The organism is Pseudomonas sp. GL_093 (assembly GCF_057837605.1).
This window is the reverse complement of record NZ_CM174448.1, coordinates 4176154-4286473: the sequence shown is the minus strand read 5'-3', so window position 1 is coordinate 4286473 and position 110320 is coordinate 4176154. Positions and strand designations below refer to the sequence as shown.

The window sequence follows — 110320 nt, the reverse complement described above, 5'->3', positions numbered from 1 at the left end:
CTTTGAGTTTGCCGCGCAGCACAAAGAACACTTCTTCAACGTCGGTGTGCAGGTGCGGCGGGCCTTCGTGACCGGCCGGAATCACCATGGTGGAGAACGTGAAGTTCTCCGACGGAATGGTGTTCATGTCGGTGCTCACGCCGGTGCCGCCGGTGCCGATGTAGCGCATTTGCGCACGACGGAATTTCGGGTCGTAGTCGGCCTGGAACTTCAGCGCGTTCCAGTCGTACTTGCGCGTGTCGTAGCGGGCGATGCGGGTTTTCATCCAGCTTTCGAGATCGCTGCCGGCCGGCTGTTCCCAGCTTTTCGGGGTTGGTTGCTGTGATGACGAGTGTGCAGATAGATCGGTCATGGCGGTCTCCATATCAAGGCATGACGAACCCGCCGTTGACCGGCAAGGTTTGTCCAGTGATGAAACGGGCGAGGTCTGACAGCGCGAACAGCACAGCGCCGCTGACGTCTTCGGGAAGTTGCGGGCGTTGAATGGCCCGGTGGTCGTTGTACAAACGGTGACGTGCTTCGGGCACGTAGGCGGTCGCTTCGACCAGCACCAGGCCCGGTGCGATGGCGTTGACCGTGATGTTGTCGGTGCCCAGTTCGCGGGCCAGGCTGCGGGTCATTGCGATGATTGCGCCCTTGCTGGCGACATAGGCCAGCAGGTTGGGCGCACCCCACAGCGGCGTGTCCGACGCCAGGTTGACGATGGCGCCATGACCACTGGAGCGCAGGGCCGGTAGACACGCTTTGGTCATCAGCCAGGTGCCGCGCACGTTGACTTGCATGACCTGATCCCAGGTGTCGAGGCTCAGCTCTTCGCAGGTCTTGCCGCCGGAATTGGTGATTGAAGCGTTGTTCACCAGTCCGTCGAGGCCGCCGAGCAAGCGGGCGGCTTCAGCCACGCAGGCATCGATCGAATCGGGTTGCGCCAGATCAACCGACACGCCATGCACGGTCAGGCCTTCGGCGACGAGTTCAGTGGCCGATTGCTGGACGCGCTCGGCAAGAATGTCAGCGATCACCACGTGGGCACCGGCGCGGCCGATGGCCTGGGCAAAGGCATAACCCAATCCGCGGGCGCCTCCGGTGATCAGGATCCGGCGGCCTTCGAGCAAACGATTGAGGGCCGTCATCATTGCGTACTCAACATGGCTTTGGGCATGTAATGCAGAACGCGTTTCTCGGCCCAGACCACCGCGCCGTAAGAGAGCACACCGATCAGCGTGAGCATCACAATCGCGACGAATACGCCCGCGGTGTTGCCCTGACCTTCAGCATCGACCAGCAGGAAACCCAGGCCCTGGTTGCCGCCGACCAGCTCACCGACGGTGACGCCGATCACAGCGAGGGTCGAGGCAATGCGCAATCCCGAGAACAGCGCAGCCATGGCCGAAGGGAACTCCACCAGGCGGAAGATCTGCCAGCGGCTGGCGTTCATCGTCCGGACGAGGTTGATCATGTCCGGGTCAACGGTGCGGATGGCCGACAGCACGTTGATCATCACCGGGAAGAACACAATCAGGATGGCGATCAGGATCTTCGGGTAAATCGTGTAGCCCAGCCACATCACGAACAGCGGGGCGAAGGCGACTTTGGGGGCGATTTGCAGGGCCAGAATGTAAGGCGACAGCATGGCTTCGGCAGCGGGCGAGAGCCCGAGCGAAACACCGATTGCCACGCCGAGCAGAGCGCCCAGACCGAAGCCGACGATGATCTCGAATGCGGTGATCAAGGTATGTTGCAGCAGGCCGCCGGTTTGCCACATCACCACACTTTCCTGGGCCACGCGGCTCAGGTGCGGCATGACGAATTCGGGCATGCCGAGCATTCCCGGGCCCCATTGCCAGAGCACCAGGAACAGGATCAGCAGGGCAACGCTGCCGAGCATGGAGTTATTGAGGTTTTTCATCGTGTCGTTACCTTGTTGTCACTCGCCGTTATTGCGCAGCTGTTTGGGTGTCGATGAACTGGTTGGTGTACAGGTCGTCGAGCTTCGGTTCCTGGGTGACGATGCCTTCGCTGACATAGAACGTGCGGACCGCTTCCAGTCGCGCCGGATCGATGCGGCCCAGTACGGTTTGGTTGGCGTAGACGTGTTCGACGTAAAGCTTGAAGACCTTCTCCAGCGAATCTTCCTTGCCGGCGTAGGCGGGCACGGCTTTGGCGAAGGTGACCGCGGCGGCGCGCGGGTCCTGGATGATGTCGCGCATGCCTTGCAGGGTGGCCTGGACCACGCCGCGAACAATCTCCGGGTGCGTCTTGATGGCGTCGTCCGACGCGAGGATCGCCTGGGCCATGCTTTCGAAAATTTGCGATTGCGGGATCAGTTTGATCTTCACACCGGCTTCTTCGGCGTTGACCACCCAGTCCGGTACGCCCGCCATCGCCTGGGCTTTGTCAGCCGAGAACAACTGCCAGACGCCCGACGGGCCGGCAGCCTGGATGTTCACGTCGGTTTTGCTCAGGCCTGCTTTGCGAAGGGAGGCGAGCAAGGCGTAGTAGGTGGTGTCCGAGTAGGACATCACCGTCATGGTCTTGCCCTTGAGGTCGGTGATCGAGTTGATATTTTCGGCGGCATTGGTGGCAATCATGGTCACACCGCCGGCGCCCAGCACGGCGACGGCGCGCACCGGAATACCGTTGGCCCGCACCACAATCGGGGTATCACCCAGGGCACCGCCAAGCATGGCGTTACCGGCACCGATCTGCTTCGCTACGTCCACACCGCCCTTGGCCGCGATGAAGGTCATGTTCAGGTTCTGGGCGGCGTAGTAACCCTTTTGCTGGGCGATGATCCACGGGGCGAACGCCGGCGAATTCGGCGGCGCTGGCAACAAGTAGGTCACGTCGGTTGGCTGCGCCTGCGCGGCGAAGGCCATGCCCAGGCCGAGCGCAATGCCGGTGGCCTGGCTGAAGCGTTGAAACAGAGACTTGAACATGCGTACTCCTGAATCGGTTGATGGCCGCAAGGGCGTTGATCAATGCAGTTCGGTGTCTTCGCCGACTTTCAGCAATTCCATCAGGCGACCGGCCAGCGGGCCGATCTCCGGCAGCTTGCGGCGCTCCAGCGGGTTGTCGCGAAACGGCAGGTCGACGTTGATTTCTTCAATGATGGTGCCCGGGCGGGCGCTCATGACCAGCAGCCGATCGGACATGGCGATGGCTTCGATCAGGTCATGGGTAATGAACAGGGCGGTTTTCTTTTCATCGAACAGCATCCGCGCCATATCCTGCTGCAGGATCATCTTGGTCTGCGCATCCAGGGCCGAGAACGGCTCGTCGAGGAACAGCACTTGCGGGTCGATGGCCAGGGTTCGAGCCAGGGCTGCACGCTGACGCATGCCGCCCGACAGCTGGAACGGGTAGTGGTCGGCAAAGCCTTGCAGGTGGCAGCGATCGAGCAGATCTTTGGCCACGGCCTGACGCTTGGCGGCCGGTACACCTTGAATTTCCAGGCCCAGTTCGACGTTGCGACGAATGCTGCGCCATGGCATCAGCAGGTCTTTTTGCAACATGAAAGCAACTTGGCGAACCGGACCTGTCACCGCTTCACCGCCGACGAACACTTCGCCTTCGGAAGGTCGATACAGGCCGGAGCCCATGTTGAGGATGGTGCTTTTGCCACAACCGGAAGGGCCGATGATCGACACCACTTCACCGCGGCGAATCTTGAAATTGACTTCGCGAATGGCAAACGGCGCTTCGGATTTTCCTTTGGCCGGGAAACATTTGCCGACATTGCGAAATTCAATTTCGATGGGCTCCAGGTCTTCCTTGGGAGCGGGTTTATTCCATTGAGGGGCGATGGCGTACATCTCGTTCACAGCCATTGGGAAGGGTCTCTGGTCTGTTTTATAGGTGATACGGTGTTTAGTGCATGAACAATGCCAGCCGAATGCCAGGTTGAATTTTTGTTATAAATTCTTTGTTTATTAATGAGTTGCGACGGTTTTGAGATTTTTGGCGTGTTTCATATATGAAGCGTGGTTTCTTGTATGGCACGAAATTTCACATCGAATGTGCATGCCATGGGAAACGGCGAGAAAGAAGGGGTTGTTGAGGTAACGCGAAGCGGGGAGAAATAGAGGGTTTTGTTTTACATATGAAACGAGGGGGCGGTGAATCAAGAGCAAAAGCGAGACAGCCGACCTCTCTTTTGTTGATCGTGTGCATATCCGTTTCTGCGGTCACGGCGGCTATTGGTTTCGCTTTTACAGCCAGCCCTTTCAAGGTGTTTTCCCTTTATGGGCCTTAAGCACCCGATCGGTCGACACATGAGCATTGGCAGCCTTTCCCTCCAGCCATTCCTTGGGCTTGGCGATTTTTGGACCACGTATGCTTTTGGCGACCTGCTTAGGCTTGATATTCCTGGCCAGCGCTAACAGCCGCTTTGCCAGCGTTTCTGAGGTCGATTGAAGTGACAGGTAGTCTGAGGGCAACGCGATCTGCATGCCCTCATAACCGCTACGCACTTGCACCGCCAGATGGAAGGTCGAGGCTTCCCAACCTTCAGGCTGCGTCTCGCAGTGAGCCTGCTCCACACTACGTTTGAGAACCGCCAGAACGTTGTAGGCCAAGATCGCTGAGGCAAAACCCAACAAGGCCGCCCGGGGAGAGCCGAGGCTTTCGATTTCACTGTCCAGCACCGATTCAAGGCGCTGGAACATCCCTTCGATACTCCAGCGACGACGGTATAAGTCGGCGATTTGCTCAGCGCTGATGGTGTCGGGCAAGTTGCTCCAGAACCACATCACGCAGTCGCCTGATTCGGTAGGTGTTTGCAGGCTCAGTTCAACTCGGCGCCAGCGGTAGCCGCCTTTGAGTTCGATAATTTGTTCACGCACTGTTCCGGCGTCGACAGGCATCGCTTCTTGCCAGTCGCTTTCCTGAATCAGCCGTGGATGTTTACTTGGCTGGCGAATAATGAATGAAGCGCTCGCTTCCTCGCAGGCCTGCATGACGGGCAGCGTGCAATAAAGCCGATCGGCCATCCACAGCTGTCCTGCACTGGCGCAGGCTAACAACGGCAGCACGCTGACGCGCTCACTGGCGTAGGCATCCTCGCAAGGCTGCAAGTCAACGATCTGATCCAGGTCAGGATCGTAAACCACTACCGAAAACCCCGGCCGAGCCGCGCCTCGTTCACGCCGCAAAGCCCCCAAGCGTTTTTCGGTAGACGGCAGGTGATTGCCGTCAACGATGCGCAGCTGCCAGCCGGGCAAAATGGCTGAACAGCCCAACTCTTTTATCGTCGGAGCCAAGCGCTCTGCGCTGCCGGTGACCAAGGCTCGCAGCAATGCCGGTTCTGTGCGGCCGACCTTGTCATAGAGCGCCGCCAAGGTAACCGGTAGAGCATCCATCTGGCGCGCAGCGGCATGTAAGGAAGGCCGTAGGCCCAATGAAACAAGGGACATCAGCTCAACGATGGTCGAAAACAAAAGCTCACGCGGGTACTGGCGTTGACGATGCTCTTCAAACACCTGATCAACCCACTCAGCAGGAATGGCATGCTCCAGTGCCAACTTGACCATGACACTGGCCGGTGCCTTTTTTTCAAACCGCGCTAGAACTTCTGCCCACATCGTTTTCGTCACCCTGACTGGAGTTTTGGGGGATTTTAAACGAAGACCTTGAAAGGGCTGGCTGTAAAAGCGAAACCAATAGCCGCCGCTACCAAAAAAACGGATATGCCCACAAACCAAAGCGCAAAAAAAAGGCCGCCACAACCCGACGTTGCGGCGACCCGAGGGTGACAGATAAATCACGGCCCACTGGCATGGACCGACGCCAAATCAATGAGCCCCAGCAGCCTTGTTCAGATCACTCTCAGCCCATTCGGTATAAACGCAAGCATCCGCAGTCGCCCAGCGCACCCGAACCGGATCGCCAGTCTTCATCGGCATGCCAGCGGCAGAAAGCGCCTTGACGGTCATCGAGGTACCGCCGGAAGTCATCACCGTGCAAGTCTGGCTTTCACCAAGAAACAGCACCTCCCCCACAATCGCCGACACTTCATTCCAGCCTGCCGCCAGCGGTTCCTGAGCCGCTTGCTCAACGCTCAATGCCAAAGCCTTTTCGGGACGAACCATCAGCAACACATCCTGATTGGTTTGCAATCCTGCGGTCAGTCGAATCGACAACGATTGCCCTTCAAACGTAGCGACCGCGTTGCCCTGGGCCTTGAGCTTGAGGAAGTTCGAGTTACCAAGGAACGAAGCAACAAAGGCATTCGGCGGATTCTGGTAGAGGTCGTAACCGCTGCCCAACCCGACGATCTTGCCGTGGCTGAAAATCGCGATGCGCTGGGACAGGCGCATGGCTTCTTCCTGGTCGTGGGTCACGTAAACAATGGTGATGCCCAGACGCCGGTGCAGCTGGCGCAGCTCATCCTGCAAGTCTTCACGCAGTTTCTTGTCCAGCGCACCGAGCGGTTCGTCCATCAGCAGAATGCGTGGTTCATAAACCAGCGCCCGAGCAATCGCCACACGTTGCTGCTGGCCGCCCGACAGTTGCGAAGGGCGGCGATGCGCAAATTGCTCAAGCTGCACCAGTTTGAGCATCGCATCGACCCGGCGTTCGCGCTCGGCGGTGGCCAGTTTGCGAATGGCCAATGGGAACGCGATGTTGTCGCGCACCGACAGGTGCGGGAACAACGAGTAACGCTGAAACACCATGCCGATGTCGCGCTTGTGCGGCGGTACGTTGACCAGCGACTGGCCATTGACCAGGATCTCGCCGCTGCTCGGGGTTTCGAAGCCGGCGAGCATCGACAGCGTTGTACTTTTACCAGAGCCGCTGGAGCCGAGGAACGTGAGGAATTCACCGTCCTTGATGTCCAGCGAGATGTCGTCCACGGCGGCAAAATCGCCGTAGTACTTGTTCAGGTTGCGCAGGCTTACCAGCGGTTGGTCGCTCTGCGCGGAATCTTTGATCACTGCACTCATGTCGTACTCCTGGGCGCTCAGGCGCTGATTTCATTGCGCCGGCGAAGGGCGGCGGCGATCACCATGACCAGTACCGAGAGGCCGATCAGCAGCGTCGAGGCGACGGCGATCACGGGCGTCAGGTCCTGGCGCAGGGTGGTCCACATTTTCACGGGAAGGGTTTGCAGGGTCGGGCTGGCCATCATCACGCTCAGCACCACTTCATCCCAGGACACCAGAAACGCAAACAGCGCGCCGGCCACCATGCCCGGACGAATCGCCGGAAAGGTCACCTTGAACACCGCCTGCAAGCGTGAGGCGCCGCAGATCACGGCGGCATCCTCGATCGACTGATCGAACAGCTTCAGCGAGTTGATGATCGAGATGATGGTGAACGGCAACGCAACGATCACATGGCTGACCACGAAAGCGAACATCGTCCCGGTGTAGCCCAGTTTCAGGAACAGTGCGTACACCGCCACCGCGATGATCACCAGCGGCACGATCATCGGCAGGGTGAACAGACCGTAGAGCATTTCACGGCCCGGGAAGCGCCCGCGCACCAGTGCAAAAGCGGTTGGCAGGCCCAGCGCCACGGCGAAGAACGTGGTCAATACTGCGACTTTGAGGCTGGCCACGGCCGCGTTCATCCAGTCGGCGTTGGAGAAGAACTGGCTGTACCATTTCAGCGTCCAGCCCGGCGGCGGGAACACCAGCCACTGTGAGGAACCGAAGGACAGCAGCACGATGAATACGATCGGCAGCAACAGGAACAACGCGATCAATCCGGTCGTGAAGTACAGGCCGAAGCGCATGCGCCGGCTCATGGCATTGGGGGTCAGGAGCATGACGGCTTACCTCGCGTTGCTGGCGCCAACCGGGGATTCCGGCTGGAGCTTCAGGTAGAAGTAGAACAACACCAGCGTAATGACGATCAGCAACGCGGCACCGGCGCTGGCCAGGCCCCAGTTGAGGAACGACTGCACCTGCTGAATGATGAACTCGGGCAGCATCATGTTCTGCGCTCCACCCAGCAGCGCCGGGGTGACGTAGTACCCGAGCGACATCACGAACACCATCAGGCCACCGGAGAACAATCCTGGGCGGCAGAGCGGCAGGAACACCCGGAAGAAGTTGGTCCAGGGGCTCGCGCCGCAGATCGAACCGGCCTGCAGGATCATCGGGTCGATGGCCTGCATGGTCGCCTGCAGCGGCAGCACGATGAACGGGATCATGATGTAGCTCATGCCGATCACCACGCCGGTGAGGTTATGCACCATCTCCAGCGGCTGATCGATGATGCCCATCGCCATCAGTGCCTTGTTGATCACCCCGGAGGCTTGCAGCAACACCAGCCAGGAATAGGTCCGGGCGAGGAGGCTGGTCCACATCGACAACAGCACGATGCTGAGGATCCAGCGGCCCCAGCCTTTTGGCACCAGGGTGATGGCCCAGGCCAGTGGGAAACCGAGCAGCAGGCTGAACAATGTCACCAGTCCGGCCACCGAGAAGGTGTTGAGCAAGACCCGTGCATAGGCCGAGTTGGCGAACAACTGCTCGTAGTTGCCCAGCCCCGGTACCGGCTCCAGCACGCCACGCAGCAGCAGCCCGATCAGCGGCGCCAGAAAAAACAGGCCGAGGAACAGCAGGGCGGGGATCAGGTTGCTTGAACCGCGCCAGCGCTGTGCCATGGAAGGGGATTGGTTCATCGCAGCCGCCTTGCCGAGTGCCGAGCCGGCAGCGCCAGTGGCGCTCCCGACCTGCGTGGGTTGACGGGACGCGGTTACCGTCATTTTCATTTGACCAGCCATTCGTTCCACCGTGTCGCGATGGCCGGACCGTTTTTGGCCCAGTACGCGAAATCAAGAGTGATCTGATCCTTAGCGTAGGCAGTCGGCAGGTTAGGGGCCAGCACCGAATCCAGGCGCGCCACGCTGTCGACGTTGACCGGCGCATAGGCGGTCAGGTTGGAGAAGTCAGCTTGTCCTTTGGCGCTGCTGGCATTGGCCAGGAACTTCATGGCTGCGGCCTTGTTTTTTGTCCCTTTGGGCACGACCAGAATGTCGGCCATGACCAGGTTCTGTTTCCAGCTCACGCCCACTGGCGCGCCGTCCTCTTGCAGGGCGTGGATCCGGCCGTTCCAGAACTGCCCCATGCTGGCTTCGCCCGAGGCGAGCAACTGTTGCGACTGGGCACCGCCGCCCCACCAGACGATGTCTTTCTTGATGGTGTCGAGTTTCTTGAAGGCGCGATCCAGGTCCAGCGGATAGAGCTTGTCGGCGGCTACGCCATCGGCCAGCAGCGCCAGTTCAAGCACGCCTGGGCTTGGCCATTTGTAGAGAGCGCGTTTGCCGGGATAGGTCTTGGTGTCGAACAGCGCGGACCAGTCCTGAGGTTTGCTGGCGCCGAGCTTGCCTTCGTTGTAGCCGAGGACGAAGGAGAAGAAGAACGAGCCAACGCCGTGATCGGAGACAAACCGCGGGTCGATTTTGTCGCGCTGAATGACCGTGAAATCGAGGGGTTCGAGCAGGCCTTCGGCGGCGGCGCGCAGGGCGAAATCGGCTTCGACATCGACCACGTCCCACTGCACATTGCCGCTTTCGACCATGGCTTTGAGTTTGCCGTAGTCGGTTGGGCCATCCTGGACCACGGTGATGCCGCTGGCTTTGCTGAACGGGTCGGCCCAGGCCTGCTTCTGCGCATCCTGGGTGCTACCGCCCCAGCTGACGAAGTTGACGCTTTCGGCCGCCATCAATGCCTGGCTGGTCACGCTCAGCAGTCCCGCAAAAAGTATTGCGGTTGCACGTTTGTTCAACACCATTTTCACGCCCTCATTGTTGTGTTTATGAGCGGGGCTTTTAGTGCCCGCCTATCGGGAGCAGTAGGTCCGTCGGGCCAGTGATGGTCGTCCGGTCTATGGAATATCATATTATGGTATTCCAAACTTTGTGCAAGCACTTTGCCTTACCGGCTATCAGCCAAAAGTGCTTTTTTTACCGTCAGGCCACCGGACAGTGACCTTCACTTTGATAGAGAAAAGCCCGGAATCATTCAATGAAAGGGATACTTTCCACCACTTCCAGGTTGTAACCGGTCAAACCCGCATACTTCAGCGGAGGACCAAGATGACGCAGCTTGCCCACGCCAAGGTCCTGCAGAATCTGCGCCCCGGTACCCACTTCAGAATAGATGCGCGACTGCGAACGGCTGAACTGCCGTGGTGGCTGGGTCAACTGCGGCACACGCTCCAGCAGCGCTTGCGACGACTCATGATTGGCCAGCACCACCACCACGCCACGACCTTCCTCGGCGACTCGCTGCAGCGCCGCCCACAATGTCCAGTTGGATGGACCGCTGTATTCGGCGCCCACCAGATCGCGCAGCGGATCGATCACATGCACGCGCACCAGCGTCGGTTCGTCCCGGTGCAACTTGCCCATGACCATTGCCATGTGGACGCCGCCTTCGATGCGGTCTTCAAAAGTGATCAGCCGGAAAGTGCCATGCACCGTGGGCAGTTCACGTTCACCGATACGCACCACGGTGTGTTCAGTGCTGAGGCGATAGTGGATCAGGTCGGCGATGGTACCGATCTTGATCCCGTGCTTGCGCGCGAACACTTCCAGGTCCGGGCGGCGGGCCATGGTGCCGTCATCGTTCATCACTTCGACGATCACCGAGGCCGGCGTGAAGCCGGCCAGGCGTGCCAGGTCGCATCCGGCTTCGGTGTGACCGGCGCGGGTCAGCACGCCGCCTTCCTTGGCGCGCAGCGGGAAAATGTGACCGGGTTGCACGAGGTCGGCGGGCCCGGCATTAACGGCGACGGCGGCTGCCACGGTACGCGCCCGGTCGGCGGCGGAGATGCCGGTGGTCACGCCCACGGCGGCCTCGATGGAAACGGTGAACGCGGTGCTGAACACACTGCCGTTGCTCGGCACCATCTGCTCCAGCCCGAGGCGCTGGCAGTGGTCGTCGGTCAGGGTCAGGCAGATCAGGCCGCGCGCTTCCCGGGCCATGAAGCTGATGGCCTCGGCCGTGCAGCAATCGGCGGCCAGCAGCAGGTCGCCTTCGTTTTCCCGATCCTCGTCATCGACCAGGAGCACCATCTTGCCTTGTCGATAGTCTTCGATGATTTCTTCGATGCTGTTGAAGGCCATGCTGGGATTCTCAGTGTTTGATGGAAATATATTGTGGTATACCATAATACAAAATAAACCGAGAGGTCACTATGAAGGCGTACTGGATTGCTCATGTAGATGTCACCGACCCCGATCAATACAGCCAATACACCCAGCGGGCGCCGGCGGCCTTCGCGTTGTATGGCGGACGGATGTTGGCCCGGGGCGGGCGCAGCGAAGCACTGGAAGGCGGGCCCACGCCGCAGCGCAACGTGGTGATTGAATTCGACTCGTACGAACAGGCGCTGGCCTGCTACCAGTCGGAGGAATATCAGGAAGCGAAACGGCACCGTGAAGGCGTGGCCCGGGCCGAGATCATCATTGTCGAGGGCGTGGCGCCCTAAGGGCTGTCAGCGGATGAAGTGGATCTTGCCGGTATCGTCGTTGCCGATGTAAATGCCATAGACCCCGGCCTGGCGTTCCTCGATATAGCGCTCGAGGATCTGCCGGATCGCCGGGTAGTAGATGCTGTCCCAAGGGATGTCCTCGGGTGCGAAGAATTTGTAGTCCAGGGTTTCCGGCCCGTACTGGCCGGTGATCTCCAGGGCGATGGCGCGGAAGATGATGTACACCTCGCTGATCTTCGGCACGCTGAAGATCGAGTACGGCGAGAGAATTTCCGCGCGCACGCCGCTCTCTTCCCAGACTTCGCGCAGCGCTGCTTGTTCGGTGGTCTCGCCGCCTTCCATGAAGCCGGCCGGCAGCGTCCAGGTACCAGGACGCGGCGGAATGGCGCGCTGACACAATAAATACTTGCCGTCCTGCTCGATGATGCAGCCGGCAATGATTTTCGGATTGACGTAATGGATGTAGCCGCAGCCGCGGCACATCAGGCGCTCGTGCGTATCGCCCGGCGGCAGCTGAGACCTGAGGTCATTGCCGCCGCACTTTGGACAAAAGCTCGGGCTGAACATCTTTAGCGACCTATGCGCGGTTCTTTAAGCGCGATCGGCAGGGTGATCTCAGGAATTTTCCCGGTCTCTTCCTGTTTGCGCTTGAGGTAATCGAGGGCGACGGTTGCGGCGGCGCGCACGTGGTCGACGCAAGCCTGGTGGGCGGCGAGGGGGTCGCCACTCTTGATCGCCTCGACCATGCGTTCCATTTCCTGATTGCTCGCGCCGCGACGGTTTTCCTGGGACACCGACGTCGCCCGCAGGTAGCTGATTCGTGCCTGCAACTGACGCAGCTGAGTGGCCGCGACATGGTTGCCGGAGCCTTCGAGCAATACATCGTAGAAGCCCTGAACCGAATCGATGACCTGTTGCAGCTCGCCGTCCTTGAGGGCCTTGCGGTTTTCCTCGAGGGCTTTTTCCAGGGCCTTGATGTCCTTGGCCTTGGCGCGCAGGGTGAACAGCTGGACGATCAGGCCTTCGAGCACGCAACGCAGCTCGTAGATATCACCGGCGTCAGAGAGGGTGATGATCGCCACCCGTGGGCCCTTGGCGTCGGCGAATTCCACCAGGCCTTCGGATTCCAGGTGACGCAAGGCTTCGCGTACGGACGTGCGGCTGACGCCCAGGCGATCGCACAGATCGCGCTCGACCAGACGGTCTCCCGGCAGGAGCTGGAAGTTCATGATGGCGCTTCGCAGTTTATCCAGCACGATTTCGCGCAGGGTAACGGGGTTGCGATTGACCTTGAAGCTGTCGTCGAGTGGCAGGCGTTTCATGGGGTCCGCTCTGAGTGTGGCTGTCCATGCAAAAAGAGCACTTCGATCGCAAGAATCTCCGTGCTCGGTCAGATCAAACAGCCAAGGGTTAACTGGAGGCCTCGGCATCGGCTTCGGCGAACGCTTCACGGGCGAGCCGGAAACTGTCTACGGCAGCGGGGACACCGCAATAAATACCGACCTGAAGCAGAATTTCGCGTATTTGTTCACGAGTCAGTCCGTTACGCAAGGCGCCACGTACATGCAGCTTGAGTTCGTGAGGCCGATTGAGGGCCGAAATCATGGCCAAGTTTATCATGCTGCGCTCTTTAAGCGACAAACCCTCACGGCCCCAGACATGGCCCCAGCAGTACTCGGTGACCATTTCCTGCAGCGGCCGAGAGAAGTCGTCGGCGTTCTCGATGGAGCGTTTCACGTAGGCTTCGCCCAGCACCTGGGTGCGGATTTTCAGCCCCTGTTTATATTTCTCGTTGCTCATCACTATGCTCCGACTGCAATCCTTGTGGGAGCGAGCCTGCTCGCGAAAGCGGTGTGTCAGCCAGCATCATTGTTGAGTGTGCGGCCGCATTCGCGAGCAGGCTCGCTCCCACAGGGTTTTTGAGTAAACCCGTCAAGCCAGGGCGGGCAAAGGGCCCAGCTTGCCTTTGTGATAGATCATCGGCGTCACCGGTTGCTCGGGCAGAATCAGGTTCTTCACCGCACCGACGATGATCGCGTGGTCACCGCCGTCGTATTCGCGCCACAGTTCGCACTCGATGATCGCCGTGGCGTTGCCCAGCAGCGGATTGCCCAGTGCGCTCAAGTGCCAGTCGATGCCATTGGCCTTGTCCTTGCCTTTACCGGCAAACGCATAGGCTTCGGCGGTCTGGTCGGCGGACAGCAAGTGAATCGCGAACTGCTTGCTGTCGCGCAGGATCGGGTACGTGTCGGAGGCATAGTTGGGGCAGAACAGCACCAGTGCCGGATCAATCGACAGCGCACTGAAAGCGCTGGCGGTAATGCCGACGATGCCGCCGTCCGGGTCCAGGGTGGTGACCACCGTGACCCCGGACGGGAACGAGCTCATGACGTCTTTGTAAATGCCGGGTTCGATCATTTCGTCAATCTCCTAGCGCATCACGAAGGGGTCAGGCATCGGTGCCTGGGAGAGGTTGATCCACACTGTTTTCAGCTCGGTGTAAGCCAGCACCGAATCGATGCCGCTCTCGCGTCCATAGCCGCTGTTCTTGAAACCGCCGATCGGCGCCATGGCCGACACGGCGCGGTAGGTGTTGACCCAGATGATCCCGGAGCGCACGTCCCGGGCCAGGCGATGAGCTCGGCCCAAATCGCGAGTCCAGATGCCGGCGGCGAGGCCGAACTGCGAGTCGTTGGCAATCGCCAACGCTTCGGCTTCATCCTTGAAACGAATCACCGAGGCCACTGGACCGAAGACTTCTTCCTGCATGATCTTCATCGAGTTGCGGTCGCATTCGAACAAGGTCGGCTCGTAGAACCAGCCATCGCCCAGATTCTGCGGACGCTTGCCTCCCAGGCGCAGGCGCGCCCCTTCGGCGATGGCATCGGCCACCAGACCTTCGACCACGGCCAGTTGCTGCGCGGTGGCCATCGGGCCCATTTCGCTGCTGTCTTCCTGCGGGTTACCGATGCGGATGCGTTTGGCGCGTTCGACCAAACGATCGACAAACTCATCGTAGATTTCGTCCTGCACCAGCAACCGCGAGCCGGAGACGCAACTCTGACCGGAGGCCGCGTAGATCCCGGCAATCGCGCCGTTGATCGCGCTGTCGAGGTCGGCGTCGGCGAAGATAATGTTCGGCGATTTGCCACCCAGTTCCAGCGACAGCTTGGCGAAGTTCTCGGCGCTGCTGCGCACCACATGCCGTGCCGTCGCAGCGCCGCCGGTGAAGGCGATTTTGCGGATCAGCGGATGGCGGGTCAGGGCCGCGCCAGTGCTTGGGCCGTAACCGGTGACGACGTTGACCACCCCCGGCGGGATGCCGGCTTCCAGCGCCAGACGCGCCAGTTCGAGAATGGTTGCCGAAGCGTGCTCCGATGGTTTGATCACGATGGTGTTGCCCGCCGCCAAGGCCGGGGCGAGTTTGATCGCCGTCAGATAAAGAGGGCTGTTCCACGGAATGATCGCCGCGACCACGCCCATGGCTTCGTGCACGGTGTAGGCAAACAGATCCGGCTTGTCGAGGGGCAGGGTGCCACCTTCGAGTTTGTCGGCCAGGCCCGCGGTGTAGTGGAAGAACTCCGGCAAGTAGCTGACCTGTCCGCGGGTTTCGCGGATCAGCTTGCCGTTGTCACGGCTTTCCAACTGCGCCAGGTGTTCCTTGTTTTCGGCGATCAGATCGCCCAGGCGCCGCAGCAGTTTGCCGCGGGCGGTGGCGGTCAGACCGCGCCAGGCCGGGCTGTCGAAAGCCGTCTGCGCCGCTTGTACGGCGCGCTCGACGTCGGCTTCGTCGGCATCGGGCAGTTCGGCCCAGGCTTGGGCCAGGGCCGGGTTCAGGCTTTCAAAGGTCTTGCCGGACAGGGCATCGACCCATTCACCGCCGATGCACATCTGGAAGCGTGCGAGTGTCATGCAACGATCCCCTTTATTTGGTTTTGTCGGGAGTGCGCCGTATCGAGAAACTCCAGCAGCAGCTGGTTGACCAGGCGCGGTGATTCTACGGGCATCATATGCCGCTGCTCGGCGAGCACGGCAACTGTCGCGCCGGGAATACGTGCGGCCAATTGCTCGGCCATTTCCGGTGTCGAACCCGGGTCCAGTTCTCCGGTGGCGATCAGTGTCGGCACCTGAATGCTGCCCAAGTCGTCAGCGCGGTACATGTCCTGGGTCGCGAACAGCTCATAGGTGGTCAGGTAACCCTGCGGGTCATTGTCTGCCAGGGTTTGGCGCAAGGCCGCAATCTGCGCCGGATTGGCCGCCTGATATTCGCGGCTGAACCAGCGCGACAGGGCGGCTTCGGCGTTGGCATCCGGTCCGTGCTCGGCCGCTTGAGCGGTGCGGGCGATGACGCCGGCACGCTGTTCGGGGCTGCGATTGAACACGCTGTTGAGCACCACCAGGCCTTGCAGGCGTTGCGGGTAATGCAAGGCAAATGCCCGCGCGACCAGCCCTCCCATGGAAAAACCGATCACCGTCGCCTGGGGCAATTGCAGGTGATCGAGCAGCTCCAGCAACTGGTCGGCATAGCCGAGCAGGGGGGTGCCGCTTTCCGGGCGCGGGCTGGCGCCATGGCCCAGCATGTCGTAGGCAATCACGCGGTACTTCGTGGCCAGGCCAACGACCTGGCCGCCCCACATTTCTTTGTTCAGGCCCACGCCGTGGATCAAAACCACGGGCTGGCCTTGGCCGGTCGCCAGGTAACTGGTGCCAGCCGGGGTGAGTTCAGCGGTGAGCCGAATCATGGAGCGCTCCTGCATGCCTTTTTGTTGTTCTTACCGACCTTGATTACTGGGCGTTTTCAGCGGCCAGCTCTTCCAGGTCGATGTAACGGTTGCCGATGCGTGGGTGCAGGCGGCCGCCATCGGCGCAACCCAGTACCACCACGATTTCGTCGGCACGCGGTGCATCTTCAATTTTCATTTCCAGGGTGATGTAGTGCGAACGCAGGCCTTCGTCGTCCTTGTGCATCATTGGAATCTGGATCGAAGTGCCCGGGCCGCCGCGCTTGTTGGTGAAGCTCAGGTAGCTCTTGGCTTTCACCGCTTCGCGGTAATGGTTACCGAAGCGCAGGGTGTGGATGACGGCGGAGGCGTGTTCGATTTCACCGTCGGCGCCCACGACAGCGGCCTTGCCGTAAGCCTCGATCTTCTCGGCGCCGCCGATGATGCCGACCAGACGCTCAACCATCAGCGCACCGAGGTCGGAGCAGTTGGCGCGAATTTCCGGTTTCAGGTCTTCGACAAAGCCGCGACCCAGCCAAGGGTTTTTTATCACGACGGCCAGGCCGACCATGGTCACTGGTTTATCGGTGGCCTTGCCGCCTTCGATAAAGGTTTCTTCGACATAGCTGACGATCTTGCGGATTTCGAAACTCATGAGCTGCTCCGTGTAGGGTGAGAGTGTCTGTGCGTCTGATGGTATACCATAATACCGGTAGCGCAAGTCCCTGAAATGAGTTTCTGGTCGGACGGTGGTGAAAAGGGAGAAGGGAATGGCTGTTGCCAATAAAAAACCAAAAAAAACCCGGCTGATAAGGCCGGGTTTTCCATTGAGTATTAATGTCTGCTACCGCGAGATGATCCCGTGATCGATCGCGTATTTGACCAGGGCCGCCGGTTTGTCGATGTTGAGTTTGCGCCGGATGCTCAGGCGATGGGTTTCTACCGTGCGAACGCTGATGTCCAGTTCGCGGGCCATCTCCTTGTTGTTCAGCCCTTGAGCCATCTTGTACAACACCTGGCTCTCGCGCGGTGTCAGCTCGTTGTCGGTATTTTTATCGGCGATGAGCCGCTGGGCGATCTCGGCACTGTAGAACGTGCCGCCACTGGCAATGGCTTCGATCGCCGCGATGATTTCCCGCGACGGCGAGTTCTTCAGTACATAGCCGCTGGCCCCCGCGCGAACGGACTCACTCACGTATTCATTATTGTCGTACATGCTGAGCACCAGCACCTTGAGCGACGGGTACTGGCTGCGTAACACCCGGGTCAGCTCGAGCCCGTTCATGTCCCGCAGGCTGATGTCGACCAGCAACAGGTCCGGTTGGCAGCGTCCGACCATTTCAATGGCATCCGCGCCACTCTCGGCTTCGCCCACCACTTCCAGGGGGGCCATGACCGCCAGCAGCGCTTTGATCCCGTCGCGGACCAGGGCGTGATCGTCGACCAGGGCGACGCGGATCGGGTAGGGCAGGTTCATCGCGGGTATTCACTCTTGTTGTCAGGGGGTGATTCAGCGTGTTGTACCGGGCATTTTCATTGGCAGCCAAACGTCCAGCTCACTTCGTCCCGGCATCGAGATCAGGTCGAATCGTCCACCAAAATGCTCGACCCGCTCACGGATATTACGCAGGCCAATGCCCGCGTGACGACGTTCGACCTGGGCGACGTTGAAACCGATACCGTCATCGACCACCGTCAACCGTATGGAATCTTCGGACCCGTGCAGGGTAATGGAGACGTTTTTAGCCCGGGCGTGTCGTTCAATATTAGTCAGGCCTTCTTGCACGATGCGAAACAGCGAGACCGCTGCCCCGTCGACCAAGTGACAGTCGAATTCGTTGTCGTTATAGGTCACCACCAAGCCGCTGCGTTGCTCGAATTCTGCGGCGAGTTGACCGATCGCCGCCGGCAGGCCCAGGGTGTCGAGCAGCGAGGAACGCAGGTCGTGAGAGAGGCTGCGCACCTCGCCAATCGCTTCCCCCAGGCGTTCCGTGGCATCTCTCAGCGTACTCAAACCCTTGTCGTGTGCTTGCCCATTCTCGAGCAGATGGCTGGCCAGTTCGAACTGGAATTTGATGGAGACCAGTAGCTGGCTGATGCCGTCGTGCAGTTCACGGGAAACCCGTGAGCGCTCTTCCTCTTGCAAGCTGACGATACGCTGAGTCAGGCGCTGAAGTTTTTTGTCGGCGAGGCGATGCTCGCTGACGTTCAGCGTCATGCCGCTGGCGAAGACAAACAGCACCGCCACGAGGGCCACCGCGGCAATCGCCAGCATGGTTTTACGAATGCCCTGGGCCACTTCGTCACGCGCCTGTTGGGTTGCGCGCTCAACGTCTTCAAGGTAGATGCCGGTGCCGAGCATCCAGCCCCAACGATCCAGCATCACCACATAGGCGAGCTTGTCGGTCACCTGGCCGGAAGAGGGTTTGTTCCAGGCATAGCGTTGAAAGCCTTCGCCCGATTGCGCGCTTTTGAGCAACGCCTGGATCACGGGCAAACCGTGAGGGTCCTTCATGTCCCACAGGTATTTGCCCACCAGCTCGGACTGGCGCGCGTGCATCAGGCTGCGACCTTCGTGGTCGTAGACGAAGAAGTAGCCATTGATGCCAAAGCTGAGCTTGCGCAGTTCTTCCAGCACTTGTTGCTGTGCGTGTTCGTCACCGTGGCCGTCGTCGTACAGCGGCTCGATCAGGCTTTGCGCCATTTCGACGTAGTTCTTCAGTTCGGCGCGCTTGCTGGCCAGAATGCTGTCTTCGATCAGTTGTGCCTGTTGTTCACCCAGTTGCCGGTTCATGGAGATTACCAGCGCGCAGATGACGGCGATGGCCAATACCAGCGGCAGAATCCCGAGCGCGACGATTTTGTGTTTGAGCTGCATCTTGGCTCCTGACCGGGCTGAGGGGAGGCTAAGGCCCGGCATCATATGCCAAAGATACGCGCGTCCAGTAGCGGTGCTGGACGGAATGACCTGTGGCTGGGGTGTCAGTCAGTCTGTAGGAGCTGAGCTTGCTCGCGAAGGCGGCCTGACAGCCGACCATTTTCTTTGAGGTGTACATATCCATTTCTGCGGTAACGGCCGCTAATGGTTTCGCCCTTACGGCGAGTCCCTTTGGCAAACGCCCCAAAGGAACCAAAGGTCTCGCCCCGAGCGTCCGGCCCCTCGCTTGGGCTCGGCGTGCCTTCGCTCCGGTATCCATCCGGGGACACTGCCCTCCGGTCTGCTGCGCGACGACCTACATGCAGCGTGTTCGACTGCGTCGAACGGCGCTGCGCGCTACTCCCCGGATGCACACCTCCACTCAGCCTCCCGAGGGGGCGGGTGGATCAAGATCAAGAGCTGCAGGCGAGCTAACGCTCGGCCTGTTGAGTGGTGAGGGGCGAAAGGCGAAAGGCGAACACCGATCCCCTGTGGGAGCGAGCTTGCTCGCGATGGCGGTGTATCAGGCGACATCAATTCAGTGTCATCTACGTAGAACTACGTAGACCCCGCGTACGTAGTAACGCGGATTTATTTGTAGACGGCATGCGGGGATATTGGGCCAGCTCCGCACAGCGGACACAATTATAAAAATTACCGCCGCAGTCCACTGGCTGTCGGCAGGAGACACGCTATGCCCCGTCTGGCTAAACACCTCGCCTGGTTTGCCGTGGCTGTCTTGGGAGCGTTTGCGCTAAGTGTCGTGGCCCTGCGCCGCGGCGAAGCGATCAATGCCCTCTGGATCGTAGTCGCAGCAGTCGCTATTTATCTCGTCGCATACCGCTACTACAGCCTGTTCATCGCCACCAAGGTGATGCAACTCGACCCCAATCGTGCCACGCCGGCTGTCGTTAATAACGATGGTCTGGACTACGTGCCGACCAACAAACACGTACTCTTCGGTCACCACTTCGCAGCCATTGCTGGTGCGGGGCCGCTGGTCGGTCCGGTCCTGGCGGCGCAGATGGGCTATTTGCCCGGCACGCTGTGGCTGATTGCCGGCGTGGTGTTGGCCGGTGCCGTTCAGGACTTCATGGTCCTGTTCATGTCCACCCGCCGCAACGGTCGTTCCCTCGGCGACATGGTCCGTGAAGAAATGGGCCGCATTCCCGGGACCATCGCGCTGTTTGGCTGCTTCCTGATCATGATCATCATCCTCGCGGTGCTGGCGCTGATCGTTGTGAAAGCCCTGGCCGAAAGCCCGTGGGGTATTTTCACGGTGATGGCGACCATCCCGATCGCGATGTTCATGGGCATTTACATGCGCTACATCCGCCCGGGTCGCATCGGTGAGATCTCCGTTGTCGGCGTGTTGCTGCTGCTCGGTTCGATCTGGCTGGGCGGGCAGATTGCCGCTGATCCGGTTTGGGCCAAGGCCTTTACCTTCACCGGGCTCCAGATCACCTGGATGTTGATCGGTTACGGTTTTGTCGCCGCGGTATTGCCGGTGTGGCTGATTCTGGCGCCGCGGGACTACCTGTCGACCTTCCTGAAAATCGGCACCATCGTGGCCTTGGCGATCGGCATTCTGATCACCATGCCCGACTTGAAAATGCCGGCACTGACTCAGTTCGTCGACGGTACCGGGCCGGTATGGAAGGGCGGTCTGTTTCCGTTCCTGTTCATCACCATCGCCTGTGGCGCGGTTTCCGGTTTCCACGCGCTGATTGCTTCCGGCACTACGCCGAAGTTGTTGGCCAGCGAAGGCCATGCCCGTTACATCGGTTACGGCGGCATGCTGATGGAATCCTTCGTGGCCATCATGGCGATGGTTGCTGCGTCGGTGATCGAACCAGGCGTGTACTTCGCCATGAACAGCCCGGCGGCGCTTGTCGGCTCTGACGCTGTTTCGGTGGCTCAGACCGTCAGCAGCTGGGGCTTTGCGATTACCCCGGAAGCGCTGCAAGCGGTGGCCAAGGACATCGGTGAAACCACCATCCTGGCCCGTGCCGGCGGTGCGCCGACCCTGGCGGTTGGTATCGCGCAGATCCTGCACCACCTTCTGCCGGGTGAAAACACCATGGCGTTCTGGTACCACTTCGCGATCCTGTTCGAAGCGCTGTTCATTCTGACGGCCGTCGATGCCGGTACCCGTGCCGGACGCTTCATGCTGCAGGACTTGCTCGGCTCCTTCGTGCCAGCGCTGAAACGCACCGAATCCTGGACCGCCAACCTGATCGCAACCGCCGGTTGCGTGGCGATGTGGGGGTATCTGTTGTATCAGGGCGTGATCGATCCGCTGGGTGGCATCAACACCTTGTGGCCGTTGTTCGGTATCTCTAACCAGATGCTGGCCGGTATCGCGCTGATGTTGGCGACCGTTGTGCTGATCAAAATGAAACGCCAGCGCTACGTCTGGGTCACCATGTTGCCCGCCGTATGGCTGCTGATCTGCACCACCACCGCCGGCTTCATCAAGCTGTTCGATGCCAACCCGGCGATCGGTTTCCTGGCCTTGGCCAAGAAGTACAGCGATGCCCTGGCCAACGGTCAGATCCTCGCCCCGGCGAAGAGCATCGACCAGATGCAGCACGTGATCTACAACGCCTACACCAACGCAACGCTGACCGCGCTGTTCTTGCTGGTGGTCTTCAGCATCCTGTTCTTTGCACTCAAGGTCGGTATCGCCGCCTGGGGCACTAAAGAACGTACGGATAAAGAAGCGCCATTCCAGGCTCTGCCGGACGCTTGATCGAGGATTGCAGCATGTTCAATGACCTGAGTCGCCTCGGTAAATACCTCGGTCAGGCCGCGCGCCTGATGGTCGGGATGCCCGACTACGACACCTACGTCGAGCACATGCAAACCAAGCACCCGGACAAACCGGTGATGAGTTATGAGGTGTTCTTTCGGGAACGCCAGGAAGCTCGTTACGGAAGCAAGGCTGGGCCGAAGTGCTGTTAATGGTGGGTGGCAGTGATGCCACCTAAATAGTTAATAAAAAACCCGGCTGATGAGGCCGGGTTTTTTTTGAGTGAATGGTATTGGCCGATCCGTGTTGAGTCAGCTTGCGGGGATGGTTTCGAGCGTTTCGAGATCCAGCAGGGTGAAATAACCCCGGTCCGGCCTCCAGCCACCCGTATCGATGTGAATCACATTGCCAAGGCTGACGGGCATGTAAAGCGGCGTATGCCCTACGACCAGTGCGCGCAGGCCTTCAATGCCATGCGTCTCCTGCTGATCGATCCGCCTTCGTGACCACATGCAGTAGTGCTGGACCTCCTGCAGACGCCTGTGGCTTTCCGGCGACTCCAGTTCCTTTCGCAGCTGCTGCCATGATGGAAATGGACAATCGGCGTGCACGATACCGATCAGGCCGTGTGCCGTTTCGACTTCGATCGCGATAGGGAGCTTGGCGAACTGCGCCGCGAATGCTTGCTTCTCGAATAGCGACAGGCCCGTGAACCATGAGCCCCCGTTGAGTATCCAACTGTCGATGTCGCAGGTATCGAAATACACCACGTAGTCGTCATGGTTGCCGAGCACCGGGTGGAACCATGGTTTGTCCAGCCAATCGAGCGCGTCATGGCACTCGGGCCCGCGGTCAATGAGATCGCCAACACTGAACAGGCGATCTACCAAGCGGTTGAACCCGGCTGCATCCAGAGCGTCCTGCAACCGAGTGAAATGGCCATGAATGTCACCGACCGCGAAATCTCGGCCGGCAACGTTTGCGGCGAAGTGCTTCACGCGCGACATCTCTACAGTTTCGAGCATGGGAATGCCACTCCGGCAGCTCCCCAACGGGCTAGTCAGTTGAGTTTAGGCCAAGAAGTGGGACTCGACCTTACCGCGCCGGCAGGCAGACCTTACCGCCTGCCCAACGGCTGCCCGGATCAAACACCGTCAGAGCAAGTAGGCCGTTGCTTGCCCGAAATGGTTGTCCTGCACTCCGGCGATAAGGTGCAGAGGCATGTGTTGCGCATCCATGGATGGAACTTCGAAACTGTCCACAATCTGGGTGTGGCGCTCACTCAGCCCGGTTGACTCTTCGACAAGAGCCTTGGCCATTCTCGCGTGGTTCGCTGCGATTTCGTTGAGAGTTGACACGTTACATCTCCCGGTGACTGACCAAGCGCATCGCTGGCGTCCTAAGCGTTAATTAAAGTGCAGTCGCGTCAGAATTACGTCGTTCTGGGGCTGCTACGAGCGTCTTCTGCAAACCTTAAGCCAGGAATAGTCAAAAAAATCGCGTAGCTTTTTTGATGCGACGAATGGTGGTGGCTGGCTGCTAAGGGGATATTTCCTGAGCCTATAAGGAGCTTATAAGGCCGGGAAAAAGGTGATTAGACGTGCCGAAGTTGTTTTGTTAAAAAAATAGTGCATGGCTGCTAATGACACGCCAATGCATCTCCATTCGGTTAGATGGAAATCGCCCAACATTGAGCTGGGCAATGATCAATGGGTCTGATGCCGATACAGGGATAAGTAACTGCGACTTTGGCCAACTGCTCGCGCACAGACATTGGGCTCATTGATCCCCTTTCTCTTCCACAGGTTGATCCTTTCGAACGAACCACATCGCACAGCGTTCTGCTGGTTGCTCGGGTGACGCCGCGCTACAGTTACCCTTTTTTGGACAAGGAAGAACCATGTGGATTTTGAAAGTAGCAGCGACTCGGCCGATTTTCCGCCAATGGCTGATCACTGCTTCTATCGGCCTTTTTGCAGTGGCAGGCGGTGCACAGGCTCAAACCTCACCACAGGCGAACCAGGAGATAAAGGGCTTGCTGGATTTTGTGGAGCGCAGTGAGTGCAAGTTCGTGCGCAACGGCAGTGAATATCCTGGGCCCGAGGCTCGGGCACATCTCGAAAAGAAGCTGAATTATCTCGAAGGCAAGAACCTGGTGAGTAGCGCAGAAGACTTCATCGATCTCGCTGCCACTAAAAGCAGCATGAGTGGCAAAGCCTATGAAGTGCGTTGCTCAACAGGCGTCCAGCCGACGAGCACCTGGCTGAAGACAGAGCTACAGAGACAACGCCAGCTCCATTGAGCCTACTCCCCCCCGAAACCGGGTACATATCCGTTTCTGCGGTGATGGCTGCTGGCGGTTTCGCTTTTACAGCGAGTCACTTGGAAATGTATGGTCAGCCCATCTCCTGCAACCTCATCGGCTGTTTTCGGTAAAGCTGGCTTGCGCTAATGTATCCGGGCTCATTGTGAGCGTTGCGGTAACAACGCTCGGCCCTCGATGAGTAGCCGCTCCCGACTGTCCTAAAAAAGCCCTCAGCCTTTAAAGCTGATTTCCATGCCAGGTTCTCAGTCGGGCCATTTGCCGTTTACTGTCATCAGTCGGTGACGTCGCAAAAGCCGGTGATAAAGCTGTAGTTTCAAGCGTTCGGATGTGGGTTGTACTGGCCACCCTTGGCCAGTACCGCCCACACAATTCGCGCCAGTTTGTTCGCCAACGCACACGCTACGACATTGGAGTGCCGACGCGTCAGCAGCTCCCGAACCCAAGACCCTAGCGCATCCTCTCGTTTGTCGATACGCAGCATGATTGATCGCGCGCCTTGTACCAGTAATCGACGTATGTGCTTGTCGCCGCGCTTGCTGATCCCCAGTAACACCGTCTTTCCACCCGTTGAATACTGCTTTGGCACCAACCCTAACGAAGCGGCAAAATCGCGCCCACTGCGATAGTTCGATGCATCACTCATGTCCGCCAGTAATGCGCTGGCGGTGATGGGGCCGATGCCAGGAATGCTCTGCAAACGGCCGCCGGTATCATCTTCTTTCAACTGCTGATTCAGGTCGGACTCGATGTCCTTGATTTCATCATTGAGCTGTTGAATTTGATGATGCAGGCGCATTACCAAGCCCTTGAGACGCAATGGAACCGGGTGCTGCGGGTCGTCCAACAGCGCCGGCACGCGGTGCAACGCAGCGACGCCAATGGGCAGGCTGATCCCGAACTCCAGCAGAAATCCGTGAATTTGGTTGGTCGCGACGGTGCGATGGCCAATCAATGAATCGCGGACACGATGCAGGGCCGAAAGCGTTTGCTGTTCTGCGGTTTTGATCGAGCAGAAGCGCATGGCGGGGCGGCTTGCCGCCTCGCAAATCGCTTCGGCATCAATGAAGTCGTTTTTGTTGCCTTTGACGAACGGTTTGACGTACTGCGGGGCAATCAGCTTCACCTCGTGGCCCAATGCCCTGATCTGTCGAGCCAGCCAGTGAGCGCCGCCGCAAGACTCCATCACCACCGTGCAGGCGGGTAATTGGACCAATGTGCTGAGTAATTGGCCTCGGCTGGTTTTCTTGCGCAATACCTGATGACCTTTGGCGTCCTGGCCATGCAGGTGGAAACTGTGTTTGCCAATGTCGATACCCAGAAGCGTCATCGTGTTCATGAGAGATCCTCCGACAAAAACGAGAAAAGCCCTGCAAGCGTAAACCTGCAGGGCTTCTCGGTCAGGCTGACCATCTCATTAAGCCCCAAGTAACCAAGGGCTCTTGCCCCTCCATTCGGTGCCTCGCTTAGGCTCGGCATGCCCTCACTCCGGCATTGCTCCGGGGGCCCGCCGCCATCGGCCATCCATGGCCGGGGGCGGCTACCGCGGCATCCTTGCCGCGGTGCCCCCTGCGCAATACCTGCGTTCGGCCTCTGGGAAAGGGGCAACAGATCAAAATCAAAAGCCAAAGCTAGATCAACAACACTCCGCGCTCACCGCCTGATCGTTCCCACGCTCTGCGTGGGAATGCCGCCGGGGACCCTCCGCGTTCCGCTGTCGACGCAAGGCTCGAGTCCTGCGCACTGGTGACGCGGAGCGTCACGGGATGCATTCCCACGCGGAGCGTGGGAACGATCAAGAAAGAGCTGCGAACACCTGCTTCTCACCACTCAACAGGCCGAGCGTTAGCTCGCCTGCAGCTTTTGATCTTGATGCACCGCCCCCTCGAGAGGCCGAGTGGAGGTTCTGCGCAGTGGGCAACCCGGCATGGATGCCGGGTTAGCCGCCCCCGGCCATGGATGGCCGATGGCGGCGGGCCCACGGAGCAGGACCGGAGCGAGGGCATGCCGAGCCTAAGCGAGGCACCGAACGACAGGGGCAGAAGCGCTTTGGTTACTTTCGCGCTTTTCGAAAGTGACCCGCTGTAAGAGCCAGCCCTTTCAAGGTCTTCGTTTAAAATCCCCCAAAACTCCAGTCAGGGTGACGAAAACGATGTGGGCAGAAGTTCTAGCGCGGTTTGAAAAAAAGGCACCGGCCAGTGTCATGGTCAAGTTGGCACTGGAGCATGCCATTCCTGCTGAGTGGGTTGATCAGGTGTTTGAAGAGCATCGTCAACGCCAGTACCCGCGTGAGCTTTTGTTTTCGACCATCGTTGAGCTGATGTCCCTTGTTTCATTGGGCCTACGGCCTTCCTTACATGCCGCTGCGCGCCAGATGGATGCTCTACCGGTTACCTTGGCGGCGCTCTATGACAAGGTCAGCCGCACAGAACCGGCATTGCTGCGAGCCTTGGTCACCGGCAGCGCAGAGCGCTTGGCTCCGACGATAAAAGAGTTGGGCTGTTCAGCCATTTTGCCCGGCTGGCAGCTGCGCATCGTTGACGGCAATCACCTGCCGTCTACCGAAAAACGCTTGGGGGCTTTGCGGCGTGAACGAGGCGCGGCTCGGCCGGGGTTTTCGGTAGTGGTTTACGATCCTGACCTGGATCAGATCGTTGACTTGCAGCCTTGCGAGGATGCCTACGCCAGTGAGCGCGTCAGCGTGCTGCCGTTGTTAGCCTGCGCCAGTGCAGGACAGCTGTGGATGGCCGATCGGCTTTATTGCACGCTGCCCGTCATGCAGGCCTGCGAGGAAGCGAGCGCTTCATTCATTATTCGCCAGCCAAGTAAACATCCAAGGCTGATTCAGGAAAGCGACTGGCAAGAAGCGATGCCTGTCGACGCCGGAACAGTGCGTGAACAAATTATCGAACTCAAAGGCGGCTACCGCTGGCGCCGAGTTGAACTGAGCCTGCAAACACCTACCGAATCAGGCGACTGCGTGATGTGGTTCTGGAGCAACTTGCCCGACACCATCAGCGCTGAGCAAATCGCCGACTTATACCGTCGTCGCTGGAGTATCGAAGGGATGTTCCAGCGCCTTGAATCGGTGCTGGACAGTGAAATCGAAAGCCTCGGCTCTCCCCGGGCGGCCTTGTTGGGTTTTGCCTCAGCGATCTTGGCCTACAACGTTCTGGCGGTTCTCAAACGTAGTGTGGAGCAGGCTCACTGCGAGACGCAGCCTGAAGGTTGGGAAGCCTCGACCTTCCATCTGGCGGTGCAAGTGCGTAGCGGTTATGAGGGCATGCAGATCGCGTTGCCCTCAGACTACCTGTCACTTCAATCGACCTCAGAAACGCTGGCAAAGCGGCTGTTAGCGCTGGCCAGGAATATCAAGCCTAAGCAGGTCGCCAAAAGCATACGTGGTCCAAAAATCGCCAAGCCCAAGGAATGGCTGGAGGGAAAGGCTGCCAATGCTCATGTGTCGACCGATCGGGTGCTTAAGGCCCATAAAGGGAAAACACCTTGAAAGGGCTGGCTGTAAGAGCGGAACCATAAGCCGCCGTGACCGCAGAAACGGATATGTCCCCCAACCTTAAGGAACAGCATCAGGCCCACTCGCCGGGCTTTCTCGTTTCCGGGATTCGTACACGCACGCAGTTGTCATGAAATGAAAAGCCATTGTCGTCTGATGAGAAGCGACTCGTCAGACGGCGTCCTACAGTCCAATCAGCGCAATTCGACGCAGCACGCCCATCTTGCAGATTGGAGAATAAGAAAAAATGGCCAAAGCCGTACGCTTCTACGAAACCGGTGGTCCCGAAGTCCTCCGTTATGAGGAAGTCGAAGTGGGCGATCCCGGTCCAGGCCAGGTTCGACTTCGTCATGTGGCGGTCGGCCTGAACTATGCCGACACCTACTTTCGCAATGGCACTTACCCGATCCCGATGCCCAATGGCATGGGGGTTGAAGCCTCCGGAGTGGTCCAGGCCATCGGCGAGGGGGTTACCAATGTCCGCGTGGGTGATCGCGTCACCTACACCGGTTTTCTCAATACACTGGGGGCCTACAGCACCGAGCGTCTGATCCCGGCCGCGCCGCTGATCAAACTGCCGGAAACCATCAGTTTCGAGACCGCCGCGGCCATGACCATGCGCGGCCTGACGTCGTCGTACCTGATGCGGCGCATTTACGATTTCAAGGCTGGCGACAGCATTCTGTTGCACGCCGCCGCTGGTGGTGTGGGCCTGATCGTTTCGCAGTGGGCCAAGCTGCTCGGCCTGACCGTCATCGGCACTGTGTCCACCGAGGTCAAGGGTGAAATCGCCCGGGCCCATGGCTGCGACCATGTCATCAACTACAGCCATGAAGACGTTGCCCAGCGCGTTCGCGAGTTGACGGACGGCATGGGTGTCAACGTGGTGTTCGACAGCGTCGGCAAGAACACCTTCATGGGCTCCCTGGATTCGCTCAAGCGCCGCGGCCTGATGGTGTGCGTCGGCACGGCATCCGGTCCGATCCCGGCCTTCGACCCGGTGATGCTGGCGATGAAAGGCTCGTTGTTCATGACCCGCCCGGCCCTGGCCGACTACATCGCCGACCCGGCGGAAAAAGCCGCGTTGGCGGGCGAGTTGTTCGACCATGTCGGCAGCGGTCGGATCAAGATCGAGATCAACCAGCACTACGCTTTGCAGGATGCCGTCCAGGCCCATCGCGACCTGGAATCACGCAAGACCACGGGCTCGTCGATTTTCGTCATTTAAGGGAGTCGTCTGCCATGAAAGTCGAACAATTGACCTGCAGCATTGGCGCCGAACTGATTGGCGTCAACCTTGCCGACGCGGTGCATGACGATGGCCTGTTTGCCGAGATTCGTGCGCAATTGCTCAAGCATCGCGTGGTGTTCCTGCGCGACCAGGACATCACTCGCGCCGAGCACGTGGCCTTCGCCCGCCGCTTCGGCGAGCTGGAAGATCACCCGGTGGCGGGCAGCGACCCGGATCATCCGGGGCTGGTGCGCATCTACAAGAACCCGGACCAGCCGGCGGACCGTTATGAAAACTCCTGGCACAGCGATGCCACCTGGCGTGAGGCCCCGCCGATGGGCTGCGTGCTGCGCTGCGTGGAGTGCCCGCCGGTGGGCGGCGACACCATGTGGGCCAACATGGTCGAGGCCTACGCGCGCTTGCCGGAAGACGTGAAGGTGAAGATTGCCGACCTGCGCGCGCGCCACAGCATCGAAGCCAGCTTCGGTGCCGCCATGCCGATTGAAAAGCGTCTGGCACTGAGGGCGATGTACCCGGACGCCGAGCATCCGGTGGTGCGTACTCACCCGGAAACCGGGGAGAAGGTGCTGTTCGTCAACGCCTTCGCCACTCACATCAGTAACTACCACACCCCTGAGCGGGTGCGTTTCGGCCAGGACGCCAACCCGGGCGCGAGCGAGTTGCTGCGCTACCTGATCAGCCAGGCGTACATCCCCGAGTATCAAGTGCGCTGGCGCTGGAAGCCCAACAGCATCGCCATCTGGGACAACCGCAGTACCCAGCATTACGCCGTCATGGATTACCCGCCGTGCCATCGCAAGATGGATCGCGCCGGGATCATCGGCGACAAGACTTACTGATCGACCCCTTCTGCATTCGCACTCGTAAAGACGTCTGCCCGGCACGATCCCGGGTGGGCGCGACAATCATAAAAACAGGAGTAACTCATGCAATTCTTCGACGATTCCCTGCACCCGGAAAACATGGATAAGGTGGTCATCACGGTGGCCCCGTACGGCCCGGAATGGATGCCGGAAGACTTCCCCGAAGACATCCCGCTGACCATGGACGAGCAGGTGCAAAAAGCGGTCGAGTGTTATGAGGCCGGTGCCACGGTTCTGCACCTGCATGTGCGCGAACTGGACGGCAAGGGCTCCAAGCGCCTGTCCAAGTTCAACGAGTTGATCGCCGGTGTGCGTGAAGCCGTGCCGGACATGATCATCCAGGTCGGTGGTTCGATTTCCTTCGCGCCGGAAAGCGATGGCGAAGCCGCCAAGTGGCTGTCTGACGATACGCGACACATGCTGGCCGAGCTGACGCCAAAACCGGATCAGGTCACGGTGGCGATCAACACCACCCAAATGAACATCATGGAACTGCTGTATCCGGAATACCTGGAAGGCACGTCCCTGGCCAATCCCCTGTATCAGGCCGCCTACAGCGAAATGACCGTACCGGCAGGCCCGGCCTGGGTCGCCGAGCACCTCAAGCGTCTGATGGACAACGGCATCCAGCCGCACTTCCAACTGACCGGCATGCACGCCATGGAAACCCTCGAGCGCCTGGTGCGCAAGGGCGTCTACAAGGGCCCGTTGAACCTGACCTGGATCGGCATCGGCGGTGGTTTCGATGGCCCGAATCCGTTCAACTTCTTCAACTTCATCCACCGCGCACCGGATGGTTGCACCCTGACCTCCGAGTCGCTGCTCAAGAACGTCATGCCGTTCAACACCATGTCGATGGCCATGGGCATGCACCCGCGCGTGGGCAATGAAGACACTATTATTGATCACAAGGGCGATCGTTTCGGCTCAGTTGCGCAGATCAAGCAGACCGTGCGCATCGCTCATGAACTGGGTCGCGAAATCGCCACCGGCAAAGAAGCCCGCGAGATCTACCGCATCGGCGTGCAGTACCAGAGCATCGAAGAAACTCTGTTGGCCAATGGCATGGCCCCCAACCGCAAGGCCGGGCAGAAAGGTGTGCCGCAACGCGGCTGATCGGTAGACGAAGGGGAGGTCAATGGCCTCCCGCTCGCTGCACTGCAACACGCTTGATAACAACAATAAAACGAAGCTTTGAGGAGGCTGCATGGCCTTTCACCCAATCGCCGCAGACGATGACGACTGTGCTGTCGGTGTTGCGCGTCCGTATGCCTGGATCGTCTTCGCACTGACGTTCGGGCTGTTGATTTCCGATTACATGTCGCGCCAGGTACTGAACGCGGTGTTCCCGATGCTCAAGGGCGAATGGGCCTTGAGCGACGGCCAGCTCGGCCTGCTCAGTGGCATTGTCGCCTTGATGGTGGGGCTGCTGACATTTCCCTTGTCATTGCTGGCGGATCGCTTTGGCCGGGTCAAGAGCCTGGCGCTGATGGCCTTGCTGTGGAGTCTGGCGACGCTGGGCTGCGCCGTGGCGCAGGACTATCAGCAGATGTTCATTGCACGGTTCATGGTCGGCGTCGGCGAAGCGGCGTACGGCAGCGTCGGCATCGCGGTGGTGATTTCGGTGTTTCCCAAACACCTGCGTGCAACGCTGGCCAGTGCCTTCATGGCAGGCGGTATGTTCGGTTCGGTATTGGGTATGGCGCTGGGCGGTGCAATCGCCGCCAAGCTTGGCTGGCGCTGGTCGTTCGCCGGCATGTCGCTGTTCGGCCTGCTGCTGGCGGTGCTTTACCCGGTCATCGTCAAGGAAGCACGCATTGCTCCGCAACGTGCCTCCCTGGCGGCGAACAAGGCGGCTGCAGCGGTCAAGCGTCCATTGCGTACGCTGTTTTCCAGCCGCTCGGTGATCGCTGCCTACATCGGCAGTGGCTTGCAACTGTTCGTCGGCGGCACCGTCATTGTGTGGATGCCCAGTTACCTCAATCGTTATTACGACATGGCCACGGACAAGGCGGGCGGCGTCGCGGCGATCATCGTGCTGTGCAGCGGTGCGGGGATGATCCTGTGCGGCATGCTCAGCGATCGACTGTCGCGCCATTCGCCGGAGCGCAAAGTCGCCTTGGCCATCGCCTATTGCCTGGGCAGTTGCCTGTTGTTGTCGGCGGCATTCGCACTGCCGGCAGGGCCTGTGCAATTGGTGCTGATCTGCCTCGGCATGTTGATTGCCGCCGGCACGACCGGCCCTTGCGGAGCGATGGTTGCCAACCTGACCCATTACTCGGTCCACGGCACGGCCTTCGCCACGCTGACCCTGGCCAACAACATGTTGGGGCTGGCGCCTGGGCCGTTCATCACCGGCAAGGTGTCCGACCTCATCGGCTTGCAGGCTGCTTTTCAATTAGTGCCGCTGGTCAGCATCGCGGCTGCGGCCGTGTTCTTTTATGCCAAGTGTCATTACCACAAGGACATTGCCCGGCTTAAGGGCGAGCAAGTCCACGATTCGATGAGCAAAGCAGTGTTAGAGGTGAAGTTGTGAGTGGTCGTTTACGTATTGATGTGTTCTTCGATTTCATCTGTCCCTGGTGCCTGATCGGCAAGCGTCAACTGGAACATGCGCAGGTACAGTTTCGCAGTCGCCAACCGGATGTGCAGATCACCACGGTGTGGCATGGCGTGCAGTTGCTGCCTCAGTTGCCGGTACAAGGTGAGCCCTTCGCCGACTTCTACCGCAAACGCCTGGGCAATGCCGACGCTATGACCATGCGCCAAGCCCAGGTACAGCAGGCTGCCGCGGCGGTTGGACTGACCCTCGACCTCAGCCACATCGAGACGATGCCCAACACCGCAGACGCCCACCGTTTGTTCGAACGAGTCAGCGTACTGGGCAATGCTACTCAGCGTGAAATGTTGCTCGAACGGCTGTTCACCGCTTATTTCCGCAGACGCGAAAACCTGGGATGCCGCGAGACCTTACTCGCCATTGCCCGCTCCTGCGGCGTCGATACGGACGTGGTGCTCGATTGCCTGAAGGGCGACGCCACGCCATTTGATGGCTTCCCCGGCGCGACCAGTGGCGTGCCGAGCTTTCAGTTCGACCGTCGCATGACGGTGATCGGTGCACAACCTGCTCAGGCATTGCTCGGGGCCATGAGCCAGGCACTGAAAGAAAGTGAACTCGAGCGGCAACCTGCATGAACCGGCGTATCCCTGTGCCTGCCGGAAAACTCCCGCAGGCGGGCGGTCGTGCACTGTTCGAATTCGATGACAAAAGCCTGGCGTTATTCAACGTCGAAGGTGACGTGTTCGCCATCGACGACAGTTGCCCGCACCAGGGCGCCTCGCTGTGTGGCGGACGCCTTGAGGGGCGGGTGATTCAATGCTGCGCCCACGGCCTGCGCTTCGATCTGCGCAGCGGTTACTTGCTCAATTCCACTGCTGTCAAAGTCGCCAACTACCCGGTCGAGATCATCGACGGCCAGGCGTTCATCGTCATCGTTCCCGAGGAGGCCGCGCCATGAGCGCCATCGCTCTCACCCGTATCCACAGCCGAACGCGCGAATTGGCGCCGGGCTTTATCGTCAGTCTGATCGTTGCAGCTGCTGCGTCCTTTTTGTCCGAGCACTACGGCGCGCCGGTGATGCTGTTTGCCTTGCTGTTGGGCATGGCGCTGAACTTCCTGGCCGGTGACGGCGCCTGCAAGGCCGGCATCGAGTTCACCGCACGCACTGTGTTGCGCATTGGCGTGGCGTTGCTGGGTATGCGCATCACCCTCGAACAGATTGCCGCGCTGGGCTGGAAGCCTGTGGCGCTGGTGGTGATTCTGGTGGTGGTGACCATCGGCGTTTCAGTGATCGCGGCCAAGGCGCTGGGGTTTCAGCGTTTGTTCGGCATGCTCACCGGTGGGGCCACTGCAATTTGTGGTGCGTCGGCGGCGTTGGCGCTGGCGGCGGCATTGCCCAATCACCCGCAGAAAGAACGCGCGACGTTATTCACGGTGATCGGGGTGTCGGCACTGTCGACTTTGGCGATGATCGTGTACCCGATGATTGCCAACTGGCTGTCGTTGTCGCCACAAGTGGCGGGCGTGTTCTTGGGGGCGACCATCCACGATGTCGCCCAGGTCGTCGGTGCCGGTTACAGCATGTCGACCGAGACCGGCGATACGGCCACGGTGGTCAAGCTGATGCGGGTCGCCATGCTGCTGCCGGTGATCGTCTGCGCCGCCATGATTACCCGCATGCAGGGCGCCGACCCGACCGGAAAACGACCGCCGCTGCTGCCATGGTTCGCCGTCGGGTTTCTGATTCTGGCCTGTATCAACAGCACCGGATGGGTGGCCCCGGCGGTGCAGGGATCGGTCAATGAACTGTCGCGTTGGTGCCTGGTGGTTTCCATCAGCGCCTTGGGTATGAAGACCCAGCTCAAGGAGCTGGCGGCGGTGGGCATCAAGCCGATCCTGTTGATGGTGGGGGAGACGGTGTTCCTTGTCGTGCTGGTGCTGTTGTTGCTGCGTTGGGGTCTCTAAGTCCGGTCACGAATACTGGCTGCGACGCATCTTTTGTAGCAGCTGGCGAAGCCTGCGTTCGAGGACGAAGTCCTCGCAAATCCGGTATGCGCGGGTTGACTGACACACCGAGCTGCATGGTTTTACGACTGCTACGCAGCCGGACGCAGCCTCGCAGGCTCGGCAGCTGCTACAGAGCTGCACTGCGGTCGACTCCTAGTCGCAGTGGGGCTCCCGGCCGGTGTCATAAACACCGGTTCTTTTGCGGCGACTGTACCAGCAGTCGCCGCTTTTTTTTTGGGGTAAAACCCTGTAGCAGCTGCCGAGCCTGCGAGGCTGCGTCCGGCTGCGTCCGGCTGCGTAGCAGTCGTAAACCATGCAACGCGGTGTATCAGTCAACCCAGGGTTCCGTGGAGCCGGGCAGGGTGCTTGGTTCGCTGGGTGCCTTGGGTTGTTTTTGCGCGCTGCGCCAAGCCGCCGGCGGCATGCCGAACTGGGTGATGAACCAGCGTGTGAAGGAACTCGCCATGGAGTAGCCGAGCATGTCGGCGATCCGGCCCAACGAGTAATTCGGGTTTTCCAGGTAGCGCAGCACCAGGTCGCGGCGCACGTCGTTGATCAGGTCGTTGAAGGCGCAGCCGTCGTCTTTGAGGCGGCGCTGCAGGGTCCGAACGTTCATGCCCTGGGTCTGGGCGATCTGCTCGATGGTGGCGCGTCCCATCGGCAACAACAGGTAGATGGCTTTGCGCACCTCGAACAGCATCGAAGGGCCTTCGTGGTTCAGCAGCGAGTCGAGGTAACTCTGGGCGTAGCGCGCCATGGCCGGGTCGGCATGGGGGTTGGTCATGTCGAGGCTGGCATTGGGACAGACAATGCCATTGAACTCGCTGCCGAATTCCAGCTTGCAGCCGAAAAGACGGCGATGCAGTTGCAGGTTGTCGGGAGGCTGGTGTGTGAAGTTGACGCTGTAGGGATGCCAGTGTGCGCCGAGCAGGGCGGCGCACAGGCGGAACATCACCCCGATTGCCAGTTCATTGGCTTGTCGGCAGGGCATCGGCGATTCGGTGACCACCTCTTCGCGAATGATCACCATCTTGCCCGCCTCCTCGATGAAGAGGGCCAGCGAATCGTTCATCAGATGACGGTAGTGCACCAGCACTTGCAACGTATCGCGCAGCGTACGCTGGTGGCTGAGCAGCAGACTGACCACGCCGAAGTCCGAGAGCTGGCGCGACTCGGCCATGCTCAGGCCGAAACTCTGGCAGCCACTGGCGACGGCCGAGTCCTCCAGCAGACGCACGGCGGCATCGATGGGAATGCGATGTTCAGGGGCTTGCAGCTTGGCTTTGCTCAAGCCGACGCCGGCCAGTACATCGCGCGGGTTGAACCCCAAGTACTGAGTGACTTCCAGGTAGTTGGTCAAGACGGCGGCGCGAACAAGCTTGGGCATGCGAAGGTCTTTCCTGGGCCGGTTGCGATTCAAATTTGCGTGGCGACTATATCCAGCACATCAACAATTGAACAGTTGTGACGTTGTCGAGGGCGCTCGCCCAATGCTGTCCAAAATCACACCGTCGTTGTGCAGCAATCGACGCTCACCCATTGATTACAGTGAGCTGTAGAGAACCTGCGGGGATATTCGACCAATGGTCGCGGCGCGCCAACACCTGGAAATTTGTCATGAAAAGAAAAGTGCCTGACGTCCAATGAAAAGCGCTTCGGGCGGGCGCTCTTTAATGTCAGTCCTACAAAAAGCCCCTGGCGATAGAGCCAGTCGAGTCATCGAGAAAGCGAAGGTGTTGAAGTGGACAAACTGCAAACTGCCGCAACCGTTCTGATCGTACCGGGTCTGCGCGAGCACGTTGCCGAACATTGGCAAACGTTGCTGGAAACCAGGCTGTGCAAGGTGCGCAGTGTGCCGCCGCTGGACACCGACAAACTCGATTGCGCCAAGCGGGTCGAAGCGATTCAGCATGAATTGGAACAGATCGACGGGCCGGTGATTCTGGTCGCTCACAGCGCCGGCGTGTTGATGGTTGCGCACTGGGCTGCGCGGCACAGTCGGCCGATCAAGGGCGCGCTACTGGCCGCTCCGCCGGACCTTGATGCCCAATGGCCGCAAGGCTACCCCTGCGCTGAAACCCTGCGTACCCAGGGTTGGGACCCTCTACCCAAAGGCCGGTTGCCGTTCCGCAGTCTGGTGGCCGCCAGTACCAACGACCACCTCGCCAGCCTGGACGCCGCCACGCGCATGGCCGAAGGCTGGGGCAGCGAACTGCTCAATCTCGGCGAAGTCGGTCATCTCAATCCTGCTGCCGGGTATGGGCGCTGGCCACACGCCGAAGCACTCATCCTCGAACTGGACCGCTAATTCAGGCGTCGGTTGGCCCGCGCCATCCGGCATTTGCCCTCATTCCTGAAAACGTAAACCCCTGGAACAAGGGGTTGCGCGAGGGCGGCTGCGCTTAAAACAAATACAAAAAGGCGGAGACAACGCAATGCACAACAATAAGAGTCACGGGTTCGCACCCTCGCGTTACACCTTGCTGGCCTCGGCCATTCTGGCCGCCGCCGTGCCGGTCGCGCAGGCGGTCGAGATCGACACCGGTAACCCGGACTGGACCATGCGTCTTGATAACACCGTGAAGTACAACTACGGCGTGCGCACCGAAAGCGCTGACAAACGCATGCTGGCAACGCCGAACAACAACGACGGCGACTACAACTTCCGCAAGGCCGGGACCAACATCACCAACCGTATCGACCTGTTGACCGAGATGGATGTGGTCTACCAGAACCACATGGGTTTTCGTGTCAGCGCCGCCAGTTGGTATGACAAGGCCTACGAGAACACCGGTTCCAATTCCAACCCGTTCGTCAACGGCAACGACGCAAGGTCGGGGCTGGTCGCCAACGACCCACGATTGGCCGGGGTCACCGGCGACAACGTCGGCAATGGCAGCCCGCACCTGAGCAACTATGCCCAGCGTTACTACACCGGTCCCTCCGGCGAAATCCTCGATGCCTTCGTGTTCTACAGCACCGAAGTGGGCGAGGAGTCGCTGCTGAGCGTCAAGGCCGGACAGCACAACGTGTTCTGGGGCGAGACCATTCTCAACCCGGTGCATTCGATCAGTTACGGCCAATCCGGCCTGGACCTGGCCAAACTGGCTGCCTCGCCGGGCACTGAAGCGAAGGAACTGTTCGTTCCACGTAATCAGCTGTCGATGTCATTCACGGTCAATCCCGAACTGACCGTGGGCGCCCAGTATTTCCTCGATTGGGACGCCGCGCGCCTGCCGGAAGCGGGTACTTATTACGGCGGTTCCGATCTGGTCGGCTTCGGTGCGCAATCTTTCCTGCTGGGCAACACCAATGGCGTGGTGCCGGGCAGTCCGCTGGGGTGTGGTCTGGCGCCCTGCAACGGGTTGACCAATGTGCGTCGCGGTCATGACCTTACGCCGGACAAGCGTGGTGACTGGGGGATTATGGCCAAGTGGTCACCAGCCTGGCTGGACGGCACCCTCGGCGTTTACTACCGCGAAACCTCGGAAATCCTGCCGCAAGCCTGGCTGGATGCCAGAGGCCTGAGTTCGGCCAACCCCAACGGCACCCCGCCGGCAGGGCAAGTGCCTGCGGTGGTCAATACGCTCAACTCGCTGAGCACCGCCACCTATCAAATGGCCTATGCCGACAACATCAAGATCGTTGGCCTGAGCCTGTCCAAGGATGTGGGCGGGGTGAGTGTGGGTTCGGACCTGAACATTCGTCACAACATGCCGCTGGCCAGTATTCCGGCGATTGTCAGCACGAACAGTCCGCTAGGCCTGGGCGCGGGTCTTGGTCTGTTGCCGGCGCGTACGGCTGCCACCGGTGTGGTTTATGACACCCCGGAGAAGGGCGACAGCATGGCCGCCACCGGCGACACCTTGCACTGGACGCTCAACGGTCTGATGACCATTGCCAAAACGCCGGTGTTCGATTCGGCAACTCTGCTGGGCGAGCTGTATTACAGCAACCTGCTCAAGCTCGATAGCAAGAACGAGGCGCTCTACAAGGGCAAGGACACCTATCGCGGCATCGACCAGCCGACCCGGGACAACTGGGGCATCGCGGTCAACTTCACACCAACCTGGTACCAGGTGTTTCCCGGCGTCGACCTCAATGCACCGATGTCCGTCAACGTGGGCCTTGCCGGAGTGTCGCCAGTGTCCGGTGGCGGTGCCAAAGACACCGGTAACTACGCCATCGGCCTCGGGGCCGTTGTGTACAACAAATACTTCGTTGATCTGAAGTACGTGGACTCCTTCGGCAAGACCGACAAGTGCGACACCAGCGGTCTGAGCACTGGCGCGGCCAATGCCGGCAGCGGCGACGGCTCCACACCCAATGCCTTTAGCGGCAATGAAAACTACGCCTGTTACGGCGGTGGCTACTCGGCCTTCTCCGGTGGAGGGGCCACGACTGAGGACCGTGGCGCCGTTTACCTGACGATGAAAACCACTTTTTGATGCACCACTGATTTGCTCAATGCAAGCAGGAGAATAACAAGATGAAATTCGCAAAAACCGTGTTGGCCGCTTCGCTGGCCATGGTCCTTGCCGCCCAGGCACAGGCCGCTGTTTCACCCCAGGACGTTGCGAAACTCGGCAGCAGCCTGACCTTGGTGGGCGCCGAAAAGGCCGGGAACGCTGATGGTTCCATCCCCGCCTACAGCGGTGGCCTGACCACGCCGCCGGCCAGTTTCAAAGCCGGCGACAGCATGCGTCCGGACCCGTTCGCCAACGAAAAACCGCTGCTGGTGATCGATGGCAAGAACGTCGATCAGTACAAGAATATGCTCAGCGCCACCACGGTCGAACTGGCCAAGCGCTTCCCGACTTTCCGTGTCGATGTGTTCCCGACTCACCGCACTGTCTCGCTGCCCCAAGCCATCCTGGATAACGGCGTGAAGAACGCCAGCGGCGCCAAGTCGCTCGAAGGTGGGCTGGCCATCGACAACGTGCTGCCGGGGGCACCGTTCCCGATCCCGCAGTCGGGCAACGAAGCGATGTGGAACTTCCTGTTGCGTTATCAGGGCGTGAGCATCAACACCAAGTACGACTCGTGGAACGTCGATTCCGCTGGTATTGCGAGCCTGGCGATCACCGGGCAGGCGTTCATTTCCTATCCGATCTACGAAAACCTGACGCAGCCGATCAGCAGCGCCGATGTGTACTACCAGATGAAGCTCTCCTACACCGGCCCAGCGCGCCGGGCCGGTGAAGCGATCATGCTCAAGGACGCCGCCAACCCGTTGCAGCAACCACGTCGCGCCTGGCAGTACTTGCCTGGCCAGCGTCGGGTGAAACTGGCGCCGAACCTGGCCTATGACACGCCGAACCCTGGCACCGCCGGCGCGGGCACCTACGATGACGTGTTCGTGTTCAACGGGGCGCTGGATCGCTATGACTGGAAGTTGGTGGGCAAGCAGGAAATGATCGTGCCCTACAACACCTACAAGCTGACCTACGTCCAGGATCCGAAGTCGCTGACCACCGCCAATCACCTCTCGCCGGACTTCGTGCGCTGGGAAAAACACCGCGTGTGGGTCGTCGAAGGCACCCTCAAGTCCGGTGCTCGCCACATCTACGCCAAGCGCCGCTTCTACCTCGACGAAGACAGCTGGACCGCTCTGGCTTCGGATCAATACGACGCCCGTGGCCAGCTCTATCGCGGTTCCTTCGCCTTCCTCAGCCAGAGCTATGACAAGCAGGTGCCGGACTCCACGCCGTTCATGATCTACGACCTGGTCGGCGGCACCTACAACATCAACGGAGTGGTCGGCCCTTACGGCGGCATCAAGTACATCGACCCGCTCTCCAAGGCGCAGTGGTCGTCGGAGTCCCTGGCCGGCGCCGGTATTCGCTGAGCCAACCGCAAAAACGCCCGCTCGACTCACACGAGGCGGTGGGAGCGAGCGGGCGCCAGGTTTCAACGTCAGGCACACGGACGTGTGTCCCGGCGCGGTTTTCCGAAGAGGACGCGGTATGTGTTCGTATAAAAATTGTTTGCAGCTGGCGTTTGGCGTTGTGCTCGGCGTGTTGCAAGGCATCACCCACGCAGCCGACTACGTCGATGTGCTGGACCTGCCTGTCAGGGTCAGCACCTTGGCCGTCAACAGTCCGTTGTCCGGTATGGCCCGCGCCGGTGAGCGCGTGATCGCCGTCGGCCAGCGTGGCCATATTGTGTTTTCCGATGATTCCGGTCAGCACTGGCAGCAGGCCGCTGTGCCGGCCAGTGCCGACCTTACTGCGGTGAGTTTTCCGACCACCACCCAGGGCTGGGCGGTGGGTAACGATGGTGTGGTGTTGCACAGCAACGATGCGGGTGCGACCTGGCGCAAGCAACTGGACGGCCGCGAGATTGGGGCCTTGCTGGTCAAGCATTACCAGGCGTTGGCCCATGCAGAACCTGGCAACGAACAATGGCCGCTGCTGGTCGCCGAAGGTGAGCGCCTGGTGGCGCAGGGCGCCGACAAACCCTTGCTCGATGTCTGGTTCGCCAACGAGCACCTCGGCTATGTGGTCGGGGTGTTCAATTTGATCCTGCGCACCGAGGATGGCGGCCAGAGCTGGACGCCTTTCCAGGACCGCACCGACAACCCGCAAGGTTTTCACCTCAACGCCATCGCCTCCACCGGCGATGCGCTGTACATCGCCGGCGAGCAGGGCTTGTTGCTCAAATGGGATGACGCAAAACAGCGCTTTGCCGCCATGCAGACACCTTATCAGGGCAGTTTTTTCGGTGTGCTCGGCAAACCTGGGGAAGCGCTCGTCTACGGCTTGCGCGGCAATGTGCTGCGCAGCACCGATGGCGGTCTCAGCTGGACCCCGCTGGACAGTGGCCTGCACGTCAGCATCACCGCCGGCATCGTCGATGCGCAGGGTGATTACCGCTTGTTTACTCAGGGCGGGCAGATGCTGGTGAGCCAGGGCGCCGGTGCGCAAATGCACTGGGTGCAGCAAGCCGAGCCGGTCCCGGTGACTGGCGTCACGCGCGCCGCCGGTGCGCTGGTGGTGGTTGGCAGCCGTGGTGCACGGACGCTGTCCGTTGAGCCCTCGAACCCTTAGAGCGAGAACCCAGACATGGGCAATATCAAACAAGAAACCATGCCGGTGATCCGCGATCTGCGGGACTTCGACCGCCAATCCGGCAATCGGCTGGAGCGGCTGGTGTTCAACTACCGTCCGCTGTTCATGCTGCTGATGGCGCTGGCCACCGTGGTGTTGGGCTACATGGCCGCGACGCGCCTGGAGCTGCGTCCAAGCTTCGAAAAAATGATTCCGCAGAGCCAGCCGTACATCCAGAACTTCCTGGAAAACCGCCAGTCGTTACGCGGCTTGGGCAACTCGGTGCGGGTGGTGGTGGAGAACACTCAGGGCGATATTTTCGACCCCGGTTACCTGGATGTGCTCAAGCAGGTCAATGACAAATTGTTCCTCACCGAAGGCGTCGACCGCGCCTGGATGAAGTCGTTGTGGAGCCCGGCGGTGCGCTGGACCGAAGTTACCGAGGAAGGTTTCCAGGGTGGCCCGGTGATGCCCGATACCTATGAGGGCAAGCCTGAGCAAATCGAACAGCTGCGCCAGAACATTTCCCGTGCCGGTATCGTCGGCAGTCTGGTGGCCAGCGACTACAAATCGAGCATGCTGATCGTGCCGCTGCTGGACAAGGCCACGGCCAGCGGTCAACGCATCGACTACCACGCCTTTTCGCAGATGCTCGAGGAGCAGTTGCGCGACAAGATCGAATTCGCCGGCGACAGCGCTGCACGCAAAGCCGGGGAGGAGGGCAAGGGTCAGTACAAAGTCCGGGTGATCGGTTTCGCCAAACTGATGGGCGACCTGATCGACGGGCTGATTCAGGTGATGATGTTCTTCGGCCTGGCCGTCGTCACTTCGCTGATCATCATTTACGCCTACACCCGATGCGTTCGCAGCACCTTGCTGGTGGTCGGCTGCTCGTTGATCGCGGTGGTCTGGCAACTCGGCATCGTCGCCTGGCTCGGCTATGCCATCGACCCATACTCGGTGCTGGTGCCTTTTCTGATCTTCGCCATCGGTGTGTCCCACGCGGCGCAGAAAATGAACGGGATCATGCAAGACATCGCCCGTGGCACCCACAAGCTGATCGCCGCACGCTACACCTTCCGCCGTCTGTTCATTGCCGGCGTCACGGCGCTGCTGGCCGACGCCGTCGGATTCGCGGTGCTGATGCTGATCGATATTCCGGTGATCCGAGACCTGGCGATCACCGCCAGTATCGGTGTGGCGGTGCTGATTTTCACCTCGCTATTGCTGATGCCGGTGGCGCTGTCTTACGTCGGCGTCGGCGCCAAGGCTGCCGAGCGCGCACTGAAAATCGACACGCGCGCAGAAGGGCCCAAAGGCTTTGGCAAACTGTGGGACTTGCTCGACCGCTTCACCACGGCCAAATGGGCCACGGGCGCGGTATTGGTTGCGGTGCTGATGGGCATCGGCGGCTTCATGGTCAGCTTGCAGCTGAAGATCGGCGATCTGGAAAGTGGCGCACCGGAGTTGCGTGCCGACTCGCGCTATAACCGTGACAACGCCTACATCACCAGCCACTACGCGCTGTCCAGCGACCTGTTCGCGGTGATGATCAAGACCGCGCCGGAAGGCTGTCTGAACTACAAGACGCTGATCCTCGCCGACCGTTTGGCCTGGGAGCTGCAGCAGTATCCGGGCGTACAGGCGACGGCTTCGCTGGTCAACGCGGTGCGCCAAATCACCGCCGGCACCTATGAAGGAAACCCCAAGCTCAACAGCATCCAGCGCAATCAGGACGTGCTGAACTATGCCGCGCAGCAAGCCTCGGTCAACTCCCCGGAGTTGTTCAACACCGATTGTTCGCTGATGCCGGTGATCACTTTCCTCAAGGATCACAAGGCCGAGACGCTGGATGCCGTGGTGGGTATCGCCGAAAAGTTCGCCCGGGAGAACAACAGTGAAGATCGCCAGTTTCTGCTGGCGGCCGGGTCGGCCGGGATTGAGGCAGCGACCAACATTGTGGTGCTCGAGGCCAATCGCACCATGCTGTTGTACGTCTATGCGGCGGTGACGCTGTTCTGCCTGATCACCTTCCGCAGTTGGCGCGCGACCCTGGTCGCCCTGTTGCCACTGGTGCTGACGTCGATCCTCTGCGAAGCGTTGATGGTGGTCATGGGCATTGGCGTGAAGGTCGCGACCCTGCCGGTGATCGCATTGGGCGTGGGCATCGGCGTGGATTACGCGTTGTACCTGCTCAGCGTGCAGTTGCATTACCAGCGCCAGGGCCTGCCGCTGTCGCAGGCTTACCGCAACGCCGTGTCGTTTACCGGCCGGGTCGTGGGCCTGGTGGGTATCACCCTGGCGGCCGGCGTGGTGTGCTGGGTCTGGTCGCCGATCAAGTTCCAGGCTGACATGGGCATCCTGCTGACCTTCATGTTCCTGTGGAACATGCTCGGCGCGCTGGTGCTGATTCCTGCCCTGTCTTACTTCCTGCTGCGTCACCCCGTTCCGCAAGCCCAAGTGGCACAAGCCGGTGCAACCGGCACATCCCAACGCCAGGGCATGCCGCATGCCCTGACCACTTCCGAGTAAGCCAACGATGTCTGATTACAAAGCTCCTTTGCGCGATATGCGCTTCGTACTCAACGAAGTCTTCCAGGTGTCCCGGCTATGGGCCCAATTGCCTGGCCTGGTCGAAGTGATCGATGAAGAAACGGCCGCCGCGATCCTTGAAGAGGCCGGCAAGATCAGTGGCGAAGTTATCGCACCGTTGAACCGCAGCAGTGATGAACAGGGCTGCACCTGGAACAACGGCGCGGTCCAGGCACCGGACGGTTTTGTCGCGGCTTATCAGGCATTCGCCGAAGGCGGTTGGGTGGGTGTTGGCGGTGATCCGCAGTTCGGTGGCATGGGCATGCCCAAGGCCATTTCCGCTCAGGTCGAGGAGATGGTCAACTCGGCCAGTCTGTCGTTCGGGCTGTACCCGATGCTGACCGCTGGTGCGTGCCTGTCGATCAATGCCCACGCCAGTCGGGAACTCAAGGAGCGCTATCTGCCGAACATGTACGCCGGCACCTGGACCGGCTCAATGTGCCTGACCGAGGCGCATGCCGGCACAGACCTCGGCCTGATTCGCACCCGAGCCGAACCTCAGGCCGACGGCAGTTTCAAGATCAGCGGCAGCAAGATTTTCATCACCGGCGGCGAGCACGACCTGACCGAAAACATTATCCATCTGGTACTGGCGCGGTTACCGGATGCACCCGCCGGTCCTAAAGGCATTTCGCTGTTTCTGGTGCCCAAGGTGCTGGTCAATGACGATGGCTCGCTGGGTGAGCACAACGCGCTGTCCTGCGGTTCCATCGAGCACAAGATGGGCATCAAGGCTTCTGCTACGTGCGTGATGAACTTTGACGGGGCGACCGGCTGGATCATCGATGCGCCGAACAAGGGTCTGGCGGCGATGTTCACCATGATGAACTACGAACGTCTGGGCGTGGGTATCCAGGGCCTGGCGCTGGGTGAGCGTTCCTACCAGAACGCCGTCGAATACGCCCGTGACCGTCTGCAAAGCCGTTCGCCGACGGGCGCACAGAACAAGGACAAAGCCGCCGATCCGATCATCGTTCACCCGGATGTACGGCGGATGCTGTTGACCATGAAGGCCTTGAACGAAGGCGGGCGCGCGTTCTCCAGCTACGTGGCCCTGCAACTGGACACCGCCAAGTACAGCGATGACGCGGCAACTCGCAGCCGCGCCCAGGAACTGGTGTCGCTACTGACCCCGGTGGCCAAGGCGTTTCTCACCGACATGGGGCTGGAAACCACGGTGCACGGCCAGCAGATCTTCGGCGGCCATGGTTACATCCGCGAATGGGGCCAGGAGCAATTGGTTCGCGACGTGCGCATCACCCAGATCTACGAAGGCACCAACGGTATCCAGTCACTGGACCTGGCCGGGCGCAAAATCGTCGGCAGCGGCGGGGCGCTGTACCGGCTGTTCGCTTCGGAAATCCGCAACTTTACCGCCAATGCCTGCGCCGACCTCGGCGAGTTCACCCAACCGTTGAACGCCGCCGTCGAGACCCTCGACGAACTGACCGCATGGCTGCTGGACCGAGCCCAGAACAACCCGAATGAAATCGGCGCGGCTTCGGTCGAGTACCTGCACGTGTTCGGCTACACCGCGTACGCCTACATGTGGACGCGAATGGCCAAGGCTGCCATGAGCACGCATTCCAAAGACGATTTCTACGTCAGCAAACTGGCCACCGCGCGCTTCTACTTCGCCCGTCTGCTGCCACGCATCCACTCGTTGAGCGCGTCGGCCAAGGCTGGCAGCGAATGCCTCTACGAACTGGACGCAGCGCACTTCTGATCGAAAGAACAAGGACTCCCAACCATGATGGCGACAAAAATAATTCCGCCCGCCGACGGCGCCTACGCCTATCCCTTGCTGATCAAGCAATTGCTGCTGTCCGGCGTGCGCTACGAACCGGGCCGGGAAATCGTGTATGCCGACAAACTGCGCTACAGCTACCAGACCCTCAACCAGCGGATCCGTCGGCTGGCCAACGCCTTGACTGCTGCCGGCGTCAAGGCCGGGGATACGGTGGCCCTGCTCGACTGGGACAGCCATCGCTACCTGGAATGTTTCTTTGCCGTACCGATGATCGGCGCGGTGCTGCACACCGTGAACATCCGTCTTTCGCCGGATCAGGTGCTCTACACCATGAACCATGCCGAGGACGACCTGGTGCTGGTGCATGACGATTTTCTGCCTCTGGTTGAACAGATTCACGGACAGCTGAAGACCGTCAAAGGTTACCTGCAGCTTACGGACGACACAGCCACTCACACGTCGCTACCGGTGCTGGGGGAGTATGAAAACCTGTTGGCCGGGTCGGCGGACCAGTACGACTTTCCCGATTTCGATGAAAACTCCGTCGCGACCCTTTTCTACACGACGGGCACCACTGGCGCCCCCAAAGGCGTGTATTTCACCCACCGCCAATTGGTCTTGCACACCTTGAATGCCGTCGGCACTTTGGGCGTCTATCAGGGGCTGCCGCTGCTGCGCTCCGATGATGTCTACATGCCTATCACACCGATGTTTCACGTGCATGCCTGGGGTGTGCCCTATGTCGCCACCCTGATGGGGATCAAACAGGTGTACCCCGGCCGCTACGAGCCCAACAGCCTGGTCAGGCTGTATCGAGAGGAGAAGGTCACGTTCTCCCACTGTGTGCCGACCATTCTGCAAATGATCCTGAACTGCGAGGAAGCGCAACGGACTCGTTTCGATGGCTGGAAAATGCTCCTGGGCGGCAGCGCGCTGACACTGGGCATTGCCAGCGAAGCGAGCGCCAAAGGCATTCAGGTGCACAGCGGTTACGGCATGTCGGAAACCTGCCCATTGCTGTGCCTGACTTACTTGCGTGACAAAGACCTCGATCAATCCACGCAAACCCAACTGGCCACCCGCATCAAGACGGGTACGCCAGTGCCGATGGTCGACCTGAAAATCATCGATGCCAGTGGCAATGACGTTGCCCATGACGGCGAGTCCCTGGGCGAGATCGTGGTGCGCGCACCCTGGCTGACTCAAGGTTATTTGAAGGAAACCGAAAAGGGCGCCGAGTTGTGGCACAACGGCTGGTTGCACACCGGCGACATGGCCTCTATCGACGCCTTGGGTGGAGTGGAAATCAAGGATCGCATCAAGGATGTGATCAAGACAGGCGGGGAGTGGATCAGCTCCCTGGAACTGGAGAGCCTGATCAGCGAGCACTCGGCCGTGATGTCGGTCGCGGTGGTGGGCATTGCGGACGAGCAATGGGGCGAACGGCCGATGGCGCTGGTGGTGTGCGAGCCTGGGCAGTATCTCGACCGCAAGATCCTGGAGACGCACCTTCAAGGATTTGTCGAGCGGGGCAGGATCAATAAATGGGCGATTCCCAAGCAGTTCAAGTTCGTTGCCGAGATCCCTAAAACCAGCGTCGGGAAGATTAACAAGAAGCTCATTCGGGAAAGTGAGTTGGGCTGAGAAAGGTGCGGGGGGGCTACGTCAACCCTGCCCGCACGTCGCGAGGTGTTCTGTTTCAGATCAGTCAGAAGCGAGCGCGGCGTCACCTCTCACCGATTGGGTGCCAGCGGCCGTCTGGCGACCCACCTTGAACCATGCGGCATACAACGCCGGGACGAAGAAAATCGTCAGCAGCGTCGCCACGGTGAGGCCGCCCATGATCGCAATTGCCATCGGTCCCCAGAACACACTGCGCGTTAGCGGGATCATTGCAAGCACGGTGGCCAGTGCCGTCAGCATCACTGGACGGGCCCGGTGAATGGCGGCATCCAGCACAGCGTTCCATGGGTCGCGCCCTTCGGCGATCTCGGTTTGTACCTGATCGATCAGGATCACCGAGTTGCGCATGATCATGCCACCCAGTGCGATGATGCCCAGGATTGCGACGAAGCCCAGCGGCGACTGGAACACCAGCAGCGCCGGCACCACACCGATCAGGCCCAGCGGTGCGGTCAGCACCACCATCCACATGCGAGAGAAGCTCTGCAGTTGCAGCATCAGCAACAGCAGGATGCTGATCATCATCAGCGGGGCCACCGCCAGCAGTGCCTTGTTGGCTTTGTCACTTTCCTCCACCGCGCCGCCTACGTCGATGCGGTAGCCCGACGGCAGCTTCGCTTCGATATCCTTGAGCAACGGCTGGATCTCCTGCGTCACCGATACACCTTGCTCGCCATCCTTCACGTCGGCACGCACCGTGATCGCCATGTCGCGGTTGCGGCGCCACAGTACGGGTTCTTCCAGCCCAGAGCGTACCTGTGCGACTTGCGACAGTGGCACCACCGTGCCCTGGCGCGTGTAGAGGTTGATGTCTTTCAATGTGTCGAGGCTCAGGCGCTCAGCGGGCACGGCACGGGCCACGATGTCGATCAGGTCCTCGCGCTCACGCAACTGTGACAGGGTGGCGCCGTTCATCACGGTCTGGGTCGCAAGCGACACGTCGGCCGGCGTGAGGCCCAGCGCGCTCGCCTTGTCCTGATCGAGCTCCACTTTCAGCGTGCGCACCGGGTCGTTCCAGTCGAGCTGGAGGTCGCGCACCTTCGGGTTGGACGCAACTATGTTCTCCACCTCACGGGCAATCTGGCGCACCACCTGGGTATCGGGGCCGACGACGCGGAACTGCACGGGGTAGCCGACAGGCGGCCCCAACTCGAGCCGGGTCACGCGCACCCACGCCTGCGGGAATTGTTGGTCAGCCGAGGTCACCAGCCTCTCACGTACCCGCTCGCGTGCATCCAGGTCCTTGGTCATCACAACGAACTGGGCAAATCCCGGATTCGGCAACTCGGGGTTGAGCGAGAGATAGAAGCGCGGTGCGCCAGCGCCGGTGTAGGCGGTATAGAAACGCACGTCCTCGTCCTTCGCCAGGATCTCCTCCATGTGCTTGACCTGCTCGGTCGTCGCGGCGAACGAGGAACCCTCCTTGACGCGTAGGTCTATGACCAGTTCAGGGCGCGAACTGTTGGGGAAGAATTGCTGCGGTACCAGCTTGATACAGGCCAGGGCAAGCACCAGAGCGGCAACCGTCGCACCGATAACCACCCAGCGGCGCTCGATGGCGGCGTCGATCAGGCGGCGCAGGTTGCGGTAGAACTTCGTATCGTACATATCACCATGCTGGTGCTTGCCCAAGTCGTTGGGCAGCATCTTGACCGCGAGGTACGGCGTGAAGATGCCGGAACAGATCCACGAGAACAGCACCGCGGCGCCGACGATCCAGAAAATGCCGCCCGCGTACTCGCCGGTGGTGGACTTCGAGAGGCCGATCGGCAGGAAGCCCACGACGGTGATCAGAGCGCCGGTCAGGCGCGGCATGGCGGTGGACTGATAGGAGAAGGCGGCCGCCTTTACGCGGTCCATGCCGGTTTCCATCTTCGCCACCATCATCTCGATGGCGATAATGGCGTCATCCACCAGCAATCCCAACGCGATAATCAGCGATCCGAGCGAGATACGCTCGAGGTTCCAGCCCATCGCCAGCATCACTAGCGCCACGCCGCCCAGCACCAGCGGCACCGTGGTCGCGACCACGAGGCCGGCGCGCCAGCCCAGGCTGGCGAGGCTCACCGCGATCACGATGATCAGCGCCTCGGCCAACGCGCGCCCGAAGTCCAGGATTGCATCCTTCACCGTGGTGGGCTGGTCGGCCACGAGTTCCAGCTCCACGCCATGTGGAAGCTCCGACTGGATCTTGGCGACTGCTGTGTCCATCGCCTTGCCAAGGTCCACGATGTTGCCGTCGCTGGTCATCGTGATGCCGAGCATCAGCACTGGCTGGCCGTTGTGGCGCACCGTGTAGGTCGGCGGATCCTCGAAGCCACGGGTAACGGTCGCGATGTCGCCGAGCTTGATCAGTCGACCGCCTGCGGCGATGGGTATGTTGCGGATAGCCTCTTCGCTGGCGAATTGACCACTCACGCGCACCATGACGCGGTCGCCGCGGGTGTCGATCTGGCCTGCGGGCAACATGGCGTTCTGGCTCTTGAGGCTTTCGGCGATGGCCAACGGTGTAATGCCCAGCGCTGCCAAGCGTTCGTGCGAGAACTCGACGTAGACACGCTTGGCCTGCTTGCCGATGAGATCGATCTTCTTGACCATCGGCACCTTCAGCATCTGGCGCTTGATGTCCTCGGCCGCGTCCGACAGGTCGGCGTGGCCGACGCCGTCGCCCTTGATGGCGTACATCAGGCCGTACACGTCGCCGTATTCGTCGTTCAGGATCGGGCCGATCACGCCGTCAGGCATCTCCAGGCTCAGGTCGTTGAGTTTCTTGCGCGCCTGGTACCAGGCTTCGCGCTGGTCAGCCTTGGAGGTGCCGCCGCGCACGGTGAGCGTCATGCCGGCGTAGCCTTGCCGCGCGTAGGTGACCACCTTCTCGAAGTTGTCGATCTGCTCGAATTTCTTCTCCATGCGGTTGAGGACCTGGTCCTGCATCTGCTGGGCGGTGGCGCCCGGCCAGATGACCATGGCGGTCATGGAGGGCACGGAAAAGTTCGGATCCTCGAGCTGACCGAGCCGGGTGAAGCTGAAGGCGCCGGCCACTGCGACAATGAGGAGCATGAACAGGACGATGGCGCGATGGCGCAGCGCCCAGTCGGTGAGGTTCAGGTTGTTCATCGGGTGGCCTGCTGCGTGGTGTTCGCGTCAACAATCGCTGCGCCGGGAAGCGCGACCTTCAGTCCGGATGCCATCTTCTGCACCCCGGCGGTGACGACCAATGCGCCGGCCTGCGGCCCGGAGACGAGCACCTCGTCGTTGCGGTAGCCCAGCACCGCCACCTGCACCAGTTCGACGACGCCTACCGGATCCTTGCCCGCGGGCGTGACCACCCACAGCGCAGGCTGGCCGCCGTATTGCGTCAGTGCCGTGGCGGGTACCGCCGCCACCGAGACACTGGTCATCACGCGCTCGGCCGTTACCGTGGCAGTGGCGCCCAGCGGCAGCGCCTGCATCGGTTTGAGCCGCGCGCGATAGGTGCGCGTTTGCGCCGCTGCCTGCGGCGACAGCTCGCGCAGCGTGACATCGAAGATCTCGTTCGGTGCACTGGCCAGCGAGGCCTTGAAATGCGCCTCCTTGAAGTCGGACAGCTGATCCTCGGGCACATCGACGACGATCTCGGATTCATCCGGATTCGCGATCGATACAACCGGTTGGCCCTCCGGAACGACCTGCCCGGCCTCAAAGCGCACAGCCGTGACGACGCCGCTACGCGAAGCGCGCAGCACGGTGTACTTGAGCCGGTTGCGCGCGAGCTCGAGCTTTTGCGCCTCCGCCTCGGCGGTCGCATGCGCGGTCTGGGCATTTGTATGTGCGCGCTCGTCGTCGGCCGCACTGACCGAGCCGTCAACCTTCAGTGCAGTCAGGCGTTGGCGGTCCGAGTCGGCCTGGCGCGTCTGCTCGACGGCGACCGCCCATTGTTGTCGTGAGGCTTCCTCAGCGAGGCGGTAGTCGCTGTCATCCAGCACAGCCAACACGTCGCCTTCGCGCACAAACTGGCCAACATCGACCTTGCGCTGGGCGACTTTGCCGCCCACGCGGAAGGCCTGGTCGACTTCATGTCGCGACTGTACGGTGCCCACGTAGCGACTGATGTCGCGGGCATTGTCGTAGCTGATTTCAACGGTGCGTACCGGTCGTGGTGCCTGAACGGTCGGCTGGTCCGGGCTGCACGCGGACAGCATGACGGCCACGGCCAAAGCGCCGGCCGCAGTAAGGGAGGTTTTCAAGGCGGTTCCTCTTTGAAAAAGGCAGTTTCTTAAGAAAGTGGTGGCCGGTCGGCTTTGGTGGCGGCGGTGGGAGTGGCGGGTTGTTCGAACACCTGCCAACCCCCGCCCAGTGCCTTATAGAGCTGCACGCTATCGAGCAGCAGCTGGGTATTGCTTTCGTTGGAGTTCAGGCGTGCCGCCAGGCGCGCCCGCTGCGAATCCAGCAGCGGCAACAGGTCGATCTGCCCGCGGTTATAGAGCGACTGGGCGCGATTCTGCGCAGACTCCGCGGACGCGGCGGCCAATTGCAGCGACCCGGCGCGGCGGCGTTCCTGCGCCAGCGTGACGAGAGAGTTCTCCACATCCTCGAGTGCCCGTACGATGCCGTCTTCGGCGCGCAGCACCGCCTCTTGTTGAGCACTTTCGGCAGCGTCGTTGATCGCTTGCGTGCGACCGGCGTTGAAGATCGGCATCGCCAGCAGTCCCGCCACGTTGGTGAAGCGCGCAGCGCCGAGATCGACGCCGTTCAGGCTCAGGCCCTGTTGGCCGAAGGACGCGCCGAGGAAGAGCCGCGGGAACCACTCGGCCGCGGCCTGCTGGCGGCGTGCATTGGCTGCGTCGAGCTGCGCCATCAGCGCCAGTACGTCAGGTCGGCGTTGCAGCAGCTCGGCGGGCTGGCCCGGCTTGGCCTCGGGCACCTGCGCATCGCCATTCGAGGGCTGGATGTTCGCGGTATTGAACGACTGATCGGCGATCAACACCGCGATACGATGGCGCGATACAGCCGCCAGCGTTTCCAGCGGCGGAATCTGCGCCCGTGCCGACAAGGCGTCGGTCTGCGCGCGCTCGACGTCGAAGGCGGATGCCAGCCCCACCTGCTGGCGCGCGGTGACCAGACGCAGCGTCTCGTCCTGCATCGCCGAGATGGCACGCAGCGTCGCGGCCTGGCGCTGCGCGCCGACCAGTGTGAAGTAGTTTCTGACAACGTCGCTCATGACCAGCAGGCGTACGCCGCGCATGCTGTCCTCCGCGGCCAGCGCATCGGCGTCGGCCGCCGCTGCGCCGGCGCGCAGGCGGCCGCTCAGGTCGAGCTCCCACGAGACGTCCAGGCCCACACTGGTGGTCTTGGTATCCGGATAACCCTGTTTCGTGGCCGAGTTGTAGCCGCTGCTGCGATCACTGCCGGAGGCGGATGCGCCGACGCTCGGGAGCAGCCAGGAACGGCTGACCGTTTCGCCGGCACGTGCGGCGCGCAGGCGCTCGGCGGCAATCTTGACGTCGCGGTTCTCGTGCGCTGCCCGGTGCACCAGATCTGTCAGCATCGGGTCGTGGTAGACCTCCCACCATGCCGCCTCGGGTTCCATCTCGGAGGCTGTGCTAGCGGCGTAGTTGCTCGGCAGGTCGACCGACGGCTTGACGACCGGCGTGGAGCAACCAGCCAGGGCGAGGGCGATCGAAGTGGCAAGGGCGGCCGCAACGGCTAGCCCGGCCGGGCGCACGGCGCGTTGCAAGGTCGTCCGAGCAGTGTGGAGGGGCAGTGGAAAGGAAACTGGAAGTCGCGGCATCGCATGGGACTCGTGTAGATTCGAGATGGCATCAGCGTAGGGCCCGGTGTGCGCGAAGTCGTCAGCGAAACGTCGCCGTTCGGTCGCCATATCGAGCGCTCATTCATGTTGGAGGCGTCACTCGCCGTCGGTATCTGCCGCGTGTTCGCCGGCCGCCGACGTGAGGTCCGAGTCAATCGACTCCAGTAACTCATCGGCGGACGAAAACTCGCGCTGACGCCCGGTGACCAGGTTTTCGAGGCGGCCCACGAGGGCCCCCGGCGCGGCATCGCTACGCAGCTTCACGACGTACGAGCGGCGGCTCGGGTACTTGGATTCAGGGTTCAGACTCATCACAGACCAGGGGCAAGAAAGTTCGACGACAGCGTAGGCCGTCCCCTGGGTCGAGTCGTAAGCGAAAGGTCAGACTTCGGTCGGGACCGTGACGCTCCCTCAGAAATTAATGCCAGTAAGTTAAGGACCTGAACACCGCGAACTTGTGGGAGCGAGCCTGCTCGCGATGATGGCGGTACATTCAGCATCAATATTGGCTGACCCGCCGCCATCGCGAGCAGGCTCGCTCCCACAGGTCTGTGCCCTTAACTTGTCAGTCAGACTTTGCCGCCTGAAGCAGCGAGCGCGCTCGTCTCACCAGCTCGGTTCCATCCGTTTCGGGCAACTGGTCAAGCAGCGCCGCCAAGGCCTGGCGGTCCTCGGCCGTAGCGTCGTGGTGCCCACACAGTTCGACTAACGCCTGCAGCTCCAGCCACGGTGCTTCCTGGGCGCGAGCCTCCTCAACCGCACGCCGCACCGCGATGCAGCCGGCATCGAGCCGGCCCTGCATCCGCGCAATCGATGCCTCCAGCAACAACAGTTGCGGCAGGTACACGCGCTCGCCCAGTTCTTCCCCCATCTGCAGGGCTTCCTGTAGCTCGACTTGCGCAGCGTCGCAATCACCCGCCAGCAGCAACGCTTCGGCGGCGTAGCCGAGCACCTCGCTGGCACCGGAGCGCATGCCGAGTCCGGTGTGTTCTTCATAGGCCTCGCGGATGTTGCGGTAGCCGTCGCGCGGTGCGCCGTTGCGCGCGTCGGCCCAGCCGCGCCACCAGCGGCAAGCTGTGCGTCCCAGTGCGAGCGAATACTCGTCGACCAGCGTCTGCATGTCGTCGGCCAGCGCTGCCACACGTACAGGGTTCCCCATCCGCACCTCGATCAACACCTCCTGCCAGGTGGCGACCAGCCAGGTCATAGGCTGGCGAAGCGTTTGTGCGCGGGTCCGCGCCTGCTGCATGTGAGCTCGGCCTTGCTCAACCAGGCCAGAACGCACAAGTTCTATGGCCAACATGCCGTGCAGCATGACCTGAGGATCGACCGCAAAGATCTCGTTCGCCCCGATGTCTAGCGGTTCGGCGATTGCGAGTGCGCGCTCCAGCCAGCGGCGGGTCGCCTGCGTGCGTCCCTGGAGATGATGCACCTCGCCCTGCACGATGCACGCCACCAGCATGAGCGCTGGATCGTTTGCCTCGGACGAGAGGGCTTCGGCGCGTTCCGCGACCGCCAGCGCCTGCGTATAGTCGCCGCGCAGACCGAGCAGATAGCCGAATCCGTGCAGCAGGCGACCGCGCATCGGATGTTCGGGTATATCCGCGAGCAACGTGTAGGCGCGTTCGAACGCGTTCCTGGCCTCGCTGCCGACACCGAGTGTGTGGAACGCCGACACGCCCTGCAGCGTGGCCAAGGTGATTTCGAGCGTATCGCGCTCTATCCCTTCTGGCGATTGGCGCAGCAGGACCATCGCGCGCTCAGTGAGGCCGATGCACAAGGCCGGGCTGAAGTGCAGCAGCGCGGCTTCCGCGGCCTCGGCGTAATAGCGCAGCGCGGTCATCGGCTGCCGGGCCCGGTCGAAATGCGTCGCCAGCTCCGAGGCCGCAACCGGCACACCGGCCGTGCGCTCGCGTTCGAGCGCAGTGCCAACCTGGCGATGAAGGTGGGTGCGCAATGAGCGCGGCGTGCGGTCGTACAGTACCTGGCGGAAGAGGGCATGCCGGAACGAGTGGGGTAGCTCCATCGCCTCTTCAAGTTCGGTGGCCCGCGACCGTGTGAGCCATACCTGCTCGCGCACCAGTTCCTCGCAGGTGTCGGCCACAGAAGCGAGGTCGCGCTCGAGGGCCAGCGAAACTGTCTCGACCCGGAATTCGACTCCGCATACCGCTGCCGCCGAGAGCAGTGTGCGCTGCTCCGGCCCGAGCTTGCTGATGTAGTGATCAATGATGGCCGCGAGGTTCTCGGGAACCGCCATTCCCGCCAGCCGGGCCTCAATGGTGGCGTCGTCGTCCGTGGCGTCCATCACCTCACTGATGACTGACGACACGAACAGCGGCACACCGTCGGTGCGCTCGTGCAGGGCACGCACGAAGGCTTCATCGCGGGCCAGAGAGGTCGAACGCAGCGCGACATAGTCAGCGACTTCGGTTTCCGAGAATGGATCGAGCACCACTTCCTCGCACAGACGTTGCAGGCGCAGTTCGTGGCGCAACGAGTTGAGCGGATGATCGAGCGCCACCACCTCGGCGACGCGGAAGCTCGCCAGCCACATAAGCCGCGCGCGGCCACGTCGCCGCGCCACATAGTCGATGAGCTGGACCGTCGCCCGATCGCTCCAATGCAGGTCTTCGGTTATCAGCAACAGCGGCCTCTGCTCGGTGTAGCGGTCCAGCAGCTCACCCATTTCCCGCAACATGCGATCCGGACCGATGCCGGCAAGCTCGCGGCGCAACGCGTCTCGCTCTTGCGCGGTGCTCAGCCACGGCAGTTGCAGCAGCCAGGTCGGCGCCACGGCGCGCAGCAGCGCCGGCAGGGCGGGGTCTCTGCGGCACAGATCGGCCAATGCCTCCAGCACCGGCAGGTACGGCTCGCCAGTGCCATGGTGCTCCACGCAATGACCGCGTGCGCAGGCGACGCCGCCAAGGCTGGCGAGGAAATGCTCGATCAACGTGGTCTTGCCAATCCCCGGTTCTCCGGCAAGCCAGACCACTGCACGCTGGCCGCCATCCGCCCGCTCCCATGCCCGTTGCAGTCTTGATATCTCGTCGGTGCGACCGATGAATGGCGGTGACGGATGCGCATCGGCCGCTGGCACCGTCGCGGGTGCCGGTGGCATCGAAGGAGCAGGAGAGGGCGCAGCGATAAAGCGATAGCCGCGCCGCGACACAGTTTCGATGAAGCGAGGCTGCCTGGGGTCATCGCCCAGTACCTTGCGCAGATCGCTGATGGCCGTCTTCAGCACTGAATCGCTGACGAACCGATGCCCCCACACGGCATCAAGCAAGGCATCTTTGGTCACCAGCGATCCCGGCTGGCGTGCAAGTACGCACAGCAGAGTGAAGGGCGTTGGCGCCAACGCCACCGCTTCTCCGTTACGCAACAAGCAGGCGTTGGCCTCGTCGAGCACGAACTCGACGAAGCAGAGCTGGACGGGGTTCGGATGGGGCTGCGGACGCGCCACGTTGGATTCCTGAAGACAAAAACATAGTTTCTAGCACTGGACCATTACTCCAATAACAACGCTGATCTGCTCAGAAGCCAAGCCTCACCGGTCGGAAACTGACCCTCGGCATAGCTCACATGACCTCATCACGGTGCGGTAATGAACCGGAAATGCTAATGACGAAAATTTCAATATTGAAATATGTCTCAATTTTACATACCTTCACCTTGCCTGACGATGAGATCTCCACGTCTCACGACTTCAATCACAACAAGGGCTCGAGATGAACAACAACAAGAAAGTTTGCGAATTGCCTCCCGCCGCCGTCGACGTGCTGGTTATCGGTTATGGTCCGGTAGGTGCGACAATCGCGGCGCTTCTGGGCCGCTATGGGGTCACGACCCTGGTACTGGACAAGGTCCATGACGTCGTACTGATGCCCCGCGCCATCGCTCTGGACAACGAGGCGCTTCGCATCCTGCAACTCGCCGGATTGTCGGAAGATGCTTTCGAGAAGATCGTTATCCCTGAAGTGAAGATGCACTCCCCGGTCCTCGGGCAATTTGGTCGCGCCAATACTGAGGGGTGCATCGACGGCCATCCAAAACTTGTGACGTTCTATCAACCCGACCTCGAACACGCGATGCGAAGCCAGGTCTCCCGACTGAAGTCAGTGACCAGTCTTGGTGGCTTCGCGCTTGAGACTCTGGTCGAGGAGTCGGATTGCGTCGTCGCCTCCGTACGGGATCAGAGTGGGCAATCGCATTCCGTTCGCGCCCAGTACCTGGTCGGTGCGGATGGCGCTAGCTCCAGGGTCAGGGCACTGATTGGCCAGGAGTTCGAAGGGCAGACCTATGCGGAGGATTGGCTGATTGTCGATGTCATGAACCGGCATAAGTCAGCGATTGATCACATTGAGTTTCTCTGTAATCCGCAGCGCCCAACGCCGCACATGCCCGCACCCGGCGGAAGGGAGCGTTGGGAGTTCATGCTGCAACCCGGTGAATCCCGGGAAGAACTGGAAAGCCCGGAAAGCATAGCCCGGCTGATCGCGCCATGGATCAACCCGCAGGAGCTGCAAATAGAGCGCAAGGCGGTGTATCGATTCCACGCGCGCTGCTGCAACAGATTCAGCAAGGGACGCATCTTCCTCGCCGGCGACGCAGCACACATCACCCCTCCTTTTGTCGGGCAAGGCCTCGTAGCGGGACTTCGAGATGGCGCCAACCTTGCCTGGAAACTGGCCTGGGTCCTTCGCGGCCATGCCGCGCCTGCAATACTCGATACCTATGACGTAGAGCGCCGCCCCCATGCCCAGGCGATGATCAATCTGGCGAAACTCATGGGCCGTATGGTGATGCCCAAGAACAAGATTGCAGCTTTCTTTATCCACGGCCTGATGCGCATGCTGGCGTTGACTCCCGCTACCAGGAAGTACTTCGAACAGTTGGACATCAAGCCGAAGAACACCTTCAAACAAGGCCTGTTCGTGCAGCATCGTCGGGGCGACAAACTGGTACGTGGCAGCCTGTTTCCCCAGACCTGGATTCGTAACATGCAAAAGCAGATCAAACTGAGCGACGATGCTCTTGGAGACAACCTGACCCTGGTTGGATTGGGGGTTGACCCGTTGTCCCTGCTAACCACTGAGCAGATCGTTTCCTGGGAAAAAATGGGAGGCCACTTCTTGGAGGTCAGAACACGCGGTCAACGCTCCGGCGGCAGCTGTGACTTCATCGAAGACATGAGCCATGACATCCTGCCGCTGGCCCCCAAAGGAACGCTCGTCGCGGTTCGTCCCGACCGGATCATCATGCACCACGCTCCCGGCGCAGAGGCAGGCAGTCTCCTTCGAGACTGCAGGGGCCTGTTGGCTAGCGCCGACACCACTGCCGATAGCATTTCCATTACCATCAACGAACCCCCTCGATTAAGAGCCTGAAGATGCCTTCCCCCACTTTTCCTTCAGAAGCAACTGAGCAAGAGCCTCTCACTCGGGGCCACAAGAAGCGTGAACGCACCCGTCGCGGCTTGGTGGATGCGGCATTGCGTCTTGTCGCGCGTAAGGAGGTGGGGGAGATTGCACTGCTCGATGTCGCCTCGGAGGCCGCGGTATCCAACGGCACCATCTACAACTATTTTCGAACGCGTGATGAAGTCCTCGAGGCGGTTGGCATCGCCATGGCGAGCGAGTTCTCCGATGCCATTTCCGCCCTGAGTTCGGACGTGCACTGCGGTGCACAGCGGCTTTCGATTGGTGTGCGCATGTTCGTATGCCGGGCCGCGTACGACCATCAATGGGCCAATGCACTGCTGCGCATTATCCATTCCGATCAGGCCATGCGCTCGCGCCTGGCTGCTCATGTGCTGGGCGATCTGCGTGAAGGTCTGCACGCGGGGACTTTCGCTTATGAGGACGAAGGGATCGCCCTGGACATGGTCGTATCGTGCACAACCGGCGCCATGCGTTCGGTTGTCGAGGGTCGTACGGTGGTGGAGCACGACCAGCGGGTCGCCGAGATGATTCTCAAGGCTCTGGGCGTAACACCTGCCAGAGCCAAGAGAATCGCCGGTAAGCCGCTACCCTGATGCCATCCTCGACCGATAAGAAGGACGTTCTGGCTTCGCGCATTCCTCGTAGCAGCTGCCGAAGGCTGCGTTCGATCGCGCAGCGATCGTAAAATCAGGCGCTGCGGTATCACAGATTAATCGGGGTTGCAGGGTTTGCGACTGCTGCGCAGCCGGACGCAGGCTTCGCCAGCTGCTACGGACCGTATCGTGGCCTTAACTTACTGGCATTACGCTAAGCCCGGCCAATCCATTGCCGATAGTTCTTCGCCTGGCGACGAGATTTCAGCTGATTACCGATCAATGCCATGAGTGGCGACGTCCTGGGTTTTGTCTGCTTGCCTTGGCTCAACAAGCCGAGTTGCTTCTTGACCACCGACGCCAACGCAAGCGATGCCAGTGCCTTATTCTTCCAGCGGACGACGATGGGCTCCACTTCGGTGTCCTGACCTGCCATCCACTGGCTTGGCAGGGCCGGCTCGATTGCCAACGCAGTGGCAAGCCCCACCATCGACACCGAGCCGCTCACCACTCGCTCCGCGACCTCCTTTCTGCGCACGCCGCCGGTGACCATCAGCGGCATGTGCGCTATTTCTCCTATTTTTTCCGCACACTCGAGAAAATACGCTTCTCGAGCCAGGCGGCTGCCATCGCGGGTTTGCCCCTGCATCGCCGGGCTTTCATAGCTGCCACCGGACAATTCGACCAGGTCGACCGCCTTGGCATTGAGCATTTCCACCACCCGAGCCGCATCCTCGGCATCGAAACCGCCGCGCTGAAAATCCGCGGAATTGAGCTTCACAGCGACGCAAAAAATCGGTGCCACTCGCAGGCGTATTGCGTCGATGGTTTGCAGCAGAATTTGCGCACGATTTTCCAGGCTGCCGCCCCAGCGGTCGTTACGATGGTTGGTCAAGGGCGACAGGAATTGGCTGAATAGATAGCCGTGCGCGGCATGAATCTCAACGCCAGTGAATCCGGCGCGCTCTGCCAACACCGCCGCTTGGGCATAGCGCTCAATCAGCTCATCGATCTCCTGCTCATCCAAGGCTCTGGGCGGCACAAAAGCTTTAGATAGTCCGGGGATATCGACCGCAACGGCGGAGGGGCCCCTTGCCGGTTGCCCCATTGAAGCCAATAGCTGTCGTCCGGGATGATTGATTTGCATCCAGGCCTGGCCTCCACGGCTGCGGCAAGCATCGGCCCATAGCTTGAATTTTCCCAGGTTCCGATCATCCTCAAGCACCACACCAGCCGGTCCGGTCAAGGCGTGGCGATCAACCATGACATTGCCAGTGATGATCAGACCGGCACCACCTTCCGCCCAGCGCCGGTAGAGCTTTACCAGCGCTTCCCCTGGAGCGTGTTCCTCATCCGCAAGGTTCTCCTCCATGGCGGCCTTGGCGATTCGGTTTGGAATCACCGTGCCGTTGGGCAATAGAAGCGGTTTGAAGAGATTTGAGCCGGTCATGTTCTGTCCTTCAACTGATAAAAGTCGGCCAACATAATTGAACATGCGTGTTCAGTTATGTCAATGTGCAGGACTTTTGTTGACCCAATGACATCGATCATGGCGTCCATATTGTTAGGTTCGCGGTCGGTTTTCGGACATAAAATCCAACATGCTAAAAAATAGTGTTGACGTAAAATGAACACGAGTGTTCAATCGATCCATGAGGTAATCCTGGAGAGAGAACCGTGGAATCCCTAAATCCAACACAGCGCCGAATTCATCAAGCCGCCTTTCGCCTGTTCGCTGAAAGAGGCACCTCACAAGTGAACATTCTCGACCTCGCACAAGAGGCGGGCGTGGCGCGCGGAACGGTCTATAGCAACATCGACAGCATGGAAAGCCTGTTCGAGGCGGTCGCCAGCCATCTCGCGAAGGAGATGCATGAGCGCGTCAACAAGAGCTTCAATTCCCTCACTGATCCGGCTCAGCGCCTTGCCAATGGCATTCGATTGTTCATTCGTCGAGCGCACGAAGACTCCCAGTGGGGGGCGTTCATCCATAAATTCGCCATGAGCAATTCTTCGTTGCGCGAAATGTTCAGCAGCCAAGCGACCACGGATCTTCTGAGCGGACTGTCCAGTGGGCGGTACACGTTTGAAAAGGAGCAATTGCTCTCTGTACTGACGCTGATATCGAGCAGCGTTCTCGGCTCGATTTTCCTGGTGTTGGAAGGGCACAGAACGTGGCGCGAATCGGGCTCTGACACCGCCGAGCTGGTGCTGCGGGCATTGGGAGTGCCGCCAGAGGAGGCGCGTGCGCTGGCGACCACAGAGTTGCCGGCACTTCCTTCTATCGACTGAGTTAGTTAACTGACCCAACCAGACACCCCTGATTTTCAGGGGTGCGGGGACAGCTTTGCCCTAAAACCCGGAAAACAACAACAATGAACAACAAAAACCAATTGCACCGGTTGGCGACACCACACCCCGCGCGGCATGCGCAGCCGACGGTAAAGGCCCAGGATCTGACTCACCTGATCTTCCAACGGCCGGACTTGAATGAGGCAGCGCGTTTCCTGACTGACTTCGGCCTGACGGTAAGTCGGCAGGAGGCCGATACGCTCTATCTAAGAGGCACCGACGCCACTTCATATTGTTACCGCGTCCATCGTGCAGAACATGCATGTTTTATCGGGTTCGGACTGGCAGTCCAGTCGCTCAAGGATCTGGAAAAACTGACGCGAATCCCAGGCGCGTCACCGGTCGAGAAATCGGAACATCCTGGTGGCGGGTGTTACGTCAGGCTGACCGATCCTTCCGGCTTCATTGTGGAAGCTGTTTGCGACCAGATTCCTGGTAAAACGCTGGTACACAGAGCTCCTCTGTCTTGGAATCTGGCGCAGGAGCAGCCGCGAATCAACGCCACGCAGCGTCCGCCGATTGCTCCGCCTGAAGTACTCAAACTGGGTCACATCGTCATTGAAGTGGCCGACTATCAAGCGACCTGTGCCTGGTATACGGAGCATTTCGGGTTTATTCCCAGCGATGTGCAGGTTCTCCCCGATGGCACGCCTATTGTCACTTTCATGCGCCTCGACCTCGGTGATGTTCCCGCGGATCACCATACGCTCGCGATAGCGCAAGGGTTCATGGCGACCTACAGCCATAGCGCCTATGAGGTTGTCGATGCCGACGCGGTGGGAATGGGGCAGCGCGTCCTGCGCGAGCGCGGTTGGGAGCACTCATGGGGAATCGGCCGCCACATTCTGGGCAGTCAGATCTTCGATTATTGGCAAGACCCTTGGGGTGACAAGCACGAGCATTACTGCGACGGGGATCTTTTCACGGCCACTCGGCCTACGGGCATTCATCCGGTAAGCCCCGAGGCAATGGCGCAGTGGGGGCAGCGCATGCCCAAGCGTTTTACAAAACCGAAGATGAGCTTGGCCAATCTGCGTGCGCTGTTCCGCAACCTGCGACGTAGTCCGGACTTGAGCATTCGCAAGTTGATAACACTCATGCGGATGTTCGGGTAGAGCTGCCGCCATGTCGGGCAATGCAACCAAGTATGGCCGGCGGGATGTGCTCAAAGCCGGCGCCTTGATCGCCGGCAGCTCGTTGGTCTACAGCGTTGCCAGCCCCCCTCAGAACAACACCACAGTTCCCACGCCACCGAACGCGGGACAAACGCCGCTCCAGGAGTACCTTCAATGTCTGCTGTACACGTAGTCCGCTTTGAATTTGAGAACGGTATCCACTGGGGCGTGCTTCGCCAGGGCCGTATCACAGTTGTCCCCGGTGTTTTTGAAACCACCGGTGACTTCCTTCGCCAGAACAGTATCGACGACCTCGCTCAACTGAAAGGCGCTGAGCTGGAGGAGGGCGAAGTAAAACTGCTGTCGCCGGTGACCCGTAACCAGCAGTTCGTCTGCCAGGGTGCCAACTATCGGCAGCACATGATCGAGTCGGGCATGGACCCGGATGCGAAGAAATTCAACATGATCTTCACCAAGGCGACGAGTTGCCTGGTGGCGGCTGACAGCGACCTGATCAAGCCGCGCCACGTGCGCTTCCTTGACTACGAGATCGAACTGGGTCTTGTGATGAAGCGCTCGATCACCGGCGCTATTGCTGTCACTGACGCCAATCTGCATGAGTTCATCGCCGGCGTCGTCATCGTCAATGACTACTCGGCTCGTGACATTCAGATTCCCCAGATGCAGTTCTACAAGGGCAAGAGCTACCGCACTTTCGGCCCGGTCGGCCCGTACCTCTGCCTTCTGGATGCCTCGAACATTCATCACCTGAAAGACCTGCAGCTACGCCTGACGGTCAACGACCAGGTGCGACAGAACGACAGCACGGCCAACCTGGTTTACGGCCCCGCTGAAACCCTGACCGAACTCTCCGCCTTGCAAGATCTCGCCGTTGGAGACTTGATCGCCACCGGTACGCCTGCCGGCTGCGCTCTAACGATCCCTTCGCCCGGCAAAATGCGCATTGCAGCCCTTTTGCCAGAAGCCACCAAGTGGAAGCTTTTCCTCAAGGCACAAGAGGGCCGGACGCAGTACCTCAAGGCCGGTGACGTGGTCGAGGCGCGTATTCGCAGCGCCGATGGAGTGGTCGACCTCGGTGTGCAACGCAACCGAGTCGTGGGGGAAGCCTGATGGTTGTGCAGACCCTAAGCGACATCGAAAATCTCGAACGAGTCCCCTTGTCGGAGCGTGGTCTGGCTTGCAGCACTTATGAAGCGCTGCGACAGGCGGCCGAGTGCAACCCCCAAGCACCAGCGCTGAGTTTCTTCGCCGATGCCGCCGATTTCAAGCGCACTCATGAGTGGAACTACTCCCAGCTCTTTGGGGATATTACCCGCGCGGCAAATGCCTTCCATGACCTGGGCATAAAACCGGGAGAAGTGATTGCCTTTATTTTGCCCAATCTGCCGGAAACCCATTTCACGATATGGGGCGGGGAGGCGGCAGGCATCGTCATGGCGATCAATCCTCTGCTTGAGGCCAAGCAGATGGCTGGCTTGCTGAATGCCGCGAAGGCATCCGTGGTGGTGACACTCGCGCCGACTCCAGGCAGCGATCTGTGGCCCAAACTGGCCTCGCAGCTGGATCAGTTACCCACGGTCGGGTCTGTTGTCTGGGTCAGCATGGAACCCTATGTCGCGGAACCTGTACATGAGGCTCTTAAAGCCGCGACATTGAAGGAGCGAGAATTACACAGCGGTATCGCGATCCACGATTGGCGATCGCTGATGAGTACTCAGCCGCACACATACCTGAAGAGCGGTCGTCAAATCCGCCAGGATGAGTGCTCTTCTTACATCTGTACTGGCGGCACCACCGGACTCCCCAAGATCGCCGCCCGTACCCATGGTTCGGAAGTATTCAATGCATGGGCTGTGTCCGCTCATTTGCAGCCACGCAGTGGTGGTCAGGTTATCTTTTGTGGCCTGCCGCTGTTCCATGTCAATGGACAAATGGTGACTGGCCTGATGCCTTGGACTCAAGGCGACCATGTGATCCTCGGGACGCCTCAGGGGTATCGTGGCGAGGGGGTGATCCCGCGATTCTGGGAGATGGTCGAGCACTTCGGTATCAACTTCTTTTCCGGCGTGCCAACGGTCTATGCCGCACTTCTGCAAAATGAATGGCAGGGCCGCGACCTGTCCAGTCTTCGCTTTGCCATGTGTGGCGCCGCACCCATGCCGGCTGAGCTTTTCCGAGGGTTCGAGCGCCGGACCGGGGTGAAGATCCTTGAAGGTTACGGTCTTACCGAGGGTGCCTGCGTCTCTTCAATCAATCCACCCCATGGCGAGCGCCATATCGGCTCCATCGGGATACGGATCGCCTACCAGAATATGCGCGCGGTCTTGCTCAACGATTCGGGAGAGTACCTGCGCGACGCCAACGTGGATGAGATCGGCCTCATCACAATCAGTGGACCGAACCTCTTCGAGGGCTATTTGGAGGAGCGTCATAACCTGGGCCTCTGGATCGATATCGACGGTCAGCGCTGGCTGAATACGGGCGATCTGGGTCGCCAGGATGCGCAAGGTTACTTCTGGCTGACCGGACGCAAGAAGGAGTTGATCATCCGCGGCGGTCACAACATCGATCCGAAGCAAATCGAGGAGGCCCTTCAGGCGCATCCTGCTGTCGCCTTGGCCGCTGCAATCGGCAGCCCCGATGCCTACTCGGGCGAGGTGCCGGTCGCCTACGTTCAACTGCGCCCCGGGCACACCTGCAACGCTGAAGAACTTGAGTCGTTCGCGCATCTCAACATCAGCGAGCGGGCAGCCGTTCCCAAGCGGATTGAAATCCTCGAAGCGTTGCCACTGACTGCCGTTGGCAAGATATTCAAGCCCACTTTGCAGCAGCGGGAGATTGCCAGAGTAGTCCGGCAGGAAGTGGAACGTATGTGCCTGCAGGAAGTTGAGGTAGAGGTGGTACAGGATGGCCGACGAGGGCTAGTCGCATGCATCCGGGCGGGAGGTAATCAGGAGTCCCTGGCCCTTCTTCTAGGGCGCTATAGCTTTCAAGTGGAGTGGCTTCAATGAGGAAGAGTTCGCCTTCGTAAGTTAAACAAACATGCCCTGGTACTAATCAGCCAGGGCCCTTTTCACAACTTCGATCAACTCCAACCGGCACTGACATGTGCACGGGAAGGCCAAGCCTTGCCTGCGTGCAACCAACAAAAAGAATAAGAGGTGGACAATGAAAGTGAGTAACCGTGCGATCCCGTGTTTTTCTGTTAAGCAAGCATTTGCTTCCTGGATCAAGTTAACCGGCGCCTTAGCCATACTCAGCGCTTCAACAACCGCGGGCGCCAATGGCATTGCCCTTAACGAACAAAGTGCAAGCAGTGCGGGAACTGCTTATGCGGGAAGGTCGTCATCCGCGCTGGACGCCAGCACCATCTTTGGCAACCCTGCTGGCTTGACCAAGTTGAAGCGTAGTGAGATTTCCGGCGGAGCCGCGGTTGTCTCGGTGAGCGACGACATTAGTGATGCGCAGAGCAGTGTCGCAGGAACTAATAAAGGGGACTCTGTACCTTTGGGAGTCGTGCCCTTCGCTTATATGTCGACGCCACTTGATGATCGCTTTTCAATGGGTCTCGGCCTCTATGCGCCAAGTGGTTTGATCAATGATTACGAGAACAGTTTTCAGGGCCGTTACCATGGTTCCTATAGCACGACCAAGGAAATAACCCTGCAGCCCACCATTGCCTATCGGATCAATGATTACGTGTCCATTGGTGGCGGACCGACCATAAACCGGTTCAATGCAAAGCTTCAGAATTACCTGGCCACCGGCGCCCTGAACAACGGCGAGGACACACGGGTCACCATCAAAGGCGATGACACGGCACTTGGCTACAACGTCGGCATCTTGGTTGACTTTACTGAGGCAACCCGTTGGGGGATCAACTATCACTCGAAGGTGGACTATGAACTCGAAGGGCATACTGAGGTTTCTGGCTCCCCGAGCGTTATCCCGCTGGACGGAAAGTATGACAACAAGATAGACCTCACTATGCCCGAGTCCGTGGACACATCGATCACCCATCATTTCAATAGTCGCTGGACGGGCTACCTGGGGACCACCTGGAAACGTTGGAGCCGGATCCAGAAGGTCGAGGCAGTCAACAGCGGTCTTTCTCCCGTGGGCCAAGCAGCTGGCATGGGACATGTGATCGAAGAAATGAACTGGCGCGACACTTGGAGCACCGCAGTTGGCGCCTCCTATCAATTGAACCAACAATGGCTACTGCGCGCAGGCTACGCCTATGATCCTTCGCCAATCAGAAATGCCGATCGCAGCGTGCGCATTCCGGTTGGGAATCGCCAAGCCGTGACCTTGGGTGGCGCTTATTCGCCGAACTCCGATCTGACGATAGACTTTGCTTACGGTTATCTCTGGGATTCCAAGGTCTCGGTAAAGCAGGCGAACAACTCCGGTCTTCAACCTGAATACAGTGCCAACTACGACAATAGTGCGAATGGAGTTTCTGTACAGGCTACCTATCGGTACTAAGCGACACGTCTTCCACCTTTAATCGATAAGCAACTATCCCAACCAGACGTGATGCAGTTCTTCCTGTCAATCAGCACCCACTGCCGCGAATGCTTTCGCGGTAGTGGGTGGGTAGTCATTACCTCTAATCCATCTCCATTGAGTTTTCCGCGTGAACCTTCTGGTCTCTCACAATCGAGGGCTTTACCGGATGCTTGACGTTCACGCCGGCGACGTGCCCGAAGCGGACAAGGCGCGTGTTCGCCAGAACCTGGCCCTGATAGCGCAGTTCAAGCTTTAAGGGGTACTAAACCCAGTTTTTGACCCTGAACACTGAGCAAACACACCTGACATGGCGGTGCAATTCGCTGTTTTCATTGATCTGCTTTTCTGAGGGGTTTGCGGAAATGGCTGAAAAGATGCGGAAACGATTGCATCACAGAGGGAGTCCAGCCACCAAACCCCAGAAACGACAAAGCCCTGAAAAATCAGGGCTTTGTCGGTACAAATATGGCGGAGGCGATGGGATTCGAACTCATGGACCTGTTACAGTCGACGGTTTTCAAGACCGCTATTTAAAGCCGCTAAATTCGCGGCTTCTAGCGATTTTCCGTTCCATTACTTTCAGTTTTCGGCATCGCTACAGACCGCATTCTACAAGGGGCCTGCTTTGAGTTATGGAACGGGTTTTCCGGCTATTTTGACGGTCGGGCAATGGCGCCTACACGGCGATAAACCCGCTCGGTGATGTCGCCTTTAGTGTGCCCCAAGAGCAGGCTGGCTTCGCCGACATCGGAGATTTCCGAAGCCGCTTTCGGCCGTATGTCCCGGAACTGAAATCCACCGATTTTCGCCGCCAGCAGTTCGTCGCCGATCTCGATCGCAGCCATCTTCGCTTTCTCTCGAGCAATGTCCCAACGCTTTCTCAGCATCGTCGCAGTCATCCGCTTGCCGTGTCGGCTGACGATCAGGTAGCTCGAAACATGCCGAGCATTGCGCTCGGTTATCTCTGCAATTAGCCGCCCCAGGCTATTCGCCTCGTCACCAGTGGTCATCTGGATACGCAGCTTCTTGTGTGTCTTGTTCTGTTGCACACCCAAATATCCCCCCTCTACATCATCCTTTCGCATCACTAGGACGTCTGCCGGCCGCTGCCCGGTCAGGTAGGCCAGGTCCATCGCGTCTTTCAGCTCTTGAGCTGCCTTCTTGTAAACCGCATCCCAAACCACATCATTCGCGTAATAGTCCCGCGGCGTTTCCTTGTTTTTGCGCACGCCCTGGCAGGGGTTTTCCTTGGTCGTCAGACCCCATTCCCGGGCGATGTTGAAAACGTGGGAGAGGGTGGCGATCTCGCGATTTGCCCGTACTTTGGCCGACCGTGCATCCCGGTACCCGGCAATCGTGGCCGGAGTGATCGAGTCAATTGGTGCGCTGTCGAACATCGGCCGTAGCTGCTTGATCTCCGACAGGTTGTCCTTCTGTGTGCGCGGCGCCTTCTTCGAGACGATGTCGCGGATGTATCGGTCGAAGATGCCCTTCATGGTGCGCAAGTCGAGCGGCTTTTCCTTGGCTTCGAGTTCTGCCCATTTGATCCGGGCCTTGTCCAAGTCCTTGCCCAGTGGAATGTCCTTGCCCAGCAGGTCGCGGTAGTAATAGGCGGTCCAAATGGAGCCATTTTTGCGTTTGCGTGAGCGTTGGTACATCCGTGGGGGGAGGTGGTGATGCTCGGTCTTGCGGGGGCGCATATCAGTTCACTCGCGAGAAATCAGGTGTCCATGCCGGCGCCGCCGGCGGTGGGTTAACGTCAGCGATGACGGGGGAGATCATGCCCAGCTTCATTCGGGCGTACATCCGGCCAACGAGTGGCCGCTTACCGCGGCTTTCGACGAACACCCACTGGCGATCTGTCAACCAGCGCCGCTGGTAGGCCCGAGCCTTGTAGCCGGTGAGATCCGCCAGCTCGTCGTCCGAGAGAATTTCAGTTTCCATAGAGATGCTCCATGCCGCGCGTGGCGGCAGAAGGTGGGGATGGTTACGCCGATCGCTTGCCGTTGGCATCTAGGCGGTAATAATTGCGGCAGTTGCAGCGCGGACAGACCAGGTCTTGTGCTCCGCTAAGCCATTTGCTCGGCACCCTGGCGCGCTCGCCGTGCTGGTGTTTGTTCCGGCAGCGTGTGCACTGCACTTTCTCTTCTTCGAGCATGCGGATTCCTCGCCCGCCGTTCAGCGGCTGGCTTGTAGTTTTAGAAGTGGTAGGGGGGGTGAAAGCTGGTGCGAATTGTCACCTCGACATATCCTTCCTGGACTAATCAAGAGGTGCTGTTATGGAGTTCGCTGGTCCAGAGGAATTAGCTTTATTGAGAAGCTGGGTATGCAACGGCAGAAGCGCTGAAGATGTCACAGGTAATGATGCGACATACTTCTACGACGTAATGTGGGCTTCTGGAAAGGATAAGTATCAAGCTTGGCAGCTTAAGCATTTCCTAATGGAGAAAGACCGCCTTCCTATGGCAGCTTTCAAGCTGTTCGAAGATGTATTCATGCAACGGTGCTGACTCCTATAGCACCACCCGCTTGAATTCGACGACCCAGACCCATGGGTTGGCGTCCCAGTTTTCGGCGTCGTTGATTGACGACCAAAGGCAGCCGAATAATTGCGCCGCGGTCAACGTCTCGTCGAGGTCTGGCGCCGCTCGCAGAAAGTCGACACCCTCGGCTTCGGCCTGATCGTCAGTGATGTCTTGTAACCGCTCGACCCGGATGGCGGTGATCTCTAGCAGGATGCGGCAGGCTTTCCGAGGCATGTGGATCGACGGGCAGGATCGGCGCGAATACCACCACTCCAAATCAGATGGAGCGCCATCGGCGCTATAGGTCGTGATTGAGATGCTGTCGCGACAATCCTCGGCGGTTGTCTCGCGCACCCAAAGCCGATCGCCGCGCCGTCCGTACGGGCAAGGTGCAAACTCTTCGAGTTCCTCGGCGCACTCTGCTTCGGTCGCTCCAAATACGCAGAAGCCGTAGAGCGGATCACGCTGGCCGATTGCGCTCCAGCGCTGGCGCTCACCGGCGGGAATGGAGGTGTCCTCGGTAGGAATCTGTCCACCTTTCACTACCCGGCGCGTGACCGTCTTCCTGCCTTCCAGGATGGCGCGCACCATCGGGGCCGAGAACAGGATCGGCCGTTCTTTGATGTCGTTCATGAGTCACTCCGTACCGGCAAGCCAGGTTGGTTCGGTTGCGGCGGCCAGCCACTGGCGAAGGGTGCCGACGATCTTGGTGCGGTCATCTTCGTCGCACCAGGGCTTGTCGAGCTGATCGTCATCAACCAGCTCGACATCCCAATCTGCATAGTTGATCTGCTCATCACCGTTGGTATTGGCCAGCACGGCAATGGCGCTGTCTTTGTCGAAGGCTGCGACAAAATCGCAATCGCCGACTGCGTAACACTTCAGTACGTTTTCTTCAGGCATGAATGTTCCTTTGCCGCTATAGCGGCGGTGGAGGAGGAGGGGATATAGACGGGCTGCCTTCTTCGCTTGTTAAGGTGACCCTGCTAGAATAGTGGCTCAAAAATCAAATAACTGTCGGTGCTTACCGCTCGTTATAATGGGAGAGGTATGAAATTTAAAAAAGTTGCGTCGATTGATAAAAGAATTAAAGCTTATACAGATATGCTTGCAGATTTGGATTGCGAATTTGACAGTGTTTTGGAATCAACTATCAGTATCAAGCGCAATGACTTTTATTATAATATTGATATTGAAAGGGAGGACTCCAGTTATATAGGTTTTAGCTACTCTATGGCTCTGAATGAGAATGCTGATAAAACAAAGTGGTTGGGTCTTTCTAACTATGTAAACTCAACTTTTAAGCTTGTTAAGTGTTATTTTATTGATGATGACGATTTTCAGTCTGTTATGTTGAGCTGTGAAATGTTCATTTATAATGATTCGGAATTCAAAAAATGTTATGAATTTGCATTTGGAGCGATTGATCATGCCCTTTCTGAGATTTATCAGAAATTCTCAGAGGCGCTTTGATGTATGACAACCATCCAAGCTAACAGGAAGTTAGGAGTTCCACACGCGAGCGCAGGCGGCTTAGGTGCAATCGTAGTTTACATTGCACAAATGGAGGCGGTGGGGAAAGATCTCGGGCAAATACTCATCTATTTATCCCCGGCTATTTCAGTCCTGTCAGCCGCGCTTTTTGCGGAGTTGGAAGTTCAGTATAAAGATTTTTTGCGTGGGCACAAAACAAAATTAAAGTATCAAAAGCTCATAAAGGAGTGTGATTCCGCGCTGGATGATAAACATTTAGATCAAGAGCATAGAAACCAAATTTCAGCGACAAGAAATAAGGCAAAGCTCGCTATTATAGCAAATCATTTTGAGGAATTTTCCAGTCATCTCTCCAGTAATATGAAGCCAGTGTCAAACACTCGGAGACGTGTCAATAAAACTTCGGTGAAGCCAGAAACAGATTAGTTTAAGTTGATGTTGCTGAGTTTTTTTGGCTGAGTTTTTCGGATTGATTTACATAGAGTTATGTAATGATCATTTTCTAAATGCCAATTTACCATGGGCAGTAAGACTGTTTCAGGCCGCTTACTGCTGTCCCTGGCGCACCGCCTCCTGCACCGTCTCAACTACTCGCCGCAGGTACGTGAACTTGTGGTTTTCCTCTTTGGCGCGGTCACCGACGGGGTAGTGCCACTCCTCGCCGAATAGTTCGGTGAGCAGTTCGCTTTGATGCCAGCATTCGTTTGAGTTCTCGATGCTCCGCAAAACATCGATGTCGTGCCAGAGCACGCGGGCTTCACCTTTGCTCAGCTCGCCCAGCTCCCAGTCGTGGCGCCCGGCCTGTTGCCGGCGACGCTGGACGATGCACTTTTTGGCCAGGGTATGCAGCGCGTCACCGCTGAACCGCGTGCTGCTGATACCGCGATCCAAGCAGTTCAGGACGTAGTCCCATCCGCAATCGGCGACGAACTCCGCGACGGTGCGTGGACCCATGCCACCCCGGTAAGCGTTCCAGCTATTGTCCCAGCAGTTGATGGTGATCTTGCCTTGGGCGGTCTGGTAGTTCGGGTTGGATTCGGTCGGGCAGTCACGCCGGCCAAAGTCTTCGAGGAACATGGTAATCGCATCGAGTCGCGGCGCGCCGGTGATGAGCAGCTTGGTCACTGTCGAGCGCTCAACCTTCAGCGGCTCAGCGATTTTGTTTTCTGTGGGCATGGAGACACCTCAATGGTTCGTCGCTGTAGAATCGGACGCAGGTCATAAGGAAGGGTGTTTTATGGGCAAGGTGCTTGCGATAATCGGGGTTTTTCTTACTGTTCTCTATACGGTTTTTGCTTGGTGGCTAGTTGGTGATCGAATTGAAACACTGAGAACTATGGGGCTGAATGAGGTAGGGGACTTTCTTGCGGGTGCTTTTGGCCCATTAGCTATCTTGTGGCTTGTTTTGGGCTTCTTTCAACAGGGTATAGAGCTTCGTCAAGGGACTGATGCTCTTAGGTTGCAGACCCAAGAGCTCAATAATTCCGTTGTTCAGCAATGTGAAATGGTGGCAGCTCAAAGAGCAAGTCTGCAAAATTATGAAAGGTCGCTTGAGCCTTTGCTACATCTGGTTGTTACTAGGGCTGGGTGGGACGACGAAGACGAAGAGTTCTCCGTCGGTCTGACAATAAACAATACTGGAGATTACTGCGAGTCAGTGGTTATTAATTTAATTGGTTTGAATAATACGGTAAGGCGCGCTAACGCTGATCCGATAGTAAATGGTGGTTCTCGCTATACGCATTTTGGCGGGCTCCATGAATGGGAGGATTTCGACGTAGTGGTCGAATACAAAAAAAGAAGCGGCGCGCCTAACTCTCAATCATTTAGCGTCATTCATTATCAGGAGGAGGGCTATGGTAGTAGCTATGGGGTGAGTAAACGCGCATTTTTAAGCTGATTTCACACAATTATCGATCGGTAATAGTTAAGCCGCTAATCGCTGGTAGAGCTCGATGATGTCGGCGGCGTTTGCGGCTACCAGTGCTTCGGCTTCGTCCGGACAGACGCTGTTGCCTATCAGCCGGACCTGGTCCGTTTTGTTGATGTCGCGCCATTCTTCAGCGCCGGTGACCGGGTCAACGAACAGCCCGCGGTCGATGATGTAGCCCTTGTCGAAGCCTTGCGCCGCCTTAAGCTCAGGCGGTTGCAGCATGCGCAGGGTGATGTCCACCAGCACATAGCCGCCGACCATCACCATTTCGGCTGGGTCTTTGAAGTGCTCCGGAAGGTACTCATGCATGAAGGCGGCGCAGCGGCGGGCGCCTTCCATCTGTTCGGGCGTCAGCGTGTCCGGTACCTGCACGACTTCAACCAGCGCAACCCGATCCTTTGTCGGCAGGGTGTGCATCGGCTCGGTCAGCGATATGCCGTCCTTCTCGTTGCCGTAGTACTTCACCAGGTAGGCGTTGGCCAGCCGCTGATTGGCGCCGGACTGGCATATGGTTGAAATCGGGTCATAGGCCGATCGGCCGTCGCCTTTGTAGTATCCGCCGTTCGCCTGTTCGAAGAATGCGGCCGATACAGCATGGTGCCCGGTGCTGGTAGCGACCACGGCAAGGGGGTTGTCAACATCAGCCCCAACCGATCCTTTTCGCAAGGTGACCATGTTCGCCGCGGCTAACGCGAAGTGCCCGCCCTTTACCTGGGCGACTTGCGTGCGCAGGGGCTCGACCGCACTGAAGTTCCGCTGTGCCGATCCGTTGGCGCACTCGGTGAGGAACGGCGCGGCGACTGGCTGGATCAATGCGTGATGCGTGCCGCCAGCGCTGATAGTCGACAGCGCTTCGTCCACGCCGTGGGTGCTGGTGTGCGACTCCGAAGTGCCGCGCATCGGAACAATGAACGGCTTCGCGCTGGTCAGCACATGCCGCCAGCAGCCTTTGGCCACGCGGCGCATTGTGTTCACCGCCATCGGCTTGTCACGGAAAATCGTTCGACCCAGATTGCTCCAGTCGATGCATTCGGCAGCGGTACGCCATGGCTGTTGCTTCGCGGTCGGCACCTTGTGGCGCTTAGGGGCAGGCCAAACAATCGGCTTCCCGTCGCTTCGGGCCACCAGGTACAATCGCTTGCGGATGGTTGGTGTTCCGGCGTTGGCCGCGATACGTTCTCGCCACTCGACGTTGTAGCCAAGGCCGCGCACCAGCGCCTCCATCGGAACGAACTCGCCGATGGCCTGCATGATTTCCGCCATGTCAGGGTGATCGGCGGGCAGCCCTACGCTGATCGCGGCAATGAATGCCTTGAAGGTTCGCCCGCGTTCGGACTTGATAAGCTGCCCTTCGTCATCGATTGGCCCCCAGTCGCAGAACTCTTCAACATTCTCGAGGAAGAGTAGGCGCGACCTAGTGACGAACAGCCAGCGGATGACAACCCACGCCAGGCCGCGAACGCCTCGGTCACGCGGCGCACCACCTTTGGCCTTGCTGTGATGACGGCAGTCAGGGGATGCCCAGATGATCGCCACTGGCTGTCCGCCGGTTGCTTCCCGTGGATCCACCTCATACACATCGGCGACGTAGTGAGCTGTCATCGGGTGGTTGGCGCGGTGCACGGCCAGGGCGATCGGGTTGTGGTTTACCGCCACATCCGGCTCCCGGTACGCCCGGGCAATGCCGGTGCTGGCGCCGCCGCCACCGGCGAACAGGTCAACCACCAGTTCTTTTTCGAATGGCAGGCCCAAGCTCGGCTGGCCATGGATGCACTGGGGTAACTTCTGTTGTGCGGACATAGGGGATCCTCGCCGGTATAGTTCCGGGGTCTACAGGGGAGTGGCATATGGGGTTTGCAAGCGTCTTAAGCTGGATTGAGCTACATCCAGGTCTGGCATCTTGGGTTCAGGCTATAGGTGCCATCGCGGCCCTTGGTCTCGCTTTGTGGATACCTAACCGGCAACGCCGCGCTGAACGCAAAGAGGCTGAAAAAAAGAGAAGGTCAATGTTGCTGGTGTTCTTGGTCGAGTGTGAATGGGTCATAGCCATCACGCAGAGAGACTCTGCTACGTTGGATGTTCGGAAGAAGCTAATTCGCGAGTTACTAGCAGGTGTTCGATTGGTGATTGAGGCAGATACCGATCCTGACAGTGCAGCGGACTGTTTGAGGCTGAAATATAACTTCGAAGGCCTACTTTGGGAGTTGGAGGAGAACGAAGTGGAAATTGAAAAATGGGTAGAATTCACCGATCGTGCGTTAGAGCGAATTGCGACCGTTAAAGAAATCCACTGTGCTGGTATTCAAACGGCGACGAATATCGGTCACCTTTCCCGAGTACCGTGACCGATTTCTAAGCCACCCATCCCCGCCGTGAGCGGTGGTGGCGTGATTCGTTGAAGTGGGGTATTTATTTAGGTCGAACTCAGCATGGAGGGAGGCCGACATGAGACTGCAAAGCGATATCGATGCACTAGCGGCAATCGAAGAAGACGCTCAAATGATGCTCAAGCGAATAGGGATTCCCGACGATAAGCAGAAGCTTGAGGTCGTAATCTGCTTGCGGCAGATCATTGATCTGGCTAACTACAGGAAGGCGATTGACCGAGGTGCTGAGCCTTTGGTGCGGTAGGCGACGAAGCCAGCCGCCCAGCTAACTGGCGTGATTCGCAGAAGTGGGGTATTTGTGTCTGGCCCGGCATGGGGCGAACTAAGAGCAAGATATGAAGCGAAGTGACTTGGTTTTGTTGACGGCAGGGGCCGTTGGTTTGTTTATGGCTGGTGTAGTTTGGCGTCCGGTTTTTGGCGATTATGCGAAGCTAAAAGATGCTCTGGAGTGCATCAGCTATTTAGCGACAGCGGTTGCGGCAATTGTCGCCATCTACACTCTCAACGCTTGGAAGGAACAATTCAGGCACGCTGAGCGCTTCAAGTCACTGAAGGACCTGAAGGACGCAGCCACAAATCTGCATACTTTTCGAGGGTATTTATTAGCCGTGCAAAGTCGTTGCGCTTACCAAATATCTAATGGAGGTGCGGTCAGCGACGAGCTCGATATGTATGAAAAAACATGCAGGGAAAAGTGTCTGTCTGCAATCGAGGCTTACAATCGTGCTTGGGGAACAGCGGTCGTGTTTTTTACTGCAGAAGAAGAGGCCTCGTTCAGCGGACCAGCCAGCGTTTATACATCGAGAGTTTTAAATGATCCCATGCGGATTGTGAACGCCTGCGCGGTGACACCGTTTCCGGTTCAATTGCCTAAATTTATCGCCCACTGTCATACAATCACCGATGAGGCGAAGCACCTTTATGCGAGCACTGTATCCGAACTTGAATGGATGCTCCGTCAAAAATATAGGGTCACCTCAGCGCGATAGTGGGCGAATCAAGCTTCAATGCCCATCTTGGCGAATCGCTCAAGCTGTCGCGACTGCTTTTCACTAATGACGATTTCAGGTCGCGACATGTTGGCGAAGCGAGCGGAGTCTTCGGGCGTTGCGACCCGAGCTGGCGATGGCTTGATGTGGTGGCAAATTGCAATTACGATCGCACCCTTCTTCAAGGGAGTGACTCGATGTTTCCAAGATATTTCCGCTGGATTTCAGTGTTAGGCGTTCTTGCTGCGGTAGCAGTATTCGTGATCTTTGGCCTGCAGGTGTTTAACCGACAAGCTCCAGCAACGGACCTAATCCGGCCGATTATTGCGGCTGTCGCCTTTGGCTGGGCTTTCACTCAGTCCACAAAGGTCTGAGCTGGTTCGACGACCTCGTCACCCGGATCCCGCTTCGGCTCCACCAAGCTTTGGTTCCGAAACATCCGCGCCACGTTTTCGCTTATCTGCACTTTGTGGCGCGGGCTTTCCATCGCCTGATATGAAAGGGTCGGCCCGAGCGCATGGGCGTTCAGAATCAGGTTCTGCACCGCCTCGTTGATTTCCGTGATGCCGTTCCAGGCCATCAGCTCATCAAGCTTCTGCCGGGTGCCGAGCCTGACTCGGTGCCGCAGCTCCTTCTCGTCGTACTCGATCCGCTTCTCGGCGGCCTTCGCCGATCGCTCTTGTCCACTCTTGGCCATGGCCAACCTCTTCTATGCCACTGGCCGGCAGCGCCAGCCAGGTTTGTCGTTTGCGTTGTTGGGTGCGGAAGCGTCTCACGTTGCTTCCTTGACCTGATTCCAGGCTCCGACCACTTCAAAAATCCGCGCTGCATGAGCTTCGTCGAGTGACAAGGACTCCGGAATTGCGATCCAGCCAGAAGCCACCATCTGGCTTTGATTGGCCGAGCCGCGCAGATTCTTGTAACAATGCTCGATCACGTCTTCCAAGTGGTCGGAGAGGTAAACGCCGTCCGGCGCCACCTCAATCGACTTGCTGTAGCGGTCGCCGCGGGTATCAATACAGAGAGCGCTGAGGTAGATCGTCCAGCGGTGGGGGATGCCACAAACTGCCTGGCCAATCTTCCCGGGCGCGATGTTCTTCAGCGACTTGTAATTGATCATGCCCTGGTGATCACTGGGGTCGATGTTCACCACTGCGACGTGGTTGGTGGCCAGCAGAGAGCGACACGATCGGTCGATGCGGGCTTTGAGGTTGTGCGGTTTGCGCTTGCTCATAGTGAGTCCACCATTAGCCGGAGAGCCTTTCGATCAGCGGCTGTCAACGCTTTGGGCTTTCTCTTAAGGATCGTTCCGGGGTCGATTTTCTGTGAGCGGGGAGGCGGCAGCGGGTTGCGCGGCGGGTTTTGCAGTTGGGCGATTTGCCCGCCGGCGGCCAGAAACTCGGCGGTCCGGGCGGAGATCGATTCAGCGTTCTGCCGCTGCTGCTCGACCATGTTGAGGTGGTTGCTGATCATGATCAGGCTCCTAAACGATGGGCTTGCGCCCTGGCTTTGTCCGCGACTTCGTCAACCATGCGATTCAGTTCCAGGTTGAACTGGACCAGCTCTTTGTGCAGGTTGGCGATGTAGTCTTCGTCGCGGTGAATCGTCTCGATGTAGAGCTGACACTCTTCATCTTGGCGTGAATCGAACGACAGAAAGTCCCACCATTTCCGTCCCGTAACGAACATGCAGCCCTGGACCTGCGGCATGTGTTCCTCGGGCATGCCTTCGAGCCAAGTCTTGACGTGTATCGCCTCGTTGAAAGGGCACTTCGACTCGGTGCCACCGTCATCGTTGATCAGGCCGTCTGGCGAGCAGCCGAGCCAGTCGTACTTCGGGTGGACGATGAACTCTGACGGTATGACGATGTTGCCGGTCAACATCTCGTAGGCGTCCTGAGCCTTCTGTTCTTCGGTGTGGCCCCACTTCAAGGAAGCGCTGCTGACGTTGTGCTTGGACTTCTTTGCCAGTCGCTCGAAGCACAGTTCGCGCATGTATGAGGTGCGCGCCCCCATAGGCTCGCGCTTCCCATTTTTGTCAGGCTTCCCCCAGGCAATCACATCTTTAAACCGGCTGGCTGTCACTCGGCCAGATCGGTCTGCTTGCCACTTTTCAGTGCCCTGAAGTTCCGTTCTCACTATGCCGCTTCCCCGACCTGAGACAGGCCGTCGTCGTTGCCAGTCATATCGGTAAAGTCGCCATCAACGGTTGCCGCCATGTTCTTTAGCGCTTCGTGGCATTCCAGGCCGATCGCTGCGCGCTGCTTAGGCTTGAGACCCGCCCAGGCTGTCGCATAGGCTTCGATGTCCTGCCGCTTCGCGACGACCAAAAGGTCTGCGAATACTCCGTCGATTTCCGGCGATGGGGATTTCGGGCCGAACGACACGCCAGCAGCGGCAGCGGTGTTTGAAGCCTGCTTCGCAGGGGTGATATCGATTTCGCCGCCGTACGAGTCTTCGAATTCATCGGGTGTATAGACGCCAAGGATCACGTCAGGGCAGAAGAGGCGGGCCCATTTTTTGGTCACCAGGTAGGCAATCTGCTGCTTGGGGTCTTCCGCCCAAAGCGTAGAGTTCCGGGTGCGGACCTGGGTGAGCAGAAGATCCAGAATGCGTGGCTCGTCTTCGCCCTTGAAGGTTGCCCAGACCTTGATTCCGAGACCTCTTTCGTCGTCAAAGCTCCAGGCCGGAACGCGGTACTTCTTGAACTCGCCGGTGTCCTCGTCTTTCTTGGTCTTGCTGGTGACTTCGCGCATTTTACCGATGACGTTTTCCCAGGCGCCGAACCACTCGAAGTTCAAGCGACCCTTCACGGGTGCCTTGGCGGTGATCACCGCGTTGACGAGTTGAGCCTCATAGCTCAACGCACCGCCGTTGACGATAAACGTCTTCTGCGCAACAGCGAATGGGTTCATTTGCCACTGCATTGCTTGCAGCACAACCGCCATGCAGTCAGCTTGATTACCCTTCAGATGCTTGGGGACAGTTGTCACGCCCTTTGACATCATCAGTGCGAGGTCGCTCATCGACTTCATGGTGCCTGGGTCGAGAATGAGCGCAGCTGCGTTGTGCGATGGATCGTGGTACGTGGCTAGGCCAGTTGGGGCATGGGTGTCTGAGTCAGTCATTGCGCTCTCCGTGGCCGACAAGGAGTGGGTCGGCCGTTAGATGGAAAGGGTGGTTAGAAGCGGATGGCTTGAAGCCAGGCGCGAGCAGTGCCGAGGTCCACGTCGAAGCCCAGAGCTACAACCTCGACAATGTCGTCAACCGATGGGGCGGTCGTAGTTACGTCGTCGGATTCAGCAGCAGCTGCATGCGCGCTGATAGGCGTGACTTCGGCCTGCTCTGCGACCGCGGGGGCAGCCACTGGGGTAGCTGGAATTGGTGCGGCAGCCTGGGCGCGCAGACGGGCCAGCTCTTCCTGGTCACGTTGATACTGCGCGTCGCGTTCGCGCTGCTGGCGCTGTTGCTCTTCCTGCTGCTCACGCTGTTGGCGTTGCTGTGCTTCCATGTCGCGGCGCTGCTGGTCCAGATCGTCCTGCTGCTTCTTCAAACGCAGTCGGTCTTCCTCGGCCCGCTGCTTGCGCAGCTCCTCAGCTTCAGCGTCGGCAATGCGTTGCTTCTCGCGCAGCTCGTCGAGTTCTTTCTGCTGGGCCAGCAGCTTGGCGGCAGCATCTTCTCGTTCAACGGCAGACTTGTGCAGCGTTTCAAGCTGATCAATAGCGTTGTCGCGGGCGATGGTGCCTTCAGCTTCGAACTCGGCATATTCTTCGGGCAGGATCACCGATTCCTTGACGCCTTGCAGAATGGCCGCCACATCGGCAGCGCTGCGGCTTGCATATGCGGCAGCGACAGAGCTGAAGCGGGTAATCTTTGCCCGGATGGCTTCGACACGTTCAGCCTCAACACGCTCGCGCTCGGCTTTGGCATCAGCCACGCGTTTTTCCTCGGCTTTGATTGCTTCGTCGACAGGCGTTTCAATCGCCAACACGCGATCCTTCAGCGTCTCACCGAACTCTTTAACCTGGTTGACGCGAGCCTGGGCATCCTTGACTTTCTGTTGATAGGGAACCAGCGCCGTCTTGGTGGTGTTCGCCAGGGCATAGCGCACGTCGCGGATGTCGACGCGAACTTCCTTCGCATTCGCCAAGCCTTCGCTGGTCGAGCAGTCAACGACCAGCTTCGCGTAAGTCGTTTCCAGACGAACGATCTGTTCCTCGTGCGGCCGATATTCGGCGATGTCGGTGACGGCTACCGCAGGGACTACAGATTTTTGCACATCGTCGCTTTCGCTCATTTCGAGCGATTCTTGTGCTTGTTTAGTATTTGCGGACATGACAGTTCCTTGCGGCGCGGTGCGCAGCCTTGAATGGTGTGAGAGTTATTGAGTGACGCGATCGGCGAGGGCGCTGAGCAGCATCAGGAAAGCGAAGAGGGCGAGGACAGGCAGAGAGCCGCGCCAGATCAGCAGGCGACGTGCCCGCTGGCGACTGGTCACCGGAGCACCCGGTAAGTCGTTTCATGTGGCACTTGGCAGACGCCGGATGTGTCTCGGGTGACGCTGTAGGCCATCAGCACAAGTACCAGGCCGGCGGTGAGAATCCAGTAGAAGATCTTCACGACCGAACCCTCACCGCAATCCGGTGGCCCTTCATGGTCGGCGCCAAGCGCTGCGGCAGGTTGACGACCAGCTCTTCGCGCTTGCGGCCGATCAACTCGTTGAAGGGCAGGCCGAAGCCGAGCAGGGCAATCTTGCGCTCGATGTCGTCAAGCTGTTCGTCGATCAGGGTTTTCACTGGCGCGGCGGTCATGACGCTCTCCCTTGCCGAATATCAAAGGTGCGGAGCAAACGCTCGGTGTATTTGGCGTCTTCGTCGGCGCTGATGATGCTCAGCGTGCGGAAGATGAGGATCGCGGTGTTGGCTGATGCCTTTACTGCGATGGGGGCGCACTGGGGGTCGATCAGGCTTTCGATATAGCCATTGAGCATGCCGATCGCCAAGTCATGGTTGCTGGTACTCACGCTGCGCCTCCTTTTGGCGGACAGACCGTTTCCATTTGCGCCATTGCCAGGCCGATGCGGCGCTTCAGGCTTTTGCGCTCTTCAATTGCACGGGCGGCACGATCAACCAGCGCCTGAGTGCGCATCTGCTCGGCAGCTTCGTAGTCATGGAACTCTTCGGGCTTCGCTTTCTTCTCGCGCCCCCAAGCGTCGTAGCGCCTGTCCCACTCTCGGGCCTGCGCACCGTCTGCATAGCTGGTTGCCATGGTCGCCTCCAGGGTGGCGGGTTAAGCGACTTTCGCTTCGCCGGTGAAGGTGTCGATTACTGCCTGACCCTGGTCCTGCACATCGAGGAACAAAATGTTCGCCGGGGGAAAGATGTCGACACGGCCGTCCGGATACTCGACGACCGCCACGGTGTAGTTTCCAAAGCCGGTATCAGCTTCAATCGTGTCTACACCCCAGTGATGGAACAGCGCTTTACCAGCGCTCTTGAAGCCGGAGCGGGAATTGCCGATTCGAGTCATTACCGGGCGCATCGCGAATACCTCTGTGGTTGATCCAACAAAACTCGGCTGCACTCATCCGTTCCGCTGGTTGCTGTTGGGCGCGGAGGGGAGTGCATGCGGGTGTTGTCGGGAAGGGTGGATGCAGATGGCCGGGCGCGAATCCGGCGAGAGCGGACCCTTTCGGGACGACCGCTCGGAGGGGCAACCAGCATTATCTGGCGCCGTATTAACCTGCGTTTCTCCAGGGCCGCCGAAGCGTTCAACCCAGCTTTCAACGCCGCATCTGCGTGCCGGTAACGTCTCCGGCGCCGAGTTCCACGGTCGTGTTCAGTTCGCCAGCGCTCGATAACAACCGATTCTGGGATTTGATGCAGGTGGGCGGTTATAGGCCGCAGTTTCGTCCGCATCGGAGAGTGATCGAAGCACCAGGGCGCAACCCCTGCTTGTTTCCCGCCGCGTTTATAGTATTGGCCGTCTCGCTCATACCGGCTCAGGAGGTTTCCGGGGCTTTGCGATCCTAGCGCTGCAGCCCGCTTGGGCACGCTTCGATCACTCTCCGATGCGGCCTGGTGTTGGGGAGTACCAGGTCGTCGGGATGCAGATGGCCGAATAAGGCCGCTACGTCTATTTGTTGAATGCCTCAGCTCCCGCTGGTCCGAGGCCACGTCCGCTTTCATCTGCATCCTTCTGCCCACTCATTGAATGGACAGAGGCGATGCTTCAGCCTTCGCGGCTCATCTGCTCGTGGCTTACATGTTCTTCGCTGCAGAACGGCATGCGGTCGTTTCGAACGACTTTGCGTCGACGAACATCGTCATATTCCTGGTAGATGATGTTTCGATAGATGACGGGATCTGCAGGCTTGCCGCAGCGGGTGCATTTCGTTGTCGCTGTTGCTGGTTGATCCATGGTTGCTGCTCCAGTTGATTTCCCGTCTGGCCCTGTCGCCAAGGCCAGCCAGTGAAATCAAATAACCGCCGTCATGGTCTTGGAGCCGTCGCCATGCTCAGTGGTGAACATCATTGGGGCGGGTCGGCCGGCGCGCCGGATCAGGGCATTGGCTTGTGCAAACACTGGGTTGGGTTCGTCGTTGCCGTCGGGCAGCAATGTGCTGCAAACGAGGCTGGAGCAGTCCTCGCCGTTCGGGCCTTCGCCGTCGTGGGCAATGTCGAAGCTCGCCACCATTGCGATGCCCTGTTCCTTGCAGATGCCGATGATCTGCTGCATGAGCGGGCTGATTTGGTCGTCGTAAACCTGTTCTTTGTTCATGGTCATGCTCCGGTTGTTTTCCCAATGCACCCGTCACCAGGTGCATCAGGAAAAGGTCCGTCATACTTGTAGCGTGTTCAGCTTCTGGCGGCAGTCGCGCATTTCCGCCATGCAGCGCAGGCCGTCAGCTCGATCAGAGCCCAGCGCTTCCATTCAAAAATGAAGAAACGAAGATCCATCGCGATGGCGGCGGTTTCAGTGATGAACTGACCTTTCTCATTGCGGTAAACCATGGTGAATCCCTCCTGTTTGATTTTCCGGATGCGCCTGTTTCCAAGCGCATCGAGGAAATCTGTTGTCTCCACCACGCGCATCGCCGGATTCATATCTCTGGCCGTCGTCGCACATTTCGTGTTCGGTGCTGGTACGGCTGGCTTGCGTGGTTTCGCGTACTCACATCTGGTGAGCACGGCCAGTTCCAGAGCTGGCGTGGCATCAACTATTTGTTGCTCGCACTTACCGGCTGAAACCCGGGGTAGTCGATGGCGAGGATCCTGAGCTGTTAAAGAGCGGCGGATCTCTCGACCCTTCGCAGCTGGTCCCGATATGGGGACTGGGTTGCGATGGATTGAAATATAAGCGCACTTATTTTGTTCGTCAATAAGCGTGCTTATATTATTTCGCGGAGGCGATAAAAAACCCGCTCGTAGGCGGGTCCTTTCACGCTTCGTAGAACTGTCGCCATCCGATCCTGACGGCGCCGCCGTCCAGGTGCTCAATGCGTACGCCGCTCGTTTCTTCGATTTCCTGGATTACCTGCCGCCAAGCCTCTGGGCTTTCATCATCGTTGCGGGCGACGGTGACGACCTGGACCTTCTGAACGCCGGGCGCAGCTATCAGACGCTGGATGCGCCTACCAACCAATTCATATGAGTCTCTGGCATGCGAAGCGGGTGACGCGATTTTTGACATGGAAAGCTCCTTGCTATAGCTGTATGCATGTACAGTATTGTTCCTGCCATATTTTGGCAAGAGACATTGGCCTATCTGTTTCGGTAGCCGGGGCTTGCGAGCACCTTTTCTCTAGGCACAAAAAAGTCCGCGCTTGGCAGACTCTATTCAGATTCTTTTATTCGTACGTGGCGCACGGCCACCATTGGTCGCCCAGAGTGCCATCATACTGAACGGTCCCTGTAACCTGCCCTCTACTCCCATAGATCACCACTAGGGGCTCCAATGAGAGAGGCACAGCGAAGACTGGCCATGACCGCCTGGCGTGAGCTATTCGCACTGGCTGGAAGTCAAATGGACGCAGAGGTTAAGTACTTCGGGTTGTTGAGGCGGGCTGATGCCATGGAGCGGGCCGACCTCATCACCAGCGACGAGTGGCGCAAGCTTGTCCAGCAGGCAGGAGCATCACTTGCCAGCACCGCGGAGTGCATGGGCGGGCCAGGGTAGGGTAGAACGAAAAAAACCGGCGCTAGGCCGGGCTCTTGATGCACGTGGCCAAATCCCTTTGGCTGACTGCATTGTGTTTGGTGGATGTGACGAAGGCATGACAGGGCAGAAACGAAAAGCCGGTCGCTGGGCCAGGCTTAAATCTCGTAGTCGAGAATTACGAGAACACTCTTCGCCATGTCGTAAAGATTCATAAGCGAGTAGGCAAAAACAGAAATTACAAGTGTGGCAATTATTGGTTTTATACTTTCGTTGCCGGAAATGTAACTTGAAGAATTTGCCGTTAGCAAAACGATTGCGGACACTATTAGTGCAATTTGTTCACGTATTGATAACAGCATGTGCTCTTTGGTTTCAGTGAAGCTTTCAGGGCTCCCGTGCTTATCTGTAAGCTCTCGGATTTTTGTCAAAACAATCCCCATTGTTGCCGAATTCACGGCAAGCAGAGCTACCAGTAAGTTTATTAGATTGTCTTTCAAGAAGCCATTAAGGTAGTAACTCTGAGCAAGGTTCTGAGCTTGATAGCAAATGCACCCTATCCCTAGGGCAATTAGAAAAGTAGTCAGAACCTGTTTAATCATTTTAATATATCCAAAATTGCCTGCATTACGAGTTTAGCATTTCCTTCAATATTTACCTCATCTATTTCCAGCTCTCTACTCGCTCCTTTTGTTTTTACTTTTTTCTTTATTCCTCTAATCGTAAGTGCGATTGCGCCACCGCCATCGCCCGCATATGAAGCCAAGCCTCCAATGACAGGGTCATCCTTATCCAGAGTAAGGCTAGCATCGTGTGCAGCTTCTATTGCCAGAACGCCCTTTGTAGCGTTGGATTTCTTTGCTAGATTCTTCAGTCCGTCAGGTAGAACTCTAGATATGCCAGCCATGTTCGGCGTAATAAACTCAAACTCAACCTTTTTAACTCTGCCTTCGTAGGTCTTTACGAGATCCCAGAATGCTTTTTTCTCGAACAGGGGCTCCCACTCTACAACGAGCTGATAATTGTGCAAAAACGACTCTACGGACTTCATTGCCATGCGCATTACCGCATCGGTGCTTTGAAAGGCATTGCTGCGATGCTGAATTGCAATAATTTGTTGGTCGGGTTCGTTAAGTATCGCAAAAAGTATTTTTGGCCAGTTTTCAGTAGACTTTGTGCTGAAGTCTTTCGCTTCCAGTGTGATTGATCTGTTTGCTGCTAATCTAAATAAAAGAAAATTCCCTTCTTGATGGATTGGCCTGACTGCTACATCCGTTCTTCCTGACTGAAAGGCGCCTTCGCTTAACAGAGCGCTTTTGAATATGTCGTTTTTTTGGCTTATCAAGTCTTCTATCGAGCTTGCGCCATATAGGTCGCCTTGAAAAAAACGGTCCCTTGGAAGTATTTGGTATCTATAAAGGTGGAATCTAACTTTCGACACGGCCCGTCCCTGCGTTGTGCATCATATTATTTTGCAAAGCCTTTCAGGGCGCGCAATAAGACCAGCTATTCACTCAACCTTCCCCCGCACAATCCTTCCCGCCTTCACCTCGCCGCGTGCCCCGCCGGCGGGTGCCTATGGTTCATGATAGAGAAAAACGCTCTTTTCCTTCGATTCATTTGCAGCGCTCAGCGCTCTTGCAGCCAAGGCAATAGTTTCACGGTATTGAAAATGATATCGGGGGGGCAGGACTAATACGCTGGTCCACCATGGTTCGCCATCTATTGGCAGAGGCAGATCATGGCAAAAAAGCTGGTTCTCGTCAGACCTTGGACCCAGTGCAATTCTGAGCTCACGCGTAAGGTCCGATGCTCCGGGGCGAGTGTAGTGGTTAGCCAGCACCACGCCGTAAGCTTTCAGTGCTGCAAGAATTTCACCAAGGTTTGACTCGTCATTCAGTACGGCTACTACCGGCATATCGCTTTCCTTGCAATGCTGATCAAAATTCCTCAATTCCACAAACCGACAGTTCTCGTCGACAAGCTGAGTCTATCTGGAGTACATCGCCCACCAGAACACATTACTCATGATCGAGATCTAGTCGTTTTTCGCCCGCACAATCTTCCCCGCATTTATCTCGTCAGCGTAAGCGGTCAGCCGATCCTCATCGGCATGGAACACTGTGCACATCCTCAGCACGGCTTGGGCATCTGCCTCGTTACCAGCCTGGCTCAGCCGCTCGGCGATCCGCAACAGCTCCACCGCTGACCACTTCAGATCGGAGGCGACACCCTGGAGGTCGCGCTTCAGGTCTTGCTCGGGCTTGTTGAGTACCATCACCACTCCTTGCAAATCACAACTACACCAATTCCTTCAGCCCGCTATAGCAATTCTCAGTGCCACTGCAGCTTCAAGCAGCTTATTCGCCTGGTTCGAGACAGCCGAAGCCAGGACATCATTTCCAGCGTCTTTCAGCATTGCTGCCAAATCGAGCAGTTTCCCCACCTCGATCTCAACGACGCGAACGGATTCGGTTATCTGGTATTGAAGTGAGTGCGCCATGCCATCAACCCTCGTTCCCGATCCATGAAGGTCTTCAATGAAGAGTCTTACGACTTTCGCCAATCCAGATCCGGTCCAGCGCCCGATTTAGCGAATCCAAGGCATCAAGGAGGGCTTTCGCCTCGGTTTCTCGACCATCTCCCCAAAGGCGCTCAGCCATTTTGTTCAAGGCCTGGATGGAACTCTCGATGTCCGCAGCGGTTGCTGCAGTGCTTTCTGCCGGCCGCTTCTTTGGCATTGTCAGAACTTTTGCAGTGCTCGCACGACGACGCCCACGATCCGGCAGCGTTCGTCAAACGGTTCAATCGGGTATCCGGGATTCAGCGGCTTTAAGAACAGCCTCCCGCCGTCGTTCACCAGCTTCTTGAAGGTGGCCTCGTTGCTGTCCGGTAGCTTCGCAATAACCAGTTTTCCAGCTGTTGCTTCGGCTTCGGTGTCAACCAGGATCAGCGTGCCCTCGGTAATGCTTTGCCCGGCGGGCGAGGTCATCGAGTCTCCTTTGACCTCAAGCCAAAACGCCGCACCTTTTGAGTCGTACTCGGAAAACTCATAGCGATCCGAGAAGCCGGCCGGGTAGGGCTCCACGGCCTCAGCCCAAGCGCCGGCGGCTACCCAGCTGATCACCGGGTAGCGGTAGGACTCAACGGGCTGACGGGATTCGCCCACGTTCGACTCGGTCGCCACTGAATTGATCATCTGACCAATATTCTCAGATAGCCAAATGGCGCTCACGCCGCACACATGCGCAATTTTCGGCAGGTGCGCGCTTTGTAGGTTCTTTCCAGTTTCCAACTGCGAGATCACCGGCTGCTCAACCCCCGCCTTAAGAGCGAGAGCCTTCTGCGTCAGCTTGGCGTGAATTCGTGCGGATTTGATTCTTTCGGCGAGTGTGCTCATCCGCTGGAATTTATAAGTTCCCTTATCGGCTTGCAAATAAGTGTCCTTCTACTTAGGATATAAGCAGGCTTATCAGGAGGAGTCTCAAATGACCCCCATCGAAAGGCTCGTCGACCACTTCGGCGGGCAAACCAAAACAGCTCTGGCTCTCGGCGTATCTCAAGCTGCGGTTTCGTACTGGGTGTCTGGCATTTGCTTGATGAGCGCAGAGAAGGCATTCAAGGCGGAGGAGCTTACAGGCGGTGAAATCACCGCTCGCGAGCTCTGTTCTCGCCATCAGCCAACTCGTAAATCCGCCGCCTAACCCTGCCCAGTCACACCGAAAGCGGAAGTGAACCTATGGCCTACGACGATAAAGCGCACCGGCATGAACACCAGGTGAAGGTGCGCCTCGATGACGAAGTCTTTCAGGAATTGAAGGACGTTGCCCGCGACATGAAGTTGCAACACAGCGTGCTTAGCCGAGAAATCATCGAGGCCGCGCTTGAGGTCAAGCGAACGCTCGGAGAGCTGCCGTTTGAGCTGGAGAGAAGACGCGCCTGAGAAGGCCATAGAGGGGGATTCATGCCCAGTGCAGTAGTTGAACTCAGGAAGGGCGCAACAGAAGAACTGGCGCGATGGGCGTCGGAGATCGGAATCACACCGGATGCCTTGGCCTCCGAACTTTTGCGACTGGCCATGCCAGGGCTCAAGAAAGCGATCTGCGACAGCGCCTTACCCAACAGCAACGTTGTTGCCTTCCCTCCCAAGCGGTGACTCACAGCCCTTATTAGGGACCGCAAAGCGGAAAGGGTAGGTCGGTAACAGCTTTCAAGATTGGCGCTGGTCCCTGGTTCGGGACTGGAAGAAAAGAAGGTCATGGATTCGTCCCTGATCAGTTGATGGACGAATGATCGCGGATCAGGTGGCATCGGGCCACGTAACAATTTCAGGGGTGTGACATGCAGGAGTTGATGAAGGCGATTTACGACGTGGTCGATGACCACGGCACCAGGAAGATTGCCGAGGGTGCCGATTTTAAGTCCCGAACTCTGCTTTCGCAGAAGGCCAACCCTGATTACGACACTCACCGCATGAACGTGGAAGAGCTGCACCGGATCATGAAGTTCACCCAAGATTTCAGGCCACTGAAAGCCTGGGCTGAGTCCTTCGGCTTCGACCTGATTCCGAAAGAAAAGCCTGAGGGCATCGACCTAAATACCGCGCTGCTTCGCCTGCACGCCGATCTGGCAGACGTAACCCGTCTCGCGTTCGACGCCCAGGCTGACGGCCGTGTTTGCTCGCGCGAAAAGTCGGATCTGCTCAAAGAGGCTGAGGAAGTAATCGTCAGCCTCGAAGTTTTCAAGCAGTCGGTGAAGGCCGCCTGAATTTCAGACACAAAAAAGCCGGGATTGCGCCCCGGCTAATTCATTACCACTTGATGAGGCCGATTATGCAGAGCCAACCCAATTCAAGCAATACCCCGAACCATGTCGCGACACGTTTTGTTAATTCCGAAAACGTGTCGCGCCTCAAATCTCGTTCTCAGGGAGTCAAGCAATGACCCCCGACAACATCATCCAGCTGAACAGCAGCAGGGGATTCACCCGTATGGACAACAGCCTGATGGAGGCTTTGGCTACGGTTGACCTGCCAGCGCGCGAACTGCGCGTTCTCATGGCCATTGCACGGCAGACCATCGGCTATCAACTCGAAACCAAGCGCCTGACCGCCGACGATATCGGCAAGCAGACCAACATGCGCCGAGACGTCACGTCGAAAGCGATCAGTCATCTCCTTGAGCGTCGAATCATCTTCCGGGTAGGGGGAAGCCGAGGTGATATCGGGATTTCCCCTATTCGCGAGTGGTGCTTCTATGAGGAAAAACCTGACCGTCTCACTGAGACCAAAACGTCTCACTCAGCCCAAATCGTCTCACTGAGACCAGATGCGAGTGAGACCAAAACGGCAACTTGCCTTCTTTATACAAAGAAAGAACCCCTATTAACTCTTTCTTCGAAAGAGATTAATCCGCCCCAAGCGCAATTGGCTCCGCCGAAGCCTGAGCGCAAGAAGCCGTTCGGCAAAATCCAGATGCTGGCCAACAACCCAAACGCCATCCCTGAGCAACTGCTGGTCGACTGGTTGTCCCTGCGCAAGTCCAAGCGCGCAGCGACCACCGCGACCGTCTGGGATTCGCTGAACGCTGAACTGGTCAAGTGCAAGACCGATCACGGGATCGACGTGAAGACCGCGATGACCGAGGCACTGTCCGCTGGATGGCAGGGTTTCAAGGCCGAGTGGATCGCCAAGCGCCTGGCTGAACAACCCTCTGCCAAAACTGCCCCGCAGAGCCGTCACACCGGCTTCGCTGACCGCAACTACACCGACGGACTAATCCAGCGGGAGGACGGTAGCTATGCGTTCTGAACCAGTACAACCGACCCCCGAGCTTCCGCCGGGAACTCGAATCCAGCCCGCTGATTGCGAAACCCACGGTGAGTTCGAGCAGAAGATTTTCTCGGTCATCGGTCGCGAGCTGAAGACCGGTTGCCCTGAGTGCTCTCGAATCGCCCAGGTAGCGACGGAAGAGTCTGAGCGTAAGAGCAAGGCGCTGATGCTCCGCATGGCCATGGAGCGCAAGCTTGGCTCGGCGCTGATCCCGAAACGCTTCGCTGGCAAAACCTTTGAGGGCTACGTGGCCACCACCGCCGAGCAGCAGAAAGCGCTGAACACCTGCCGCCGGTACGCCGCTGAGTTCTCGCAGATCGCCGAGTCGGGCCGCTGCCTGTTGTTGCTGGGCAAGCCTGGTACCGGCAAGACCCACCTGTCCGTGGCGATCGCGAATGAGATCATGGCCAGGTCGAGCGCCACGGCCGTGTACCGCACTGTCGGCGCCGTGCTGCAAGCGATCCGCGCAACCTACGATCGGACCAGCGAGCAGAGCGAAAGCCAGATCCTGTCGAGCCTCGTCAGTCCTTCGTTGCTGATCCTCGATGAGATCGGCGTCAGCAAGGAAAAACCCAGCGACTTCGAGCTGACCACGCTGTTCGCAATCATCAACGGCCGGTACGAGGAACAGCGCCCGACTGTGATCGTTTCCAACCTGGATGCGAAAGCGTTACCGGCTGCCATCGGCGAGCGCTGCGCGGATCGTCTGCGAGAGGGCGGGGTGATCGTCATTCCATTTGAGTGGGAATCTCAGCGCGGCAAGGAAGGGTTTTGATCATGACCGACAAGATCAGCGTCAACTGCCAGGCCAAGCTCACCGAAGCCATCACCAGCCTGACCACCATGTACCGCGACAAGAAGTTCGTCGTGGTATCCCTGCGCCCGGGTAAGGACCGCACGCTCGATCAGAACTCGTTGTGGTTCGGGATGTACAAGCGCATTTCCGAGATGACCCAGATCGGCGACACAGTCGACGCCCGTCGCTACTGCAAATTGCACTTCGGCGTGCAGATCCTGCTGAACGAGGACTCAGGGTTCCAAGCAGCGTGGTACCGGGTCATGCGCCATCTGCCCTACGAGGAGAAGCTGGCCATGATGGGCGAATGCAAGCTGTTCGGCCCTGACGGCTTCCCGGTGACCAGCTTGTTCAATCGCGCCCAGGGCGTGGCGTACACCGACCGAATCGCCGCGTTCTTCACCGGCCAAGGCGTGGTGTTCACCGATTTGCTCAGCAAGGAGGCTGCATGATCGCCAAACAACCCAAACCGAAGAAGTGCAATAACCCAGCGTGCGGCATCAGCTTCCCGCCGCAGCGTCTGGGTCAAGCCGTGTGCAGCCCGAAGTGCGGACTGGCCATCAAGGACGTGAACCGGGAGAAGGCGCGCAAGTCGCTGGCCGAACTCGGTCGGAAAGAGATCCGCGCAGCCAAGGAGCGGATCAAGCCGAAGGGGCAGTACATGAAAGAGGCCCAGACCGCTTTCAACGCCTGGGTCCGTGAACGTGATGCGGCATTGCCGTGCATCAGCTGCGGTCGGCACCACCAGGGCAAGTACGACGCCGGGCACTACCGGACTGTTGGGAGCAACCCAGCTCTGCGCTTCGAGCCGCTGAACTGTCATCGGCAATGTTCGCCATGCAACACGCACAAGTCGGGCGATATCGTGAATTACCGCATCGAGCTGGTTAAGCGCATCGGCACCGACAAGGTCGATTGGCTGGAGGGGCCGCACGACCCAAAGCGATACACCATTGAAGACCTGAAAAACATCAAGGCCGATTACCTGGCGAAGACCAAAGAACTGAAGAGGGAAGCAGCATGAAGCTGATCAATGCAAGGCAGGTATGGACTGAGTCGCAGCACGAATCGAACGCATCGATCAGCGCCGTGGCAATCGACAAGGCTGAATCGGCACCGGTTCAGAAGGGCAGCCGCATGCGCTGCCACGAGGCCGTGTTCGCTGCACTGGGTGACGACAAGGAAGAGCGCATCCAGATCGTTCGGCAGAAGATCAGCATCAGCGAGACACGCCGTACGCCGATTGGCCGATCCACCGCCCGCGCCGCGCACCTGGCCACGATCGGGAAGGTATTGCGCGCCATCGACACGCTACCGTTTCAGGTTCAGCAGTTCGGCCACTACCTGTATCACCCGGCACTGACCATGCGTCACGTCATGAATGCTGTGCTGCTGATCACCGCCCATGCCAAGTTGCCAGACCTAACTTCGGCCAAGCGCGTGAAGGCGCAGTACCTGGTGACCCTGGCCTTGCAATCGTACAAAGGGGAGGTGGTTGGGGCGGCAGAGTGGGGGCCGGCTCGGGTCGCCGCGGAGATGAAGACCTTCTTCGGTGTGACGATTGATCCGAAGAACTGGACGCGCGACTGGCTCGACCTGTGGGAAACCCTGAAAGAAGTGATCAAGGAAGTGGATATTCTGGCACAACAACCGGTATGGCAGGTTATTCACTCGGAAAAAGATGAAGAAGCGGCATAAAAATATTGACATGACGGGGAATTGCGCGTACTTTTCCCATAGTGCGCAATTCACGCAACACGCACACGAATACCTGAGCCCGGCCAAGCGCCGGGTTTTTAGTTTTCGCCGTTCGTCCAGCGCCCGGCACTTGCCGATCCGCGCCGCCTCTCAAGTTCATGCACGGATATCCCGCGCCTCAGAACGGAGAGCCAGCATGGACATTGACGAGAATGCCCCTGGAAACAAATCTCAGCAGGGCGTAACAAACACCACGGACAACGAAACAGGCCATGATCCCAAGGGGAAAGAGCCTGAAGTTCCGCTGCCTCCGGACGACGAAGCGCCTGTCGATGAAGAAATGGTCGATGTGGATGCCACCAACTCGGTGTCGAGCGAGCATCCCAGACCCTAACGGTTTCCCAGTTTATGAGCCCGGCCACTGAGCCGGGCTTTTTCGTTTGCGGAATTCAATTTTCCCAAGATATCCGTGTAATATCGCTTTGGCATCATTTGGCCGGCTGAGCATGATAGGGATATGGATATGAACAGAGCTGCATTTGCGATTTTGCTTTCTTTGGCTTGTGCTTCAGCAACAGCTGCAACCAACGAATGGCAAACGGGCTGGGGCCAAGGGAAGACTGAGTTTTTTGCTGGCGATGAGGCAAAGAGTTACCTGAACTTCGCCTGTGACGAAAATGACGAGATGAGCCCGGTGAGCGGATCGGCAACTATTTCGGGTAAGGAGTTCTACTCGCACAACGATAAAGGCGGTTTCGACGTTATCGTTGACGGTGTCGAGTACAGCAATCCGTTTTATGTGGAGTGCAATGCCTGCTCCGGAAACTTTCCTGCGTTTTGGGCTGCAATGCGCAAGGCAAAAACAATTGAGTTGAAAGCTGACGGCTTGACCAGCTCGATCCCAGCCAAAGGGTTCAGCAAATTGACCAAGCCTTATGCTTCGAAAGAAAACCCTTGTGGGACTGGTACTTGGTAAGTCATCCGCTTTGAGAGCCCCGCCATTGTGCGGGGTTTTTTGTGCCCGTTCATCAACTCGAATGCACCCTGCGCTAATGCGGAATTCAAACCTATACGGCCCAGAAAAGCTGGACCTCAATGGCGAGGTGGGTATGTCTATTGATTCGAGTTTCGAAGATCAAACACAAGGTTCTGTTCCGTCCAAGCCTGAGCCAGGTTCAGATGAGCCGCAGCGTCCTGATGATCCAGGCCAACCCGATCCTTTGAAAAGAACAAAGGACGAACGTCCTGAAGATTGGAGAGATCCAGTCGAGAGAAACATGCCAGAGGCGGATGAAGACGCGCCGTCATCTGACGATATGCGATAGGTGAGAAACCCGGCCACGTTGTTTGACAAGCTGCGACCCTGACACCTATACCTATGTGAAGCAAGACTCGCCGCCGTAAGCGGACGTCTGGCGGCCACGCGCAACTAAGTGGCAAGAACAACCAACGCCAACTGCCCGCACATGCGGGACCAATTTCAAAGCCTCGCCATCGTGCGGGGCTTTTTCGTTTTCGGCTCCACCACGCCCATCGCTCTGAGCTGGGAGTGCTGCTGGAGCCGGATCTATCAATCTCCCCAAGAGGGAGCCATTGGATTCTCAATCATGCCGGACAGACCTGAGAGCTGGGCCAAGTTCTGGGAGGCAATGAGCAATCCACTCCTACAGGGCGCAATTATGGCGATCCTCATCTCCCTCTTGCGCGTGCTGTACGACGCCAAAGAAACCAGCAAGCGCCGAATCATCTTCGAGGCGCTCATCTGCGGAGGCCTGAGCCTGTCAGCCAGTAGCGTTATCGCCTGGATGGAGTGGCCGTCGAATCTTTCAGTTGCTGCCGGCGGCGCCATTGGCTTCCTCGGCGTGACAGCCATCCGTGAAATGGTGACCCGCTTCCTGGGTCGCAAGGTGGATTCGCTATGAAGGCCTTCGCAGCTGCTGCAATCATCGCGCTCGTTGCCTGCCTGTTGCTGGGTATCCAGCACTACCAGGTCATTGCGCTTGAAGGTCAGGTGACGATCGAGGCCAAGGGCAAGCAAGACGCCGTCGACGCCAACAAAGAAAGCCAGGCGACGATCACGACCCTTCGCGCCGAAGCCCAGCGCAACGCCGCCTACACCGCCGACCTCAGCAAACGAATCAAGGCCAGCGAAGACAAAGCCAAAAAGGCGAGGAAAGACTTTGAAGATCTCAAGCGCAACAGCAAGCCTGTTCGTGATTGGGCTGCTCAGCCTCTGCCTGACGGCCTGCGCGGGAAAGCCGGCAGTGGTAACAAAGACTCAGGCAGTAAGAATTGAAGCGCCCGAACTGATCCCCTGTGAGCGGATTGACGCAGTTGAGTCTGAGGCTGGCCTTCGCCTCAATGGCGATGTGTGGGAGCTCAAGGATCAGGCCATCAAACTGCTGGACACGTGTGCCGACCAGGTGGACGCCCAGATCAAGCGCAGTCAGAGCAAGTAGTCCGCGACACGTTTCGCGAATCAGCAAATTGTGTCGCGACATTGGAGTGAGCATGACCAACATCACCCGCCTGCATCACGCATTGCCACTGAGTCCCGCGATCGTGAAAGCGATCAACGAGATGGATGAGAGCCTGCGCAAGGCGATCGATGACGCCAAGGCTGCCGGAATGCCGCAAGGGCTGGTCGTAGCGTTGCTGCACGGTCAGGTTCATTCGCAGACCGCGATCATGGTGAGCTGTTAGTTTTGCTATTGAATTGTGATTGCATGCCCCCATCATGATTTCTCAATCATACGAGGAGCAGAACAATGACATTTTTCGAAAAAGGTACGGTTGTAGAGCTTAAAAGCGGTGGTCCAGCGATGACGGTTCAAGATGTCGAAGATAACCGCGATGAGGGCTATGGCGTGACCGTGACATGCGTGTGGTTTGATGAGAGCAAGAAACTTTCCAGCGCTGGATTCCCGATCGAAACTCTTCAGGAGCCAGAAGAGCCAACCATGCCGCTAATTGGGTAATACCCTTACGAGAAAAATATGACAACCAAGCAACCCGACTGGGAGGCAATCGAACGCGCCTACCGGGCCGGGTTGCTTTCAATCCGAGAGATTGCATCGACCCAAGGCATCACCCACGGCGCTATCAACAAGCGCGCCAAGCGGGATGGGTGGGAGCGAAACCTCAAGGCGAAGATCCAAGCCAAGGCCGATGCACTGGTATCCAAGCGAACGGTATCCACTGCGGTATCCACCAAACAGGCGGATACCGAAAGAGAGATCATTGAGGTCAACGCCGAGGTCATTGCGAACATCCGCATGGCTCACCGTGGCGACATCTCACGCGGCCGGCGCCTCACGAACAAACTGTTGGATGAGCTCGAAGGGCTGACCGACAACCGCCACCTGTTTGAAGAGTTAGGTGAGCTGATGCGCTCCGAAGACGACAACGGGCAGGACAAGCGCAACGACCTGTACCAGAAGATCATTGATCTGCCTGGCCGCTCCAAAACAATGAAGGAAATGGCCGAGACGCTGAAGACTCTGATCTCCCTGGAGCGCCAAGCCTACGACCTCGACACCAAGACTGGCGGCAACGACGCCGACGAGCTATCGAAACTGATGGACGATCTATCGAAGGAAGCCTGACATGAAGCCCGAGCACTTGAAGCTGCTCCGGGATAAGCGTTGGAGGCTCAACAATCTCTACTTCATCACGGACAAGCAGGGCAAGAAGGTCCGCTTCCGGATGACCGACGAGCAGATCGAGTACTTCGACGGGATGCACACCCGAAACATCATCCTGAAGGCTCGGCAGCTCGGCTTCACTACTGAGTGCTGCATCATCCAGTTGGACGCGGCGCTATTCGAGTCGGCCAAGTGTGCGTTGATCGCTCACACCCTGAATGATGCAAAGCGCTTGTTCCGCGAGAAGGTGAAGTACGCCTACGACAACCTGCCGGCGGAGATCCGCGCCGCCAACCCGGCAAGTAATGATGCTGCTGGTGAGCTGGTGTTCAGCAAGGGCGGCTCGCTCTACGTCAGCACCTCATTCCGGGGCGGCACGCTGCGCTACCTGCATGTGTCCGAGTTCGGGAAGATCTGCGCCAAGTTTCCGCACAAGGCCCGCGAGATTGTCACCGGCGCCTTTGAGGCTGTGGCAACCGACTGCTTCGTCACGATTGAATCAACGGCGGAAGGTCGGGCCGGCTACTTCTTCGATTACTCGCAGAGTGCCGAGCGCCAGCAACTGGCTGGTGTGCCCCTGGGCCTGCTCGATTGGAAGTTTTTCTTTTTCAGCTGGTGGAAGAACAAAGCCTACTCGCTTGACCCTACTGATGTTGTCATCTCACAGCGCCTGACCGACTACTTCAACGAACTGCACGCCAAGCACGGCATCGTAACGAACGACGGTCAGCGCGCCTGGTACGCGGCCAAAGAGAAGACGCTCGGCGACGACATGAAGCGGGAATACCCGTCCATTCCTGTCGAAGCCTTCCAGCAGTCGGTCGAAGGCGCCTACTACGCGCAGCAGTTGACCAAGCTCTATGCCAATCAGCGCGTTGGCGTATTGCCGAACAACAGCCATTTGCCGGTGATGACCTTCTGGGATATCGGCGTTGGCGACTCCACGGCCATCTGGTTCGTGCGTCAGATCGGCGAGGAATACCACGTCATCGATTACTACGAAAACTCAGGCGAAGGCCTGCGCCACTACATGAAGGTGCTCAAGGACAAGGGTTACACCTACTCCGAGCACTGGGGGCCGCACGACATCGATAACCGCGAGTTCGGCAGCGATGCAAAGACCCGCCGCGAACTGGCCCGTGAGGGGTACGAGATCGACGGACAGAAGTACTGCATGACGTTCCAGGTCGTTCCCAAGCTCGGCATCAACGACGGCATTGAGCAGGCTCGCGAGATCCTCCCCAAGTGCGCCTTCGATGAATCCAAATGCGAGGAAGGGATCGCCTGCCTTGAGAACTACCGCAAGGAGTGGGACGACAAGCGCGGCTGCTGGAAAGACAAACCGCTTCACGACTGGACGTCTCACGGCTCCGACGGATTCCGGTACTTCGCTGTCGCCAAGAGCGCAAGGAAGCCGGTCAAATCAATCAAAATGGGATTCGCACGCTAATGGCAGACGTCACCTACACCCGCCCGGAATACGACGCGGCACAGTCCCGTTGGCGGCTGGTGCGCGACGTGTGCAAGGGCTCCGAAACGGTCAAGGCTCGAGGCGATGTTTATCTGCCGAAGCCAAATGAGCATGACAACAGCAAAGAAAATCAGGATCGGTACAAGTCCTACAAGCAGCGTGCTGTGTTCTACAACGCAACGGGTCGGACGAAGCACAGTCTGGTGGGTGCGGTGTTCCGCACCTGGCCAACGCTAACCGTCCCCGGCGCCCTGGACTACGTGTCGAAGGACATCGACGGGCAGGGCGTAAGCGTCTACCAGCAGTCGCAATCGGTCATCGGGCACCTGCTCGAAGTCGGCCGCCACGGTCTGCTGGTGGATTACGCCGCCGTCGAAGCTGGTACCGTGAGCAAGGCTGACGAACAAGCAGGCCGGGCCCGGGCAAGCGTTGCCAGCTACCCGGCCGAAGCCATCAGGAACTGGAAAACTCGCAAGGTGGGTGGTCAGCACCTGCTGAGTCTGGTTGTCCTGCGCGAAGAGGGCGACAAAGATACGGATGACGGTTTTGGCAGTGACAAGGTTGTGCAATACAGAGTGCTTCGCCTCGACGAGGCCGGCATCTACACGCAGGAGGTCTGGGAAGAGAGCAGCAGCGAAACAACGATGGTCATCGCTCCTTTCACTCCGTTGAATGGCCTTGGTCACCCATGGAAGCTGATCCCATTCCAGTTCCTTGGCAGCGAGAACAACGACACCAGCATTGACGACTCGCCGCTGTACGACATGGCCGTGCTCAACATCGGCCATTACTGCAACAGCGCGGACTATGAGGACTCGGTTTGGTTTTCTGGTCAGCCTCAGTTCTGGATTTCAGGTCTTGATGAAGCTTGGCGCGACCACCTGGAAGCGAACGGCATCTATGTCGGCTCACGGGCTCCGCTGACATTGCCGGCCAATGGTTCGTGTGGCTTTGCTCAGCCTGAGCCGAACACCCTCGTCAAAGAGGCCATGGACGCCAAGAAAGAGGACATGGTGTCGCTCGGCGCCCGACTGATCGAGCGCGGCAGCGCGGTGAAGACCGCGACCCAGGCCGACAACGACAGCGCCGCGGAACATAGCGTCCTTTCTCTGGTTGTGAGCAACGTCAGCGAGGCCTACAGCCAGTGCCTGGTCTGGATGGCTGAGTTCGTGAATGCACCTGGCGAAACTCTCTACAAACTCAATCAGGACTTCAGCCAGATCACCCTGGACGCGACGATCCTGTCCGCACTGTTCAATGCAGTGCAGGGCGGCAAGTTGCCGGCGGGCGACTTCTGGCAGTACTTGCGTGATCGTGGGGTTATCGACCCCGAGAAGACCGACGACCAGATCCGCGACGAACTGGAGACCGAAAGCCCTGGGCCTGCCCTGGACGACACCGAGGTAATCCCGAATGGCGGCAAACCAAGCGATCCTTGATGCCACGATTCGGCACGCTGTTTTCCTCGAGCAACTGAAGTCGGGAGAGGTTGCCAAGTTCGGGCCTTTCCTCAAAGAGATCGACCGCTCGATCCGAGAGCGACTCACTCGGGCCGACCTGACGGATTACACCGTTGCTCGGCTGGAGCGGCTGCTGAGCGAGGTAGACAGCCTGCTGCTGGGCATCTTCAACCGCTACAGCGACAAGCTGAACCTCGACCTGATCGACATTGCGAACTACGAGGCCGAGTTCGAAGCGACCAGCCTGACCCGGGCTGCACCGGTGGGCGTGTCGTTTGATGCGGCGGTGCCGGGCGCAGCGGCAATCAGAGCGGCGATCCTCGGCAACCCGCTCAGCGTGCGCGGCGCTGACGGCGGGAAACTGCTCAAGTCGTTCATTGATGGCTTCACCGCCACCGAGCGACAACGCCTCACAGGTGCGATCCGGCAGGGCTTCTTCGAAGGCCAAACCAACTTCCAGATCATCAAGAATATCCGGGGCACCAAGGCGCTCCAGTACAACGATGGCATCCTGGCCACGACCAATCGGAACGCCAGCGCCGTGGTGCGAACGGCAGTGCAGCACGTCGCCACCCAGGCGCGCATGGAGACGCTGAAAGAGAACGCCGATGTTGTGCAGTCCGTGGAGTGGGTCAGCACGCTGGACACGAAGACCACCAGCCAGTGCCGGACGCTCGACAAGCAAAGGTTCAAGCTGACTGAAGGGCCGAGGCCGCCGATTCACATCAACTGCCGCTCGACGATTGTTGCCGTAACCCGTTTCAGCGCTTTGTTCGCCAAGGACGCCACGCGCGCCTCCATCGGTGATGGCGGCGCCCAGCAGGTCAGGGCGGACCTCAGCTATTACGACTGGCTCAAGCAGCAGCCGGCGGCGTTTCAGGACAAGGCCATTGGCCCGGTCCGCGCGAAGCTCTTCCGCGAAGGCGGCCTGACCATCGAACGATTCTCCGAGCTGCAGCTTGATCGCAACTTTGCGCCGCTGACACTGAAGCAAATGAAGGCTCTTGAGCCTCTGGCGTTTGGGCGGGCGGGCATTAAGTAGGGAAAAAGGGACGGCAGAAAGAGTTGTGCTGGCATTGTGATATTCATAGACTCCGCGCTCCATAAAAGGAGAATCATGTGGACGTAAATATTGATGCAAGCAAGGTATCCGCTGAAGAACTGGCAGCAGTGATCGGAGCGAACCCTAACTCCGAAATCAGAATCAACATCACACAGCATGCTGTGACTCAGCTAAGAGCGCTGGCAGACGCCATCGAGTCTGGTGAGAAAAAACTGCAAAAAGCTGAAATTGTCAGCAACCCAGAAATCCATCCTCTTTTCGCGTACCAATTCATCGCGGATTGAAGACGAGGTTTTAGCTGGCCCGATTCTGGGCAGTGACGCAACACAAAACCCTGGCATCCGCTGGGGTTTTTTTATGCCTACGACTTACATCGGCCTCGTCAATGACGGGGCTTTTTCATATCTGCGGGCAGGGCCTGCAAATCGTCTCCGGGAGACAAACAAATGGGCTTGAAGTATCTGCTGGACACTCTGGATGGCGTCGATGACTCCGTTAAAACGCTCTACGTCGAGAAGGACGGCAAGTTTGTCCTCGGTATTGAAGGCCTGCCGCAACCAGAAGACGTATCCGGCCTGAAGTCGAAGGTTGAAGAACTGCTCGGTGAGAAGAAAGCCGCCGAGAAAGCTCGCAAGGACGCCGAGGATCAGGCTCGTCTCGAGCGCGAAGAAGCTGCTCGCAAGTCCGGCAACGTCGAAGAGCTCGAAAAGTCCTGGTCCGAAAAGTACACCCGCCGCGAAGCTGAGCTGAACGGCATGCTGGAACAGGAGCGTGGAACGCTGAGCACGCAGATCCGTGATCTGACTGTCGGCCGTACCGCCACTGATATCGCGTCTGCCCTGGCAATCCCGGGCAGCGCAGAAGCCCTCTTGCCTCACATCGAGCGCCGCCTGAGTGTCGAACAGCGCGACGGGAAGCCTGTGGTTGTCGTGCTCGACAAGCAGGGCAAGCTCTCCGCATCCACGCTGGACGAGCTGAAAGCAGAATTTGCAAACAACACGGCGTTCGCGCCGTTAATTGCGGGTAGCAAAGCATCTGGCGGCGGGGCCGGGGGTGCTGGAAATGGCGGTGGGGCCGCTTTGAAACGCTCTGAAATGACGTCCGTAGCTAAGCGTGAGTTCATCACTGCCAACGGCCAGGACGCGTACCTGAAATTGCCTAAATAATGGAGTAACCCATGGCGACTACCGTCAACTCGGACATGATCGTTTATAACGATCTTGCCCAAACCGCTTACCTGGAGCGCATCCAGGACGTAATGGACATTTTCAACGGCTCGTCCAATGGCGCCATCATCCTCGATAACGAGTTGATCGAGGGCGACCTGCGCAAGCGCGCTTTCTACAAGCTCGGCGGCTCGATCGCTCACCGTGATGTGAACTCGGTTGCCACCATTGCCGGCCAGAAGATCGGTTCCGGCGAAATGGTCGGCGTGAAGGTGCCGTTCAAATACGGTCCTTACGAAACCACCGAAGAGGCGTTCAAGCGCCGCGCGCGCTCGCCGGAAGAGTTTTCCGAGCTGGTCGGTCAGGACTATGCCGACGCGGTACTCGAGGGCTACATCCAATACGCCATGGCCGCTCTGAAGGCTTCCATCGGCGCGAACGCCAACATGGTCGCCACAGCCAGCTTCGCCAACGACGGCAAGAAGGCGCTGACCAAAGGCATGCGCAAGTTCGGTGATCGCTTCGGCCGCATCGCGCTGTGGACCATGGACTCGGCAACCTACTTCGACATGGTCGACCAGGCGATCACCGAGAAGGTCTACGAAGAAGCGGGCGTGGTCATCTACGGCGGTCAGCCGGGCACGATGGGCAAACCCGTTTTGGTGTCCGACACCATCCCGGCCGAGACCATTTTCGGGTTGCAGGCCGGTGCAGTGAAGATCACCGAGTCTCAGGCCCCGGGCTTCCGCTCCTACAACATCGACAACCAGGAAAACTTGGCGATGGGATTCCGCGCCGAAGGCACCTTCAACATGGACCTGCTCGGCTACAGCTGGAAAGACTCGACTGGCGGTATCAATCCCAACTTGGCAGCTATTGGTGCCGGTGCCAACTGGTCCAAGTACGCGACCAGCGACAAGGTCACGGCCGGCGTCCTGATCGATCTGTCCGCGCCTTAATCGGCTCACTCATCGCGGGCGGCCTGCAATGGTCGCCCTGGAGATATTCATGGAACTGATCTATTCCACCCAAAGCTCCGGCTTTGATCCGGAAAAGCGCTATCGCAACCCAGAGCACTTCGAGCGACCAGAAGCGGGCGTGACCGGTGTTGTTGTGGTTGGCGACTGGCCAAACGTGGTTGATGCCTACGAGAATGTCGGCGTCGAAGTGACGCTGAAGGAAGTCGAACAACGCCTTGTGCTGGTTGCGGATGCTGGTAGTAACCAGGCTGAACTGGAAGAGCTGATCGGCAAGCTGCGCGCCGAAAGCGATACGGTCCGCGCTGTCATTGATGGGCTTGAGGCTGGCGAGATTGAAAAGCCGGGAGCCGGCGAGCTCGCAATCCGCCTGTTTCATTCGCTCGACGCTATCCGTCTTCAGATGGCTGAGCTGGCTGGTGCACGCGATGATCTCGCAGTGGAAAACGAGACGCTGCGCACCGAGCTCGCTGAACTGGAGGCGGGTGAAGGCGTGGAGGTTGAAGCCCTGAAAGTTCAACTCGACGCGGCTGGTGTGACTTACCGGGCCAACGCCTCGAAAGAATCCTTGGAAAAGCTCGTCGCTGATCTGTCCAAGGCGTGATACTGCTGGCTTCCGGTACCCGGCGGCCAATCTTCAAACCATTCCAGCGAGTTGATCCATGACACTCATCATCGAGGACGGCACCGGCAAGCCAGACGCCGAAAGCTACGCGAGCGCCGCGGACCTGGTCATGTACGCCGGCAAGTTTGGCGTCACCATCCCTGCGGACGAGCCAGCGCAAGAAGCACTGCTTCGCCGGGCCGCCTTGGCGATGGATGGCAAGACCTGGAAGGGGCGCAAGACGGATAGCGATCAGGCGTTGGCCTGGCCGCGCCGCGGCGTTGAACTGGATTGTCAGATCAAGCCCGACAACTACCTGCCTGCTCGCATCCAGTACGGCCAGATGGCCTTGGCCGCCGAGATACATACTGACGACATCGATCCGGTGGAGAAGCGCAAAGGCGCTATCACCTTGGAGCGAGTCGAAGGCGCAGTAACTCGCGAATACGCGACGATTTCTAACACCAGCGGACGACTGTTGCCGGCTGCGCCGGACCGGCCGAGCGCTACGCAGTTTGCTGATTACTTGCAGCGGCGCGGGTTGTTTGCAGTTCGTGCCTGACCTAGGCTGACCTATTTCTCACGGGTATTCATTAATGCGCGGGATAGGGCCAATTGGCGATTTAGTTTTTCTAGTTCTTGCAGGCCTGAGCATGCTTGGCTGGATGTATCTTTGGTACCTGTGTGTGTTCGGCGCAGAGAAGGCTTTAGCGAGGATATTTGGTGACCACGCTTTAGCAATATCCGCAATCGGATTTCCTTTCGTTGCGTGCTTTGTTCTAGCACTGGCGCTGAAATTATTTGGTCGTCAAAACTTCGGATGGGCGATGCTGCTATTCGGTGTTGCCTTACCTTTTATGGGCATCCTGTACCTTAGAAATGAGTCAGGCGGTAAGCGACACTAATAATTTGGAGCCACCATGGCCTTCTACGACGAAATGGCCGTGATGGCTCTGGAGATGATCACAGAGTTCGGCCAACCCGTGACCATCCGAGCAATCACCGTCGGCGAGTATGATCCGGACGACGATAGTGCACCGCCTGACACCGTCACCGAGCAGACTGCGCAAGGCATCCTGCTCGACTTCACCGGCCAAGAATTCCAAACCAACAGCCTCATCAAGCAGGGCGACAAGAAGCTCAAGATCGCCGCGCAGGGGCTAGCGTGGGTGCCTGACCTGCTCAACAAGGTCGTCGTCCAAGGCCGCATCTGGTCAATTGTTCCCCCATTGAAAGAGATCAACCCGGCAGGCACGCCGATTCTGTACGAGCTGCAGGTTCGATCATGAGTCGCGCCGGTGCCGGCCAGTCCGGCAGCTTCGCACTGAACCTTGCCGAATTCGCGGCCCAGGCCACGGAAGCCATCGACGCCAGCTTGCGCGAGATCATCATCGAGGTCGGCAGCAGCGTTATCCGCATGTCACCGGTGGGGAATCCTGAGATCTGGGCGCAGAACACGGTGGCTCATCAGTACAACAAGGCCGTGGACGATCACAACAGCGATTTGCGCAGCGATCCGGCCAACCTGACGAAGTCGGGTCGACTTAAGCCTGGGCGCAAGCTGAACGACGGCATGGATATCGTTGCCCCCGAAGGCTACGTCGGCGGGCGGTTTCGAGCGAATTGGCACCTCTCGATAGATGTGGTCGAAAACGTCACGTTTGATGAGGTCGACCCGAGCGGGCAAGAGACGATCGCCGCACTGGTTTCAGCGGTCAGCGACTTCACCGCCGGACAGACTGCCTATCTCATAAACAACCTGCCGTACGCCATCCCGCTCGAGTTCGGACATTCGACCCGGGCGCCGGGTGGCATGGTCCGCATCACCGTGGCCCGCTTCCAGCAGATCGTGCAGGAGGCCATCAGGAACAACCAGATATGAGCCACAACATCATCGCCTCGATCTATGAGGCCAAGCTGATCAACTGGGCGAAAGCCTTGCCGGTGCCATTGAAGGTCGTCGTCGAGAACGAGGCCTATACACCTGTAAACGGCTCGACCTACCTGAAAGTATTCACGCTACCAGCGGACACCGCGAGCAACACGCTTGGCGGCGACCACAAGCTATACACCGGCGTGTTTCAGGTCAGCATCGTGACGCCATCGGGCAAATATCGCAGTGCGGCCGGCGCGCTGGCCGACCAGATCGCCGCGCTGTTCCCGCTGTACGAGCGGAACACCAAAGGCGCATTGACCGTTGTGACGATGACGCCGGTCGATCCCGGCCCCGGCATTCCAGACGACACCACCTATACGGTGCCGGTTTCGTTCTTGTACCGAGCCGACACCAACTGAATTAGCCCGTTGGGCAAACCCAGAACCCGCCATTGAGCGGGTTTTGTCATTTCTGCAAAGAGGAAAACCCATGAGCGTCAAGATTCCCAACGGCACTACGTTCGAGATCGCGGCCATCCTGAGCACTGCCAAAGCGTTCACTGCTATCAGTAACGCCAAACCGGCAGTGCTGACCGCTGCCGCCCACGGCCTGGCCGATGGCGACGTGATCGTAATTGATTCCGCCTGGGCGAAGCTGAACGGTCGCCCGGCGCGCGTCATCGACTCCGAAATCGGCGAGTTCGCGGCTGAAGGCGTGGATACCACCAGCGTGAAGAGCTACCCGGCCGGCTCTGGTGCGGGCACTGTCCGTGCCGCTTCTGGCTGGACGCAGATCGCGCAAATCACTGAGCCAGCTGCCAACGGTGGCGAACAACAGTTCCTTACCTACGGCTTCCTTGAAGACGATGATGATCGTCAACTGCCCACCACCAAGTCGGCCAGCAGCATGACGCTGCCGGTTGCGGATGATCCGGCTCAAGCGTATGTCGCGATTGTCGAGGCTGCGGACGAAGACAAAGAGCCGCGCCTGGTGCGTGCAAACCTCCCAGGCGGCGCAACCATTTACTACTACGCGTATGTGTCGATCACCGCGACCCCGACGCTGAGCCGCAACAACATCATGACGCGGACCATCACTCTGTCGTTCGCCTCTCGCCCAACTCGCTACAACGCCTAAGGGGTTCCCATGGCAAAGTTTTCCATCGCGCCAAAGCCAACGTTCACTGTCGACGTGACCATCCCGCAGGTTGGCGACAAGCCGGCAATGGTGCCGTTCACCTTCAAGTATCGCGATCGCACGGCACTGGCTGAGCTGTTCGATGCCTGGAAGGCAAAAGCGGAAGAGCTCGGGGAGCGCTTCAAAGGCACTGAGCCAACACTCGCGGAAATTACTGCGGCTGAGGTCGAACAAGGTGTCGACCAGATCAGGGATCTGGTTGTTTCGTGGGGCTTCGGCGAAAAGCTCAACGATGAGTCGATTACTGCTCTGGTGAAGAGCTGTATCGGCGTGTCGGATGCCGTGGTGAAGGCCTACAGCGAAGCCTTCGGTAAGGCCCGCCTGGGAAACTAGCCGCCGCTGCCCGTGCGCTCTATGAGTCCGACGGCTCCGCTGAACAGATGGCGATGTTCGGCTTCTCGCCAGAGGACTACGACGAAACCTTCGAAGTTTGGCCTGACAACTGGAAGGCGTTCCTCGTCATGGATTCGATGGGGACTCAGTGGCGCACGGGCGCATGCGGTGCAACCGGACTCGATTACGGCGTCCTCCCCGATGTGATGAAGCTCGTCGGCGTTCCTGCAAAGGATCGCCCCCGTGTGTTCCAGGACATCCGCGTAATGGAATCGGAAGCCATCGCGGTTATGGCTGAAGCCCGCAACAACAGCTCGTAAAAGCGGGCACTTATTCAAGGTGAGTCGATGAACATTGCAGAACTCGGCATTAAGGTCGACTCGGCTGATGCTGCCCAGGCTGCGACCGATCTCGACAAGCTGACCAAAGCCGGTGATCGCGCTGAGCAGTCCGCCGTCGGCCTGATGAAAGAGATGGAGGCGCTGGAGAAGTCGCTGTCGAAAGGCGCGACCACCACGCAGGAACTGGCCAAACAGCGCGAGAGTCTGGCGAAGCTCACCAAGACTGGCGCCTATGGTGAGGCTGAGTTCAGCAAGATCACCGCACAACTCGATAAGCAGCAGGTGGCCCTGGCCAAGTCCACCCTGGACGAGCAGAAGGCTTTGAACAGCCTGCTCGGCGCAATTGATCCTGCCCGTGCGGCCATGGGCAAACTCGACACCCAGGTCGAGCAGTTGGGCAAGCACCTTGATGCCGGCCGGATCAGCCAGGACCAGTACAACGCAGCCCTGGGTAAGATCGACGGCAACTATGCAGCACTGGAGAAAACCGCCACCGGATTTGACCGACTGAAGCTGGGTACCCGCCAGGCGCAGGAAAACGTCGTTCAGCTGGGCAACGCGTTGTCGTCCGGTGATTGGGGCAGCGGCGTGCGCGCCGTGGCTCAACTGGGCGCAGGTGCTGGCGCTTCTGCTGCTGGCTTGCTTGCCATCCTTGCTCCGATCGCCCTGGCCACTGCCGCCGTCGGTGCTCTGGCTGTTGCCTATTACAAGGGCAGCGAAGAGCAGGATGCGTACAACAAGGGGCTGGTCCTCACTGGCAACTCCGCTGGCCTGAGCTCCGAGCAGCTGGGCGAAATGGCGCGGCAGGTCAGCGCGACCGTGGGGACTACTGGTCAAGCTGCTGCTGTCCTCGCGCTGCTGGCTGGCAATGGCAAGATCGCAGGCGAGAGTTTCACCGGCATTACCCTGGCCGCCGTTTCCATGCAGGAAGCGACCGGCAAGGCTGTCAGCGAAACCGTCGCTGAGTTCTCGAAGCTGGCAGACGATCCGGTCAAGGCATCTGCTGCGCTGAACGAGCAGTACCACTACCTGACAGCCTCGGTTTACTCGCAGATTGCCGCTCTGGAAGAGCAGGGCGACCATGCGGGCGCCGTGAAGCTGGCGACCGAGCAGTACGCGGACGCGATCAACGAGCGCACGCCAAAAATTCTCGAAAACCTGAGCTTCTGGGAAAAGGGTTACAACGCTGTCGCGCGGGCTGCGGACAATCTGAAGAACATCGGCCGGCCAGATATCGATGCTGATATTGAGCAGGCCCGGCGCAATCTCGCATCGGCCGAATCCGGCGATGTCGGCTCGTTCCAAAACCAGAAAGAGATGGTTGAGGTCTACAGCAACCAGCTCAACATGCTGGAAGATCAGAAGGCCGCGGCGGCCGACATTGCCAAATACGACGGTGAGCAGGCAAAGGCACAGCAAAGCGCAGTCGTGGCGATGTCCAAAGTGGACGCGATCACCAAGTCTTCGCTGACCAACGAGCAGAAGCGCGCCGAGGCGATTAAGGATTACAAGAAAAGCCTTGATGATATCCGGAAGGTCGACCCGAAAGACTCGCGGCTTGATCCGGCAGCAGTCGCCAAGAACATGGCGAATCTCAACGATAAGTTCAAGGATCCGAAAGCTGCCGCTGGTAGCGTCGATACAACTGGCTTCAACAACGCGAAGAATGCATTAGCCGAAACCCTGGCCTACTACAAAAACGCGGACAAGGAGCTCGAAGCCTCGCAACGTGCCGGGGTTATCTCTCAGGCCAGCTACACCGAGCAGCGTGTCAGCCTACTGAAGCAACAGTCGGAAGAGGTTGCGCAGAGTTACCAGTCGGAAATCGATGCACTCGAAGCGGCCAAGGCCAAAAAGGGCACGACTGCGGCGCAGGTCATCCAGATCGATCAGAAGATCGCCGACGCCCGCAGCGCCATGGTCAAGGCGCAGCAGGATAGCGACAGCGAACTGTCGATCATCGCCACCAACGAAGAAGGGCGCCTGCGCAAGCAGACTCTGGCCGTCAACACGTACACCAGCGCACTGCAGCAACAGGTCGAGACGCTTCGGCAGCAGGGCCTGCGTGCGGCTTCAGGCCTTGGCCAGGGGGATCGGCAACGTGGGCTGACGGATCAGCAGAACGGTATCGACGATCGCTTCAACCAGCAGCGTCTGGAACTGGCCAGCCAGTACGGCGACGGCTCGCGCGGCATGAGCCTCGATGAGTACACCCAGAAGCTAGCTGCGCTGAAAACCACCCAGCAGGATCTGCACGACACCGTGCAATCCAACTACGAGGAGATGACCGCAGCTCAGGGCAACTGGAGCGCGGGCGCGTCGTCGGCGTGGCAGAACTACCTGGAGTCAGCGCGGGATGTTGCCGGGCAGACCAAAAGTCTGTTCACGAATTCCTTCAGCTCGATGGAGGACGCAATCGTCAACTTCGCCATGACTGGGAAGGCCTCGTTCGGTGATTTCGCGAAGTCGATAATTGCAGACATGGCGCGCATAGCTACTCGGCAGGCGAGCTCGGCTTTGCTTGGCAGCTTGGTGGGCGCCGCAACGAGCTACTTCGTTGGTGGTGGCGGTAACGGGCTTGCTTCCGGTTCTGCCGGTGCTGCGTCGTCGGCCGCAGGAGCGTCTCAGGCTGGATACACCAACGTCGACTTCTCTGGGTACCGAGCGGCCGGCGGCCCTGTCTCCCCCAACTCTCTGTACGAGGTCAACGAACTGGGGCCGGAGCTGTACAACGAAGGCGGCCGGTCATTCCTCATGACGGGCGCGAATGGCGGCAGCGTTACGCCGCTGACATCTGGCGGCGGACCTGGTGTCGCTGCACTCGGTGGCTCTGGTGGCGGAACAACGATCAGCGTGCAAGTCATGGTGGCCAGCGATGGATCAACCGGCTCCACGACTGACGATCCTGCTTACCAGCAGTTCGGCAAGGACTTGGCCGACTTCGTCGATCAACGTTATCAGAAGCTCGTCAGTCAGGACCTGAGGCAGGGCGGGAAAATCAACAGGGCCATTAAGGGGTGATCCATGGCAATTGAGCGATTCACCTGGCAAATCGAAAAGGGTGCAACTGGCGATATCAAACAGCGCACCCGGTCCAAGCAGTTTGGCGATGGCTATGAACAATCGG

123 protein-coding genes and 1 tRNA gene (2 of these 124 running past the window's edge) are annotated in these 110320 nt (G+C 58.9%); 66 read left to right on the top strand and 58 right to left on the bottom strand.

The features are described 5' to 3' along the window. The 11 genes from AC3IUE_RS19670 to ribBA form a co-directional block, all read right to left on the bottom strand. Positions 1–352, bottom strand: partial view of a cupin domain-containing protein gene (locus AC3IUE_RS19670; protein WP_149418820.1) — the 5' portion only. It extends 200 nt beyond the left edge of the window; the window shows 352 of its 552 coding nt (coding positions 1–352); the start codon lies at positions 350–352; its stop codon lies off the left edge, out of view. 13 nt (positions 353–365) lie between these two features. Next, entirely contained in the window at positions 366–1133 is a 768-nt protein-coding gene (locus tag AC3IUE_RS19665) for an SDR family oxidoreductase (protein WP_489263413.1), read from the bottom strand. Continuing rightward, positions 1130–1906 carry an ABC transporter permease gene (locus AC3IUE_RS19660; protein WP_056745353.1) on the bottom strand — a complete coding sequence of 259 codons (777 nt, stop codon included), beginning with the start codon at positions 1904–1906 and terminating at the stop codon, positions 1130–1132. Before AC3IUE_RS19660 ends, AC3IUE_RS19665 begins: the two co-directional genes overlap by 4 nt. A 28-nt stretch (positions 1907–1934) precedes the next feature. Next, on the bottom strand, positions 1935–2936 hold the full coding sequence (locus AC3IUE_RS19655; protein WP_489263412.1) for an ABC transporter substrate-binding protein: 1002 nt from the start codon (positions 2934–2936) through the stop codon (positions 1935–1937). A gap of 39 nt (positions 2937–2975) precedes the next feature. Beyond that, a complete protein-coding gene (locus AC3IUE_RS19650; RefSeq protein WP_056745453.1) occupies positions 2976–3812 on the bottom strand; it encodes an ABC transporter ATP-binding protein in 837 nt (278 codons plus the stop codon). Between the two features lie 411 nt (positions 3813–4223). Continuing rightward, positions 4224–5528 carry an IS4 family transposase gene (locus AC3IUE_RS19645; protein WP_489268888.1) on the bottom strand — a complete coding sequence of 435 codons (1305 nt, stop codon included), beginning with the start codon at positions 5526–5528 and terminating at the stop codon, positions 4224–4226. A 261-nt stretch (positions 5529–5789) separates the two neighbouring features. Further along, complete coding sequence (locus tag AC3IUE_RS19640) at positions 5790–6941, bottom strand: ABC transporter ATP-binding protein (protein ID WP_489263411.1); 1152 nt, start codon at positions 6939–6941, stop codon at positions 5790–5792. A gap of 17 nt (positions 6942–6958) precedes the next feature. Continuing rightward, positions 6959–7768 (bottom strand): ABC transporter permease, encoded by an 810-nt coding sequence (locus tag AC3IUE_RS19635; protein WP_046053519.1) that lies wholly within the window; start codon positions 7766–7768, stop codon positions 6959–6961. A 6-nt stretch (positions 7769–7774) separates the two neighbouring features. After that, positions 7775–8719: an ABC transporter permease gene (locus AC3IUE_RS19630; protein WP_489263410.1), complete on the bottom strand. Its 945-nt coding sequence runs from the start codon at positions 8717–8719 to the stop codon at positions 7775–7777. Next, positions 8716–9741, bottom strand: coding sequence for an ABC transporter substrate-binding protein (locus AC3IUE_RS19625; protein ID WP_046049778.1), 1026 nt, complete (start codon positions 9739–9741; stop codon positions 8716–8718). Before AC3IUE_RS19625 ends, AC3IUE_RS19630 begins: the two co-directional genes overlap by 4 nt. A 226-nt stretch (positions 9742–9967) precedes the next feature. Continuing rightward, positions 9968–11077, bottom strand: a complete 1110-nt coding sequence (gene ribBA, locus AC3IUE_RS19620; RefSeq protein WP_489263409.1) for a bifunctional 3,4-dihydroxy-2-butanone-4-phosphate synthase/GTP cyclohydrolase II — start codon at positions 11075–11077, stop codon at positions 9968–9970. 71 nt (positions 11078–11148) lie between these two features. On the opposite strand from ribBA, the gene AC3IUE_RS19615 reads away from it, so the two are divergent. Next, positions 11149–11442, top strand: coding sequence for a DUF1330 domain-containing protein (locus AC3IUE_RS19615; RefSeq protein WP_046049780.1), 294 nt, complete (start codon positions 11149–11151; stop codon positions 11440–11442). A 6-nt stretch (positions 11443–11448) separates the two neighbouring features. On the opposite strand, the gene AC3IUE_RS19610 is transcribed toward AC3IUE_RS19615, so the two are convergent. The 9 genes from AC3IUE_RS19610 to AC3IUE_RS19570 all read right to left on the bottom strand — a co-directional run bounded on the left by AC3IUE_RS19610 (position 11449) and on the right by AC3IUE_RS19570 (position 19044). Beyond that, positions 11449–12012, bottom strand: coding sequence for an NUDIX hydrolase (locus tag AC3IUE_RS19610; protein WP_019690464.1), 564 nt, complete (start codon positions 12010–12012; stop codon positions 11449–11451). A 2-nt stretch (positions 12013–12014) separates the two neighbouring features. Beyond that, on the bottom strand, positions 12015–12767 hold the full coding sequence (locus AC3IUE_RS19605; protein ID WP_046049782.1) for a GntR family transcriptional regulator: 753 nt from the start codon (positions 12765–12767) through the stop codon (positions 12015–12017). 88 nt (positions 12768–12855) lie between these two features. Next, complete coding sequence (locus AC3IUE_RS19600; protein WP_489263407.1) at positions 12856–13245, bottom strand: carboxymuconolactone decarboxylase family protein; 390 nt, start codon at positions 13243–13245, stop codon at positions 12856–12858. Between the two features lie 132 nt (positions 13246–13377). After that, the gene (locus AC3IUE_RS19595; RefSeq protein WP_033057760.1) at positions 13378–13863 is read right to left on the bottom strand and encodes a flavin reductase family protein; all 486 of its coding nucleotides are present in this window, start codon (positions 13861–13863) and stop codon (positions 13378–13380) included. A gap of 12 nt (positions 13864–13875) precedes the next feature. After that, the gene (locus tag AC3IUE_RS19590; RefSeq protein WP_033057762.1) at positions 13876–15357 is read right to left on the bottom strand and encodes an aldehyde dehydrogenase; all 1482 of its coding nucleotides are present in this window, start codon (positions 15355–15357) and stop codon (positions 13876–13878) included. After that, entirely contained in the window at positions 15354–16187 is an 834-nt protein-coding gene (locus tag AC3IUE_RS19585) for an alpha/beta fold hydrolase (RefSeq protein WP_046049786.1), read from the bottom strand. Before AC3IUE_RS19585 ends, AC3IUE_RS19590 begins: the two co-directional genes overlap by 4 nt. Positions 16188–16230: 43 nt before the next feature. After that, complete coding sequence (locus tag AC3IUE_RS19580; RefSeq protein ID WP_046049787.1) at positions 16231–16821, bottom strand: amino acid synthesis family protein; 591 nt, start codon at positions 16819–16821, stop codon at positions 16231–16233. A 189-nt stretch (positions 16822–17010) separates the two neighbouring features. Further along, positions 17011–17643, bottom strand: coding sequence for a response regulator (locus tag AC3IUE_RS19575; protein ID WP_033057767.1), 633 nt, complete (start codon positions 17641–17643; stop codon positions 17011–17013). A gap of 33 nt (positions 17644–17676) precedes the next feature. Then, a complete protein-coding gene (locus AC3IUE_RS19570) occupies positions 17677–19044 on the bottom strand; it encodes a cache domain-containing protein (RefSeq protein WP_489263405.1) in 1368 nt (455 codons plus the stop codon). Between the two features lie 733 nt (positions 19045–19777). Here AC3IUE_RS19570 and AC3IUE_RS19565 point away from each other — a divergent pair. Continuing rightward, positions 19778–21835, top strand: a complete 2058-nt coding sequence (locus tag AC3IUE_RS19565; protein ID WP_046049790.1) for a carbon starvation CstA family protein — start codon at positions 19778–19780, stop codon at positions 21833–21835. Between the two features lie 14 nt (positions 21836–21849). Then, on the top strand, positions 21850–22047 hold the full coding sequence (locus AC3IUE_RS19560; RefSeq protein ID WP_007900300.1) for a YbdD/YjiX family protein: 198 nt from the start codon (positions 21850–21852) through the stop codon (positions 22045–22047). 99 nt (positions 22048–22146) lie between these two features. Here AC3IUE_RS19560 and AC3IUE_RS19555 read toward each other — a convergent pair whose 3' ends face one another. Then, positions 22147–22860: a metallophosphoesterase gene (locus AC3IUE_RS19555; RefSeq protein WP_489263404.1), complete on the bottom strand. Its 714-nt coding sequence runs from the start codon at positions 22858–22860 to the stop codon at positions 22147–22149. A gap of 129 nt (positions 22861–22989) precedes the next feature. Then, complete coding sequence (locus tag AC3IUE_RS19550; protein ID WP_046049793.1) at positions 22990–23193, bottom strand: hypothetical protein; 204 nt, start codon at positions 23191–23193, stop codon at positions 22990–22992. A gap of 542 nt (positions 23194–23735) precedes the next feature. Here AC3IUE_RS19550 and AC3IUE_RS19545 point away from each other — a divergent pair. Continuing rightward, on the top strand, positions 23736–24137 hold the full coding sequence (locus AC3IUE_RS19545; protein ID WP_489263403.1) for a YfeK family protein: 402 nt from the start codon (positions 23736–23738) through the stop codon (positions 24135–24137). A 337-nt stretch (positions 24138–24474) separates the two neighbouring features. Here AC3IUE_RS19545 and AC3IUE_RS19540 read toward each other — a convergent pair whose 3' ends face one another. After that, on the bottom strand, positions 24475–25497 hold the full coding sequence (locus tag AC3IUE_RS19540; protein ID WP_489263402.1) for an IS110 family RNA-guided transposase: 1023 nt from the start codon (positions 25495–25497) through the stop codon (positions 24475–24477). A gap of 864 nt (positions 25498–26361) precedes the next feature. On the opposite strand from AC3IUE_RS19540, the gene AC3IUE_RS19535 reads away from it, so the two are divergent. The 8 genes from AC3IUE_RS19535 (at position 26362) to AC3IUE_RS19500 (ending at position 34312) form a co-directional block, all read left to right on the top strand. Continuing rightward, positions 26362–27666, top strand: a complete 1305-nt coding sequence (locus AC3IUE_RS19535) for an IS4 family transposase (protein WP_489268870.1) — start codon at positions 26362–26364, stop codon at positions 27664–27666. A gap of 253 nt (positions 27667–27919) precedes the next feature. After that, on the top strand, positions 27920–28900 hold the full coding sequence (locus tag AC3IUE_RS19530; protein ID WP_489263401.1) for a quinone oxidoreductase family protein: 981 nt from the start codon (positions 27920–27922) through the stop codon (positions 28898–28900). Between the two features lie 14 nt (positions 28901–28914). Then, positions 28915–29763 (top strand): TauD/TfdA dioxygenase family protein, encoded by an 849-nt coding sequence (locus AC3IUE_RS19525; protein ID WP_046049435.1) that lies wholly within the window; start codon positions 28915–28917, stop codon positions 29761–29763. Between the two features lie 87 nt (positions 29764–29850). Further along, positions 29851–30903, top strand: a complete 1053-nt coding sequence (locus AC3IUE_RS19520) for a beta-keto acid cleavage family enzyme (RefSeq protein ID WP_489263400.1) — start codon at positions 29851–29853, stop codon at positions 30901–30903. Between the two features lie 91 nt (positions 30904–30994). Further along, positions 30995–32323 carry an MFS transporter gene (locus AC3IUE_RS19515; protein WP_489263399.1) on the top strand — a complete coding sequence of 443 codons (1329 nt, stop codon included), beginning with the start codon at positions 30995–30997 and terminating at the stop codon, positions 32321–32323. Then, entirely contained in the window at positions 32320–32982 is a 663-nt protein-coding gene (locus tag AC3IUE_RS19510; RefSeq protein WP_489263398.1) for a DsbA family oxidoreductase, read from the top strand. The genes AC3IUE_RS19515 and AC3IUE_RS19510 overlap by 4 nt, the downstream gene beginning before the upstream one ends. Further along, complete coding sequence (locus AC3IUE_RS19505) at positions 32979–33305, top strand: Rieske (2Fe-2S) protein (protein ID WP_095129699.1); 327 nt, start codon at positions 32979–32981, stop codon at positions 33303–33305. Before AC3IUE_RS19510 ends, AC3IUE_RS19505 begins: the two co-directional genes overlap by 4 nt. Then, a complete protein-coding gene (locus tag AC3IUE_RS19500; protein ID WP_489263397.1) occupies positions 33302–34312 on the top strand; it encodes a YeiH family protein in 1011 nt (336 codons plus the stop codon). The genes AC3IUE_RS19505 and AC3IUE_RS19500 overlap by 4 nt, the downstream gene beginning before the upstream one ends. A 370-nt stretch (positions 34313–34682) precedes the next feature. Here AC3IUE_RS19500 and AC3IUE_RS19495 read toward each other — a convergent pair whose 3' ends face one another. Then, positions 34683–35741, bottom strand: a complete 1059-nt coding sequence (locus AC3IUE_RS19495; RefSeq protein ID WP_489263396.1) for an AraC family transcriptional regulator — start codon at positions 35739–35741, stop codon at positions 34683–34685. Positions 35742–36095: 354 nt separating this feature from the next. Here AC3IUE_RS19495 and AC3IUE_RS19490 point away from each other — a divergent pair, with 354 nt between their 5' ends. The 7 genes from AC3IUE_RS19490 to AC3IUE_RS19460 all read left to right on the top strand — a co-directional run bounded on the left by AC3IUE_RS19490 (position 36096) and on the right by AC3IUE_RS19460 (position 47389). Continuing rightward, on the top strand, positions 36096–36662 hold the full coding sequence (locus AC3IUE_RS19490; protein WP_489263395.1) for an RBBP9/YdeN family alpha/beta hydrolase: 567 nt from the start codon (positions 36096–36098) through the stop codon (positions 36660–36662). 127 nt (positions 36663–36789) lie between these two features. Further along, complete coding sequence (locus AC3IUE_RS19485; RefSeq protein WP_489263394.1) at positions 36790–38802, top strand: DUF1302 domain-containing protein; 2013 nt, start codon at positions 36790–36792, stop codon at positions 38800–38802. Between the two features lie 41 nt (positions 38803–38843). Further along, a complete protein-coding gene (locus tag AC3IUE_RS19480; RefSeq protein WP_489263393.1) occupies positions 38844–40202 on the top strand; it encodes a DUF1329 domain-containing protein in 1359 nt (452 codons plus the stop codon). Between the two features lie 118 nt (positions 40203–40320). Beyond that, positions 40321–41403: a WD40/YVTN/BNR-like repeat-containing protein gene (locus AC3IUE_RS19475; protein ID WP_489263392.1), complete on the top strand. Its 1083-nt coding sequence runs from the start codon at positions 40321–40323 to the stop codon at positions 41401–41403. A gap of 15 nt (positions 41404–41418) precedes the next feature. Then, on the top strand, positions 41419–43935 hold the full coding sequence (locus AC3IUE_RS19470) for an efflux RND transporter permease subunit (protein WP_489263391.1): 2517 nt from the start codon (positions 41419–41421) through the stop codon (positions 43933–43935). 7 nt (positions 43936–43942) lie between these two features. Then, complete coding sequence (locus AC3IUE_RS19465; protein ID WP_489263390.1) at positions 43943–45721, top strand: acyl-CoA dehydrogenase C-terminal domain-containing protein; 1779 nt, start codon at positions 43943–43945, stop codon at positions 45719–45721. A gap of 24 nt (positions 45722–45745) precedes the next feature. After that, positions 45746–47389, top strand: a complete 1644-nt coding sequence (locus tag AC3IUE_RS19460; RefSeq protein WP_489263389.1) for a fatty acid--CoA ligase — start codon at positions 45746–45748, stop codon at positions 47387–47389. Between the two features lie 60 nt (positions 47390–47449). On the opposite strand, the gene AC3IUE_RS19455 is transcribed toward AC3IUE_RS19460, so the two are convergent. The 5 genes from AC3IUE_RS19455 to AC3IUE_RS19435 all read right to left on the bottom strand — a co-directional run bounded on the left by AC3IUE_RS19455 (position 47450) and on the right by AC3IUE_RS19435 (position 56682). Next, positions 47450–50545 carry an efflux RND transporter permease subunit gene (locus AC3IUE_RS19455; protein ID WP_489263388.1) on the bottom strand — a complete coding sequence of 1032 codons (3096 nt, stop codon included), beginning with the start codon at positions 50543–50545 and terminating at the stop codon, positions 47450–47452. Next, positions 50542–51654, bottom strand: a complete 1113-nt coding sequence (locus AC3IUE_RS19450) for an efflux RND transporter periplasmic adaptor subunit (RefSeq protein ID WP_489263387.1) — start codon at positions 51652–51654, stop codon at positions 50542–50544. The genes AC3IUE_RS19455 and AC3IUE_RS19450 overlap by 4 nt, the downstream gene beginning before the upstream one ends. Positions 51655–51683: 29 nt before the next feature. Beyond that, entirely contained in the window at positions 51684–53198 is a 1515-nt protein-coding gene (locus tag AC3IUE_RS19445) for an efflux transporter outer membrane subunit (RefSeq protein ID WP_489268886.1), read from the bottom strand. 117 nt (positions 53199–53315) lie between these two features. Then, positions 53316–53531, bottom strand: coding sequence for a hypothetical protein (locus tag AC3IUE_RS19440; RefSeq protein WP_489263385.1), 216 nt, complete (start codon positions 53529–53531; stop codon positions 53316–53318). 253 nt (positions 53532–53784) lie between these two features. Further along, positions 53785–56682 carry an AAA family ATPase gene (locus AC3IUE_RS19435; protein WP_489263384.1) on the bottom strand — a complete coding sequence of 966 codons (2898 nt, stop codon included), beginning with the start codon at positions 56680–56682 and terminating at the stop codon, positions 53785–53787. A 265-nt stretch (positions 56683–56947) separates the two neighbouring features. Between AC3IUE_RS19435 and mhpA the strand changes: the two genes are divergently transcribed. Both mhpA and AC3IUE_RS19425 read left to right on the top strand, forming a co-directional pair. After that, the gene (gene mhpA / locus AC3IUE_RS19430; protein WP_489263383.1) at positions 56948–58606 is read left to right on the top strand and encodes a bifunctional 3-(3-hydroxy-phenyl)propionate/3-hydroxycinnamic acid hydroxylase MhpA; all 1659 of its coding nucleotides are present in this window, start codon (positions 56948–56950) and stop codon (positions 58604–58606) included. A 2-nt stretch (positions 58607–58608) separates the two neighbouring features. Beyond that, positions 58609–59253, top strand: coding sequence for a TetR/AcrR family transcriptional regulator (locus AC3IUE_RS19425; protein ID WP_489263382.1), 645 nt, complete (start codon positions 58609–58611; stop codon positions 59251–59253). A gap of 214 nt (positions 59254–59467) precedes the next feature. Here the strand turns inward: AC3IUE_RS19425 and AC3IUE_RS19420 are convergent, their stop codons facing one another. Continuing rightward, positions 59468–60703 (bottom strand): NADH:flavin oxidoreductase/NADH oxidase family protein, encoded by a 1236-nt coding sequence (locus AC3IUE_RS19420; RefSeq protein ID WP_489268884.1) that lies wholly within the window; start codon positions 60701–60703, stop codon positions 59468–59470. A gap of 227 nt (positions 60704–60930) precedes the next feature. Between AC3IUE_RS19420 and AC3IUE_RS19415 the strand changes: the two genes are divergently transcribed. The 5 genes from AC3IUE_RS19415 (at position 60931) to AC3IUE_RS19395 (ending at position 67229) form a co-directional block, all read left to right on the top strand. Next, positions 60931–61545, top strand: coding sequence for a TetR/AcrR family transcriptional regulator (locus AC3IUE_RS19415; protein WP_489263381.1), 615 nt, complete (start codon positions 60931–60933; stop codon positions 61543–61545). An 83-nt stretch (positions 61546–61628) separates the two neighbouring features. After that, positions 61629–62720 (top strand): VOC family protein, encoded by a 1092-nt coding sequence (locus AC3IUE_RS19410; RefSeq protein WP_489263380.1) that lies wholly within the window; start codon positions 61629–61631, stop codon positions 62718–62720. Positions 62721–62894: 174 nt separating this feature from the next. After that, positions 62895–63851 carry a fumarylacetoacetate hydrolase family protein gene (locus AC3IUE_RS19405; RefSeq protein WP_489263378.1) on the top strand — a complete coding sequence of 319 codons (957 nt, stop codon included), beginning with the start codon at positions 62895–62897 and terminating at the stop codon, positions 63849–63851. Then, entirely contained in the window at positions 63851–65752 is a 1902-nt protein-coding gene (locus AC3IUE_RS19400) for an acyl-CoA synthetase (RefSeq protein ID WP_489263377.1), read from the top strand. Before AC3IUE_RS19405 ends, AC3IUE_RS19400 begins: the two co-directional genes overlap by 1 nt. A gap of 157 nt (positions 65753–65909) precedes the next feature. Then, positions 65910–67229, top strand: a complete 1320-nt coding sequence (locus AC3IUE_RS19395) for an outer membrane protein transport protein (protein WP_489263376.1) — start codon at positions 65910–65912, stop codon at positions 67227–67229. A gap of 490 nt (positions 67230–67719) precedes the next feature. On the opposite strand, the gene AC3IUE_RS19390 is transcribed toward AC3IUE_RS19395, so the two are convergent. From AC3IUE_RS19390 to AC3IUE_RS19380, 3 genes are all read right to left on the bottom strand, one after another. Continuing rightward, positions 67720–67808, bottom strand: a tRNA-Ser gene (locus tag AC3IUE_RS19390). A 95-nt stretch (positions 67809–67903) separates the two neighbouring features. Beyond that, positions 67904–68953, bottom strand: coding sequence for a tyrosine-type recombinase/integrase (locus AC3IUE_RS19385; RefSeq protein WP_489263375.1), 1050 nt, complete (start codon positions 68951–68953; stop codon positions 67904–67906). A gap of 1 nt (position 68954) precedes the next feature. Then, positions 68955–69197 (bottom strand): DUF4224 domain-containing protein, encoded by a 243-nt coding sequence (locus AC3IUE_RS19380; protein WP_489263374.1) that lies wholly within the window; start codon positions 69195–69197, stop codon positions 68955–68957. Between the two features lie 335 nt (positions 69198–69532). Between AC3IUE_RS19380 and AC3IUE_RS19375 the strand changes: the two genes are divergently transcribed. After that, a complete protein-coding gene (locus AC3IUE_RS19375) occupies positions 69533–69763 on the top strand; it encodes a hypothetical protein (protein WP_489263373.1) in 231 nt (76 codons plus the stop codon). Positions 69764–69766: 3 nt separating this feature from the next. Here AC3IUE_RS19375 and AC3IUE_RS19370 read toward each other — a convergent pair whose 3' ends face one another. Beyond that, positions 69767–70411 carry a hypothetical protein gene (locus AC3IUE_RS19370; protein WP_489263372.1) on the bottom strand — a complete coding sequence of 215 codons (645 nt, stop codon included), beginning with the start codon at positions 70409–70411 and terminating at the stop codon, positions 69767–69769. Between the two features lie 3 nt (positions 70412–70414). Further along, positions 70415–70681, bottom strand: a complete 267-nt coding sequence (locus AC3IUE_RS19365) for a hypothetical protein (protein WP_489263371.1) — start codon at positions 70679–70681, stop codon at positions 70415–70417. Positions 70682–70828: 147 nt separating this feature from the next. Here AC3IUE_RS19365 and AC3IUE_RS19360 point away from each other — a divergent pair, with 147 nt between their 5' ends. Next, complete coding sequence (locus tag AC3IUE_RS19360; protein WP_489263370.1) at positions 70829–71251, top strand: hypothetical protein; 423 nt, start codon at positions 70829–70831, stop codon at positions 71249–71251. Positions 71252–71254: 3 nt separating this feature from the next. After that, positions 71255–71698 carry a hypothetical protein gene (locus tag AC3IUE_RS19355; RefSeq protein WP_489263369.1) on the top strand — a complete coding sequence of 148 codons (444 nt, stop codon included), beginning with the start codon at positions 71255–71257 and terminating at the stop codon, positions 71696–71698. A 120-nt stretch (positions 71699–71818) separates the two neighbouring features. Here the strand turns inward: AC3IUE_RS19355 and AC3IUE_RS19350 are convergent, their stop codons facing one another. Next, entirely contained in the window at positions 71819–72448 is a 630-nt protein-coding gene (locus AC3IUE_RS19350; protein ID WP_489263368.1) for a phiTE_072 family protein, read from the bottom strand. 61 nt (positions 72449–72509) lie between these two features. On the opposite strand from AC3IUE_RS19350, the gene AC3IUE_RS19345 reads away from it, so the two are divergent. After that, positions 72510–73172 (top strand): hypothetical protein, encoded by a 663-nt coding sequence (locus AC3IUE_RS19345; protein ID WP_489263367.1) that lies wholly within the window; start codon positions 72510–72512, stop codon positions 73170–73172. A gap of 27 nt (positions 73173–73199) precedes the next feature. On the opposite strand, the gene AC3IUE_RS19340 is transcribed toward AC3IUE_RS19345, so the two are convergent. Next, positions 73200–75005, bottom strand: a complete 1806-nt coding sequence (locus tag AC3IUE_RS19340) for a DNA cytosine methyltransferase (RefSeq protein WP_489263366.1) — start codon at positions 75003–75005, stop codon at positions 73200–73202. Between the two features lie 47 nt (positions 75006–75052). Here AC3IUE_RS19340 and AC3IUE_RS19335 point away from each other — a divergent pair, with 47 nt between their 5' ends. The 3 genes from AC3IUE_RS19335 to AC3IUE_RS19325 all read left to right on the top strand — a co-directional run bounded on the left by AC3IUE_RS19335 (position 75053) and on the right by AC3IUE_RS19325 (position 76581). After that, the gene (locus tag AC3IUE_RS19335) at positions 75053–75550 is read left to right on the top strand and encodes a hypothetical protein (RefSeq protein WP_489263365.1); all 498 of its coding nucleotides are present in this window, start codon (positions 75053–75055) and stop codon (positions 75548–75550) included. Between the two features lie 100 nt (positions 75551–75650). Then, positions 75651–75836, top strand: coding sequence for a hypothetical protein (locus AC3IUE_RS19330; protein ID WP_489263364.1), 186 nt, complete (start codon positions 75651–75653; stop codon positions 75834–75836). A gap of 91 nt (positions 75837–75927) precedes the next feature. Then, positions 75928–76581: a hypothetical protein gene (locus AC3IUE_RS19325; RefSeq protein ID WP_489263363.1), complete on the top strand. Its 654-nt coding sequence runs from the start codon at positions 75928–75930 to the stop codon at positions 76579–76581. 355 nt (positions 76582–76936) lie between these two features. Here the strand turns inward: AC3IUE_RS19325 and AC3IUE_RS19320 are convergent, their stop codons facing one another. From AC3IUE_RS19320 to AC3IUE_RS19220, 21 genes are all read right to left on the bottom strand, one after another. Further along, entirely contained in the window at positions 76937–77278 is a 342-nt protein-coding gene (locus AC3IUE_RS19320) for a hypothetical protein (protein ID WP_489263362.1), read from the bottom strand. A 75-nt stretch (positions 77279–77353) separates the two neighbouring features. Beyond that, positions 77354–77815 (bottom strand): hypothetical protein, encoded by a 462-nt coding sequence (locus AC3IUE_RS19315; RefSeq protein WP_489263361.1) that lies wholly within the window; start codon positions 77813–77815, stop codon positions 77354–77356. Then, positions 77812–78054, bottom strand: a complete 243-nt coding sequence (locus AC3IUE_RS19310; RefSeq protein ID WP_489263360.1) for a hypothetical protein — start codon at positions 78052–78054, stop codon at positions 77812–77814. Before AC3IUE_RS19310 ends, AC3IUE_RS19315 begins: the two co-directional genes overlap by 4 nt. A 2-nt stretch (positions 78055–78056) precedes the next feature. Continuing rightward, positions 78057–78719, bottom strand: a complete 663-nt coding sequence (locus AC3IUE_RS19305; protein WP_489263359.1) for a lambda exonuclease family protein — start codon at positions 78717–78719, stop codon at positions 78057–78059. Further along, entirely contained in the window at positions 78719–79708 is a 990-nt protein-coding gene (locus AC3IUE_RS19300) for a RecT family recombinase (protein ID WP_489263358.1), read from the bottom strand. The genes AC3IUE_RS19305 and AC3IUE_RS19300 overlap by 1 nt, the downstream gene beginning before the upstream one ends. Positions 79709–79761: 53 nt before the next feature. After that, the gene (locus AC3IUE_RS19295) at positions 79762–80916 is read right to left on the bottom strand and encodes a coiled-coil domain-containing protein (protein WP_489263357.1); all 1155 of its coding nucleotides are present in this window, start codon (positions 80914–80916) and stop codon (positions 79762–79764) included. Positions 80917–81196: 280 nt separating this feature from the next. Further along, a complete protein-coding gene (locus AC3IUE_RS19290) occupies positions 81197–81391 on the bottom strand; it encodes a hypothetical protein (protein WP_489263356.1) in 195 nt (64 codons plus the stop codon). After that, the gene (locus tag AC3IUE_RS19285) at positions 81388–81603 is read right to left on the bottom strand and encodes a hypothetical protein (protein WP_489263355.1); all 216 of its coding nucleotides are present in this window, start codon (positions 81601–81603) and stop codon (positions 81388–81390) included. Before AC3IUE_RS19285 ends, AC3IUE_RS19290 begins: the two co-directional genes overlap by 4 nt. Continuing rightward, on the bottom strand, positions 81600–81848 hold the full coding sequence (locus AC3IUE_RS19280) for a hypothetical protein (protein ID WP_489263354.1): 249 nt from the start codon (positions 81846–81848) through the stop codon (positions 81600–81602). Before AC3IUE_RS19280 ends, AC3IUE_RS19285 begins: the two co-directional genes overlap by 4 nt. A 21-nt stretch (positions 81849–81869) precedes the next feature. After that, complete coding sequence (locus AC3IUE_RS19275; protein ID WP_489263353.1) at positions 81870–82121, bottom strand: hypothetical protein; 252 nt, start codon at positions 82119–82121, stop codon at positions 81870–81872. Between the two features lie 690 nt (positions 82122–82811). Further along, complete coding sequence (locus tag AC3IUE_RS19270; RefSeq protein WP_489263352.1) at positions 82812–83000, bottom strand: hypothetical protein; 189 nt, start codon at positions 82998–83000, stop codon at positions 82812–82814. A 57-nt stretch (positions 83001–83057) separates the two neighbouring features. Then, entirely contained in the window at positions 83058–83360 is a 303-nt protein-coding gene (locus tag AC3IUE_RS19265) for a hypothetical protein (RefSeq protein ID WP_489263351.1), read from the bottom strand. A gap of 77 nt (positions 83361–83437) precedes the next feature. Continuing rightward, a complete protein-coding gene (locus AC3IUE_RS19260) occupies positions 83438–83686 on the bottom strand; it encodes a hypothetical protein (protein ID WP_489263350.1) in 249 nt (82 codons plus the stop codon). 334 nt (positions 83687–84020) lie between these two features. Beyond that, a complete protein-coding gene (locus AC3IUE_RS19255) occupies positions 84021–84272 on the bottom strand; it encodes a DUF1654 domain-containing protein (protein ID WP_489263349.1) in 252 nt (83 codons plus the stop codon). Between the two features lie 623 nt (positions 84273–84895). Further along, complete coding sequence (locus AC3IUE_RS19250) at positions 84896–85339, bottom strand: hypothetical protein (protein ID WP_489263348.1); 444 nt, start codon at positions 85337–85339, stop codon at positions 84896–84898. Further along, complete coding sequence (locus tag AC3IUE_RS19245; protein ID WP_489263347.1) at positions 85336–86178, bottom strand: hypothetical protein; 843 nt, start codon at positions 86176–86178, stop codon at positions 85336–85338. The genes AC3IUE_RS19250 and AC3IUE_RS19245 overlap by 4 nt, the downstream gene beginning before the upstream one ends. A gap of 135 nt (positions 86179–86313) precedes the next feature. Continuing rightward, a complete protein-coding gene (locus AC3IUE_RS19240; RefSeq protein ID WP_489263346.1) occupies positions 86314–86655 on the bottom strand; it encodes a hypothetical protein in 342 nt (113 codons plus the stop codon). A gap of 120 nt (positions 86656–86775) precedes the next feature. Further along, positions 86776–87015: a hypothetical protein gene (locus tag AC3IUE_RS19235; RefSeq protein WP_489263345.1), complete on the bottom strand. Its 240-nt coding sequence runs from the start codon at positions 87013–87015 to the stop codon at positions 86776–86778. Positions 87016–87051: 36 nt separating this feature from the next. Beyond that, positions 87052–87303, bottom strand: a complete 252-nt coding sequence (locus AC3IUE_RS19230) for a hypothetical protein (protein WP_489263344.1) — start codon at positions 87301–87303, stop codon at positions 87052–87054. Further along, entirely contained in the window at positions 87275–87478 is a 204-nt protein-coding gene (locus AC3IUE_RS19225) for a hypothetical protein (RefSeq protein WP_489263343.1), read from the bottom strand. The genes AC3IUE_RS19230 and AC3IUE_RS19225 overlap by 29 nt, the downstream gene beginning before the upstream one ends. A gap of 2 nt (positions 87479–87480) precedes the next feature. After that, positions 87481–88137 (bottom strand): LexA family protein, encoded by a 657-nt coding sequence (locus tag AC3IUE_RS19220; protein WP_489268882.1) that lies wholly within the window; start codon positions 88135–88137, stop codon positions 87481–87483. Positions 88138–88225: 88 nt separating this feature from the next. Here AC3IUE_RS19220 and AC3IUE_RS19215 point away from each other — a divergent pair, with 88 nt between their 5' ends. From AC3IUE_RS19215 to AC3IUE_RS19055, 33 genes are all read left to right on the top strand, one after another. Continuing rightward, entirely contained in the window at positions 88226–88441 is a 216-nt protein-coding gene (locus AC3IUE_RS19215; protein ID WP_489263342.1) for a transcriptional regulator, read from the top strand. Positions 88442–88476: 35 nt separating this feature from the next. Continuing rightward, positions 88477–88680, top strand: a complete 204-nt coding sequence (locus AC3IUE_RS19210; RefSeq protein ID WP_489263341.1) for a hypothetical protein — start codon at positions 88477–88479, stop codon at positions 88678–88680. 398 nt (positions 88681–89078) lie between these two features. Beyond that, complete coding sequence (locus AC3IUE_RS19205; protein ID WP_489263340.1) at positions 89079–89504, top strand: phage regulatory CII family protein; 426 nt, start codon at positions 89079–89081, stop codon at positions 89502–89504. Between the two features lie 172 nt (positions 89505–89676). After that, a complete protein-coding gene (locus AC3IUE_RS19200) occupies positions 89677–90546 on the top strand; it encodes a replication protein (RefSeq protein WP_489263339.1) in 870 nt (289 codons plus the stop codon). Next, entirely contained in the window at positions 90536–91342 is an 807-nt protein-coding gene (locus AC3IUE_RS19195) for an ATP-binding protein (RefSeq protein WP_489263338.1), read from the top strand. The genes AC3IUE_RS19200 and AC3IUE_RS19195 overlap by 11 nt, the downstream gene beginning before the upstream one ends. Before the next feature lie 2 nt (positions 91343–91344). Next, positions 91345–91815, top strand: coding sequence for a hypothetical protein (locus AC3IUE_RS19190; RefSeq protein ID WP_489263337.1), 471 nt, complete (start codon positions 91345–91347; stop codon positions 91813–91815). Beyond that, positions 91812–92387, top strand: coding sequence for a recombination protein NinG (locus AC3IUE_RS19185; RefSeq protein WP_489263335.1), 576 nt, complete (start codon positions 91812–91814; stop codon positions 92385–92387). Before AC3IUE_RS19190 ends, AC3IUE_RS19185 begins: the two co-directional genes overlap by 4 nt. Continuing rightward, the gene (locus AC3IUE_RS19180) at positions 92384–93061 is read left to right on the top strand and encodes a hypothetical protein (RefSeq protein ID WP_489263334.1); all 678 of its coding nucleotides are present in this window, start codon (positions 92384–92386) and stop codon (positions 93059–93061) included. Before AC3IUE_RS19185 ends, AC3IUE_RS19180 begins: the two co-directional genes overlap by 4 nt. Before the next feature lie 196 nt (positions 93062–93257). Further along, positions 93258–93455, top strand: coding sequence for a hypothetical protein (locus AC3IUE_RS19175; RefSeq protein WP_489263333.1), 198 nt, complete (start codon positions 93258–93260; stop codon positions 93453–93455). Positions 93456–93578: 123 nt separating this feature from the next. Further along, complete coding sequence (locus tag AC3IUE_RS19170; RefSeq protein WP_489263332.1) at positions 93579–94037, top strand: hypothetical protein; 459 nt, start codon at positions 93579–93581, stop codon at positions 94035–94037. A 133-nt stretch (positions 94038–94170) separates the two neighbouring features. After that, the gene (locus tag AC3IUE_RS19165) at positions 94171–94386 is read left to right on the top strand and encodes a hypothetical protein (RefSeq protein ID WP_489263331.1); all 216 of its coding nucleotides are present in this window, start codon (positions 94171–94173) and stop codon (positions 94384–94386) included. 282 nt (positions 94387–94668) lie between these two features. Next, complete coding sequence (locus AC3IUE_RS19160; RefSeq protein ID WP_046047667.1) at positions 94669–94983, top strand: phage holin, lambda family; 315 nt, start codon at positions 94669–94671, stop codon at positions 94981–94983. Continuing rightward, positions 94980–95357 carry a hypothetical protein gene (locus tag AC3IUE_RS19155; RefSeq protein WP_489263330.1) on the top strand — a complete coding sequence of 126 codons (378 nt, stop codon included), beginning with the start codon at positions 94980–94982 and terminating at the stop codon, positions 95355–95357. Before AC3IUE_RS19160 ends, AC3IUE_RS19155 begins: the two co-directional genes overlap by 4 nt. 215 nt (positions 95358–95572) lie before the next feature. Further along, positions 95573–95764 (top strand): hypothetical protein, encoded by a 192-nt coding sequence (locus tag AC3IUE_RS19150; protein ID WP_489263329.1) that lies wholly within the window; start codon positions 95573–95575, stop codon positions 95762–95764. A gap of 65 nt (positions 95765–95829) precedes the next feature. Then, the gene (locus AC3IUE_RS19145; RefSeq protein WP_489263328.1) at positions 95830–96039 is read left to right on the top strand and encodes a YodC family protein; all 210 of its coding nucleotides are present in this window, start codon (positions 95830–95832) and stop codon (positions 96037–96039) included. An 18-nt stretch (positions 96040–96057) separates the two neighbouring features. Further along, complete coding sequence (locus AC3IUE_RS19140) at positions 96058–96666, top strand: hypothetical protein (RefSeq protein WP_033061767.1); 609 nt, start codon at positions 96058–96060, stop codon at positions 96664–96666. A gap of 1 nt (position 96667) precedes the next feature. Continuing rightward, positions 96668–98155 carry a terminase gene (locus tag AC3IUE_RS19135; protein ID WP_489263327.1) on the top strand — a complete coding sequence of 496 codons (1488 nt, stop codon included), beginning with the start codon at positions 96668–96670 and terminating at the stop codon, positions 98153–98155. Beyond that, on the top strand, positions 98155–99615 hold the full coding sequence (locus AC3IUE_RS19130; protein ID WP_489263326.1) for a DUF4055 domain-containing protein: 1461 nt from the start codon (positions 98155–98157) through the stop codon (positions 99613–99615). The genes AC3IUE_RS19135 and AC3IUE_RS19130 overlap by 1 nt, the downstream gene beginning before the upstream one ends. Beyond that, a complete protein-coding gene (locus AC3IUE_RS19125) occupies positions 99590–100678 on the top strand; it encodes a minor capsid protein (protein ID WP_489263325.1) in 1089 nt (362 codons plus the stop codon). The genes AC3IUE_RS19130 and AC3IUE_RS19125 overlap by 26 nt, the downstream gene beginning before the upstream one ends. Before the next feature lie 77 nt (positions 100679–100755). After that, positions 100756–100983, top strand: coding sequence for a hypothetical protein (locus tag AC3IUE_RS19120; protein ID WP_489263324.1), 228 nt, complete (start codon positions 100756–100758; stop codon positions 100981–100983). Between the two features lie 162 nt (positions 100984–101145). Next, positions 101146–101865, top strand: coding sequence for a hypothetical protein (locus AC3IUE_RS19115; protein ID WP_489263323.1), 720 nt, complete (start codon positions 101146–101148; stop codon positions 101863–101865). Between the two features lie 11 nt (positions 101866–101876). Continuing rightward, positions 101877–102824 carry a major capsid protein gene (locus AC3IUE_RS19110; protein ID WP_489263322.1) on the top strand — a complete coding sequence of 316 codons (948 nt, stop codon included), beginning with the start codon at positions 101877–101879 and terminating at the stop codon, positions 102822–102824. A gap of 49 nt (positions 102825–102873) precedes the next feature. Further along, positions 102874–103446 carry a hypothetical protein gene (locus tag AC3IUE_RS19105; protein WP_489263321.1) on the top strand — a complete coding sequence of 191 codons (573 nt, stop codon included), beginning with the start codon at positions 102874–102876 and terminating at the stop codon, positions 103444–103446. Positions 103447–103504: 58 nt separating this feature from the next. Next, a complete protein-coding gene (locus AC3IUE_RS19100) occupies positions 103505–104008 on the top strand; it encodes a DnaT-like ssDNA-binding protein (protein ID WP_489263320.1) in 504 nt (167 codons plus the stop codon). Between the two features lie 91 nt (positions 104009–104099). After that, entirely contained in the window at positions 104100–104351 is a 252-nt protein-coding gene (locus AC3IUE_RS19095) for a hypothetical protein (protein WP_489263319.1), read from the top strand. 15 nt (positions 104352–104366) lie between these two features. After that, positions 104367–104735, top strand: coding sequence for a hypothetical protein (locus AC3IUE_RS19090; protein WP_489263318.1), 369 nt, complete (start codon positions 104367–104369; stop codon positions 104733–104735). After that, positions 104732–105328: a hypothetical protein gene (locus AC3IUE_RS19085; protein WP_489263316.1), complete on the top strand. Its 597-nt coding sequence runs from the start codon at positions 104732–104734 to the stop codon at positions 105326–105328. The genes AC3IUE_RS19090 and AC3IUE_RS19085 overlap by 4 nt, the downstream gene beginning before the upstream one ends. Next, positions 105325–105741: a phage tail terminator-like protein gene (locus tag AC3IUE_RS19080; protein ID WP_489263315.1), complete on the top strand. Its 417-nt coding sequence runs from the start codon at positions 105325–105327 to the stop codon at positions 105739–105741. The genes AC3IUE_RS19085 and AC3IUE_RS19080 overlap by 4 nt, the downstream gene beginning before the upstream one ends. 70 nt (positions 105742–105811) lie before the next feature. Further along, positions 105812–106459, top strand: a complete 648-nt coding sequence (locus AC3IUE_RS19075; RefSeq protein WP_489263314.1) for a phage tail protein — start codon at positions 105812–105814, stop codon at positions 106457–106459. Between the two features lie 9 nt (positions 106460–106468). Then, the gene (locus AC3IUE_RS19070) at positions 106469–106852 is read left to right on the top strand and encodes a phage tail assembly chaperone (protein WP_489263313.1); all 384 of its coding nucleotides are present in this window, start codon (positions 106469–106471) and stop codon (positions 106850–106852) included. A gap of 47 nt (positions 106853–106899) precedes the next feature. Then, positions 106900–107172, top strand: a complete 273-nt coding sequence (locus tag AC3IUE_RS19065) for a DUF1799 domain-containing protein (RefSeq protein ID WP_489263312.1) — start codon at positions 106900–106902, stop codon at positions 107170–107172. 27 nt (positions 107173–107199) lie between these two features. After that, positions 107200–110214, top strand: a complete 3015-nt coding sequence (locus AC3IUE_RS19060; protein ID WP_489263311.1) for a phage tail tape measure protein — start codon at positions 107200–107202, stop codon at positions 110212–110214. 3 nt (positions 110215–110217) lie between these two features. Beyond that, positions 110218–110320, top strand: partial view of a phage tail protein gene (locus AC3IUE_RS19055; RefSeq protein WP_489263310.1) — the 5' portion only. Its footprint extends 239 nt past the window's final position; 103 of the gene's 342 nt are visible here — the first part of the coding sequence; it begins with the start codon at positions 110218–110220; the stop codon falls past the right edge of the window.

Coding starts and splice junctions, on each gene's coding strand:
- AC3IUE_RS19665 (WP_489263413.1), bottom strand. CDS start 1,133: ATGATGACGGCCCTCAATCGTTTGCTCGAAGGCCGCCGGATCCTGATC.
- AC3IUE_RS19660 (WP_056745353.1), bottom strand. CDS start 1,906: ATGAAAAACCTCAATAACTCCATGCTCGGCAGCGTTGCCCTGCTGATC.
- AC3IUE_RS19655 (WP_489263412.1), bottom strand. CDS start 2,936: ATGTTCAAGTCTCTGTTTCAACGCTTCAGCCAGGCCACCGGCATTGCG.
- AC3IUE_RS19650 (WP_056745453.1), bottom strand. CDS start 3,812: ATGTACGCCATCGCCCCTCAATGGAATAAACCCGCTCCCAAGGAAGAC.
- AC3IUE_RS19645 (WP_489268888.1), bottom strand. CDS start 5,528: ATGGTCAAGTTGGCACTGGAGCATGCCATTCCTGCTGAGTGGGTTGAT.
- AC3IUE_RS19640 (WP_489263411.1), bottom strand. CDS start 6,941: ATGAGTGCAGTGATCAAAGATTCCGCGCAGAGCGACCAACCGCTGGTA.
- AC3IUE_RS19635 (WP_046053519.1), bottom strand. CDS start 7,768: ATGCTCCTGACCCCCAATGCCATGAGCCGGCGCATGCGCTTCGGCCTG.
- AC3IUE_RS19630 (WP_489263410.1), bottom strand. CDS start 8,719: ATGAAAATGACGGTAACCGCGTCCCGTCAACCCACGCAGGTCGGGAGC.
- AC3IUE_RS19625 (WP_046049778.1), bottom strand. CDS start 9,741: ATGGTGTTGAACAAACGTGCAACCGCAATACTTTTTGCGGGACTGCTG.
- ribBA (WP_489263409.1), bottom strand. CDS start 11,077: ATGGCCTTCAACAGCATCGAAGAAATCATCGAAGACTATCGACAAGGC.
- AC3IUE_RS19615 (WP_046049780.1), top strand. CDS start 11,149: ATGAAGGCGTACTGGATTGCTCATGTAGATGTCACCGACCCCGATCAA.
- AC3IUE_RS19610 (WP_019690464.1), bottom strand. CDS start 12,012: ATGTTCAGCCCGAGCTTTTGTCCAAAGTGCGGCGGCAATGACCTCAGG.
- AC3IUE_RS19605 (WP_046049782.1), bottom strand. CDS start 12,767: ATGAAACGCCTGCCACTCGACGACAGCTTCAAGGTCAATCGCAACCCC.
- AC3IUE_RS19600 (WP_489263407.1), bottom strand. CDS start 13,245: ATGAGCAACGAGAAATATAAACAGGGGCTGAAAATCCGCACCCAGGTG.
- AC3IUE_RS19595 (WP_033057760.1), bottom strand. CDS start 13,863: ATGATCGAACCCGGCATTTACAAAGACGTCATGAGCTCGTTCCCGTCC.
- AC3IUE_RS19590 (WP_033057762.1), bottom strand. CDS start 15,357: ATGACACTCGCACGCTTCCAGATGTGCATCGGCGGTGAATGGGTCGAT.
- AC3IUE_RS19585 (WP_046049786.1), bottom strand. CDS start 16,187: ATGATTCGGCTCACCGCTGAACTCACCCCGGCTGGCACCAGTTACCTG.
- AC3IUE_RS19580 (WP_046049787.1), bottom strand. CDS start 16,821: ATGAGTTTCGAAATCCGCAAGATCGTCAGCTATGTCGAAGAAACCTTT.
- AC3IUE_RS19575 (WP_033057767.1), bottom strand. CDS start 17,643: ATGAACCTGCCCTACCCGATCCGCGTCGCCCTGGTCGACGATCACGCC.
- AC3IUE_RS19570 (WP_489263405.1), bottom strand. CDS start 19,044: ATGCAGCTCAAACACAAAATCGTCGCGCTCGGGATTCTGCCGCTGGTA.
- AC3IUE_RS19565 (WP_046049790.1), top strand. CDS start 19,778: ATGCCCCGTCTGGCTAAACACCTCGCCTGGTTTGCCGTGGCTGTCTTG.
- AC3IUE_RS19560 (WP_007900300.1), top strand. CDS start 21,850: ATGTTCAATGACCTGAGTCGCCTCGGTAAATACCTCGGTCAGGCCGCG.
- AC3IUE_RS19555 (WP_489263404.1), bottom strand. CDS start 22,860: ATGCTCGAAACTGTAGAGATGTCGCGCGTGAAGCACTTCGCCGCAAAC.
- AC3IUE_RS19545 (WP_489263403.1), top strand. CDS start 23,736: ATGTGGATTTTGAAAGTAGCAGCGACTCGGCCGATTTTCCGCCAATGG.
- AC3IUE_RS19540 (WP_489263402.1), bottom strand. CDS start 25,497: ATGAACACGATGACGCTTCTGGGTATCGACATTGGCAAACACAGTTTC.
- AC3IUE_RS19535 (WP_489268870.1), top strand. CDS start 26,362: ATGGTCAAGTTGGCACTGGAGCATGCCATTCCTGCTGAGTGGGTTGAT.
- AC3IUE_RS19530 (WP_489263401.1), top strand. CDS start 27,920: ATGGCCAAAGCCGTACGCTTCTACGAAACCGGTGGTCCCGAAGTCCTC.
- AC3IUE_RS19525 (WP_046049435.1), top strand. CDS start 28,915: ATGAAAGTCGAACAATTGACCTGCAGCATTGGCGCCGAACTGATTGGC.
- AC3IUE_RS19520 (WP_489263400.1), top strand. CDS start 29,851: ATGCAATTCTTCGACGATTCCCTGCACCCGGAAAACATGGATAAGGTG.
- AC3IUE_RS19515 (WP_489263399.1), top strand. CDS start 30,995: ATGGCCTTTCACCCAATCGCCGCAGACGATGACGACTGTGCTGTCGGT.
- AC3IUE_RS19505 (WP_095129699.1), top strand. CDS start 32,979: ATGAACCGGCGTATCCCTGTGCCTGCCGGAAAACTCCCGCAGGCGGGC.
- AC3IUE_RS19500 (WP_489263397.1), top strand. CDS start 33,302: ATGAGCGCCATCGCTCTCACCCGTATCCACAGCCGAACGCGCGAATTG.
- AC3IUE_RS19495 (WP_489263396.1), bottom strand. CDS start 35,741: ATGCCCAAGCTTGTTCGCGCCGCCGTCTTGACCAACTACCTGGAAGTC.
- AC3IUE_RS19485 (WP_489263394.1), top strand. CDS start 36,790: ATGCACAACAATAAGAGTCACGGGTTCGCACCCTCGCGTTACACCTTG.
- AC3IUE_RS19480 (WP_489263393.1), top strand. CDS start 38,844: ATGAAATTCGCAAAAACCGTGTTGGCCGCTTCGCTGGCCATGGTCCTT.
- AC3IUE_RS19475 (WP_489263392.1), top strand. CDS start 40,321: ATGTGTTCGTATAAAAATTGTTTGCAGCTGGCGTTTGGCGTTGTGCTC.
- AC3IUE_RS19470 (WP_489263391.1), top strand. CDS start 41,419: ATGGGCAATATCAAACAAGAAACCATGCCGGTGATCCGCGATCTGCGG.
- AC3IUE_RS19465 (WP_489263390.1), top strand. CDS start 43,943: ATGTCTGATTACAAAGCTCCTTTGCGCGATATGCGCTTCGTACTCAAC.
- AC3IUE_RS19460 (WP_489263389.1), top strand. CDS start 45,746: ATGATGGCGACAAAAATAATTCCGCCCGCCGACGGCGCCTACGCCTAT.
- AC3IUE_RS19455 (WP_489263388.1), bottom strand. CDS start 50,545: ATGAACAACCTGAACCTCACCGACTGGGCGCTGCGCCATCGCGCCATC.
- AC3IUE_RS19445 (WP_489268886.1), bottom strand. CDS start 53,198: ATGCCGCGACTTCCAGTTTCCTTTCCACTGCCCCTCCACACTGCTCGG.
- AC3IUE_RS19440 (WP_489263385.1), bottom strand. CDS start 53,531: ATGAGTCTGAACCCTGAATCCAAGTACCCGAGCCGCCGCTCGTACGTC.
- mhpA (WP_489263383.1), top strand. CDS start 56,948: ATGAACAACAACAAGAAAGTTTGCGAATTGCCTCCCGCCGCCGTCGAC.
- AC3IUE_RS19425 (WP_489263382.1), top strand. CDS start 58,609: ATGCCTTCCCCCACTTTTCCTTCAGAAGCAACTGAGCAAGAGCCTCTC.
- AC3IUE_RS19420 (WP_489268884.1), bottom strand. CDS start 60,703: ATGACCGGCTCAAATCTCTTCAAACCGCTTCTATTGCCCAACGGCACG.
- AC3IUE_RS19410 (WP_489263380.1), top strand. CDS start 61,629: ATGAACAACAAAAACCAATTGCACCGGTTGGCGACACCACACCCCGCG.
- AC3IUE_RS19405 (WP_489263378.1), top strand. CDS start 62,895: ATGTCTGCTGTACACGTAGTCCGCTTTGAATTTGAGAACGGTATCCAC.
- AC3IUE_RS19400 (WP_489263377.1), top strand. CDS start 63,851: ATGGTTGTGCAGACCCTAAGCGACATCGAAAATCTCGAACGAGTCCCC.
- AC3IUE_RS19395 (WP_489263376.1), top strand. CDS start 65,910: ATGAAAGTGAGTAACCGTGCGATCCCGTGTTTTTCTGTTAAGCAAGCA.
- AC3IUE_RS19385 (WP_489263375.1), bottom strand. CDS start 68,953: ATGCGCCCCCGCAAGACCGAGCATCACCACCTCCCCCCACGGATGTAC.
- AC3IUE_RS19380 (WP_489263374.1), bottom strand. CDS start 69,197: ATGGAAACTGAAATTCTCTCGGACGACGAGCTGGCGGATCTCACCGGC.
- AC3IUE_RS19375 (WP_489263373.1), top strand. CDS start 69,533: ATGGAGTTCGCTGGTCCAGAGGAATTAGCTTTATTGAGAAGCTGGGTA.
- AC3IUE_RS19370 (WP_489263372.1), bottom strand. CDS start 70,411: ATGAACGACATCAAAGAACGGCCGATCCTGTTCTCGGCCCCGATGGTG.
- AC3IUE_RS19365 (WP_489263371.1), bottom strand. CDS start 70,681: ATGCCTGAAGAAAACGTACTGAAGTGTTACGCAGTCGGCGATTGCGAT.
- AC3IUE_RS19360 (WP_489263370.1), top strand. CDS start 70,829: ATGAAATTTAAAAAAGTTGCGTCGATTGATAAAAGAATTAAAGCTTAT.
- AC3IUE_RS19355 (WP_489263369.1), top strand. CDS start 71,255: ATGACAACCATCCAAGCTAACAGGAAGTTAGGAGTTCCACACGCGAGC.
- AC3IUE_RS19350 (WP_489263368.1), bottom strand. CDS start 72,448: ATGCCCACAGAAAACAAAATCGCTGAGCCGCTGAAGGTTGAGCGCTCG.
- AC3IUE_RS19345 (WP_489263367.1), top strand. CDS start 72,510: ATGGGCAAGGTGCTTGCGATAATCGGGGTTTTTCTTACTGTTCTCTAT.
- AC3IUE_RS19340 (WP_489263366.1), bottom strand. CDS start 75,005: ATGTCCGCACAACAGAAGTTACCCCAGTGCATCCATGGCCAGCCGAGC.
- AC3IUE_RS19335 (WP_489263365.1), top strand. CDS start 75,053: ATGGGGTTTGCAAGCGTCTTAAGCTGGATTGAGCTACATCCAGGTCTG.
- AC3IUE_RS19330 (WP_489263364.1), top strand. CDS start 75,651: ATGAGACTGCAAAGCGATATCGATGCACTAGCGGCAATCGAAGAAGAC.
- AC3IUE_RS19325 (WP_489263363.1), top strand. CDS start 75,928: ATGAAGCGAAGTGACTTGGTTTTGTTGACGGCAGGGGCCGTTGGTTTG.
- AC3IUE_RS19320 (WP_489263362.1), bottom strand. CDS start 77,278: ATGGCCAAGAGTGGACAAGAGCGATCGGCGAAGGCCGCCGAGAAGCGG.
- AC3IUE_RS19315 (WP_489263361.1), bottom strand. CDS start 77,815: ATGAGCAAGCGCAAACCGCACAACCTCAAAGCCCGCATCGACCGATCG.
- AC3IUE_RS19310 (WP_489263360.1), bottom strand. CDS start 78,054: ATGATCAGCAACCACCTCAACATGGTCGAGCAGCAGCGGCAGAACGCT.
- AC3IUE_RS19300 (WP_489263358.1), bottom strand. CDS start 79,708: ATGACTGACTCAGACACCCATGCCCCAACTGGCCTAGCCACGTACCAC.
- AC3IUE_RS19295 (WP_489263357.1), bottom strand. CDS start 80,916: ATGTCCGCAAATACTAAACAAGCACAAGAATCGCTCGAAATGAGCGAA.
- AC3IUE_RS19290 (WP_489263356.1), bottom strand. CDS start 81,391: ATGACCGCCGCGCCAGTGAAAACCCTGATCGACGAACAGCTTGACGAC.
- AC3IUE_RS19280 (WP_489263354.1), bottom strand. CDS start 81,848: ATGGCAACCAGCTATGCAGACGGTGCGCAGGCCCGAGAGTGGGACAGG.
- AC3IUE_RS19275 (WP_489263353.1), bottom strand. CDS start 82,121: ATGCGCCCGGTAATGACTCGAATCGGCAATTCCCGCTCCGGCTTCAAG.
- AC3IUE_RS19270 (WP_489263352.1), bottom strand. CDS start 83,000: ATGGATCAACCAGCAACAGCGACAACGAAATGCACCCGCTGCGGCAAG.
- AC3IUE_RS19265 (WP_489263351.1), bottom strand. CDS start 83,360: ATGAACAAAGAACAGGTTTACGACGACCAAATCAGCCCGCTCATGCAG.
- AC3IUE_RS19260 (WP_489263350.1), bottom strand. CDS start 83,686: ATGAATCCGGCGATGCGCGTGGTGGAGACAACAGATTTCCTCGATGCG.
- AC3IUE_RS19255 (WP_489263349.1), bottom strand. CDS start 84,272: ATGTCAAAAATCGCGTCACCCGCTTCGCATGCCAGAGACTCATATGAA.
- AC3IUE_RS19250 (WP_489263348.1), bottom strand. CDS start 85,339: ATGATTAAACAGGTTCTGACTACTTTTCTAATTGCCCTAGGGATAGGG.
- AC3IUE_RS19240 (WP_489263346.1), bottom strand. CDS start 86,655: ATGCCGGTAGTAGCCGTACTGAATGACGAGTCAAACCTTGGTGAAATT.
- AC3IUE_RS19235 (WP_489263345.1), bottom strand. CDS start 87,015: ATGGTACTCAACAAGCCCGAGCAAGACCTGAAGCGCGACCTCCAGGGT.
- AC3IUE_RS19225 (WP_489263343.1), bottom strand. CDS start 87,478: ATGCCAAAGAAGCGGCCGGCAGAAAGCACTGCAGCAACCGCTGCGGAC.
- AC3IUE_RS19220 (WP_489268882.1), bottom strand. CDS start 88,137: ATGAGCACACTCGCCGAAAGAATCAAATCCGCACGAATTCACGCCAAG.
- AC3IUE_RS19215 (WP_489263342.1), top strand. CDS start 88,226: ATGACCCCCATCGAAAGGCTCGTCGACCACTTCGGCGGGCAAACCAAA.
- AC3IUE_RS19210 (WP_489263341.1), top strand. CDS start 88,477: ATGGCCTACGACGATAAAGCGCACCGGCATGAACACCAGGTGAAGGTG.
- AC3IUE_RS19205 (WP_489263340.1), top strand. CDS start 89,079: ATGCAGGAGTTGATGAAGGCGATTTACGACGTGGTCGATGACCACGGC.
- AC3IUE_RS19200 (WP_489263339.1), top strand. CDS start 89,677: ATGACCCCCGACAACATCATCCAGCTGAACAGCAGCAGGGGATTCACC.
- AC3IUE_RS19195 (WP_489263338.1), top strand. CDS start 90,536: ATGCGTTCTGAACCAGTACAACCGACCCCCGAGCTTCCGCCGGGAACT.
- AC3IUE_RS19190 (WP_489263337.1), top strand. CDS start 91,345: ATGACCGACAAGATCAGCGTCAACTGCCAGGCCAAGCTCACCGAAGCC.
- AC3IUE_RS19185 (WP_489263335.1), top strand. CDS start 91,812: ATGATCGCCAAACAACCCAAACCGAAGAAGTGCAATAACCCAGCGTGC.
- AC3IUE_RS19180 (WP_489263334.1), top strand. CDS start 92,384: ATGAAGCTGATCAATGCAAGGCAGGTATGGACTGAGTCGCAGCACGAA.
- AC3IUE_RS19175 (WP_489263333.1), top strand. CDS start 93,258: ATGGACATTGACGAGAATGCCCCTGGAAACAAATCTCAGCAGGGCGTA.
- AC3IUE_RS19170 (WP_489263332.1), top strand. CDS start 93,579: ATGGATATGAACAGAGCTGCATTTGCGATTTTGCTTTCTTTGGCTTGT.
- AC3IUE_RS19165 (WP_489263331.1), top strand. CDS start 94,171: ATGTCTATTGATTCGAGTTTCGAAGATCAAACACAAGGTTCTGTTCCG.
- AC3IUE_RS19160 (WP_046047667.1), top strand. CDS start 94,669: ATGCCGGACAGACCTGAGAGCTGGGCCAAGTTCTGGGAGGCAATGAGC.
- AC3IUE_RS19155 (WP_489263330.1), top strand. CDS start 94,980: ATGAAGGCCTTCGCAGCTGCTGCAATCATCGCGCTCGTTGCCTGCCTG.
- AC3IUE_RS19150 (WP_489263329.1), top strand. CDS start 95,573: ATGACCAACATCACCCGCCTGCATCACGCATTGCCACTGAGTCCCGCG.
- AC3IUE_RS19145 (WP_489263328.1), top strand. CDS start 95,830: ATGACATTTTTCGAAAAAGGTACGGTTGTAGAGCTTAAAAGCGGTGGT.
- AC3IUE_RS19140 (WP_033061767.1), top strand. CDS start 96,058: ATGACAACCAAGCAACCCGACTGGGAGGCAATCGAACGCGCCTACCGG.
- AC3IUE_RS19135 (WP_489263327.1), top strand. CDS start 96,668: ATGAAGCCCGAGCACTTGAAGCTGCTCCGGGATAAGCGTTGGAGGCTC.
- AC3IUE_RS19130 (WP_489263326.1), top strand. CDS start 98,155: ATGGCAGACGTCACCTACACCCGCCCGGAATACGACGCGGCACAGTCC.
- AC3IUE_RS19125 (WP_489263325.1), top strand. CDS start 99,590: ATGGCGGCAAACCAAGCGATCCTTGATGCCACGATTCGGCACGCTGTT.
- AC3IUE_RS19115 (WP_489263323.1), top strand. CDS start 101,146: ATGGGCTTGAAGTATCTGCTGGACACTCTGGATGGCGTCGATGACTCC.
- AC3IUE_RS19110 (WP_489263322.1), top strand. CDS start 101,877: ATGGCGACTACCGTCAACTCGGACATGATCGTTTATAACGATCTTGCC.
- AC3IUE_RS19105 (WP_489263321.1), top strand. CDS start 102,874: ATGGAACTGATCTATTCCACCCAAAGCTCCGGCTTTGATCCGGAAAAG.
- AC3IUE_RS19100 (WP_489263320.1), top strand. CDS start 103,505: ATGACACTCATCATCGAGGACGGCACCGGCAAGCCAGACGCCGAAAGC.
- AC3IUE_RS19095 (WP_489263319.1), top strand. CDS start 104,100: ATGCTTGGCTGGATGTATCTTTGGTACCTGTGTGTGTTCGGCGCAGAG.
- AC3IUE_RS19090 (WP_489263318.1), top strand. CDS start 104,367: ATGGCCTTCTACGACGAAATGGCCGTGATGGCTCTGGAGATGATCACA.
- AC3IUE_RS19085 (WP_489263316.1), top strand. CDS start 104,732: ATGAGTCGCGCCGGTGCCGGCCAGTCCGGCAGCTTCGCACTGAACCTT.
- AC3IUE_RS19080 (WP_489263315.1), top strand. CDS start 105,325: ATGAGCCACAACATCATCGCCTCGATCTATGAGGCCAAGCTGATCAAC.
- AC3IUE_RS19075 (WP_489263314.1), top strand. CDS start 105,812: ATGAGCGTCAAGATTCCCAACGGCACTACGTTCGAGATCGCGGCCATC.
- AC3IUE_RS19070 (WP_489263313.1), top strand. CDS start 106,469: ATGGCAAAGTTTTCCATCGCGCCAAAGCCAACGTTCACTGTCGACGTG.
- AC3IUE_RS19065 (WP_489263312.1), top strand. CDS start 106,900: ATGGCGATGTTCGGCTTCTCGCCAGAGGACTACGACGAAACCTTCGAA.
- AC3IUE_RS19060 (WP_489263311.1), top strand. CDS start 107,200: ATGAACATTGCAGAACTCGGCATTAAGGTCGACTCGGCTGATGCTGCC.